A 111790-nucleotide genomic window follows, 5' to 3' on the forward strand; every position below is an offset into this window, starting at 1 on the left:
CCCAGACCAGTTTTCCGTCGGTACGCGTCAGTATGCTCGTCGATTTCGACACGCGCGGTGCGATCTGCGGGTCGAACTGCGCCTCGAACCGGACGGGATGGGGATTGGCGTTGCGCACCGTCAACGCAACACCCTCCCATGCCGCACCGCGATTGGCGCCGCTATCGGGTGTGGTCGTCTCGAGCGTCACCTGCGTCGCGGCGGCGAGCTTGACCTCGACCTGTTCGCCGACCGCCTTGTCGTCGACCGCGCCTTCGCCGATCAGCAGTGCGGCGGGGCCGCGCGGCTGGAACAGCGCGACCCGCCCGGCGGGAAGCGGCACGCCGAGCCCTGCCTCGCGGCGATTGCGCGCGCGCAGCGTGAGCTGGGGCGGGCCGGCCGCGCCGCTCTCATCGATCGCCGCGACATAGATGATATCGACCGGGACGGCGTGCCGGTCGAGCAAGGCGACCTGCTTCTGCGCCAGTGCCGCGACCGTCGTGCGATCGGGCACGCGATAGAGCTTGAGGTCACCGAGATCCTCCTGCGTCACCAGGCGCGGCGCGCTCATCCGCATTGCGGTGACGACGATATCCATCGCTTCGGGCGCGGGCGGCGGCGGCGGCGGTGGCGGCGGCGGTGCGAAACCGTCGGACGATTCGATCGCACGCGGAAAGCATTGGAAGCTGAGCGGCGCGCCCCCCCGCCCGCCCAGATATGGCGCGCGATCGTCGCGCTTGACCCGTCCGGCGACGACCATCGTCTCGGCATCGGCGAAGCTGGTCGAATCGCCGCTGGCCAGCGTGACCCAGGCGAGCAGATCGGCACTGCGCCCGTCGCCGCGCAGCGTCGCGACGTAATTCGCCTGCCAGTCGAACCCCCAGGCGAGGTACGACAGCGTGATCGTGACGCTCGTCGCGCGCGGCGATTCGAGCGCGACCGACAAGGTCGGCTTGGCAGCGACGCCGGGGGGAACGCGGTCATAGACCAACGCCCCCGCGCCCGCCGCACAATCGACCGCTAGGAAGCCGTCGCGCGTCTCGAGGATCGCCGCGCCATCGGGGCCCGATCGGATGACCGCGCTTTCCTCGACGATCCGCTTGGCGATGGTGCGGCGGATCGTGACAGGGCGGCCGAAGCTGCCGGCGTACAGGCTGCGCGGCGAGAGCAACGCGGCGTCGAGATTCTTCTCGCGAACGCCGTTCGGCAGGCCGGTGACGATCGCGCTTTCGGGGAGGATCCCGGCGGCGACGCCTTCGAAGCGCAGCGTGCTCGGCCCGGCCGGGATCGTCACCCGCCGCTGTTCGGTGATCAGCGCATAGCCGCGCAGCCAGCCGCGCTCGATCGGCGCCACGGCGGCGCGATCGGGCGCGCGGTAGATCGTCACCGCGACCTTGTCGGGCGCGGGCAAGACGGTCTGTGCCGCCACGCCGCTCGCGACAAGTCCAGCCAGCAGCGCCGTCAGCCATCGCACCGCGTGGCGCATGCCGCTCAGAACCGCGTGTCGAAAGTCGCGGTCACGCTCGCCGTGCCATTGGCCGGGACGCGAACCTGCCACACCGCCTCGTCGGCATCGATACGCTCGCTCGGCTGGCTTTCGGTGAGGATGCGGGTGTCGTGCCACCAGCTGTCGAGCCCGTCCTGCGCGACTTCGACGACCGCCTCATTCGCGCGCGCATTGGTCAGCGTGTAGCGCATCGTCGTGCGCCAGCGATCCGCCGAAATCCGCTCGCGCTTCTCGACCACCGGCAGAATCTTCACATCGAACGCCTCACCGGTCTTGAGCGCAAGCCGCGAGCCCATCGGGGTGTGCGGGATCGCGCTTTCGCCAATGAATTGCGGCGCGCCCCGCGCATCGCGCATATAGACGCGGACGGTGCCGGCGGGGAGCGCATCGCCCAGGCCACCCTCGCGCGACGAACTGAATTTGAGCACGGTGTCGACGCTCTTCGCTTCGCTCTGCGTCGCGAGCCAGGCATTGCGGTAGAAATAGGTCTTGGCGGCGGGCGTGCCGGCGACGTCGAGGAAGCTGACCTGCTTGGTCTGCGCATCGGCGATCGTGGTCCGCTCGGCGAGCGGATAGAGGTAGAAATCGCCGAGCTGCTCGCGATTGGCGGTTTCGGTGCCCGGCTGGTTGCCGCGCGGGCTGGTCGGGCGCCCATAAAAGCGCGGGCGATTGGGCTCCTCGGTCCCGACCGAGCCCGCGACGAGCAGCGTCTTGGCGGCGGTGAACGTGGTTCCGCTGGTGTTGGAGAGCGTGATCCAGCCCTGCACGTCGAGCTTGCCGACCTTCTCATCGAACAAGGCGACATAATCGGCCTTCCAGCCGAGCCCGCGCGAGAGGTAATTGAGCGTCGCCGGGCGGCTGCCCGCGGCTTCGCTGTCGAGCGTGACCGACAGGGTCGGCCGCGCGCGCAGATTGGGCGGGAGCGTCGGGAAGATCACCCGGCCGCCCATCCGGTCGAGCACCTCGATCCGGCTGCCGATCTGGACGATCGTGCCGCCATTGTTGGCGAGCACGCGCGCTTCCTCACGCGTTTCGGCGCCGGTCGCGGGGTTGGTGCGGACGAGCGTGACGGTCTGGCCGACCGCCTTGTCCATGAGCTTTTGTGGGGAGAGCAGGTCGTAATCGAAATTCTGCTCGACGATGCCGGCGCCCGACGTGGTCAGCGTCACCGTTTCGGGGCGGATCGCGGCGGAGACGTCGGCAAATTCCTGGCGGCTGCGGCCGCGCGGGAGCGCGAGCTGGCGCGTGTCCTGGATCAGCGCGAGGTCGTTATTGTAGATCGTCACCGCGACGTCGCCTTGCGCCGAGCGGGGGACGGAGGGAGATGGAGCGTCCTGTGAGCCGGCAAGCGCGGGGAGCCACAGCATCGTCGTCGCCAGCCAGATCCGCATATCGCCGCCCCCGTTTGTCGTTTCGGGATAGGCTAGGGATATAACAGCGCGGTTACAATCCGTTCGCCCCGGTCACGGAAGCGGCGAACGGGGCCAGACGGGTCTTTCGTCCGTCACCGCTGGCCTGTGCCGGGGTGACGGACGAAGGATCGATCGGATCACTCGACCGTGGTCGTCGCATTTGCGGGCGGGCGGCCGCGACGGCGGCGCGGCTTTTCGACGACTTCGCCTTCATGGCCGAGCTCGGGCTCGACCACCGCCGAGACGTTGAGCGACGGCGGCAGGCGGTCGGCAGCGAAGCCGTTATCCTCGAAGGCGGGCTCGTCCGACTCGGTCAGGACGGCAGCCTCGACCACCGGTGCGACTTCGCGGCGCGGACGGCCGCGGCCGCGGCGGGGTGCCTCGGCGACGGGTTCGACTGGTGCGGCGGTGTCGAGCGGGAGTTCCTCCGCGACGGGCTGCGCTTCGGCGACGGGCTCGGGCGCGCGCGCCACACGCTCGGGACGCTCGTAGCGCTCGCCACGCGGCTGGCGCTCGGCGCGCTCTTCGCGGGGCTGCTCGGCCTGAAGGTCATAGCCGCCCTCGCCGTTGCCGTTGCCGTTCACGCGACCGCGCGGACGGTCCTCATAGCCTTGCGCGCCTTCGCGCTGCTCGGTGCCGTGCTGCCCATTGGACTGTCCGTTTGCCGCGGCGTGATGTGACTGGCCGTTCTGCGCATAGCCGCGATTGCCGTCCTGACGATTGCCGTCCTGACGATTGCCGTCCTGGCGGTTGCCATCCTGGCGCCCATCCTGACGATACCCGTTCTGGCCGCCGCGCTGCTGATCGCCGCGCGGCTGATCCTGGCGATTGTCCTGGCGGGGCTGCTGCTCGATGACGCGCTCGCCCTCGTCCTCGTAATCGGGCTCGTCCTCGTCGAGCGTCGCGCCCTGGATCCGCTTGGTCGAGACCGCGCCGCCATTTTCCTCGAAACGCGCGCGCGTTTCGGCGAGCACGCGGAAATAGTGATCGGCGAACTGGAGGTAATATTCGACGTTGACGCGGTCACCCTGCATCTGCGCGTCACGCGCGAGCGTCTTGTATTTCTCGAGCAACTGCGCGGCATTGCCGCGGGCGCGATTGTCGATGCGGTTGCCGGTGTCCTGACGACCCGGATTGCCACCACCACCCGACGAGCGCTGCTGCTGCCCGCCACGGCCGCGACGGCGGCCGGCCTGACGATTATTGATCAACGTCTTGTTGTCCTGTCCTTGGGAACCAACCTGGTCACGCTCCAGAAATATGGATGCAAAGCCCCCATGCGCTGCCGCCGACCATCGGCGATACGCGCTTGCCAGCGTCGCCGGACGGGGCGACTGCATGACGAAGGAGACGGGCAACAGCCCATTTTCAACCGGTTATGATGAAAATGCGTGCCCCTGTGCTGTGCAATAGCGTCTCGAAGGGCAATCTCCAAGCAGAATATTGCGGTGATCGACCGCATGGTCACCCGACGGAACGCCATAGCCCTGACCCCACCGAAAGGGTCGAGCACTGTAGACCGTCGAGCGGCAATTTCAGTTTTGCTTGTTTCCAAGTCTATTTCGGTGGAAAAGCGATTCGGGTAGGTAGACCGCGCGAGCGTCCCTTGTGGAAGGGGCACGCCTTCTTGGTGGAAAACAGTCTACCTACCCGCCATCGCTCGCCTTGGACCGCTGGCAATAGCGACCCAATAGGCCGCTGCCGATCTTTGTATTCTACCTTAAACAAATAGCCAACCATGAAGGCGGGCCACTTTCAGGCATTGGTCTCGCGGCCCGTCACCGCGATGGTCGCGCTGTGAGTTGCGACCAGTGCGCGCGGATTGCCGCCGAGATCGTGGTGTAGCGCGACCGCGAACCCCTCGACCACGAGCAGCGCGGTGACCGCGGGCGCCTGCGTCGATCCGATCTCGAGGATCGCTGCCCCGCCCGGCGCAAGCAACGCGGGGAGTTGCGGCACGATGCGGCGATAGTCGTCGAGGCCGTCGGCGCCGGCGAACAGCGCCATGCCGGGTTCGTGCACGCGGACTTCGGCGGGGAGTGGCTCGTCGGTGCCGATATAGGGCGGGTTGGCGAGGATCAGGTCGAAGCTGGCGTCTATCCCCGCCGCCCAGTCGCCGGTTTGAAATTCCACGCGATCAGCGAGGCCGAGCGTGGCGGCGTTGCGCTTGGCATAAGCCAGCGCCTCGGGCGAGGCGTCGACACCGAGCCCGGTCGCGCCGGCCCATTGGTCGAGCGCGGCGAGCAGCAGCGTGCCGGGGCCAGTGCCGAGGTCGAGGATACGGCGCGGCGCGCCCTTGCCGAAATGCGCGAGCGCGGCGTCGAGCAGCGTCTCGCTGTCGGCGCGGGGCACGAGCACGCCGGGCCCGACCGCAAGCTCGATCGTCCAGAAGGCGCGGGTGCCCGTGATATAAGCGATCGGCTCGTGCGCGAGGCGGCGCGCGAGCAGCGGGCCGAAGCTATGCGGGGTGGCGGAGTCGAGCCGGTTGAGCAGCAGCTGTTCGCGCGCGATACCGAGCGCGTGCGCCATCAGGAGTTCGGCGTCGAGCCGCGGCGTTTCGCTGATGTCGGCGAGAAAATTCGTGGCGGCGGCGAGCGCCCGCCGGATCCTCCCCTCCCCTTCAGGGGAGAGATTGGGGGTGGGGCTGAGGCTCACCGGGTCCGGCGCCTGGTCCTTCCCCACCCCAACCCCTCCCCTGAAGGGGAGGGGCTTTTCGGCCTCCTCAGCCATCGAGGGCGGCCAGCCGCTCAGCCTCATCCTGCGCGATCAATGCGCCGACGAGTTCATCCATCTCGCCCTGCAAGATCTCCGGCAGCCGGTGCAGCGTCAGGTTGATCCGATGATCGGTCACCCGCCCCTGCGGAAAGTTATACGTGCGGATCCGCTCCGAACGATCCCCCGACCCGACCATCGATTTCCGCGCGCCCGCCCGCTCCTGGTGGAGGCGGTCGCGCTCGGCTTCATACAGCCGCGTGCGCAGGACGCGCATCGCCTTGGCCCGATTCTTGTGCTGCGACTTCTCGTCCTGCTGGATGACGGTGAGGCCGGTCGGGATGTGGACGATCCGCACCGCCGAATCGGTGGTGTTGACCGACTGCCCGCCCGGCCCCGACGAGCGGTAGACGTCGATCCGCAGATCCTTGTCGTCGATCTTGACGTCGACCTCCTCGGCCTCGGGCAGCACCGCGACGGTCGCCGCCGAGGTGTGGATCCGCCCCTGCGCCTCGGTCGCCGGGACGCGCTGGACGCGGTGGACGCCGCTTTCGAACTTCAGCTTGGCGAACACGCCCTTGCCCTCGACCGAGGCGATCGCTTCCTTGAAGCCGCCGCTTTCGGACGACGAGGCGGAGATGAGCTCGACGCGCCACCCCTGCGCTTCGGCATAGCGCTGGTACATGCGGAACAGGTCGGCGGCGAACAGCGCGGCTTCGTCGCCACCGGTCCCGGCGCGGATTTCGAGCATCGCGGCGCGCTCGTCGGCGGCGTCGCGCGGCAGCAGCGAGAGCGCGAGCGCGCGCTCGGCGTCGGGAAGCGTATCGCGGATCGTCGCGATCTCCTCGCGCGCCATCAGCTTGATCTCGGGATCGCTCTCCTCCTCCATCGCGGCGAGCACGTCGAGTTCGGCACGCAACCGCCGCACCTCGCCCGCCGCACGCGCGATCGGTTCGAGCTCGGCATAGTCCTTCGAGACCTGGACGAAGCGGTCGGACGGCAGGTCGCCCGACGCCATCAGCGCCGACAATTCGTCGCGCCGCGCCTCGATCTGCAGGATGCGTTCGGGGGAGATCGAGGTCATGCTATGGCGTTGTAAATGGGATCAAGGATAGTTCTGAAGCTCTCAGAATTGAATACCCCTTTATGGCCGCGTTCAACGAGGCTGGCTTCGCCGTCTTTTCGCGAGAGTACGACGGTCCACGCCGGATTCATCTTGAGAGCCTTATCGTATCGCTTCTTTGGACTACCAGCCACCACTACGGCCGACGAATATCCAGCTCGGCGCAATTCCGCCGTCATTTTGAAAGCGGCAAGTTCAAACTCGTCAGCTTCAGCGACGACGACAACGTCCGGCGTCTCGGCCGCAGGCTCTTCCAGCAGCATCGCGAGCCGCTCGATCCCGGCCGCCCAGCCAACGCCCGGCGTTTCGGGGCCACCGAGGCTCCCGATCAAGCCATCATAGCGCCCGCCCGCCAGGACAGTACCCTGCGAACCGAGTCGATCAGTGACGAACTCGAACGCGGTATGGCGATAATAATCCAGCCCGCGCACCAGCCGCGCGTTGCGCGTCCACGCCACGCCCGCCGCATCGAGCCCTGCCGTCACTGCGTCGAAGAAGGCGCGCGCCTCCTCCGTCAGATACGCGTCGATATCGGGCGCGCTGTCCGCCACCGGCCGATCGCGCGGGTCCTTCGAATCGAGGATGCGCAGCGGATTTTTGTCGAGCCGCGCGAGGCTGTCCTCGCTCAGCACGTCGCGATGCGCCTCGAAATGCGCGACCAGCGCCGCGCGCCACGCATCGCGCGTCTCGGCGTCGCCGAGCGTATTGAGCTGGAGCGTCACGCCGTCGGCAATGCCGAGTTCATGGAGCAACTGGTCCGCCAGCACGAGCAGTTCGACATCGGCGGCGGGCTCGGCCGCGCCGATCACCTCGGCGTCGATCTGGTGAAACTGACGGAAGCGCCCCTTTTGCGGGCGCTCGTAGCGGAACACGGCCCCGTGCGTCGCGATCTTGAGCGGCGCAAATTGCTGCCAGCCCTCGGTCAGATAGGCGCGCGCGATACCCGCGGTGAATTCGGGGCGCAGCGTCAGCGAATCGCCGCCGCGATCCTCGAAGGTGTACATTTCTTTCGACACGACGTCGGTCGTCTCGCCGAGCGAGCGTGCGAACACGGCCGTGCTCTCGAACACGGGAATGTCGACGCGCTGGAAGCAATAGAGCCGGCGGACGCGTTCGAACGTCGCGACGACATGCGCGAAGCGGCGCTGCTCCTCGCCGAAGATGTCCTGCGTGCCGCGGATGCGCTTGGGGGTTTCTGTACGGGCCATAAGGCTGCGTTCTCTATGCGAGCGTCGGGGCAAGCGCCAGATGGTTGTGCGAGGGGCACCTCCCCGCTCTGAACGGAGCGGCCGGGATCGGTCGGCCGAGCGCGTGGGCCGACGCCGCCACGGGCCCGCCCACTTCTCGATTTCCCTCCTTGCAGGCAGCAGACAAAGTGGGCGCTTGACACCCCGTCCGCTGCATCGCAGCATCAAGGCAATGGGGGCGACAACAGCCCCTTTTCAGCAGCCGCAGGATCTCACCGCCTCGTTTCGGAAAGGCCGTCATGCGTCCATTGATCCTGCTCGAATCCCCTATCAACGGCTCTCCGGCATGAGCCTCGTCCTCGCCTGGGCGCCCGCCATCCTCGCCATGCTCGCCGCCGGATTGTTCGCGGGCTTCGCCGCCGGTCTGTTCGGCATCGGTGGCGGTTTCGTCGTCGTTCCCGCGATGATCGCGCTGCTGCCGCTGCTCAGCGGCGCGAAGGGGGAATATACCCATGTCGCGATCGGAACGTCGTTCGCGACGATCGTCGTCACCGCGCTCCGCTCGACGCTCAGCCATCACAAGCGCGGCGCGGTCGATTTCGAAATCCTCAAGACCTGGGCGCCATGGATCATCCTCGGCGTCGGGATCGGCGTGCTGCTGGCACAGCGCATGACCGGGCAGACGCTCACCTTCATCTTCGCGGGCGGAATCGTGCTGATGTCGATCAACTTCCTCGTGCCAAAGCTCGCGCGGCGCCAGGTCAGCGATACGATGCCGACCGGCCTGCCGCGCGCGGCGATCGCTGGCGGGCTCGGGCTGTTCTCGTCGTTGCTCGGCATCGGTGGCGGCACGGTCGCGGTGATCGTGATGACGCTGTGCGGGCGCACGATCCACAAGGCGATCGCCACCGCCTCGGGCTTCGGCTTCATCATCGCCGTGCCCGGCACGATCGGCTGGATCCTGATCGGGCTCGGCAAGCCCGGCCTGCCGGTCGGCTCGCTCGGTTATGTCAACGTGCTCGGCGCGGTGGTGATCACCTCCATGTCGATCCTCACCGCACCGCTTGGCGTGGCTGCCGCGCATGCACTACCGGCCGAGCCGTTGAAGCGCGTGTTCGGCGTGTATCTCCTTTTCATTGCCGGCGTGATGGCCAATCGCGCGCTGCATATGTGACAGAAACGTTATGTTTGCGCGAGCATTTCGCGGACCGCAAAAGCGCGGTAGCACGCTCGCATGAGCCTGAACCTCGGCAAGAAAGTCGCCCCGCCCCGCTTCATCCTGTTCACGGTCCTGTTCGTGGTCGGGCTGTTCGTCGCGATCCCCCCGCTCGGCTGGGGGCGCGGCGCGATGGCGGCGTTCGACGCCGCCGCCGCGGTGTTCCTGATCGCGGTCTCGACGCTGCTCGGCCACGGCGAGGCCGACAGGATGCGCAAGACGGCGCAAGACAACGATGCCAATCGCGCCGGGCTGCTCGTGCTCACGGGCGTGACGATGCTCGTCATCCTCACCTCGGTCGCCAAGGAACTGCAGGGCAAGACCAGCATTGCCGCGACCGTGCTGGTGATCGCGACGCTGGTGCTCGCCTGGCTGTTCTCGAACACCGTCTACGCGCTCCACTACGCGCATCTCTTCTATTCGGACTGCGACGATGACGGGCAGGATTCGGGCGGGCTCGATTTCCCCAAATGCGCCGAACCCGATTATTGGGACTTTCTCTATTTCAGCTTCACGCTCGGCATGACCTTCCAGACCTCCGACGTCGAAATCTCGTCGCGGCGGATGCGGCGCGTATCGCTCGGCCAGTGTCTCGCGGCGTTCGTGTTCAACATCGGCGTGCTCGCCTTTACGATCAACGTGCTCGGCAGCAGCAGCGGATCGTAGCGGAATCGCGCGGCGAAGGGGTGGACGCGGGGCGAATCAGCGGCGTAAACCAGCCCCAGCCGCTCTTCCCAAGAAAGCTCCCCTGCATGATCCGTCGCGTCGCGTTCACCGCCCTGTTGCTCGCCACCACCGCATCGCCGGCGCTGGCCGAAAATTCGAAGCCGCAGCCGGTGCCCATCGTCGACACGATTCCTGCGGCGCGCGACACGCCCTTCCCCGGCACGATCAGCCTCGACATCGACGCCACCGACACGACGCGCGGCATCTTCACCACGCGCGAGACGATCACCGGCGTCAACGCGGGTCACATGGTACTGCTCTTCCCGAAATGGCTGCCAGGCAACCATTCGCCGACCGGCCAGCTCGACAAGCTTGCGGGCCTCCACATCCGCGCCGGCGGCAAGGAGGTCGCGTGGACGCGCGATCCGGTCGACGTCTACGCCTTCCACATCGACGTGCCGGCGGGCGCGAACAGCCTCGACATCGACCTGCAATTCCTCTCGGCGACCGCGGGCGACCAGGGTTCGGTGGTGATGTCGCCGAACATGCTGCGGCTGCAGTGGAATTCGATGAGCCTGTATCCGGCGGGCTATTTCACCCGGCAGATTCCGGTCAAGGCGGTGGTGAAGTATCCCACCGGCTTCACCGCCTCGTCGGGTCTGCCGTCGAAGGCGAACGGCTCGACCTATGCGTATCAGCTCACCAATTACGAGGTGCTGGTCGATTCGCCCGTCCTCGCCGGGCGCTATTACAAGCAGTGGCCGCTCTCCCCGCGGGTCAATCTCGACGTCTATGCCGACACCGCCGCCGAGCTCGTCGCGACCCCCGAACAGATCGACGCGCACAAGCGGCTCGTCGACCAGGCGGTCAAGCTCTACGGCGCGCAGCATTACGACACCTACGAGTTCCTGCTGTCGATTTCCGACGTGATGGGCGGGATCGGGCTCGAGCATCACCGCTCGTCGGAAGACGGCGTCAAGCTCGGCTATTTCACCAAATGGAAGGACGGCCCGGGCTCGCGCAACCTGTTGCCGCACGAATACAATCACAGCTGGGACGGCAAGTTCCGCCGCGGCGCCGACCTGTGGACTCCCGATTTCCGCATGCCGATGCGCGGCAGCCTGCTGTGGGTCTATGAAGGCCAGACGCAGTTCTGGGGCTATGTGCTGCAGGCACGCTCGGGGATCGTGTCGAAGCAGGACACGCTCGACGGCTATGCGGCGATCATGGCCGAGCTCGACAATCGTCCGGCGCGCAACTGGCGCGACATGGTCGACACGACCAACGATCCGACGATCTCGCAGCGTCGCCCCAAGGGCTGGACGAGCTATCAGCGCTCGGAGGATTATTACAACGAAGGTCTGCTGGTGTGGATGGAGGTCGATTCGATCCTCCGCCAGCAATCGGGCGGCAAGAAATCGATCGACGATTTCGGCCGCGCCTTCTTCGGCCTGAACGACGGCGATTATGGCGAGGTCACCTATACGTTCGACGATGTCGTCGCGACGTTCAACCAGATCCAGCCCTATGACTGGGCGGCGCTGCTGACCAAGCGGCTGACCGAAACCGGCGCCCGCGCCCCGCTGAAGGGCTTCGAGGCGAACGGCTACACGCTGATCTACACCGAGGAGCCCACGCTCGCCTTCAAGAATGCCGAAGCCGCGCGCAAGAACACCAACCTCACCTTCTCGCTCGGCCTGACGGTCGACAAGGAAGGCAAGCTCACCGGCGTCGGCTGGGACTCGCCCGCGTACAAGGCCGGGCTGACGATCGGCGACAGCATCGTTGCAATCGACGGTACCGCTTTTTCCGACAGCGCGCTGAAGGGCGCGGTCACCGCCGCCAAGACGCGCAAAACGCCAATCGTCCTGTTGGTCAAAAGCAACGACCAGATCAGCCCGGTCAGCATCGACTATCACCAGGGGCTGCGCTATCCGCACCTGCAGAAGATCGGCACCGGCGAAGGCGGGCTGGACCGGTTGCTGGCGCCGCGATAAGGCCGATCCGATCCGATTCCCTACTGCACTTAAGGACATAGCATGCGTATCGACATGATCCCGGTCGGCAAGGGCCCGCCGGACGACCTCAACGTGATCATCGAGGTCCCGACCGGCGGCGAGCCGGTCAAGTATGAGTTCGACAAGGCATCGGGCGCGCTGTTCGTCGACCGCATCCTGCACACGCCGATGCGCTATCCGGCGAATTACGGCTTCGTGCCGCACACGCTGTCGCCCGACGGCGATCCGCTCGACGCGCTCGTCGTCGCGCGTTCGCCCTTCATCCCGGGCTGCGTCGTGCGCGCACGGCCGATCGCAGTGCTCAACCTCGAGGACGAAGCCGGCGGCGACGAGAAGCTCGTCTGCGTGCCGGTCGATTCGACCTTCCCGTATTACTCGAACGTCAACGAGCGCGGCGACATGCCCGAGATCGTGTTCGAGCAGATCGAGCACTTCTTTACGCACTATAAGGACCTCGAGAAGAAGAAGTGGGTCCGCGTCGGCAAGTGGGGCGACCGCGACGAAGCGCGCAAGGTCGTGATCGAAGCGATCGAACGCTATGACGCCGCCAAGGCCGCAGGCGATCCCGCACCGGGCCTGGTCGCACAGGAAGACTGAGCCGCTTGAGCCCCTCCCCTTCAGGGGAGGGGTTGGGGTGGGGCCGTCACAGGCGCCGGTCTCGGTGAGACACCCCCCACCCCCTGCCCCTCCCCTGAAGGGGAGGGGTGGAAGCATGTTAAGTCCGCTTCTTCTTAACCGGCGCGCGCATCCCTGCCGCCACACCGAGCGCCGCCCACTCCCGCAGCGCATCGGCGTCATCGTAAACATCGTCGGGCGCGCGACGATAGTTCATCGAGCCTTCGCGCCCCTCGCCCATCGTGTAGGTGAAGCGCGGACACCCCGCGGCGTCCCACACCGCATCGCTCGTCGCATCGGCCTTGATCCACAGCACGTCCTCGAAGGCGATGGCGAAGATCGTGCCGTCGAGATAGAGCGTCGCTCCGCCCATCATCGCACGCTTGGTCACCGTGCCCATCGGTGCGAGCGCTTCCTCGATCCAGGCGATCAGGCCCGAATCGACCGCCATCAGCCCTGCCCCGCCAGCTTGGCGAGCGCATCGCCGGTGACGCGGTAGACGGTCCATTCCTCCATCGGCGCGGCGCCCATCGAGCGGTAAAAGGCGATCGCCTTCTCGTTCCAGTCGAGCACCGACCATTCGAAGCGCGTGCAGCCGCGCGCAACCGCGAGCGCCGCGAGATGCTGGAGCAGTGCCTTGCCGACGCCGGCGCCACGCGCCTCGGGCGTGACGTAGAGATCCTCGAGATACAGCCCGCGCCAGCCGGTCCAGGTCGAGAAATTATGGAAGAACAGCGCCATCCCGACGGGCTTGCCGTCGAGTTCGGCGATCACCGCTTCGGCCGCGGGGTGGGGGCCGAACAGCGCGTCGTGGAGCAGCGGCTCGGTCGCGACGACCTTGTCGGCAGCGCGCTCGAACTCGGCAAGTTCGCGCACGAGATGCAGGATCAGCGGCACGTCGGCTGCGGTGGAGGGACGAATCTGGATCATGCGGCGGCCTCGGTTTGTGGAGCGGGTGCGGCATGGCCGCGCACGGCGAGGACGCATCCCAGGATGATCAGCGCCGCGCCGAGCGCGGTGTAGAGCGAGACGGTCTCGTGGAAAACCCACCAGCCGAACAGCGACGCCCAGACGAACGCGGTATATTCGACCGGCGCGAGCACCTGCGCTTCGGCATGGCTGTACGCCCAGGCGAGCGCCATCGCCGAAATCGATCCAAGCACAGCCGCGGCGCCGATCGCGGGAAGCTGCGCGGGGGTCGGCAGCCCGGCGAACCACGGCGCGCCGAGCAGCAGCAAACCGCTGAGCACGATGCTGGTGAACAGCGCGACCTCGAGCGGATCGGCGATCTGTGCCTGCTGGCGCAGCAGGATCAGGCTGTAGGCGTAGAAGATCGACGCGGCGAAGATCGCGAGCGAGCCGAGCACATGCGCGGTCGAGGCGTGCCCCTGCACCTCGCCCGCAGCAATGATCAGCACACCAAGGCTCGCCACGATCGACCCGAGGATCGCCGCGCGCCGGATCGTCTCGCCGAGCAGCGCGGCGGCGAAATAGAGCGCGATCAGCGGCGCGAGGAAGGTCAACGCCACCCCCTGCGCCATCGGCACGCGCACCAGTCCCCAGAAGAACAGCAGCACCGAGAAGCCTGCGGTGCCCCCGCGCAAGGCGTGCAGCCGGAGCGCCGCCCGCCCCGGAAACGGCCGCCGCCGCAGCACGAAGATCGTGCCGAGCAGGATCACGCCGACGACCGAGCGCCACAGCACCGCCGAATAGGCGCCGCTGGTAATGCTCAGGCCTTTCATCAGCACGTCCATCGCCGAATAGGTCGCGATGCCGGCGGCGGCGACCGCGAAAGCGGCAGCCGCACCCACCTTCTTTGCAGTTGGCACGAGCATATTCAGCGGATCAGACGAAGATCGAGACCGATATCGACGCCGGCGAGTCTACGGTCTCCGGTGTAAACGATCGCGCGCCGCTCGGCGGCAAGCGCCAGACAGGCACGATCGCCGAGCGAAATACCCGCCGCCTTGGTAGCGGGCCGCAAATCGGCCGCAGCAATCGCGTGATCCATCGTAAAAGGAACGACGTCGATCTCGAGGCCCTTCAGCAATGTAAGAACGCGCTGCGTCTTATGGCCCTTGTCTGCCGCGCGCTGGAACGTCTCGGACGCGTTCACCGCAGAGAGGGCGCTTCCGCGCATGACCGGGATCACGATCTCCGCACCCGCCTCATCCAACAGTACCGCGAGTATGGCGGACGCGTCGAGAACGACGCTCACTCCTCGCGCCAGTCGCTCGCACGCTCGCGCAAGAACTGATCCACCGAATAGTCGCCACCGGTCATCGCGCGGAACGCCTGCTGCGCCTCCCGGACGACTTGCCCGTAGGTTTTCAGCGATATTCCCCCATCGCCGCTTTTGGAGAGCACCAGCGAGTCACCGTCGGCGATCCCGAATTCGCGGCGCAATTCCGCGGGGATGACGATCTTGCCGCCAGCAATCACTTTGGCATGATAGGTCATGTCAGGCCTCCCGAGACCTGACATATACCATAAGACCTATTCCGCCGCCACAGCCACCGGGGCCGCTGCCGCCACCGCCGCATCATGCGCCTCGATCGAGGCCGCCTTTTCCTCGACCAGCTTGACGATATGTTCGAGCATATCCTCGGAATTGACCGTGTGATCGGTCACGCCCGACAGATACACCATGTGCTTGCCGTTACCGCCGCCGGTGAGCCCGATATCGGTCTCGCGGGCTTCGCCCGGGCCGTTGACGACGCAGCCGAGCACCGACAGCGACATCGGCGTGCGAATATGCTGGAGCCGCTCCTCGAGCGCCTGCACGGTGCGGATAACGTCGAAGCCCTGGCGCGCGCACGACGGGCACGACACGACGCGCACACCGCGGTTGCGGATGCCGAGCGCCTTCAGGATCTCGAAGCCGACGCGAACCTCATCCTCGGGCTCGGCCGAAAGCGAGACGCGGATCGTGTCGCCGATGCCGTACCACAGCAGCGAGCCGATCCCGATCGACGACTTGACCGTGCCGCCGACGAAACCGCCGGCCTCGGTGATGCCGAGATGCAGCGGGCAATCGACCTGTTCGGCGAGCTGCTGATACGCCGCGACCGCGAGGAAGAAGTCGGATGCCTTCACCGCAACCTTGAACTCGTGAAAGTCGTGGTCCTGCAGGATCTTGATGTGATCCATCGCCGATTCGACCAGCGCATCGGGGCACGGCTCGCCGTACTTTTCGAGCAGGTGCTTCTCCAGCGACCCGCCGTTGACGCCGATGCGGATCGCGCAGCCGTTCGACTTGGCGGCGTCGATCACTTCCTTCACGCGGCTCGCTGAGCCGATATTGCCGGGGTTGATGCGCAGGCACGCAGCGCCGGCATCGGCGGCTTCCAGCGCGCGCTTGTAGTGGAAATGGATGTCGGCGACGATCGGAACGCGGCTCGCGCGGACGATCTGCTTCAATGCGGCAGTGCTCTCCACGTCGGGGCACGACACGCGGATGATGTCGACGCCGGCATCCTCGCAGCGGCGAATCTGGTCGATCGTCGCCTTGACGTCGTCGGTCGGCGTGTTGGTCATCGTCTGGACGGTGACGGGCGCGTCGCCGCCGACCGGCACGTTGCCGACCATGATCTGGCGGCTCTGACGACGGTTGATGTCGCGCCACGGGCGGAGGGACATGGAGAAACTTCCTCTGGTTGGTCGCGCCCATATAGCGACGATCCGCAGCTTCCGAAACCGCTAGAGTTTGCTCAGCCGGGCACATCGCATTAGGGCCGCGCGATGGAACGCCATTATGGTCTGGACTGGTTGCGCATCGGCGCGTTCGCGCTGCTGATCCTCTATCATATCGGCATGGTGTTCGTGCCGTGGGGCTATCACGCCAAGACCGCGCAGCCGCTGCCGTGGGTCGCGATCCCGATGCTCGCGGTCAACAGCTGGCGGTTGCTGCTGCTGTTCGTCGTGTCGGGCTATGCCAGCCGCGCGCTGCTGGTGCGCGGGCCCGCGACCGGGCATTTCGCGGTCAACCGCACGTGGCGGCTGATCATCCCGTTGCTGTTCGGCGTGATCGTCGTCGTCCCGCTGCAGCCGTGGGTCGAGCTCATTACGCAGCGCGGCTACCACCATGATTTCGGCTATTTCCTGCTCCACGACTATTTCAGCTTCCGCGTGGTCAACGGTCTCGCGCTACCGACCTGGCAGCATCTGTGGTTCGTCGGCTATCTGTGGATCTACACGATGGTGCTTGCGGTGCTCGTTGCCGCGATGGGGCAGCGCAGCCTGCAGCGTGGCTTCGATCGCGTGTTCGGCGGGGCGCTGGTATGGCTGGTCCCCGCGGCGTGGCTGGTGCTGGTCAGCGCGTGGCTGTTCCCCGGGATCGGGCCGAGCAACGATCTGGTCGGCGATTCGGTGAGCCATGTGCAATACCTGCCCGCCTTCCTATTCGGCTTCGCGCTCGCCGGATCCTCGCCGGCGCTGGCGACGATGCGACGGCTGTGGCCGTGGGCGCTGGCGGTCGGGATCGCCTGCTACACGATCGTCGCGGCGACCGAGTTGCGCTGGCCCAACAGCTCGATGCCGACCTGGCCGTGGGGAATCCTGTTCGCCAGCGCGCGCGCGGTGCAGGGCTGGAGCATGATCGTCGCACTGATCGGGTTTGCCGACAGCCATCTCAACCGCGACCTGCCGTGGCGCCGCGTGCTGACCGAGGCGGTGTTCCCCTTCTACATTATCCACCAGACGATCATCGTCGGGGTCGAGGGCGCGTTGCTGCCGTTCGGCCTGCCGCGCTTCGTCGAGTTCGGCGTGCTGGTCGTGACGACCCTCGTCGGATGCTGGCTGTTTTACGCGATCGGCCGCGAGATCGGCTGGCTGCGTCCGCTGATCGGGCTGCGGCCCTTCCCCCAGACGAAAGAGACGTGATGAGCTGGACCTTGGTACTCCATGGCGGCGCGGGGCAGATGACACGCGATACCGTCACGCCGGCGCAGGCCGAGGGCGCGCGCGCCGCACTCGGGCGCGCGCTCGATGCGGGCGCAGCGGTCCTCGTAGCGGACGGCGCGGCGCTAGACGCGGTCGAGGCGGCGGTGCGCGTCCTCGAGGACGATCCGCATTTCAACTCGGGGCGCGGCGCGGCGCTGACGCACGCGGGTGTCGCCGAGCTCGATGCCGCGATCATGGACGGGCGCGACCGGAATGCTGGCGCGGTGGCGGGGGTGACCGCGACGCGCAATCCGGTCAGCCTGGCGCGAGCGGTGATGACGGACAGCCCGCATGTGCTGCTGAGCGGCGCCGGGGCCGACGCGTTTTCGGTCGAGCAAGGTTGCGAGCCCGCGACGCAGGACTGGCTCGTACTGCCCGAGCGGCGCGCGCAGCTCGACGAGATGATGAAGGATGGCGGCGCGTTCGACGTCGACATGAAATACGGCACGGTCGGCGCGGTGGCGTGCGACGTGCACGGCCATGTCGCCGCCGCCACTTCGACCGGCGGCGTGACGGGCAAGCGCTGGGGGCGGATCGGCGATTCGCCGCTGATCGGGGCGGGCACCTATGCCGATGATCGCGCCGGCGCGGTGTCGTGCACCGGCTCGGGCGAGTTCTTCATTCGAGCCAACGTCGCGCACGAAATCTGCGCGCGGGTGCGGCTGGCTGGCGAATCGCTGGAAGCGGCGGTCGAGACGGTGTTGGCCGAAGTGACGGCGCTCGGCGGAACCGGCGGCATCATCGTCGCGGGGCCGCAGGGGGAAGCGCTGTGGCGCTTCTCGACGCCGGGCATGTACCGCGCGCGCGTCGACTCTACCGGAACCCGCGAAGTCGCGGTGTTCGGCGACGACTGACCCCAATCGCTCTCCCTTTGGGAGAGGGAGGGAGCCGCGTAAGCGCCGGAAGGGTCAGGGTGACCGGGTGCGATACGACGGCAGCGTGCGAAAGCCGCCGCGCCCTCACCCTTCCCACGCCTGCGGCGCGGGCCCCTTCCCTCTCCCGCTGGGAGAGGGAGAAGATCTTCGCTTTCGCCGCGCAATCGAGCCGACTAAAGCACTCCCATGACCAGTCTTCGTCGCGTTCGCCCCGGCCTTGCCGTTGCCGCCACCCTGCTCGCCGCGGCGACCGCTGCGCCCGCGTCAGCCTATTGGGAATATGGCCATCAGACGATCGCGCAGATCGCCGACGCCAACGTCCGCCCCAAGACACGCGCCGCGATCCGCGCGCTGCTCGCGCATTCGGAATTGCTCGGCACGCCCGAATGCAAGGCCTCGAACATCTCCGATGCCGCGGTGTGGGCCGATTGCATCAAGCCGCTCAAGGGCCCCGACGGCAAGGCGCGCTTCGGCTATGCCTATAGCTGGCATTATCAGGACGTGAACATCTGCCACCCGTTCGACCTGGTAGCGGCGTGCAAGGACGGCAATTGCGTCTCGGCGCAGATCACCAAGGACGTCGCTCTGCTCAAGAACAAGCGCGCCCCGCTGCACGATCGCGTCCAGGCGCTCGCCTTCTTGGTCCACTTCGTCGGCGATCTGCACCAGCCGCTGCATGCCGGAGAGAAGGACGATCAGGGCGGCAACAAGGTGCTCGCGAGCTATGGCGGCTACGGCACCGCGCGGCTCAACCTCCACAGCATCTGGGACGGCTATCTCGCCGAGCGCGCGATCACCAGCGGACCGCCGATCGTGCGGCGCTATCCGGCGGCGGTGCGCGCGAAAATCGCCGCGGGCGACGTCACCGACTGGAGCCGCGAGAGCTGGCAGGTCGCGCACGACGTGACCTATGCAAGCGTGCTGGCGGATCCCTGCGCGCCGACCCCGGCGCACGTCACGATGGACGAGGCGACGATCGAGAAGGACGTGCCGATCGCGCGGCTCGAGGTCGAACGCGGCGGGCTGCGCCTGGCGAAACTGCTCGACCAAGCGCTCGGCTGACGGTTCCGCTCAGCCGCGTACGCCCCAGCGCCAGTGCCATCCGCCCTTGGTCTTGCGCACCGCGATCACGGTGAAGACAGCGAACAGCGCTACGCCAATCGCGACCTGCGCGATCCGCTCGTGCACCAAGCGAATGTCGGCAACGAGCAAGGCAGCAAAGGCAAGCGTCAGCGCCCAGCCCTGCCACGTCACCGGCGTCGCGCCGATGCCGAACAGCTTGGGCACGAACCAATAGCCCGGCTCGGCCCGGTAATGGTCGATCACATCACGCGTCTGCATCGTCGTCCTCCTTGGGTGGGCGCCCGCGTCGGGGCGGATTGGGCGCTTCGAGTTTTACCCCCCGCTTCGCGAGCGCCTCGCGCAGCAGGCATTCGAACTGGGCGTTGACGCTCCGCAGATCGGCCGCCGCAATCCGCTCGATCGCCGCGTAGAGCGCGGGATCGAGTCGGAGCGCGAACGCTTTCTTGGGGGGAGCCGCCACCGTCCGACCCGTTACTGGTAGAGCGAACCGGCGTTGACGACCGGCTGCGTGTCACGCTCGCCGCACAGCACGACCATCAGGTTCGAGACCATCGCGGCGCGGCGTTCGTCGTCAAGTTCGACGACGTTCTTCTCGCTCAGCAAAGCGAGCGCCATCTCGACCATCCCGACAGCGCCCTCGACCAAGGTCTTGCGCGCCGCGACCACCGCCTGCGCCTGCTGGCGGCGCAGCATCGCGCCGGCGATTTCGGAGGCATATGCGAGATGCGTGAAGCCGCATTCGTCGACGGTGATCCCCGCCGTCGCGAGCCGCGCGATCAACTCGGCGCGCAGTTCGGCACCGACCTGATCGTGATTGCCGCGCAGCGTCACTTCCTGATGCTCGAAATCGTCATAGGGATAACGCGCGCCGATCGTGCGCACCGCCGCCTCGATCTGGACGATCACGAACGCCTTGTAATCGTCGATGTCGAACAGCGCCTGCGCGGTGTCGGTGACGCGCCACACGACTTGCGCGGCGATCTCGATCGGGTTGCCGCGCAGGTCGTTCACCTTCAGCCGCTCGGAAATCATGTTGTTGGCGCGCAGCGAAACCTTCGTCCGCGCGAGCCAGGGTAGCAGCCAGCGCAACCCGGTCTTGCGGTCGGTGCCCTTGTACGCGCCGAACAGCGTGATGGCGGTCGCCTGGTTGGGCTGCTGCATGTAGAAACCGCAGGCGACAAAGGCGATGACGAGCGCCGCGATCGCAACGAGCACCCCGCCGAGCGTCGAATCGTCCTGCAGCAAGCTTGCCCCGAACAACCCGAACCCGAGCGCCACGACCGCCACGATCAGCATCGCATAGCCGCTCGACGTGGCTGCGGTGTGTTCGTGCGACAGCGTCAGTGCGGTGTTGCGTGTTGGCGACTCGACCATCAATGCCTCCCGTTAATATGATATCATATTTATATCGGGATTTGCGGAGAGGCAAGTCTATTCCCTCCCCCGTTCAGAGAGGGAGTGAGGAGCAAAGCGAAGGGAGGGGTAAGGGTGACGGACATGGCAAGGGCGACGCCAGCAAAGCCGGCGTCGCCCCTCATCCCCATCTTCGTCACCCCGGCCCCGTGCCGGGGTCCACCGTGCCGCGCATTCTACAAGGGCAGTACGCGCATCCAAGTGGAACCCGGGACAGGCCCGGGGTGACGGATCAGGAGTGGCTGTTCAGTTGAGCACGATCGTGACCGCGCGACGGTTCTGCGCCCAGCTGGCTTCGTCCGAGCCAAGCGCGATCGGGCGCTCCTTGCCGTAGCTGATCGTAGAAATCCGCCCCGGCGCGACGCCGCGCGCGGCGAGATAGTTCTTCGCCGACAGCGCGCGGCGGTCGCCGAGCGCGAGATTGTATTCGCGCGTGCCGCGTTCGTCGGCATGGCCCTCAAGGCTCACCGGAACATTGGCATAGCGCGCCAGCCACGTCGCCTGGCTGTCGAGGATCGCGCGCGCGCGGTCATCGAGGCTGTAGCTGTCGAGCGCGAAATTGACGGTGTTGCTCGTCACCGAACGCTCGAAATCGGCACGTGAGCCCGGAACGATGGCGCCCTGTCCGCCCGAGCCGTTCTGGTCGGTCACGGGGCCTGGTGCCGGCGGCAGCTCGGCGGGGCGCTTCTTGCTGCACGCGGTGGTCGCGAGCAATGCGGTGGCAATCAGCAACGTCGTGGTCAGTTTCGCCATGGCGGCTTCTCCCCAGGGGTAAAAGGTCGTTTCGGACACGAACCGAATGAAGCCAAGGGCTTCGCCCGGTCACAACCGTGAGTCAAACACTTCGCACGGTATCAGGGGCGTAACGGTCCCCAGGCGGGATCGGATCCATCGAGCACCGTCGGCACACGCCGTACATTGACGCCGGTGAGGTCGACCGACCACAGATCGGCGCGTCCGCCGCCGCCCATCCCCAAGCGGAAGAACATGATGACGCGGCCGTTGGGCGACCAGCTCGGCCCTTCGTCCTGCGCGCCATCGGTGAGCAACTGCTCGTTGCCGCCGGCCGGACTCATCACCCCGATGCGGAACGATCCGCCGATCTTGGTGTAGGCGATGAGGTTGCCGCGCGGGCTCCACACCGGGGTCGCATAGCGCCCGCTGCCGAAGCTGATGCGCTGCTGCGACGATCCGTCGGCATTCATCACATAGAGCTGCTGCGTGCCCGAGCGATCGCTCTCGAACACGATCCGTCCGCCATCGGGCGAGTAGGTCGCGCCGGTGTCGATGCCGGGGGAGTCGGTCAGCCGCTGCGGGCTGCCGCCCGAAAAGGCGACACGGTAGATGTCGGTATTGCCGCCGACCGCCATCGAGAACAGCACGAAGCGGCCATCGGGCGAGATGCGCGGCGCGAAGGTCAGGTTCGCGCTCGCGACGAGCAGCCGCGACGATCCGCTCGCCAGATCATAGACGTAGATCGCCGGGCGATCCTTAAGATAGCTCATATAGACGATCGAGCGCTGGTCAGGCGAGAAGCGCGGGGTGAGCGAGATCGCCTGGCCGTTGGTGAGGAAGCGGTGGTTGCCGCCGTCCTGGTCCATGATCGCGAGCCGCTTGATGCGCTTGCCCTTGGAGCCCGTCTCCGAGATGTAGACGACCCGGCTGTCGAAATAGGGGCCTTCGCCGGTCAGCTTCGAATAGACCATGTCGGCGCATTTGTGCCCCGCGCGACGCCATTCGCTTGGCGGGACGACGAACCCCTGCCGCGCGATCTCGGCGCGCGACGAGACGTCGTAGAGGTAGCAGCCGACCGTCAGCGTCCCGTCGCCATTGGCACGGACGAACCCCTGGACGAGCGCAGACGCGCCGGCCGGCCCCCAATAGTCGAAGGTCGGCGCGGTGACTTCGGGATAGGCGATCGGATGCAGCGCGTCGCCGCCGAGCGGCTTGAACAGGCCTGAATTGCGCAGATCGGTGGTGACGATTTCGGACAATTGCCGGCCGAGTTCGTCGGTACGGCCGGCGGGCGTGCTGACCGCCTCCGACGTCGGCATCACGGGGATCGCGATGCCGAGCGGCGCCGAGACGCCGCCGACGACATCGACGACGAGTTCGCCCTGCTGCTGCGGATTGACCGCACCCGGCGCCGCTGGCGCGCCCTGTGGTGCTGGCGCGGGTGGCGCGGTCTGGGCCTGTACGGCGCTGGCACTGGCCGAGGCCAATAGCAGCGCAAGAAGCGTCTTGGGGAGCATCGTCTAGTCCTCAGCCGGGGAGTTTGTAGCGCAGGATAAAGGTCTTCCACCCACGTGGCACGTCGTAAAGCTCTGCCGGCAATCCGCGCAGCGGTGCGCAGCCGGCAAAGGTCGCGATCGCGTTGCGATCGACCGTGTCGACATAGCGGCGATTCTCGTCGTCAACCCCGCCATGATCGTCCGACACGGTCGGCCGACCGGCGAGCGACCCGTCGCGGTTGAGCGACAGCCGGATCGTCACGACGATGCGCGACGCGCCGGGGCCGGGATTGACCTGGCGGTCGGCGCACGGCTGGACCTGACGGCGGATCGCCGACCCGATATCGGCCGCCGCCTTGGCGTCCATCGTCGCGCCGGGCGCGGCTTCGGACGCCTTCGCCTTGGACGGCGACTGCGTCAGGCCCTTGCGGAAATCGTCGTCGAGCAGCGAGCCGGTCGGCCTGGCCTTGGTCGCCTTGGGATTGGTGCCGTTTGCCTTCGCGGCTGCCGCCGGCCTGGCCGACGCCGCGCTCTTCGCTGGCGTGGCTTTGGCTGGCGCAGCCTTGGCCGGCGCTGGCTTGGCAGCGGGCTTGTCGGCCTCCTCCGATTTCTCGGCGGCGGGCTTCTTGGGCGCAGGCTTGGGCTTGGGTGCAGGCTTGGGCGGCGGCACCGCGTCGGGCTTGGGTGCGGGTTTGGGCGCCGGCTTGGGCGCGGGTTTCGGGGGCGCGGGTTTCGGGGGCACGACCGGTGCGGGCTTGGGCGGTGCAGGCTCGGGCGCGAGCTCTTCCGCTTCGGGCGGCGGCGCATCGGCGGGCGGGCCGGGGTCGGGCGCGGCCGACTGTGCGGGCGGCTCGGGCGCGGCCGGGGCGTGCTGATCGAGCGCGACATCGTCGACCAGCGAGACTTCGATCGGCTTGTTGGTCGGCGGCGGGGTGGGCGCGCTGCTCCAGGCAAGCGACAGGAGCGCGAACAACGCGACATGGCCGAGCACGGCCGCCCCGAGTCCGTATTGCTCCGTCCGCGTCATTGCCCGTCCTGGCCCACCGTCACCAGCGCCACGCGGTTATACCCGGCGCGGTTGAGCTCACCCATCACGCGCATCACATGCCCGTAATCGAGCTTGCGGTCGGCGCGCAGGAAGACTTGCGGCGGCTTGGCCGGATCGCCCTTGGCGGCGAGCTGCGCGAGCACGTCGGGGAGCGTGGCTTCGCTCAAGGGGTCCTTGTCGAGGAACAGCTTGCCCGCGCCGTCGAGCGAGAGAACGAGCGGCTTCTGGTCCTGATCGAGCGCCTTGGCACGGCTGTCGGGCAGCGTCACGGGCACGCCCGCGGTGAGCAGCGGCGCGGTGACCATGAAGATGATCAGCAGCACGAGCATCACGTCGACCAACGGGGTGACGTTGATCTCCGCCATCGGCGCGCGCCGCCCGCGGCCGCGCTGCGACGGGAGGTTGATCGACATTTACGCCGCTCCCACTTGCGGGAGCGGCGGATGAAGCGGATCGCTCACCGGCGCACCTCGCTCTCGAGCTGGCGGCTGAGCGTCGCGTGGAAGCCGTCGGCGAAGCGGTTGAGGCGGGCTTCGATGCGGTTGATGCCGTGGCTGAAGCGGTTGTACGCAATCACCGCAGGGATCGCCGCGAACAGGCCGATCGCGGTCGCGAACAGCGCCTCGGCGATCCCCGGTGCGACAACGGCAAGCGACGTGTTCTGCGCCTGCGCGATCCCGGTGAAGCTGCGCATGATCCCCCACACCGTACCGAACAGCCCGACGAACGGCGCGACCGAGCCGACCGTCGCAAGGATGTTGAGCCGATCGGACAGCTGGTCGATCTCGTTGGCGACCGCAGCGCCCATCGCCGTCGCAAGCCGCTCGCGCGTGCCGCCGCGATCGACCTGCCCGCCGACGGTCGAGCGGCGCCATTCGGCGACACCCGCGGTGAACACCCGCGCGATCGGCAAGTCGCTCTCGCTGTGCAGACGGTGGAACGCATCGATGTCCTCGGCTTTCCAGAAATCGCGCTCGAACGTCGCGATTTTCCGCCGCGTGCTGCCCAGCCGGAAGAAGAAGCCGAGAATGACAGCCCAGGTCCAGACGCTCGCCGCCAACAGGCCGAGCATCACCGTCTTCACCACCCAGTCGGCCTGGAGGAACAAGGCGATCGGCGATAGTGTCGCCGCATCGGTGTTGAGCATGATTTCGTTCACGTGGCGCTTTCCCCTGATCCCATCGCGCGTTTGCCCATCACTTGGCGGAACGCCGCGATCCATTCCTTCGGCTGGCGCTGCGGCCGGCCCGTTGCCGCGACCAAGGCCGCGGTGACGTCTGCCTCGGTCAATATCGTATCGCCGCGCATGACTCGTTGCTGAATATCGACCGATGCCGCGCGGACCGTCTGCAGCGTGGTCAGAACGATCAGCGCGTCGTCGAGTTTCGCCGATGCGCGGTAACGGATGGCGAGCGCGGTCACGGCGTACGCCCCGCCGCCGGCTTCCTGATGGGCGCGCTGATCGATCCCGACGAGCCGCAGCATGTCCGAACGCGCGCGCTCCATGTAGCGCAAATAGTTGGCATGATAGACGATTCCCGAAAGATCGGTGTCCTCGAAATAGACACGCAGCGGAAACCGGTGGACGGTTCCGACGATGCGGCCTTGCGCGGGCTGATCGAGGTCGCTGGCCGTCGTCATGCCCGCGCTGTTAATCTAACCTGGCAAGCGAGGGAACCCTTAACGGCGCTTGCACCGATGTAACTCTCAGGTTACATGTAACCCGTAGGTTGCGAATCGAAGGGGATTGAAGATGAGCTTGGTCGAACTCGCCGAACGCAAGGCGCACGCCCGCGTGATCTGCCTCTACCTCTTTGCTGGGCTCACCGTGGTGATGCTCGGGCTGACTTTCTCGACGTGGCGACCGTCCTTCTTCCAGGGGACGTGGCTGGGCTTCACCCTCGTCTCCACACTCTATCTCTCGCCATTGGCGACGCGCCTGAAGAGCGGCCCGCTTGCACAATTGCTCGAGGACGAGGTGACGCGCGAACACCGCCGCGCGAGCAGCGCGATTGGCTTCTGGGCGGGTCTGCTCACCGCTGCGGCGCTGCTCGCGGTCGGCGACGTGCCTGGGCTGCTGTCGGCGAGCGACAGCGCGCGGATCATCTTCACCGCCGCAATCGTCGTGGCGCAGGTCCGTCTCGCCACGCTCGAGCTGCAGGCCGCGCGCTGAATGGCCGAAACGCTCCGCAATACGCTCAAGGCCGAACGCGAGCGGCTCGATCTGACGCAGGCGGCGCTCGCCGAACGCGTCGGAGTCAGCCGCAAGACGATCAACACCGTCGAGAATGGCGTGTTCGTCCCCTCGACGATCCTCGCGCTCAAGCTCGCCGCAGCGCTTGATCGGCCGGTCGAGGCCCTGTTTGCGCTAGACGATTCGGGTGTATCGCCTAAACAGGACACATGACCCATTCCGCGCTGCGCATCCGGGGCCTTGCCAAGGCGTTCGACAAGCCCGTCATCGCCGGGCTCGACCTCGATATCGCGGCGGGCCAGCTCTATGCGCTGCTCGGCCCCAACGGCGCAGGCAAGACCACCACGCTGCGGATGGTCGCCGGGCTCGCCAAGCCCGATGCCGGGTCGATCGAGATCTTCGGCGTCGATGCGCGGCGCGATCCGCTCGGCGCCAAGGCGATCACCGCGTGGCTGCCCGACGAGCCGATGCTCTATGACAAGCTCAGCCCGCTCGAATATCTTGCCTTCGTCGCCGGGCTGTGGCGGATGGATCCGGGCCAGGCAGCACAGGAGGCCGATCGGCTGCTCCACTGGCTCGATCTCTGGGAGCAACGCGACACGCGCTGCGAGGGCTTTTCGCGCGGGATGCAGCAGAAGGTCGCGCTCGCAGGGGCTTTGATCCACGATCCCAAGCTGCTCATCCTCGACGAACCGCTGACCGGGCTCGACGCGAGCATGGCGCGCTCGGTCAAGGACGCACTCCGCGCGCAGGTTGATGCCGGCAAGACCGTGATCGTCACGACGCACATCCTCGAAGTCGCCGAGCGGATGGCCGACCGGATCGGGATCATCGGTGGCGGGAAACTGCTGGCCGAGGGGACGCTCGACGACCTGCGCGACCGTGCCGGCACCGAGGGCATGACGCTCGAGGATACCTTCATCCGCTTGACCACTCCGGGGACGCCGGCCGCGTGAACTGGGCGATGCGTCAGCTGCCGCCCGGCTCGTTCGGCTGGCTCGCGCTGAACGAGGTGCGGCTGGCGGTGCGCGCGCGCAAGGGTGCCGGGCGGACCAGCGCGACACGGCTGATCGGCTATCTGCTGGTCGCGGCCTGGGTGGTGATCGGCTGTGCGATCGGCTGGGGCCTGCGCGACACCGCGATCCCGATCCTGCCCGAAGTGCGGATCGCGGTGCTCGCGGTGAGCATCGTCATGCTGAGCTTCATGACCGCACAGGCGATGCTCGGCAGCCAGCGCAGCCTGTACGACGTCGGCGACCTCGCGCTGCTCTTTTCGGCGCCGATCCGCGAGGCCAATGTGCTGCTCGCCAAGATGCTCGGCATCGCCGCGACGATCGCGCTGACCTACGCCGTGCTGCTGTTGCCGATCGTCATGCCCGTCGCCGCGCTCGGCCATCCGCGGCTGTTCGGGCTGGTGGCGCTGCTCGTCGCGCTGGCCTTGAGCGCGACCGCGCTTGGCCTGGCGCTGACGCTCGCCGTCGCGACGCTGGTCGGCCCGCGCGCCGCGCGCACCTTCGGGCAGATCCTGGCGGCGCTGCTAGGCGGCGCGGTGTTCCTCGGCTCGCAGCTCCTTCCCCGCGCCGATCACAAGGGCAGCGCGATGCTGGCTTTGTTCGAGCGGTTGCAGACCGACGGTGTCGGGACGCGTGGGCTGAGCAGCCTGCCGGGCCGCGCCGCGTTCGGCGACCCGCTGGCGATCGCGATCGTGCTCGGCGTCGCGCTGGTGCTCTTCGCCGGCGCGGGGCTGACGCTCCAGCGGCTGTTCCTGTCGGGCTATCAGGACGGCGGCAACCGCCTGTCGCGCAGCAAGCCGACCGGGCGCGCGAGCGCTCGACTGTTCCATGCCGGGCTGACGCGCACGATCTTCGCGAAGGAATGGCGGCTGCTCGCGCGCGACCCGGCGCTCGCCTTCCAGATCGTGATGCGGCTGATCTACATGGCGCCGCTCGTGCTGGCGATGGCGGGCAGCCGCCACGCCGTACCGATTCCCGCCGCGATCGCCTTTGCGAGCGTGCTGATCGCGAGCCAGCTCGTCGGCAGCTTCGCCTGGCTGACGGTGTCGGCCGAGGACGCGCCCGACCTGCTCGCGGTCGCCCCCGTCGCCAAGGCGCAGATCGATCGCGCCAAGGTGCTTGCGGCGCTGGCGATGGCGGCGCCGTTCGCGCTCGTCCTGCCGATCGGGCTGGCGACGCGTACCCCGATCGGCGCGCTGATCACGCTGGTCATGACCGGGCTTGGCGGCTTCGGCGCGGGCTATGTCGAACTCAAGCTTGGCAAGCCAAACCCGCGCAGCAGCTTTGCGCGGCGGCGCCAAGGCGGCTTCGTCGCCGGCCTGGCATCGCTGGCGATCGCCGTGGTGTTCGGCGGCGGGGCCGCCATCGCGGTCTATTGCCTCGATGGCGGCCCCGCGTTGAGCGGGTTCATCGGCGAGCGCTAATCGGCGAAGGCGATCGTCATCGGCCGCGGTGCCGTGCTGCCCCCTACACCGCTATTGCCACTGCCACTGCCACTGCCACTGCCACTGCCGAGCGACGCGACCTCGAGTGGCACCGGCGGATGAACTTCGACTGTCGCGAAAACCGGCGCCGGGGCCGCCACCCGGAACGGCGCCTCTAGTCGCGCGAGCGCGGCCTCGGCGAAATTGGCGAAGTCCGACGGTTCGACGCTCGTAATACCGCGCAGCACCCCATGCGCCGTCGCGCAAAACGCCTCATGCCCGTTTTGCGCGGCAAAGCCGTTATACAGCCGGGTCATCGCGCCATCCTCGGCCGCTTGCCACTGCGATGCGAAATGCGTGCGATAGGCGCGCTCGGTTCCGGCGGCCGCCTCTGCCAACGGCGCGGCAGCGTCGTGCAGCATCGCATTGTAGAGCCGGACGGTCTCCTCGCCATCGGCACCGCGACACGCCAACGCGGCAACATTGAGCGCCGCCCGCATATGCCAGACCGTCTCCGCCGCCGACAGCGGCTCGGTCCTGGCGGGATTTCCCACCCCGGCGACCTGGGCCGAAACCGGCACGGAGATCAGACACGCGCCGACAATCGGCGCGACATACCGCAACTTTCCCAACATGTTTGAAGCCCCCACTTTTCCCAAGTGGAGTTTTAGGCAAACGCCCTCACCAAGAGTTTGCGCAACACGCCGAATTCGGCGCTAACGATAGGTATCGTGCTGATCTCGATCAGGTGGTCGCGCCGACCGCCCTAGTGGCTGGACGGTGCCGCGAACGGACGCGGTGGGCCGGCATGGACCTCGCGTCCCGTCGGATCGGGCAACAATGCGACTTGTTCCAGCTGGATCCGCGGCGTGGGTCGCGCCAGCGCCACCTTGGCGCGCGGCGACGCGCTTCGCAGCGCGACGATCGGCGCCGGCGTGGCGACCGCGGTCGGCGCCGCATTTGCGCGCCAACGATCATAACGCGCGTAGAAATCGGTAAAGGCTGCGTCGAGCATCGGCAGCCGCGCGGCGGCGAAGGCCGGGAAACCGGCCGGGGTCACCGTCTCGCTTTCCGCCAAAATCTGCGACGCGGCAGAACAGAAGGCGGGATGGGCAAAGCCTTGCGAGAAGAAATTGTAAAGCACGGTCATCGCGTGATCATAGCCGCCACGGCTGCGATATTCGCTGGCAAGGCGTGCTTCGGCATCGCGCAACACGCTGCGCTGCCGCGCGAGGATCGCATTATAGCGCGCCGCGACAACCGCATCGCCGGGACCGCGACACGCCAGTGCGGCGACGTTGAGCCCGGCGCGAAAGTGCCAAACGACCGCGGCGGGCGTCAGCGTGCGGTTGGGCGTGTCGTACGATCCATCGGCCAGCCGCTGCGGAATCGGCATACCGGGATAGCTGCCCGCTGGCGGCGCCGTCGCCACGATCGCCACGATCGCCACGGGCGGTGGCGCAACGGTGGCGACCGACGGCAAGCGGTGCGACGCACATCCGTCGAGCAGTGCGACGCCAGCCAGCAACAGTGCGGACGCCGAAAGTCGAATCGATCTCATCACGCAACTCCAATCCGGGAAACGGGTTTCGCACGACAGGGTTAACGCCGCGTTACCGGCGTTCCGGCAGCCGATGTTGATCCGGGATGAAGTTCGACCTCAAACGAACGGCGAGCAGCATGGCGCTGCCCCGCTTCTCGGCGCGGCGGGATCTGCGCCCGCCATCAGCTTGGAGCGCCTGGCGCCCGACGATCCCGTCGGCGCGGAGACCTGGAGTGGCCTGGAACGCAAGGATCGCCGCGATCGTTTTAACCCGCGCACGCGGTCGATCGGCCCCGGATCGAACCGCTTTGCCTGCGGGGCGGACCGGTCGATTTTACGGCCAGAAGAATCCGTCGGCCGAAGCCGTATGCGGAAAATTCCATGGCAATATCGGCAGACCGCCCAGATACCGAAGGCATAAGTCTGCCCTCGACACGTAATCTAAGCGAGACCAGGCCGGCCGGCCGGCACGACCCGCCGCTACGCCGCGCGCTGCTCGAGCGCCGCCGCGGCCTCGGTCATCAGCAAGGCGATGATCTTGGCGACCGGCTCTTCCTTGGTCACCATCCCGACCGACTGGCCCGCCATCAGGCTGCCATGCTCGACATCACCGTCGATCACCGCACGACGCAACGCGCCCGCCCAATAATGTTCGATCTGCAACTGTGCCTCGGCCATCTCGACCTGACCTGAATCGAGCAGCTGCGCGACTTCGCGCTGCTTGGCGGTGAACAGGTCGCCGCCGGCATTCTTCAGCGCGCGCACCGGGATGACCGGCAGGCGCGGATCGATCTGTACGCTCGCTACCGCATCGCGCGCCGACGCGCGCAGGAATGCCTTCTTGAAATTGGCATGGGCGATGCTCTCGGTCGCGCAGACGAAGCGCGTGCCGAGCTGGACGCCCGCCGCGCCCATGTCGAGATAGGCGGCAATCCCCTCGCCGCGGCCGATGCCGCCGGCGACGAACACCGGCACCTTGTCGGCGACCTCGGGCAGGATTTCCTGCGCAAGCACGCTGGTCGACACCGGGCCGATATGGCCGCCGGCTTCCATTCCCTCGACGACGAGCGCATCGACGCCCGAGCGGATCAGCTTCTTGGCGAGCGAAAGCGCAGGCGCGAAACAGATCAGCTTGGCGCCATTCGCCTTGATCGCATCGATCGACCCCGTCGGCGGGAGGCCACCGGCCAGCACGACATGGCCGACGCCGTGGCGGTTGCACACTTCGATCAGGTCGAACAGCGCCGGATGCATCGTGATCAAATTCACGCCGAACGGCTTGGTCGTAAGCGCCTTGGTCGCGGCGATCTCGCGGTCGAGCAGCTCGGGCGTCATCGCGCCGCACGCGATCAGCCCGAAGCCGCCGGCGTTCGACACCGCGGCGACGAGATTGCGTTCGGACACCCACGACATCGCGCCGCACAGGATCGCGACCTCCGAGCCGAGAAAGGCGGAACCGCGCGTCATGCGCCGGGCGAGGCGCGTGGCGCCGATCGAGGAGATTTCGTTCATGCAGCGGGCCTAGCCTTGCGCAGGGCTTTGGGGCAAGCCCGCGTCATGCGACAGGCCGTGACCGAACTGGCGATTCCCACCCCCGGGCAGGGCCTTCACGAGATCACTGATCTGGTCGAGCGTTGGGTCGCCGACAGTGCAATCGAGACGGGGCTGCTGACGCTGTTCGTTCGCCACACCTCGGCGTCGTTGCTCATCCAGGAAAATGCCGCGCCCGCCGCGCGGCGCGATGTCGAGCGCTATTTCGCGAAGATCGCGCCCGAAAGTGCGGGGTATGAGCATGACGATGAGGGGCCCGACGACATGCCCGCCCATCTGCGCGCCGCGCTGACCGCGACAGGTTTGTCGATTCCGGTTGCGAGCGGGCGGGCGGTGCTGGGGACGTGGCAGGGGATCTATCTGTTCGAACATCGCCGGACGAGGCATCGGCGGCGCGTGGCGCTGCATTTGATCGGGGAATAAAGAGCGAAGGCGCGCTCCAGCACCCGCGAGCCACCCGCCTGGAACCTCCCTCTGCGCCAAACGCTTGCGCTTCGACTTTTCCACACAGGACATTCCATATGCAGATCGGTTTCATCGGGCTCGGCAAGATGGGCAGCGCCATGGCCGTCAACCTCGCCAAGGCGGGCCACCAGGTCCACGCGTGGAACCGCTCGCCGGTCGATTCCGCCGAGATTCCCGGCGTCACGATCGTCGACAGCGTCGCCGCCGCGCTCGATACCGAAGTCGTCTTCACCATGCTCGCCGACGACGCCGCGATCCGCAGCGTGCTGCTCGACTCGGGCGCGCTCGACTCCGCGCGCGCCGGGTTGATCCATATCGTCACCGCGACGATCTCGGTCGCCTTTTCCAAGGACCTCGCCACCGACCATGCCGGGCGTGGCCTCGCTTACGTCGCCGCCCCCGTCTTCGGCCGCCCCGACGCCGCCGCCGCGGCGCAGCTCAACGTCGTCGTCGCCGGGCCCGACGATGCGGTCGCCACCGTCACCCCGCTGCTCGAGGCGCTCTCGACTAAGGTCTGGCCGCTCGGCGCCGAACCCAGCCAGGCCAATGCCGCCAAGATCGCGGGCAACATGATGATCACCATGGCGATCGAGGCGATGTCCGAGGGCGTCGCGCTGGCGGGCGACAATGGCGTCGCGGCCGACACTTTCCTCGATCTGATGACCGGCACGCTGTTCGGCGCGCGCGCCTATCAGAGCTACGCGCCCAAGATCGTCTCGGGCGATTTCACGCCGGGCTTCAAGATGAAGCTCGGGCTCAAGGATCTCCGCCTCGCGACCGAACTGGCCGATGCGGCGCAGGTCACGCTACCGGTGCTCGACGCGGTGCGGACGCGGATGAGCGCCGCGGTTGATGCCGGGATGGGCGAGCAGGACTGGTCCGGCATCTCGAGCCGGCCCTACGCGCCCACGGGTTGATCGGTCGGGAAGGACGGCGCGGGCCTGACGCTCGCACCGTCTCGACCGAAATACCCGCTCTTCGGCAAAGGCTTGCCATCGTTACGCCGCGATCTGCAGCCACTCCGTCGGGATTGCGGAGGGTGGCCCATGTCGGTGGTGTTGATGCTGATCCTCCAGAGCGCCGGCGCCGCACTGCCGGTCGATTTCGATCTCGCGCATCTGCCCGCGCGCGACCGCCTTGCGGTCCTGCAACGCTGTGCCACGGCGACAACGTCCTCGGATATCATCGTCTGCGCCGCGCGCCACGATCGCCCTCTGGTCGCAGCCGCCGAGGGCTGGGCCAATCCCGACGACGAACCCGACGACGCTCGCGTCACACGCGGCACCGGGATGGCGGCGCTCACCCCGATCGGCGCGTGCGGCATGTTCGCCGGGCAGCGCGATTGCAACAAGGCCGAGATGCGTCACTTCGGCTACGGCCGCAGGCGCGATCCGGTGACGTTCGTGGGCAAGCTCGCGACGAAACTGCTCGGCCGCGACTGAGCGCGCCGCGGCGCGGTTCAGGTCGCGACGTCCTCCGCATCGAGCCCGTAGGCGGTGTGCAGCACGCGCACCGCGAGTTCGGTATAATCCTCCTCGATCAGCACCGAGACCTTGATCTCGCTGGTCGAGATCGCCTGGATGTTGATCCCGCGCTCGCCAAGCGTGGTGAACATCGTCGAGGCGACACCGGCATGGCTGCGCATGCCCACGCCCACCACCGAGATCTTTGCAACGCGCGTATCGTGGACCAGTTCGGCGAACCCGATCGCCTCGCGCCCCTGGTTGAGCACTTCGATCGAGCGCGCCAGATCGGCGGCAGGCACGGTGAAGGTCACGTCGGTCGACCCCGCGGCATGCGCGATGTTCTGGATGATCATGTCGACGTTGATGTTCGCCTGCGCGAGCGGCGCGAAGATCGCCGCGACTGCGCCGGGCTTGTCGGGCACCGCCACCAGCGTGATCTTGGCTTCGTTCTTGTCGTGCGCGATGCCGGTGATGAGCTGGCTTTCCATATCGTCAATCTCCTCCCAAAACTCATCCTCGCCCACGATCATCGTGCCGGGCAATGTATCCGCCATCGGTGCATCCTCGCCGGTGAAGGACGACAGCACCTGGACGCGGACGCCTTCCTTCATCGCGAGGCCGACCGAGCGGGTCTGCAACACTTTCGCGCCGACCGAGGCCAGCTCGAGCATTTCCTCGTACGTCACCTTCTTAAGTTTGCGCGCCCGCGGCACGATCCGGGGATCGGTGGTGTAGACGCCATCGACATCGGTGTAGATGTCGCAGCGGTCCGCCTTCATCGCAGCCGCCATCGCGACCGCCGACGTGTCCGATCCGCCACGGCCGAGCGTGGTGACGCGGCCGTGTTCGTCGACGCCCTGGAAACCCGGGATCACCGCGACTTCGCCCGCGGCGAGACTCGCCTCGAGTGCCGCCATGTCGATGTCCTGGATCCGCGCCGAGGCGTGCGCGTCCGAGGTCGAGATCGCGAGCTGCCAGCCGAGCCAGCTGCGCGCAGGCACACCCGCCGCCTGCAGCGCGATCGCCAGCAAGCCGCTGGTGATCTGCTCGCCCGCCGAGACGACAACGTCATATTCCTTCGGGTCGTAGAGCGACGACGCCTCGCGGCAGAAGCCGACCAGCCGGTCGGTCTCGCCCGCCATCGCCGACACGACGACCGCGACCTGATTGCCCGCCGCCACCTCGCGTTTCACCCGCGCGGCAACGCTGCGGATACGTTCGATCCCGGCCATCGAGGTGCCGCCGAATTTCATCACGATACGGGCCATGGGTGGCAGAAGTCCTTGAGGTGGGGCTTGGGCTATGCGGGCGGTCCTGATAGAAAGCGGGCATGAACAGCGCAACCGTAACGTCTGCAACCACTATCGACCCGGCCGAGGCCGCGCATTTCGGCGCGATGGCGGCGGAGTGGTGGGATCCCACGGGCTCGTCGGCGATGCTTCACCGGCTCAATCCGGTGCGGCTGCGCTATCTGCGCGAGCGGATCGACGCGCATTGGCTCGGCGATGACACGGGCTTCACGCCGCTCGCCGGAAAGCGCGCGCTCGATGTCGGGTGCGGCGCGGGGTTGCTGTGCGAGCCGCTTGCGCGACTGGGCGCTACGGTGACGGGGCTCGATGCGGCGGCGGAGAATGTCGCGGTGGCGGCGACGCATGCCGCGGGGTCGGGGCTGGCGATCGACTATCGTACGGGGAGCGTCGAGGATCTGGCGGGCGAGACGTTCGATCTGGTGACCAGCCTCGAGGTGATCGAGCACGTCACCGATCCGTCGGGGTTCGTCGCCGGGCTGGCGCGAGCGCTCGCGCCGGGCGGGCTGCTGGTGCTGTCGACGCCGAACCGTACGGCGCTGTCGCGGCTGGCGCTGATCACCTTTGCGGAAGGGACCGGCACGATCCCGCGCGGGACGCATGATTGGGACAAGTTCCTGACGCCGGATGCGCTGACCGAGCTGGTGGTGGCGTCCGGGCTCAAGGTGGTCGATGTCCGGGGCCTGGGCTTCTCGGTGGCGAAGGGCTTCGTGCTGAGCGACGACACCAAGCTCGACTATTTCGTGACCGCCACCCGCTAACGCCTCCCCTCCCTGGAAGGGAGGGGTCGGGGGTGGGTCGGCCTGTGGCGCGGCTGACACCCGCCTTCCGCGCGGCAAATCCCGATTTTGTAGAGCGTTCCGCGCCCGGGAGGCCGACCCACCCCCAGCCCCTCCCTTCCAGGGAGGGGAGCAACGCCGCGCTACAACCCGACCTTGCGCTCCAGCCAGCGCGCCGCGGCATCGGGGGTTGCCTTGTTAGCATCGCGGTCGACCTGATAATTCGCCGCGCGCATCGCCTCGACCGGGATCCGCCCGACCATCGGCTGCAACGCCGCGACGAATTTCGCATCCTTCGCCCGCCCCGGCGCGACCATCATGATCGCGTCATACCCCGGAATCGCATGGCGCGGGTCGCTCAGCACCGTGAGATGCTGCGCCGCGATCCGCCCGTCGGACGAGAAGGCCGAGATCACATCGGCCTGCCCGCTCGCCAGCGCCTGGTACATGAAGGTCGGGCTATAGGCGTGCGACGCGCCGAACTTGAGCGGATAGGCGCGCTGCACCGCCGCCCATTCGGGCCGCTCGAGAAATTCGAGATCGGCGCCGAGCGTCAGTTGCGGCGCGACCCGCACGAGATCATCGAGCGACGCGACGCCCTTCGCCTTGGCCGCCGCGTCCTTCATCGCAAAGGCATAGGCATTCTCGAACCCCAGCGCGCCGAGCAGCCGCACCTGCGCCGTCTTCTCCGCCCAGTCGCCGATCGCCGCGACCATGGCGGGTCTCGCGGGGATGTCGCGGCGCTTCATCTCGTTGGTCCAGATCGTGCCTGCATAGTCGACATAGACGTCGATCGCATCGGTCTTGAGCGCGCCGAACACCACCGCCGAGCCGAGCCCGTCGCGATATTGCACATGATAGCCGGCACGCTCGAGCCGATGCCCGATGACGCGCGCGAGAATATATTGCTCGCCGAAATTCTTCGCGCCGATCGTGATCGTATCGCCCGAGCGCGGCCACAGCGGCGTCAGCGCGAGCAGCACGCCGACGAGCAGCACGCTACTCGCCGCCCACACGCGTCCGCGCTTGCGCTGCGCGATGCCGCGCTCGATCACGCCGAGTAATGCATCGACCGCAAGCGCGAGCGCGGCGGCACTGAGGCAGCCGGCAAGTACGAGCGCCCAGTTCTGCGTCTGGAGGCCGGCAAAGATCATGTCGCCAAGGCTCGGCTGACCGACGGTGGTCGACAGCGTCGCCGCGCCGATGGTCCAGACCGCGGCAGTCCGGATTCCCGCCATCAGCACCGGCGCGACGAGCGGCGCCTCGACCAGCCGGAGCTTCTGCCACGACGTCATCCCAACGCCGTCGGCCGCCTCGATCACCGCCGGGTCGAGCCCGAGCAGCCCGGTCACGCCATTGCGCAGGATCGGCAGCAGCGCATAGAGCGTCAGCGCGAGCAACGACGGCAGGAAGCCGAGCGCGGGGATCCCGCCGCCGACCAGCCCCGACACGAACAGCAGCAGCGGATAGAAAAGCGCGAGCAAGGCGAGACTCGGCACGGTCTGGACGAGGCTCGCAAAGCCGAGCGCCACGCGCGCGACACTGGGCTTTCGCGCCGACCAGATCGCCAGCGGGAGGCTGATCGCAAGCCCGAGCAACAACGCCGACGCCGCCAGCAGCAAATGTGCCGCGAGCAGTGGCGGGACGCGCGTGAGCGCCTCGACGAACGGGCTCATACTGCCTGCTCCAGCGCCTGCAACTTGCGCGCTTGTTCGCGCGGCACCGCGACCAGCGCCGCAGCGACGGGCCCGCCCTCACCCGCGAGCAGCGCCTTGGGGGTGGCGTCGGCGACGATCCGTCCGGCATCCATCACCAGCACGCGGTCGGCGAGGATCAGCGCCTCGGCCATGTCGTGCGTCACCATGATCGTCGTCAGGCCGAGTTGGTCGTGCAGGTGCCGGATCGCACCGCCCAACTGGTCGCGCGTCACCGGATCGAGCGCGCCGAACGGCTCGTCGAGCAGCAGCAGCCCCGGCGCCGTCGCAAGCGCGCGCGCCACGCCGACGCGCTGGCGCTGCCCGCCCGACAGCGCATCGGGGCGGCGCGTCGCGAACTCGCGCGGCAGCTCGACCAGATCGAGCAGTTCGGCGACGCGCTCGGCATTCGTCCGTTCGCCCGCCAGCCGCAACCCGATCGCGATATTCTCGGCGACGCTCATGTGCGGGAACAGACCGATATTCTGGAAGACATAGCCAATCCGCCGCCGCAGCACGTGTGGCGGCGCGTCGCCGACGCCCACGCCGCCGATACGGACCTCGCCCGCGCTCGGTGCGATTAGGCGGTTGATCATCTTGAGCAAGGTCGATTTGCCCGAGCCCGAACTGCCGACCAGCGCAACGAAGCTGCCCCCCGCAATCTCGACCGACACGCCGTCGACCGCGATCGTCCCGCCGGCATAGGCTTTGGTGACGCCGGCAAAGGCGACGGCGGGGCCGGGAGATCGAACGGACATCCCGAGCTTTGTGCGGGAGCTTTGCCAGAGCGTCAAACCTTGGTTCGCCCGGGCTTGTCCCAAGCGCGCGCGTATCGCACACTCGCCGCCAACGCTCGAGCGGCCCGGTGCAAACCGGGGCGACCCCGGCATGACGGAAAGGATGCAGCATGACCGACACCCCAAAGGCAATTTTCATCACCGGTGGGGGATCGGGGATCGGCCAGGCGACCGCCAAGCTGTTCGCGGCGCGCGGCTGGCGCGTCGGCCTCGCCGACGTCAACACCGCAGGATTAGCCGCGACCGCCGCGATGCTGCCCGCCGGCATGGTCGAGACCTATCAGATGGACGTGCGCGACCGTGAGGCGTGGGTCGCGCACCTCGACGCCTTCACCGCGACCACGGGCGGCCGGCTCGACGTTTTGTTCAACAATGCCGGGATCGGCACGGGCGGCCCGATCGCCGAGATGAGTTTCGACGATCTTGACCGCGTCGTCGCGATCAACCTCGTCGGCGTGCTCAACGGCGCCAAGATCGGCTATCCCTATCTCGCGCGCACGCCGGGATCGTGCCTGCTCAACACCGCGTCGGCGTCGGCGATCTACGGCTCGTCGGGTCTGCCGGTCTATTCGGCGACCAAGTTCGGCGTACGCGCGCTGACCGAGGCGCTCGACGGCGAATGGTATGGCGCCGGGATCAAGGTGCGCGATCTCGTCCCGAGCTTCATCGACACGCCGCTGCTTGCGACGCCGGCGGGCAACAGCAATTACTCGATCAAGCAGGTCGTCACCAACGCCGGGCTCGAGCTGACCAATGTCGACAAGGTCGCGCAGGCGGCGTGGGACGCTGTCCACGGCGACAAGGTCCACACCTATGTCGGCAAGACGGCCGACCGCATGGCGTTTGCCGCGCGCTGGATGCCGGGCAGCTTGCGCAAGCGGATGCGGCGCGGGACGATCGGCTCAGCCGAGTAAAGCGTCGATCGCCTCCGCCAGCGCGACGTCCTTGTGCGACAAGCCCCCGGCATCGTGCGTGGTGAGCAGCACGTCGACGCGGTTCCACACGTTCGACCATTCGGGATGGTGATCGGCCTTCTCGGCGAGCAACGCGACGCGCGTCATGAAGGCGAACGCCTCGCTGAAATCGGCGAAGGTGAAGGTCCGCGTGATCGCGTCGCGCGCCTCGTCATAATCCCAGTCGTCGAGCGTATCGAGCGCTTCGGCACGGCCTTCGTCGTTCAGCGGTTCGACCTTCATTCCTGCTCTCCTGCTGGCGCGCGCGCCGCCTTCGCCGTAAGGCATAGCCAATGCCGCCCGTCGATCAACTGCGCACCGCGCCCGACGCCGATACGATCGAAGCGATCGCGCGCGCGACGATCGCGGGGCTGCCAGCAGAATTCCGCGCGCACCTCGGCGATGTCGTGCTGATCGTCGAGGATCTGGCCGATGACGAGACGCTCGACGCGCTCGGCATCGAGCATCCGCTCGATCTGACCGGGCTGTATCACCGGCGTCCGGTTGGCGAGAAATCGTCGATGGACAGCGGCGACCTGCCCGACCGTATCCATCTCTATCGCCGCGCGATCCTCGACGAATGGATCGAGACCGGGGTCGATCTCCACGCGCTCGTCGCGCACGTCACGATCCACGAGATCGGGCATCATTTCGGACTGTCCGACGACGATATGCATGCGCTGGAACATGCGGCGGGCCCCGCGTGACGCCGGTCTTCGCCTTTCGCGACGTGTGCTGCGTCCGGGGTGGGCGGATGCTGTTCGAGCATATCTCGTTCGCGGTCCCGCCGGGCGGGGCGGTGTCGGTCTCGGGGCCGAACGGCGTCGGCAAATCGAGCCTGATCCGCATTGCCGCGGGCCTGCTCCGGCCCGCCGCGGGCGAGGTCGCCGCCGCGCCGCACCGCGCGCTGATGGCCGAAGCCGCGGCGCTCGATGCTGCGCGGCCGCTTGGCGCGGCGTTGCACTTCTGGGCGACGCTCGATCCTGCCCCCGCCCCCTCCTCCGTCAGCGCGACCGAGCGCGTGGCGAAGGCGCTCGAAGCCGTCGGGCTCGCGCAGATCGCCGCGGTGCCGGTGCGCCTGCTCTCGACCGGGCAGCGGCGTCGCGCGGCGCTCGCGCGCGTCGTCGCGAGCGACGCGCCGCTGTGGCTGCTCGACGAGCCCGCCAACGGCCTCGACGTGGCGAGCGTGGCGATGCTCGAACGGCTGATCGCTGCGCATCGCGCGGGCGGCGGCGCGGTCGTGGTGGCGACGCATCTGCCGATCGCGCTGCCCGATGCGATCTCGGTCGTGCTCGGATGAGCGGCCTTTTTGCCATCATCGCACGCGATGTGCGGATCGCCTGGGCAAGCGGCGGGATCGTCAACGCGCTCGCTTTCTTCCTGCTCGTCACGATCCTCTTTCCCTTCGCGGTCGGCCCCGACAGCGCGTTGCTCGCGCGGATCGGCGGCGGGGTGATCTGGGCGGCGGCCTTGCTCGCCGCGCTGATGCCGGTCGAACGGCTTATCGGCCCCGATGCCGAGAGCGGCGTGCTCGACCAGCTCGCGGTGCGCGGTGTCAGCCTCGCGGCGGCGGCGGCGGCCAAGATCGTTGCGCATTGGCTCGGCTTCGGTCCGCCGTTGATGATCGCAGCGGTGCTCGCCGCCGGCTTGCTCGGCCTGCCGCCGCAGACGCTCGGCGCGGTCGAACTCGGGCTGCTGATCGGAACACCCGGCCTCGCCGCGCTCGCGGTGGCGACCTCGGCGCTGGTCACCGGGTTGCGCGGTGCAGGCGCGGTCGCCGGGCTGGTGATGCTGCCGCTCGCGGTGCCGCTGCTGATCTTCGGTGCCGGGTCGATCGACGGGGGCGCGCAGGCGGTCAAGCTGCTCGGCGCGGTCAGTCTGGTGCTGCTCGCCGGGGCGCCGTTCGTCGCGGGCGCTGCGATGCGCGCCGCGATGGAGTGAGACCGCCCGCTGGCGGCTGTGCGCGGCGAAGAAACGCGCTATAACGTCAAAGGCTTACGACATCGGTCGAGCCTGCCGCGAACGAATCGGAGTACGGCGTATTAAACGGTCAGCGAACATGTCCGAGCCATCCGGCGGCTCAGCGGCGAAGCGCCCCCGGCTGACCCCACGCGAGATGGACTGTCTGCGCGGCGTGCGCGCCCTGAAAAGCTCGGACGAGATCGCGCGCGACCTGAACATCGCGAGCGGCACCGTCGATTCCTATATCCGCGACGCCATCACCAAACTCGGTGCGCGCGACCGCCGCGACGCCGCAAAGCTGTTCGCCGTGATCGACCGCGATGCCCCCAATCGGCTTTGTTGCATAATTACGCGAGAGCATGACCGACGTTTTACTTGAAGATGTTATTGGATGCGGACGGTCACCGGCGTTCCTATTTCGGAGAACCGATTGAGAATTGCAGCACGGACTTTGAGCTCGGTAATCTGACGATCGAAGGTGCGGGCGACAACGCGCTGGCCCAGGAGTTTGAAGCAGTGCATTTTGGTCTCGACCAGACTGCGGCGATGATAGCCGCTCCACTTTTTCCAGATTGCGCGACCAAGCCGCTTTGTCGCGCGTAGCGCTCCATTGCGTGCATCGACGCCGGGACCGCCTTCTGCCCATGGTTGCCCGTTGCGGCGGACCGGGATGACCGCATCGGCACCGCGCCCGGCAATAGCGGCATGGCAGTCCCTGGTATCATAAGCGCCATCTCCGCCGACGCTGAGTATCCGCTCGTCTCCGGGAATTTGCGCCAGGAGAACGGGCAGCGTCGGTGCGTCACCAATGGCATTCGTCGTGACCTCAATGGCCCGGATATCCAGCGTCCCAGCATCAATCCCGAGATGCACCTTGCGCCACTGGCGACGGTAGGACGGTCCGTGTTTGCGCGTCTTCCACTCGCCTTCTCCCGTCATTTTGATCCCGGTGCTGTCGACCAGCAGGTGCAGTCCGCCCGAGCTGATCCGCCCGCCGAGGTTGACCTTCAACGTCTTCTGCCGTCGGCACAGCGTCGTATAATCCGGCACCGACCAATCCAGCCCCGCCATTTTGATCAGGCTCGAAACCAACCCCGTCACTTGCCGCAAAGGCAGGTTGAACAGCGTCTTCAGCGTCAGGCACAGCTCTATCGCGCTGTCTGAAAACCGCATCGGGCGACCAGGGCGACCACACGGCTTCGAAAGCCAGTGCATCTCCGGATCAAACCATATTTCCAGCGACCCACGCCGCTTCAGCGCCGCATTATACTCAGGCCAGTTCGTCGTACGATACACAGGTGCGGCAGGTTTGGGCATTACGCCTATCTATACCGCTCGATTCCCTGCGTGAATCCCCGCCATCAGTTTTGCAACAAAGCCGTTCCTGAGCGTGCTCGGGCATCTGATCAAGCTGCTCGACCCGAACGTCGTGACCGTCCTGTACTGGATCGCCAACGCATTCTGGGCGGTGCCGCAGATCGTGATCCTGGCGATCGCTACGGTCCGCCACACCCACCGGGCGCGCCGTCCCGGCGGGGACCCGGCCTGGGCCAACCCTTCGCGCTCGACCAAGCGCTAAGCGATCATCTGATCGCGACGATCGGCGCGTGCACGGTCGAACGGGTGCGCGTGTTCTTCGTCGATCGGCATGGGCGTTTGCTGCGGGACGTCGTGGTCAGCGAAGGCGATGGGCAATCGGTCACCTTGCCGATCGCTGCGATCGTTGGACAGGCGCTTGCGGTGCACGCAGCCGGCATCCTCGTCGCGCACAACCATCCCTCGGGCAAACTCGCGCCCAGTTCGGGCGACCGGATCGCGACGCGTGCGTTGCGCCGCCACGCCGACGCGGCGGGGATCGCGCTGATCGAACATCTGATCGTCGCGCGGACGGGATGTTCGGGTATCCTCGCGGCGTCGCTCGCGGCGTCATGACAGAGCCCACGTCCGGGAGCGCGCTGCTCAACGTGCTGGTGGTCGAAGACGATCGCCATATCGCCGCCATCATCGAGGTGTCGCTGCGGCTCGACCCGGGGATCGCGGTGCAGGTGGTCGATACCGGGACCGACGCGATCGAGACGCTGATCCACGGGGTCATGACGTTCGATCTCATCCTGCTGGATGGCACGCTGCCCGATATGTCGGGGCAGCAGCTGGCGCAGATCATCGCGCGCCACCCACGGCTTGCGACCGTGCCGATCATCATCCTGACGGCGGCTCTATCGACCGAGAAGCTCGACGCCTATCGCGCAACCGGGGTCTTGGCGGTGATGACCAAGCCGTTCGATCCCCTCACGCTCGCGCGCGATCTTCGTTCCCGGATCGAGCATGGAATGGGCCGTCCCGGCCCGATCGTCTGAGCGCCGCGCGGATTTCCGATGGACTGCACCGCAATCGTGCGTATCCTGCGCCGTCACCATGCCAGGCAGCGTGCTGACGTTCGAGTGGCGTGGGGCGAGCCTCCCCCTTTTGGACAGGTCGCAAGTGTCGGATCCCATCGACGATTTCGTGCGGCATCTCACCGCGCGCTTCGGAGCGCAGGCGCGTTCGATCGCGCTGTCGCAAGCGACGCTTGCCGCGGGTTTGAGCGGAACCGTCGCGGAAACATGGACGCGGATCGCCGACCGGATCGGGACCGGCGCCGACGCCGCCGGGCATGGACACGAAACCGACTGCTGTCCGCTCGACTGACCTGACGTAATCCGATTCCTGCGGCTTAGCGCGTAGGGCGGTCGCGAGACGCGCGGCCGTCTCCTAAGTTTTCGCTATGTATTGCTGATGTACTACACTATATCACATGCGCCGATGAACCGTACGGAATAGCGATTATGCCTCACCTTGCGCTGCCGAGCCTCGCATGAGCTTCCGCAACATCTCGGCCTGGTCGATCCGCAATCCAATCCCCGCGCTGGTGCTGTTCGCGATGCTGACCGTCGCGGGCATGGTCAGCTTCGCGCGGATGCAGGTCAACGACAATCCCGACATCGATTTCCCGGTGGTGATCGTCTCGGTCAGCCAGCCCGGCGCGGCGCCGAGCGAGCTCGAAAACCAGGTCACGCTCAAGATCGAGGCGGCGGTGCGCAGCCTCGCCGGGATCGACCAGATCAACTCGACCGTGTCGGAAGGCCAGTCGACCACCGTCATCCAGCTCGCCATTGGCACCCCGATCGACCGCGCCGTCGAGGACGTCCGCGGCGCGGTGCAACAAGTGCGCAGCGCCTTGCCCGACGGGATCCTCGAGCCGCAGATCTCGCGCGCCGACACGACCGGCAACGATCTGGCGAGCTATGCCGCGATCGGCACCGACATGACGATCGAGCAGCTCAGCTGGTATATCGACAATACCGTGGCGAAGGAGCTGCTGTCGGTCCCCGGCATGGCGAATGTCGACCGCAACGGCGGGGTCAATCGCGAGATCCGCGTGATCCTCGACCCGCTCAAGCTGCAGGCGCAGGGGCTCACCGCGGGCGACGTCAATCTGCAGTTGCGGCAGATCAACCTCAACGCCGCGGGCGGGCGCGCGCAGCTCGCCGGATCGGAACAGGCGGTGCGCGTGCTCGGCAACGCCCACACCGCGGCGGAACTCGGACGCACGCTGATCAGCGCGGGCAACGGACGGACGGTCAAGGTCGACGATCTCGGCGTGGTGCGCGATCTCTATGCCGAGCAACGCTCGGCCTCGGCGCTCGACGGGCGGCCGGTGCTGAGTTTCGACTTCCAGCGCGCCAAGGGCGGGTCGGACGTGTCGGTGTTCCACGGCGCCGAGGCCAAGCTCGCCGCGCTCGAGAAGCGCTTTCCCAAGGTGCATTTCAAGTTGATCTTCAACCAGGTCAAATACACCGAAATGCAATATCACTCGGCGATCGACACGATGATCGAGGGTGCGGTGCTCGCGGTGATCGTCGTCTTCGTCTTCCTGCGCGACTGGCGCTCGACCGTCATTTCGGCGCTCGCCATCCCACTCTCGGCGATCCCGACCTTCTGGGTGATGGACCTGATGGGCTTCACGCTTAACGGCATCAGCCTGCTCGCGCTGAGCCTCGTCGCAGGCGTGCTGGTCGACGATGCGATCGTCGAGATCGAGAATATCGTGCGCCACATGCGGATGGGCAAATCGGCGTATCAGGCGGCGATCGACGCGGCTGACGAGATCGGCCTAGCGGTGCTTGCCACCACGATGGCGATCGTCGCGGTGTTCCTCCCGGTCGGACTGATGCCGGGGATTTCGGGCCAGTTCTTCAAGAATTTCGGCCTGACGATCGTCGTCGCGGTGCTGATGAGCCTCGCCGTCGCGCGCCTCATCACGCCGATGATCGCGGCCTATTTCCTCAAGGCGCAAGTGTCCCATGCGCATGGCGAGGGGCGGATCATGGACGTCTATATGGCGGTGCTGCGCTGGACGCTGATGCACCGCTGGTCGGCGGTGGTCGGCGGGATGGCCGCGCTCGCGCTCACGGTGGTGTGCGCCGGCGCGCTGCCGATGACCTTCCAGCCCGACCAGGACAGCGATGCCTCGACCGCATCGATCGAACTCGTCCCCGGCTCGACGCTCGCGCAGACGCAGGCCGTGGTCGATCAGGTCGCGCAGCTGCTGAAGAGCCAGCCCGATGTCGCGACGACCTATCAGCGCGCGAGCGTCGGCAGCGGGCGCGTCACCGCCATCTTCAAGCCCGACAAGACGCAGTCGAGCAATGCGTTCGAACGCGCGCTCGCCCCGCGACTCGCGCAGATCGCCGATGCGCGGGTCGCGTTCCGCTCGAGCAACGGCGGCAGCAGCGGGCGCGACCTGTCGATCACGCTGGCGGGGTCGGACCCCGATTTGCTCCGCAAGACGGCGGTAACGCTGGTCAATCAGATGGGCCGCCTCCCGACGATCACCGCACCGCGGATCATCGGCGACCTGCAGCGCCCCGAAATCGTCATCACGCCGCATATGGATCTCGCGGCGAGCATGGGCGTCACCACCGCGGCGCTGTCGAGCGCGATCCGCGTCGCGACGCTCGGCGACATCGACCAGAACAGCGCCAAATTCTCGCTCAGCGACCGGCAGGTCCCGATCCGCGTCGCGCTCGACCAGAATGCACGCACGCGGCTCTCGACGATCCAGAACCTGCCGGTGCAGACCGCGAGCGGCGGGTCGGTCCCGCTCGGTCTGCTCGCCGCGATCAGCTTTGGCGCGGGGCCGACCAAGATTGAGCGCGTCGCGCAGCAGCGCCAGATCACGATCGGCGCCGATCGCGCGCCGGGCGTCGTCAGCGGCACCGCGATGGAACAGATCAACGCGCTGCCGATCCTGCGCAACCTGCCGGTCGGCGTCGGCAAGCTGACGCTCGGCCAGCAGAAGTTCGAGACCGAGATGATCAACAATTTCATCGCGGCGGTCGTGTCGGGCATCCTGCTGGTGTTCGCGGTGCTGGTGCTGCTCTACCGCCGCATCCTCGCGCCGTTCGTCAATCTGGGCTCGTTGATGCTCGCGCCGCTCGGCGGGTTGCTCGCGCTGCTGGTGACCGGAAACCCGATCTCGATGCCGGTCCTGATCGGCTTGCTGATGCTGCTCGGCATCGTCGCCAAGAACTCGATCCTGCTGATCGATTTCGCGCTCGAGGAGATGGCGAAGGGCGTCGATCCGTTCGTCGCGATCCTCGATGCCGGGCACAAGCGCGCGCAGCCGATCGTGATGACCACGGTGGCGATGGTCGCGGGCATGGTGCCGACCGCACTGTCGCTTGGCGGCGACGGATCGTGGCGCGCGCCGATGGGGATCACCGTGATCGGCGGGCTGTTGCTCTCGACCGTGCTGACGCTGGTGATCGTGCCGGCAAGCTTCAGCCTGGCGATGGGGATCGAGCGCTGGATCGGCCCGCGGCTCGGCCGGCGGCTGCTGACCTATCGGCCAGAGGAGACGGCGCTGGCGGTGCGATCGACCACCGTCCAGCACGCGCACCTGCAATAGCCGCGGATGCGGCGGCGGGGCTCAGCCCCCCGCCGCCGCGAGCGCGCGATAGGTCGCGCGGAGCGTGACCTTGTCGATCTTCTCGGTGCCGAGCCGCGGCAGCGCCTGGTCGACGAACCAGATGCGCGCCGGCACCTTGAACGCCGCGATATGCTCGAACAGGAACGCGCACAGATCCTCGGTGCTCAGCGCCTCGCCGTCGCGCAGCAGGACAACGGCGCCCGGCACCTCACCGAAACGCTCGTCGGCCAGCCCGAACACCGCCGCCTCGGCGACCGCGGGATGCTGGTAGATCGCCGCCTCGACTTCCTGGCACGAGATATTCTCGCCGCCGCGGATGATGATGTCCTTCTTGCGGTCGACGATGAAGAGATAGCGGTCCTCGTCGAGATAGCCGATGTCGCCGGTCAGAAAATAGCGATCGGCGGTGAACGCCGCCGCGGTCGCATCGGGGCGGCCGTAATATTTGGTGAAGTTGCACACCGACCGAATCGCGACCTCGCCGCGCTCTCCTTGCGCGACGGGCTTGCCGTTGCCGTCGACGATCGCGAGATCGATCAGCGGAAGCGAGGCGCGGCCGGTCGAATTGGGCTTGGCGAGGTAATTGTCGCGGAAATTGCCGCAACCCGCGCCATTGGTCTCGGTCAGGCCGTAGCCGAGCAGCGGCTTTGGCCCGCCCATCTCGTCGGCGATGCGGCGGACATGCTCGATCGGGCGCGGGGCGCCGCCTGCCGCGAAATCGGACACGCTCGACAGATCGTACTCGGCGCGTTTCGGATGCGTCAGGATCTCGAAGCTCATCAGCGGCACGCCGACGAAATAGGTGACGGTCTCCGCTGCGATCAGCCGCATCGCTTCCTCGGCATCCCATTTCGGCATCAGCACGAGCTTGCGCCCCATCGCGAAGCTCTGGAGGAACACCGGCACTTCGGCGGTGACGTGGAACAACGGCACGTTGAGCAGGGTCGCATGCTGCACCGGCGGTGCGACGCCGTCGGCGGTCGAGATCGACAGCATCACCAGGGCCTGCGCCAGATAGTTGTACAGCGCCTGCGTCACCGCGCGGTGGTTGCTGATCGCGCCCTTCGACTGGCCGGTCGAGCCCGAGGTGAACAGGATCGTCGCCGAATCGGTTGGCGCGACGCTCGGCAGCGCGGCGTCGCTCGAGCCGAGCAAGGCGGCCAGCGCGACGGCGAGCGGCTGGCTGTCCTCGACCGTCACCACCTTGACCTCGAGATCGGCGATCGCTGCAAGGCGCTTGGTGCGCGGCGGATCGGCGAAGACGAGGCTGCATTCGACATCGGCCATCGCCGCGGCGAGTTCCTCGGACTGCCACCAGCCGTTGAGCAGCGTGGCCACGCCGCCCGCCATCGTGATGCCCATGTAGAGCACGATCCACGACGGCGAATTGCGCATCGCGATCCCGATCCGGTCGCCCGGTACGACACCGTGGCCACCGACCAGCGTCGCCGCAACGCGCGCCGCCGCGGCATAGACCTCGGCAAAGGTCAGCCGCTCGTCGCCCGCGACGAGGAAGGTCTTGGCGGCATGCTCGTTGCAATAATGTGCGAAATAGGGGGGCAGCGTCTGCGGCACGCCGGTGATCAGCGGGAGATCGTTCCCGTCGACGCTGACGCTGCCGAGCGCGAGCGGACCGCCGGCGCCGGTCAATTGCGCGAGCGCGGAATCCATCCGTTGATCGAGTTTGCTCGGCATTCGCGCTCTCCACTTGGTCTTATCGCCTGGCGCCATTATGGAGGCGCAAACTCCAGGGGAAAAGCCTTGTTCCTACCCTCCGCCCTTCCCTTGCTCGCTGCCGCTACGGCAGGCGTGGATCCGCATCTGCATTTTACCGATCTGCACCTCAATCCGGTCGCGATCGACCTGCATTTCTTCCAGATCAAATGGTATTCGCTCGCTTATATCAGCGGGATTCTGCTTGGCTGGTGGTATTTGCTCAAGCTGATCGCGCAGCCCGGCAGCCCGATGGCGCGGCGCCATGCCGACGATCTGGTGTTCTATGCGACGCTCGGCATCATCCTCGGCGGGCGGCTCGGCTATGCGATCTTCTATGCGCCGCACCTGCTGACTTCGCTCGGGCTGTTCAAGCTGTGGGATGGCGGCATGTCGTTCCATGGCGGGATGATCGGCACGTCGATCGGCATCATCCTGTTCGCGCGTAGCCAAAAGCTCGATTGGCTGCGGATCCACGATTATCTCGCCTGCGCGGTGCCGTTCGGGCTGTTCTTCGGGCGGATCGCCAATTTCGTGAATGGCGAATTGTGGGGCAAGCCCGCGAACGTGCCGTGGGCGATCGTGTTCCGCGACACGGTGCAGACCGGCATGATCGAGCCCGCGCGGCATCCGAGCCAGCTCTACGAGGCGGGGCTCGAGGGGATCGCCTTGTTCCTCGTCCTGTGGTTCGCCTTCTGGAAGACCAAGGCGCGCTACGAGCCGGGCAAGCTCGTCGGGCTGTTCCTGCTCGGCTATGGTCTCGCGCGCTTCATCGTCGAATTCTTCCGCGAGCCCGATTCGCAGTTCAGCGGCACCTTCTTCGCGACGACGATCCACATGGGCCAGGTGCTGACGCTGCCGATGATCGTCGGCGGGCTGTATCTGGTGCTCACCGCCAAGGGCCGCCGCCACCGCGTCGAGCCGATCGCGGGCGGGCAGAGCGTGGCGTAACGCGGAATTCCCTCCCGCATCTTCTTGCTCCCCTCCCGCTTGCGGGAGGGGCTGGGGGAGGGCAGTGAGCACCTTGAGATGACCATGCCAGTTTCAGACTCCCCTCCCCCAGCCCCTCCCGCAAGCGGGCGGGGGGAAGAAGCCTCCCTCGCCGATCGCCTCGCGCGCGCGATCACGCTTGCCGGCTTGATCTCGCTCGCGCAGTTCATGGCGACCGCCAATGCGCACTATTACGCCACGCGCGATCCGCTCGGCGCCGCGGGCGATTTCACCACCAGCCCCGAGATCAGCCAGATGTTCGGCGAGCTGATCGGCCTGTGGTGTGCCGATCTGTGGGACCGCGCCGGTCGGCCCGACGTCGCCTGGGTCGAGCTCGGCCCCGGCCGCGGGACGCTCGCCGCCGATGCATGCCGTGCGATGGCCAAGGCCGGTTTCACCCCGCCGGTGCATTTCGTCGAGACCAGCCCGGTGCTGCGCGCCGCGCAAGCCGAGCGCGCGTCCACCGCGACCTGGCATGATTCGGTCGACACGTTGCCAACGGATGTGCCGTTGCTGATCGTCGCCAACGAATTTTTCGACGCGCTGCCGATCCGGCAGTTGGTCAAGGGCGCGCAGGGCTGGTTCGAGCGCCTCGTCGCATGCCAGGACACGCTGTTCCTCCCGATCGCAGGCAAGCAGATTCCCGATGCGGTCGTGCCCGAGACGTTACGCGACGCGGGCCCCGGATCGGTGATCGAGACGTCCCCCGCCAGCGTCGCGATCCTGCGCGGGCTCGCGCAGCGCATCGTTGCGCAGGGCGGCGCGCTGCTGGCGATCGACTATGGCTATGACGGCCCCGCGCTTGGCGACACGCTGCAGGCGGTGCGTGGGCACCAATACGCCAACCCGTACGAGAATCCCGGCGAGCAGGACCTCACCGCGCATGTCGATTTCGGCACGCTCGCCGCCGCCGCCTTGGTCGAGCGCGCGGCAGTCGCCGGGCCGATCGGCCAGGGCGCGTTTCTCACGGCACTCGGGATCGACGCACGCGCCGCCGCTTTGTCCAAGGCAGCACCCGACCGCACGGCACAAATCGCGCTCGACAAGACGCGCCTGACACAGGAAATGGGCGACCTTTTCCAGGTCCTCGCCGTATCTGCGCCGGGTTGGCCCAACCCGGCAGGTTTCGCATGATCACCTATCGCGACGCGCGCACGATCGACGGCCCGGCGCTCGCCGCGATGGCGCGCCAATCGTTCGTCGAGACCTTCGGCACGCTCTATAGCGCGTCCGACCTGTCGGCGTTCCTCGACGAGGCGTTCGGCCCCAACGGGCTGCCATCGCAGCTGTCCGATCCCGATTTCACGATCCGCCTCGCGCTCGCGGGCGAGGAGATCATCGGCTATGTGAAGATGGGACCGGTCACCTTCCCCGGCGAATGGCGCCCCGACGCGATCGAGCTCTATCAATTCTACGTGCTCGCCGATTGGCACGGCCAGGGCGTCGCGCAGACGCTGATGGCGTGGGCGCTCGATTTCTCGCGCGAACATGGCGCGCGTGAGGTTATCCTCAGCGTCTATGTCGACAATCACCGTGCGCACCGGTTCTACGAGAAATACGGGTTCGAGGATATCGGCCGGATCGCGTTCCGCGTCGGCGCGACGGTCGACGACGATAATCTGATGCGGCTGGTGCTGTGAGCGTGCCCGTCGAGGTCATCACCGCCGCAACGCTCACCGGCGTGTCGCATGGCTTTCTCGGGCGGATCGGCGGGGTGTCGCGCGGGGTCCATGCCGGGCTGAACGTCGGGATCGGCTCGGACGATGATGCCGCCGCGGTCGCCGAAAACCGCGCGCGGGCGAGCGCGGCGGTAGTGCCCGGCGCAACGCTGCTGACGCCCTACCAGATCCATTCGGCCGAGTGCATCACGGTACGCGCGCCGTTCGACGCGCGGCCGCGCGGCGATGCGCTGGTGACCGACCGGCCAGGCCTAGCGCTCGGCATCCTCACCGCCGATTGCGCGCCGGTGCTGCTCGCCGACCGTGCGGCGGGCGTGATCGGCGCGGCGCATGCCGGGTGGAAGGGCGCGCTGGGCGGGGTGACCGATTCGACGCTGCTCGCAATGGAAGCGCTCGGCGCGAAACGCGAGCGGATCGCCGCGGCGATCGGCCCGTGCATCGCGCGCGCGAGCTACGAGGTCGATGCCGCCTTTGCGCAGCGCTTCGCGGCCGACGATCCCGCCAACGAGCGCTTCTTCGCCGAGGGCCGCGCGGGACATTTTCAGTTCGATCTCGAAGCCTATGTCGCGCACCGGCTTGCTGCTGCGGGAGTAATGCGCGTCGCGATGCTGGGGCTCGACACTTACGCCGACGAAGCGCGCTTCTTCAGCTTCCGCCGCGCAACGCATCGCGGCGAGCCCGACTATGGGCGGCAGATCTCGATCATCGGGCTGTAGCTTCCTCCCCCCTCTCTCCTCCCCTCCCTGAAAGGGAGGGGTCGGGGGTGGGTCGGCCCGCGGCGGCGGCGGCCCTCTCCATAGGCCGACCCACCCCCAGCCCCTCCCTTCCAGGGAGGGGAGGCGCGCGGTCATCGCGTTTGGAATTCCTCCGGCGTCGTCAGCTGCGTGAGAATCAGCCCGTTGCCGTCAGGGTCTTTCAACATCGAGAAGCGCCCCCACGGCTGCGAATCGACCGGCGAGAGCGGCACGCCCAGCGCAGCGATCCGGGCATATTCGGCATCGACATCGTCGACCCCCAGCATCAGCCCCTGTACGCTACCTGGCGGCATCGCGTCGAACCACGTCACCAGCGAGATCGTTGCGCCACCATCGTCGGGCTGGAGCTGGATCCAGCGCATCTCGGGCCCCATCGGCTCGTCGCGCAGCACCGCGAGCCCGATCACTCGCGTATAAAAGTCCAATGCCGCCGCCGGATCGCGCACCGGCACAGAAACCACCGCAACCGCCATGTCGTGTCCCCCCGTCGCTCCACCGCGCAGATGGTTTCAATTGACACTATCGCGCGTTACACGATCCTACCCTATTTTTAGCGAGGACGCAGCATGGCCGACAAATTCGAAACCGAAGCCGATCTGACCGGCGTCGCCCCGCGCACCAAGCCCAAGCCGTCGATCGAGAAGATCGGCGATCGAAAGCTGAAGCCGTCGACCTTGATGATGGGCCATGGCTACGATCCGGCGCTGTCGGAAGGCTCGCTCAAGCCCCCGATCTTCGCCACTTCGACCTACGTCTTCCCCAACGCCGCGGCGGGCAAGCGCCACTTCGAAGGCGTCACCGGCAAGCGTCCGGGCGGCTCCGAGGGCCTCGTTTATTCACGCTTCAACGGCCCGAACCAGGAGATCCTCGAGGATCGCCTCGGCGTGTGGGAAGAAGCCGAGGACGCGCTGGTCTTCTCGAGCGGCATGTCGGCGATCGCCACCTTGTTCCTGTCGATGGTCAAGCCCGGCGACACGATCGTCCATTCGGGCCCGCTCTATGCCGCGACCGAGACGCTGATCGCGCGGATCCTCGGTCGCTTCGGCGTGAAGTGGCTCGATTTCCCGGCGGGCGCAACGCGCGAGGAAATCGACGCGGTGATGACTCAAGCCGCGACTGGCAACGTCGCGCTGATCTATCTTGAAAGCCCCGCCAACCCGACCAATGCGCTGGTCGACATCCAGGCAGTGGCGGCGAGCCGCGATGCGATCTTCACCGGCGACACCAAGCCGCCGATCGCGATCGACAACACCTTCCTCGGGCCGCTGTGGCTGAAACCACTCCAGCACGGCGCCGACATCGTCGTCTATTCGCTGACCAAATATGCCGGCGGGCATAGCGATCTCGTCGCGGGCGGCGTGCTCGGCTCGAAGGCGCACATCAACACGATCCGGCTGATGCGCAACACGATCGGCACGATCTGCGACCCCAACACCGCCTGGATGCTGATGCGCAGCCTCGAGACGCTCGAACTGCGGATGAGCCGCGCCGGCGAGAATGCGGTCAAGGTCTGCGGCTTCCTGCGCACCCACCCCAAGGTCGAGCGCGTCGGCTATCTCGGCTTCCTCGCCGACAGCCCCGGCATGGAGCGCCAGGCCGACATCTATGTACGCCATTGCACCGGCGCGGGCTCGACCTTCTCGCTGATCGTCAAGGGCGGCGAGAAGGAGGCCTTCGCCTTCCTCGACGCGCTCAAGATCGCCAAGCTCGCGGTCAGCCTCGGCGGCACCGAGACGCTCGCTTCGCATCCCGCGGCGATGACGCATCTGTCGGTCGCCGACGAGCGCAAGCAGGCGCTCGGCATCACCGACAATCTGGTGCGGATCTCGATCGGGGTCGAGGATGCCGACGATCTGATCGCCGATTTCGCCCAGGCACTCGACGCGATCTGACACGTTCAACGGAGGGACAGGTCTGCGGCGGTAAAACGCCGCAGACCCCATCTTGCGAAAAGGTCCGCGATGCGACCGATGATGATGACGCTGGCCGCAGCGATGCTGGCCCTGCTCCCCGAGGCGGTGCTCGCCGCGCCGCCGACGGGCACATGGACCAACCCGCAAAAGTCGGTCCGCGTCGTGTTCCAGAAATGCGGCCGCGCGATGTGCGGCAAGATCGTCTGGGCGAGTCCCAAGGCACGAGCCGACGCCGCGCGCGGCGGTGGCGGCCAACTTGTGGGCGCGATGCTGTTTAGCGATTTCGTCGAGCAGCGGCGCGGGCTGTGGAACGGCAGCGTGCTGATCCCCGATATCGGCCAGACGGTGTCGGGAACGATCGAACAGACCGGCCCCGACACGCTGGTCGGCGAGGGCTGCCTGGTCGCCGGGTTCGGCTGCAAGCGCCAAACCTGGACGCGAACGCGCTGACCGCTTGCCGCAGCGCGGCGATCGGGCGATGATAGCGGCATGACCACATCCGACTTCATCGCCGGCCTGCCCAAGGCCGAACTGCATCTCCATATCGAGGGCAGCCTCGAGCCCGAGCTGATGTTCGCGCTCGCCCAGCGCAACACCGTCGCAATTCCCTTCGCGAGTGTCGAGGACGTGCGCGCCGCCTATAATTTCTCACGGCTGCAGGACTTTCTCGACATCTATTATGCCGGGGCCGACGTTTTGCGCGAAGCCCGGGATTTCCACGATCTCGCCGCCGCGTATTTCGATCGCGCGGCCGCCGACGGCGTCGTCCATGCCGAGATCATGTTCGACCCGCAGACGCACACCGCGCGCGGTGTCGCATTCGAGACGGTGATTACCGGGCTGCTCTCGGCGATCGCCGAGGCCGAGGCAAAGCACGGCATGAGCGTGCTGCTGATCATGAGCTTCCTGCGCCATCTCGATGAGGCCGATGCGTTCGCGACGCTCGAGCAAGCCGCGCCGTGGCTCGACCGGATCGCCGCGGTCGGGCTCGATTCGTCCGAACTGGGGCATCCGCCCGAGAAGTTCGCGCGAGTCTTTGCCAAGGCACGCACGCTCGGGCTCAAGCTCGTCGCGCATGCCGGCGAGGAAGGGCCGCCCGACTATGTGCTGCAGGCGCTCGACCTGATCGGCGTCGACCGGCTCGACCATGGCAATCGCAGCCTCGAGGATCCGCTGCTCGTCACGCGACTCGCGCGCAGCGGGATGACGCTGACGGTCTGCCCGCTCTCCAACCTCAAGCTGTGCGTGGTCGATGACATGGCGGCGCATCCGATCGATCGGATGCTGCGCGAAGGGCTGCGCGCGACGATCAATTCGGACGATCCTGCCTATTTTGGCGGGTATGTCGCCGACAATTACCGTGCGGTCGAAGCGGCGCGCGGGCTCGGGCGGTCGGACCTGGTCACGCTCGCGCGGAACAGCTTCCTTGGATCCTTCCTTCCCGACGCCGCCGTCGTCGAACATCTCGCCCGGCTCGACGCCTATGTCGAACAGGCCCCCGCCGCCTAGGCGCCCGCTCAGCCGTCGCCGACGCGTTCGATGTCGGCGCCGACTGCGCTCAGTTTCTCCTCGAGCCGCTCATAGCCGCGGTCGAGGTGATACACGCGGCTGACCTGAGTCTCGCCTTCGGCGACGAGACCGGCGATGATCAGACTCATCGATGCGCGCAGATCAGTCGCCATCACTTGCGCGCCGGTCAGCTTGGGCACGCCGCGCACGACCGCGGTGCGCCCCTGCACCAGAATGTCCGCGCCCATCCGCGCCAGTTCGGGGACATGCATGTAGCGGTTCTCGAAGATCGTCTCGGTCAGCACGCTCGCGCCATCGGCCATGCACAGCATCGCCATGAACTGCGCCTGCATGTCGGTCGCGAAGCCCGGGAACGGCGCGGTCGACAAGGTCAGCGGTTGAATCCCGTTCGGCGCCGAGACGAGCAGATTGTCTCCGCGCTCCTCGAGCGTCACGCCCGCCGCGATCAGCGCCTGCGTCGTCGCGCGCATGTCGTCCATCTTGATGCCGACCAATTCGACCGATCCGCCGGTGATCGCCGCGGCGCAGGCATAGCTGCCCGCCTCGATCCGGTCGGGCATCACGCGATAGGTCGCGCCATGGAGCCGGTCGACGCCTTCGATCTCGAGCGTTTCGGTGCCGATCCCGCTGATCTTCGCGCCCATCGCGACGAGCAGATTGCACAGATCGACGATCTCGGGCTCACGCGCGGCATTCTCGATCCGGCTGCCGCCCTTGGCGAGCGCTGCCGCCATCACGACATTCTCGGTCGCGCCGACCGAGACGATCGGGAAGGTGTAGATGCCGCCCGACAGCCGCCCGCCCGGCGCGATCGCCTTGACGTAGCCCGCGGCCATTTCGAGCTGCGCGCCGATCGCCTCGAGCGCCTTGAGGTGCAGATCGATCGGGCGATTGCCGATCGCGCAACCGCCCGGCAGCGACACCGTCGCCTCGCCAGCGCGGCCGATCAGCGGGCCGAGCACGAGAATCGACGCGCGCATCTTGCGCACGATGTCGTACGGCGCCTCGGTCGCGGTCAATTTCCCCGCGCGGATCGTCATCACGCGGCCGAAATCCTCCGGTCGCGCGCCTTCGATGCGGGTCGAGCAGCCGAGTTGGTTGAGCAGATGCCCGAAACTGTCGACATCGGCGAGCCGCGGCAGGTTGCGCAGCGTGACGGGTTCTTCGGTGAGCAACGCGCACGGCATCAGCGTGAGCGCGGCGTTCTTCGCCCCCGAAATCGGAATGCGGCCAGACAGGCGGTTGCCGCCACGAATGAGAATACGATCCATGCCCTCGTTTATCGCCTCGCCTGAAACGCGCAAGCACGTTACATCTTGTGAACGAGGTCCGACCCGCTTCTCGCCCGGTTGATCGACTTTAATGCATTGTTTCTTGCGCGCTGCTTTGTGCATCCAATCAAAGGGGACTTTTCGCGCGTGCCAGGAAGTTGTTTCGCCGACCGTTTGGCCGGGATGCTAGTGTTGAGCGAAAACGAACGGCTCGCGCTGGAACGGCTGGAGGATCGTGAGCGGCCGGTCCGACGCGGGATGACGCTGCACCGCGAACGCGATCGCACGAGCGACGTCTATATCCTGCGCAAGGGAATGATGATGAGTTCGGTGCTGCTCGACGATGGCAGTCGGCAGATCCTGCGCTTCCACTTTCCCGGCGACATGCTGGCCGCAGCGAGCATGATCTATCGCGAGGCGCCCGAGACGATTACCGCAGTGTCCGATTGCATCGTCGCGCCGTTCGATCGATCGGCCTTCGCCGCGCTGTTCACCGAACATCCCAGGCTCAGCGCGCTGATCATGGTCTACAACCAGATCGAACGCGCCGCGCTCACCGACCGCCTGGCGGCGCTCGGCCGCACCTCGGCCAAGGCGCGCGTCGCGGCGATCCTGATCGAGATGCGCAACCGGATGCGGAGCGAGGTCGATGGCGCAGCGAGCTTCGTGCTCGGCCTGACCCAGGAAGAAATCGGCGATGCGACCGGGCTGACCGCGGTCCATGTCAACCGCATGTTGCGTCAGCTCGAGGAAGAGGCGCTGATCGCGCGCGAGAGCGGACGGATCACCTTTCTCGACGAGCGCGCCATGCTGCGCACCGCCAACTACGTCGATCGCTACGCCAAGCTCAATCTCGACTGGCTGCCGCAGGCGAACTGATCGCCGCGTCGACCGATGTCAGATGCGGACGCTCACGCCTTCTCGAGCGTGCATTGCAACGGGTGCTGGTTCTGCCGCGCGAAATCCATCACCTGCGTGACCTTGGTCTCGGCCACTTCATAGCTGAAAGTGCCGCACACCCCGACGCCCTTCTGGTGAACGTGGAGCATCACGCGCGTCGCCGCCTCCATGTCCATGCGAAAATAGCGCTGGAGCACCAGCACGACGAATTCCATCGGGGTATAATCGTCGTTGAGCAGCAGCACGCGATACGGCGTGGGCTCCTTGGTCTTCGAACGGGTGCGCGTCGCGACACCCGCGCCGGTACCATCCCCGTCATCGGTGCCATCGTCACGGCGTTCCGCCATCGAGATTCGGGTGCTGTCGATCATGTGTCCACAAAATATGGCATTGCCGGGGGGAAGGGCAAGAGGCGCGGATACGAAAAGGGCGGCCCGTCGCCGGACCGCCCCCGCGCGTCGAAGGATCGCAGCGTTTATGCGGCGACCTTGATCTTTTCGGCCGCAATCGCGACGCGGTTCGAGATCGGCTGGGTGATCTCACCGGCAAGCTTGAGCATTGATTCGGTGTTCTTCGATGCCTCGGCGACCATCGCGTCGAACGCGCTGCGCATGTAATCGCTGTGAAGCTTGAGGAAATCGGTCGGCGACTTGACGCTCGACAGCGTCTTCATCGCAGCGGTCGCGCTCTCGAGCTGCTTGCGGCCGTACTCGGCGGCTTCCTGACCCATCGTCTCGATGCCCTTGGCGGCGATCTTCGACGATTCGACGAGCGCTTCGATGTTGCCCTTCGAGAATTCGTTCATCTCTTCGATCATCTTCGAACCCTTTTCCATCGCGGTCTTGGTGCGATCGTTGACGTCGGCGAACATCGCCTGCGCATGGGCTTGGGTAGTGTCAGCGGCGGACTGTACGGTTTCCATGATCTTGGCTTCCTTCTGGACGACGGCCGCCGCGGCTGCGACGACGGATTTTGGGGCTGGTGGGGTAAGGACACTGGCAGGCGCCGGAGCGACAGGCTCGGGCGCAACCGCGATGGGCGCGGGAGCGGCGACGGGCGGGGCTGGCGCAGCCGGCTCGGGGGTGGCGGCTTCCGCGGAGGCTGGCTGAGGCGTAGCGATCACGGGCGCTGCGGTGAGCGGAACCGGCTTTGCCACGACAGTATTGCGTTTCTTGCTACCAGCAGGCTTGGCAGGGACCGGGCCGGGGGTGGCAGCAAGCGCGGCAGGAACCGAGTCGGATGGCGCAGCGGCCGCGGCAGCGATCGCGGTGATCGACGGCTGGGTCGCGGGGGACGTGGTATCTTTGATCGCCATGACGGGATTGCTCCTGCTCTATTGCTGCGGCGCAATATACACAGGAGCGACCCTGCCGGCAAGATAAATGTTGCACTGCAACATAACCGTAACGACTTGGCGTCGCACGGCCTTCCGCCGCGATCAGCGCGTCCGGACGTAGCGGCCCGGCGCATCTTCGAGCACCGGCAAGCGGCCCTCGCCCGGTTGCCGCGCGCCCGTTGCGGCGACCGTCTGGCCACCATGATCGCGCAGCCAGACGATCCAGTCAGGCCACCAGCTTCCTTTGGTTTCGACCGCGCCCGCGAGGAACTCCGCCAGCGAGGATACCGGGTCGGCATTGCGCCAATATTGGTATTTCCCCGCACTCGGCGGATTGACCACGCCGGCGATATGCCCCGACCCCGCCAGCACGAACCTGGTCTCGCCCTTGAAATGCCGCGTCATCGCCCAGACGCTTTCGGGCGGCGCGATATGGTCCTCGCGCCCCGCCTGGATATAGGCCGGCGTCTCGACCCGCCCGAGATCGATCGGCACGCCGAGCGCGCGCATTGCGCCGGGCTGGACGAGCAGATTGTCGCGGTACAGATCGAGCAGATAGCGTAGATGCCACGTCGCGGGCAGATTGGTTGTGTCGCCGTTCCAGTGGAGCAGGTCGAACGGCGCATAATCCTTGCCGAGCAGATAATTGTTGGTGACGTAATTCCAGATCAGATCGCGCCCGCGCAGCTGGTTGAACACCGATGCCATGTAGCGCCCGTCGAGAAAGCCGTCGGGGGTCAGCGTCTTGAGCAAAGCGAGCTGATCATCGGCGACGAAATGCAGCAGCTCGCCCGCATTCTCGAAATCGACCTGCGCGGTGAAGAAGGTCGCGCTCTTGACCGTATCGGCCTCGCCGCGTGCCGCCAGAATCGCGAGCGTCGCGGCAAGCGTCGTCCCCGCGACGCAATAGCCGATCGTGTGGACCGCCGGCACGTCGAGCCCGGCGCGGATCAGCTCGATCGCCTCGATCTGCGCGGCGATGTAATCGTCCCACACCACGTCCTTCATGCTCGCATCGGCCGACCGCCACGAAACGAGGAACACGGTGATGCCCTGCTCGACCGCCCAGCGGATGAAGCTCTTTTCGGGGGTCAGGTCGAGGATGTAGAAGCGGTTGATCCACGGCGGGAAGATCACCAGCGGGACCGACAGAACGCTCTCGGTCGCGGGCGCATATTGGATCAGCTCGTAGAGATCGGTGCGATGGACGACCTTGCCCGGCGTCATCGCCAGATTGCGACCGACTTCGAAGGCGCTTGCATCGGTATGCGTCAATTGCCCCTTGGCGAGATCGGCGAGCATGTTCTGCAGGCCCTTGAGCAGATTCTGCCCGCCGGTCTCGAGCGACTTCTCGAGCACCTCGGGATTGGTTGTGGGGAAGTTCGACGGGCTCATCGCATCGAGGAAACCGCGCGCGGCAAAGCGCATCTGCTCGCGCTGCTTGTCGTCGACGCCCTGCATCGCCTCGACCTGTGCGAGCATCTGGTCGGAGAACAGGAAATAGCTCTGGCGGATCCAGTCGAACAGCGGGTTCTCGCGCCAGCGCGGATCCTTGAAGCGCTTGTCGCGCGCCTGGGCCGGGGTTTCGGCGACGGGCTCGGCCTGGGGGACCAGCATTCGCTGCCACAGCGTCAGGCTGTCGGTCCAGAAATCGCGGGTGCGCGCGAGCGTGTCGGGATCGGTCAGCCCCGGAATCGCGGGCAGGACGGAGTCGCTCGCGCGCATCGCGTCGAACCCCTGCTCGATCAGCATCTGCTGCGCACGACCCAGGAGCCAGGTCCAGTGCTGCAGATCAGCAAGGCTCGGCATGGCAGGGGAAGGTGTATCGGCCATTGCATCCTCTACGCTTTACGGTTGCGACCTTAGCCCGATCGGGCTTGCCAGCAACCCCAAGCGCAAAGCCGGGTGACGAAGCGCCGCCAAGACCGTAAGGTGGCGGCGTAAGGAAATGTCTCCTCGAACCGGAATTCCGCAATGTCCGACGATTTCTATCGCATCAAGCGCCTGCCCCCGTACATCATCGCCGAAGTCAACGCGATGCGAGCGGAAGCACGTGCCACCGGCGAGGACATCATCGATCTCGGCATGGGCAATCCCGATCTGCCGCCACCGCCGCACGTCATCGAAAAACTGATCGAAGTCGCGCGCAAGCCAGACGCCCACGGCTATTCGCAGTCGAAGGGCATCCCGGGCCTGCGCAAGGCACAGGCCAATTATTATGGCCGCCGCTTCGGCGTCGATGTCGATCCCGATACCGAAGTCGTCGTGACGATGGGCTCGAAGGAAGGGCTCGCCAGCCTTGCCACCGCGATCACCGCGCCGGGCGACGTCGTGCTCGCGCCCAACCCGTCCTACCCGATCCACACCTTCGGCTTCATCATCGCGGGCGCGACGATCCGCGCGGTGCCGACCACCCCCGATGACGCCTATTTCGAGAGCCTCGAGCGCGCGATGGCGTTCACCGTGCCGCGCCCGTCGATCCTCGTCGTCAACTATCCGTCGAACCCGACCGCCGAGGCGGTGGACCTCGCTTTCTACGAGCGGCTCGTCGCCTGGGCGAAGGACAACAAGGTCTGGATCATCTCCGACCTCGCCTATTCGGAGCTCTATTACGACGGCAATCCGACACCCTCGATCCTGCAGGTGCCCGGCGCCAAGGATATCGCGATCGAATTCACCTCGCTCAGCAAGACCTATTCGATGGCGGGCTGGCGGATCGGCTTCGCGGTCGGCAACAAGACGCTGATCGCGGCGATGAGCCGCGTGAAATCGTATCTCGACTATGGTGCCTTCACGCCGATCCAGGCCGCGGCGTGCGCCGCACTCAACGGCCCGCAGGACATCGTCGCCAAGAATCGCGAGCTCTATCACAAGCGCCGCGATGTGCTGGTCGACAGCTTCGGCCGCGCGGGATGGGACATTCCCTCGCCACGCGCGTCGATGTTCGCCTGGGCGCCGCTGCCCCCGGCGCTCGCGCACTTAGGCAGCCTTGAGTTCTCCAAACAATTGCTGACTCACGCACGCGTCGCGGTTGCCCCAGGGGTGGGCTATGGTGAGAATGGAGAAGGCTTTGTGCGCATCGCGATGGTCGAGAACGAGCAGCGACTGCGCCAGGCCGCGCGCAACGTGAAGAAATATCTGCTGTCGATGGGCGTCAATACCCCCGCGAAGGCCGGCTGACCGCAGCGCGATGCATATCAATCTGCTGTATTCGGTGGCCGGCGTGCTCGTCGGCCTGCTCGTCGGGCTGACCGGCGTCGGCGGCGGTTCGCTGATGACGCCGCTGCTGGTGATCGCCTTCGGTTTTCACCCGGCGACCGCGGTCGGCACCGACTTGCTGTATGCCTCGGCCACCAAGACCGTCGGCACGACGGTGCATGGCTGGCGCGGTACGGTTGACTGGACCGTGGTGCGCCGGCTCGCGACGGGCAGCGTCCCCGCCGCGCTGCTGACGCTCGTCATCCTGCATTATGCCGGCGAGCAGTCGGCCAAGACCGGGCATGTCATCTCGGTCGCGCTCGGCATCACGCTGCTCGTGTCGGGAATCGCGACGATCTTTCGCGGGCGGATCGTCGCCGCTCTCAGCCAGCGGCTCGGCGCGGTGCGGCCAGCGCGGCTTGCGCGGCTGACGGTGCTGCTCGGCGCGGTGCTCGGCGTGCTCGTCTCGCTGACCTCGGTCGGCGCGGGCGCGCTCGGCATGACCGCTCTCCTGATTCTCTACCCGCTGATGCCGGTCAATCGGCTCGTCGGCTCGGACATCGCGCATGCCGTGCCGTTGACGCTGCTCGGCGGGATCGGGCATTGGATCCTCGGATCGGTCGACGGCGCGCTGCTCGTCTCGCTGCTGATCGGCTCGATCCCCGGGATCATCGTCGGCAGCCTCGTCGCAAGCCGCGTGTCGGATCGCTTTCTCACCCCCATCCTCGCCGCGGTGCTCGCCGCGGTCGGCCTGAAGTTGCTGTTCTGATGACTCGTCCCGACTTTGCCTTCTCGACCCGCTTCAATGTCCGCTATGCCGAGATCGACGGCCAGAAGGTCGTCTTCAACTCGCGCTACCTCGAATATGCCGATGTCGCGGCGACCGATTTCTGGGACTGGACCGGGATCGGCGCGGCGCTCGGGGCGGCGTGGACGCACACCGAATTCCACGTCCGCCATACCGCGATCGACTATCTGAAGCCGTTCGTGTGGGGCGACACGATCGAGGCGTTCGTGCGGATCACGCGGATCGGCTCGTCGAGCCTGACGCAGCGCTTCGAGCTTTGCCATGCCGAGACGGGCGCGCTCCACACGGTGATCGACATGACGATCGTTAACGTCGATCTGCCAACCGGCACGCCACGCGCGATCGCCGACGATGTGCGCGCCTATCTCGAGGCGCTGCCCGCTACTTCTTGAAGCCCGAGATCAAGTCGAAGCGGATTCGCACCCAGGCGCCGATGACCGGCTTGCCGTTGACGCGCGGCGGCCGCACGCGGAACTGCCACGCGGCCAGCCGCAGCGCGCGCGACAGGCCGCCGCCGGGCGGCGATTCGTCGAGCGAGCGGCAATTTTCGACATGATAATCGGGCGCGGTCTTGCACGCGATCATCGCCCAGCCGCCGTCGCCCTTCATATATTGCTGCATATAGGGCTTGAGCTCGGCATCGCTCGGCTCGCGATACCATTCGGCATTGTAGAGCGAGCCGCCGCCGGGGCCCTCGCCCGGACCATAGGCCGCGACGCTGTCCTTGCCGGTACCTTCGCCGCTGCCCTCGCCCTTGGCCGAGGGGATCTTGCCGATGTCCGATGCCGCGAAATCCTGCGGGCTGAGCTGGATCATCTTCGACGGAAGCGGCGCCTTGGGCAGCGGCGGTACGGTCGGCGGCGGTGGCGCGGCCGAGGCGGTCGTCACCACCCTCTTCTGCTGCTGCTTGACCTTGGTCTTCGACGCGGTCTTGGCGAGCGGCGGGCCGATCGGCCGAACGTCGAAGGTGGTGAGCTTGGGCTGCTTCTCGACCTTGGTGAACACGCCGGTGCCAAGCTGGAGCAGCAGCAACCCGACCAGCGCCTCGACGACGAGCGCGAGCACGATCCCGCGAACGCGGCGGCGATCCGACGTGGACTGATAGGAGGCGGATGCCATCGATCGCCCCTAGGCTGCGCCGTGCCGCACTGCAACAGGTTGCGCGCCATCTGAACGCTTTGTCATGCGGCGTCGGCCGCCGCGGTCGTCCAGCCCAATGCGGGGATCGTCAGCGAGCGCTTGCCCGAGAGATCGACCCGCGTCACCAACAGGTTACGCCCCTCGATATAGCCGATCACGCGCCGCGCGCGGCCGAGCGAACTCGTGCCATAGGTATGCGCGATCTCCTCGTCGGTCGGCGCGGGCAGCCCTTCGCGCGCGGCCCGTGCGATCAGCAGGAAACAGCCGAGCATCTCGTCGGGCAGATCGTGCGCGATCGCGATCGCCTCTGCCCAGTCGCCGTCGAGCCCGTCGAAGATCCCCGCGCGCGCCGCTGCGAGTCGCCGCGAAAAGCCCGAGGACGACAGTGGCGCTGGATGCACGCCGACCATGCGGCAGCGCACCTGGAAATCCTGGTAGAGCACGGCCGCGGGCCGCGTGCTCGAATCGCGATCCTCGACGATCGCACGCAGCACGTCGGTGACGACGCGCGCAAGTTCCTCGGGATCGCGTTTGGGTACATCGCGCGCCGGCTCGGACGTCGGTACGGTCTCGATCTGGTCGAGCACATATTCGGCCGGTGCCGCGCGCGGCGGTGGTGGCGGCGGACGCACCGGCTCTTCCATCTCGGCAAAGAGGAATTGCCGCATGTCGCTCGCCTGTGGCTGCGGCAGCGGAGTCAGCACCGGGCCGCCGCCACGCGAGCCGGTCTCGACCGAGCCGACCTTGATCGCAATCGGCCGCCGGCACACCGCCGGCCCGAGCGCGAGGAAGGTGCCGCGCGGGAGATCGCGGATCTGCTCGGCCTGGCGGCGTTCCATCCCGAGCAGATCGGCCGCGCGCGCCATGTCGATGTCGAGGAAGGTGCGCCCCATCAGGAAGTTCGAGGCTTCGGCCGCGACGTTCTTGGCGAGCTTGGCGAGGCGTTGCGTAGCGATGATCCCGGCCAGGCCGCGCTTGCGCCCGCGGCACATCAAGTTTGTCATCGCGCCGAGCGACGCGCGGCGGACCTCTTCGGTCACCTCGGCGCCCATCGACGGCGCGAACACCTGCGCCTCGTCGACCACGACCAGCGCGGGATACCAATGCTCGCGCGGCGCATCGAACAGCGCGCCCAGAAACGCCGCGGCACAGCGCATCTGGCCTTCCATTTCGAGCCCTTCGAGATCGAGCACGACCGAGGTGCGATGCTCGCGGATGCGCTGGCCGAAGCGCGCGACCTCGGCGACCGAGTAATCCGCCGCGGCGATCGCGATGTGACCGTATTTCTCGCCCAGGGTAACGAAGTCGCCTTCGGGGTCGATGATGATCTGCTGCACCTGCCCCGCGCTGCGTTCGAGCAGCCGGCGCAGCAGATGCGACTTTCCCGAGCCCGAATTGCCCTGCACGAGCAACCGCGTCGCCAGCAATTCTTCGAGATCGATCGGAACGGAAGCGCCGCCCGCGTCGAGGCCCATATCGACCTGGAACGTCATCGGGAGCGCATGCCCGATTGCACGGGGGTGGGGCAAGCGCCATCGACATCGCTGTCCCGCTTTGCACCGCGCCCGACATGTGCAGCCTTGCCGCGCGCCACCGCTCCGCCATAGGGTCGGAGTCGAAAGGACCCGAATGAAGGAACCCCGCAGCTCGCGTCGCCAGCACAATGTCCCCACCGTCAGCGACGTCGCGGCACGCGCCGGCGTCTCCCCGATGACGGTCTCGCGCGTGATCAATGACAAGGGCAGCGTCCGCGCGGCGACGCGCGAGCGCGTCGAGGAAGCGATCGCCGCGCTCAATTATGCGCCGAACACCGCGGCACGGATGCTGGCCGGGGGCGAGGACATGCGGATCGGCGTGCTCCACACCAATCCGAGCTTCTTCTATTTCAGCGAATTCCTCGTCGGTTGCCTCGATCAGGCGAGCCGCCAGGCGGTCCAGATCGTGATCGAGAAATGCGAGCCCGGCACCGAGACCGCCGCGATCGAGCATCTCACGCGTGGGCGGATCGACGGCATCATCCTGCCGCCGCCCTTGTGCGATTCGGCGCTGGTGCTCGAGGCGCTGCACGAACGCGGCATCCCGGTGGTGGCGATCTCGACCGGCCGCGCGCCGGGCTGGGCACTGTCGGTCAGCATCGATGATCGCCAGGCCGCCTATGACATGACGCGGCATCTCGGCGACCTCGGGCATCGCCGGATCGGCTTCATCACCGGCGCGCCCGATCAGACCGCGAGTGCCGAGCGGCTCGAAGGCTATCGCGCGGCGCTGGTCGATCTGGGTTTGCCCGCGACCGACGCGCTGGTCGCCGACGGGCTGTTCACCTATCGCTCGGGGCTCGACGCGACCGAGCGGTTGCTCGATCTGGTCGAGCCGCCGAGCGCGATCTTCGCGGCGAACGACGATATGGCGGCGGCCGCGATTGCGGTCGCGCATCGCCGCGGGCTCGAGGTGCCGCGCGATCTGGCGGTGGTCGGCTTCGACGATTCGGCGCTCGCGACGACGATCTGGCCCGAGCTCACCACGATCCGCCAGCCCGTCACCGACATGGCGCGGATGGCGGTCGAGCTGCTTGTCGAGGCGCTCCGCCTCGACAAGAGTGCCGCCCCCGGCGAGGTTGCCGAGCCGCACGTCCAGATCGGCCATGCGCTGATCCGCCGCCAATCCGACGCGCCACCGCGCGCCGGCTGAGCCGTGCTTACGGCCGGCACGCCAGCACATCGTCGGCAACCATGCCGAGCGACACGCGCGCGAGGCTGAGCTCGAGCGGCTGGCTGGTGCTGAGCACGAACGGTGCGTCGATCGCCTTGACGTCGGCGCCCTTGCCGCCGTTGGCAGCAGCGAAGCATTTGAGCGGAATGCCGACGATGCGCCATTTCCCGACCGGCAACGCGCCCGTGGGAAGCGGGCGCGACGCGCTGCAGCCCGTCCCGCACGTCACCCCCAGCGTCAGATCGCTGCCCTGCGGCGCATCGAGCCGCATGGTCGCGAGCAGCATCACGTCGCCATTGCTCTCGCGCGACAGATCGGCGGGCTCGGACGTCCGCAACGCGATCACCTGCGGACCGCCGCCGGCGAGCGAGAAATGCCGCGCGCCTTCCTGCACACCATAATCGATCGCGGTCACCTTGATCCGCCCTGCCAGCGCCTGCGCCGGGACCGACGTGACGGTCGTCGCAGCGCTCGCATCGCCGACCTGCAGCGACCAGCCCGGCGTCGCCACCCCGGCCTTGAGGAACACGCCGTCGGTGCCGGCATCGACCACGCCCGGTTCCTCGGACAGCGGCTTCCAGGCGCCCCGCGACTCGCGCCCGCTCAGGCCGTAGCCGAAGCGGTAGAGCGTCGGGCCGCCCGGCTTGGCGGTCAGCGGCCAGTCGGCGGGCAGCTTGCCGGTGAAAGGCGCGGCCATGGCCGTCGGCGCGAACAGCCGGTCGGCGACCCCTGCCCCTTCGCTCCCCGGCAGCCACGCGACGACGAAGCCGTCGGCGGCGTTGAGCATCGGATTGACGAACAGCGGCCGTCCGGTGAGCATCACCGCGACGACCGGAATCCCCGCCGCCTTGAGTCGCTGCATCGTCGCGAGCGGCGCGCGCAGTTCGGGGCGCAGCTGGAGCGACTTTATGTCGCCCTGGAATTCGGCATAGGGCGTCTCCCCGAACACGACGATCGCCGCATCAGGCTTGCGCGTATAGTGACCGTCGGGGGCGAGTTCGGCCTGCCCGCCGCCCCCCTTCACCGCGGCGGCTATGCCACCCCACAGCGTGGTCGCGCCGGGGAAATTGGCGTTGGTGAGGCCGGTCCCCTGCCAGCTGAGCGTCCAGCCGCCCGATTGCCGCGCGACATCGTCGGCGCCGTCGCCCGCGACCAGGATGTTCGCCGAAGGCTTGAGCGGCAGCACGCCTTGATTCTTGAGCAGGACGAGCGACTTGGCGACCGCCTCGCGCGCGACGGCACGGTGCGCGGGCGCGCCGAGCTGGCTCCAGTCGCCGGCGAGCGGCCGCGACGAGGGCTTGCCCGCCTCGAACAGCCCGAGCCGCAGCTTGACCCGCAGGATCCGTGCGACGGCATCGTTCAGTCGCGCCATCGGCACCGTGCCGTCCTTCACCTGCGCGAGCAGCGACGCGTAGAGCCCACGCCAACTGTCGGGCGCCATGTACATGTCGACCCCGGCATTGATCGCCTGCGGGCAATTGTCGAGGCTGCACCCGGCGATCTGCGCATGCGCGTTCCAGTCGGTGACGACGAAGCCGCCGAAATTCATCCGGCCCTTGAGCAATTCGGTGACCAGCCCCTTGCTGCCGCCGATCTTCTGCCCCTGCCAGCTCGAGAAGCTCGTCATCACGGTGCCGACCCCGGCTTCGAGCGCGGGAACGTAGGGCTTGCCATGGATATCGCGCAGTTCGGTCTCGCTGATCCGCGCGTCGCCCTGGTCATGACCTTCGAAGGTCCCGCCATCGGCGATGAAATGCTTGGTGCTCGCCAGCACGTGCGGGCCGGCAAGGATGCGGCTGCCATCGGGCTTGCCCTGCAGCCCGACGATCATCCGCCCGGCATAGCTCGCGACGAGATCGGGGTTCGACGAATAGCCCTCATAGGCGCGGCCCCAGCGGTAATCCTGCGGCACCGTGATTGTCGGGGCGAAGGTCCATTCCTGCCCGGTCGTGCGGATTTCGGCGGCGGTCGCCGCGCCGATCCGCTCGATCAGCGCCGGGTCGCGCGTCGCGCCGAGCCCGATATTCTGTGGGAACAGCGTCGCGCCGACGATGTTGCTGTGACCATGCACCGCATCGATGCCCCACAGGATCGGCACGCCCTGCCCGCCCTGCGACCGGTCGACCGAGGCGGCGTAGAATTGATCGGCCAGCGCGAGCCATTTCGGCGCGGGCGCGAGATCGTCCTTATACGGCCCGGAATTGCCGCCGTTGAGCACCGAGCCGATATGGTAGCGGCGGACCTCGTCGGGGGTGATGCTGTCGATATCGGGCTGGAGGATCTGCCCGACCTTCTCCTCGACGCTCATCTTGGCGAGCAGCGTGGTGATCCGCGCTTCGTCGGCCGCGATCGGCGCGACCGGCCAGGTGACGCGCGGCCATAGTTCGGGATGGACGACCGGACCGCCGGGGGTCGCCGCGACGGGCGGGGCCGCCATGCCGACGCTCGCGACGAGGCCAGCAGCGATCGCCGCGCCCCAGGCAAATTCGCGTTTCATAACCCCTCCAGCTCCATTCCATCGGCAAGCGCACTCGAGCTACGGTTGCCCGTCATTCCGTCGCGTCGCATTGACAACGTTGACATCATCGTGTCAACCCGCCGCGCGTTCGGATTCGGGGCCGAGTGGCGGGTAGAAGACCGCCGCCAGCATGGTCAGCCCCGCCACCAGGGCGATCGCCACCAGCAGCGCGCCATCGGGCAGATACAGCGCGATCGCAATCGCCTGCGGGGCAATCGCCTGCGCGAGCTTGCGCGCGATCGTCGCCATCGCATAGACCCGCACGGCATAGCCGCCCTCACGATCCTCGCGCTCGCACGCGGCGACCGTTGCCGGAACGAGCGACCAGAACATCACCGACATGCCCTGTCCGGCGACGATCGCCAGTGTGATGCACAGCAGCGCCGGGACGACGCCGCGCCCGGCCAGCGCCAATACCACCATCGCCAGCAAGGCGACCGCGGCGATCCGCAGCGTATCGACCTGCCCCGCACGCAGCGCGAGCCGCGCCCATAGCGGTGCGGTCAGCAACAGCGACAAAGCGGGCACCAGCGCGACATAATAGCCCAGCCTGCGCGCGCCGATCTGGTCGAACAGGAACAGCAGCGACTTGTTGATCAGCGTCATCGTCAGGCCGACCAGCAGGATCGTCACCATCAGGCGCCGCAGCGCCGTCGAGCGGACGAGCAGCGCCGCCATCGCGGTAATTGCACCGCCGAGCCGACGCGTCGGCGCCGCGCGCGGCACGACGCGCTCGGTTGTGCCGAAGCTCGTCGCAAGAAACGCCGGCATGGCGAGCCCCGCAAGGATCAGTGCGCCAAGTCGGAAATCGGCGCCACCGCTCCGATCCGCCGGAAGCAGCGCATAGGTCAGCGCGGCGATCAAACCGCCGAGCGCGGCGCCCTGCATCCGCGCGCCGGTCAGCCGCAGATGATCCGCCGGATCGGGCGAGAGCCGCGCGGTCAGCGCGCCATAGGGGATATTGCCCAGCCCATAGGCGAACCGCAGCGCGAGATAGGTGACGAGCGCATAGCCCGGCACCCACGCGGCGGGCACCGGCGGCGGCGCGAAGGCGAGGCACAGCAGCAGCACCGACATCGGCCCGCCGATCGACACCCAGGCGCGCAGCGGAATGCGCGGCGCGAGCCGATCCGCCACCGCCCCGATCAGCGGATCGGTGAGCCAGTCGACCGCCGCCCCCGCCAGGAAAATCCCCGACGCCACCGCCGGTGCGATGCCGAGCCCGCGAATATAATAGAACAGCAGGTACAGCTCGATCGACTGCCATACGAAATTGAAGCCGAGATCGCCGAGGCCGTAATACCAGGCTTCGAACCGCCGCAGCATCAGGCGCGCGGGGGTGCGGTGGATTCGCGAACGATCAGCGTATGCGGGTGGACGATCCGCGCGACCGGCGCACGATCCTCGAGCTGGGCGATCACCATCTCGGTCGCCGCCACCGCCATTTCGAACACCGGCTGGCGCACCGTCGTTAGCCGCGGCCAGGTGATCCGCGACACTTCCGAATCGTCGAACCCGACGACCGACAGGTCGCCCGGGATCGACAGCCCGAATTCGCGCGCCGCCATCATCGCGCCGACCGCCATATCGTCATTCTGCGCGAGGATCGCGGTCGGCCGGTCGGGCCGCGCGAAGATGTGGCGCGCCGCCGCGAGGCCGCTGTCGAAGGTGAACAGACCCGGCTCGATCCGGTCGAACTTGAGCTCGAGTCCGGCCTGGTGGAACGCCTGGGTATAACCGAGCATCCGCGCCTCGCTCGACGGGTGCGTCGCATCGCCGCGGATGATCGCGATGTCGCGGTGACCAAGGCCGATGACATGCGCTGCGATCTCGCGTGCGGCGGCGACATCGTCGACGAGATTGCTCGGTGCAGCGTCGATCATCCGCGTCGGCGCGATCCGCGCGCAATAGATTCGCGCTTCGTGCAACTGCTTGAGGATCAGGGGATGGTCGGACGCCGGCGGGGCGAGCACCACGCCGTCGAGCGCGGCCGAGCGCAGCAGCCCGACGACTTCGCTGGCATTTTCCTGCACCGAACGGATCGGGATCACCACCAGCCGGTAGCGCTCGTTGGTCAGCCGCTCGAGCACGCCGCGCTGGAGTTCGACGACATAGCTCGGGCTGGGATTTTCATAGACCAGCCCGATCATGTTCGATTTGCGCCGCACCAGCGCCTGCGCGAAGACGTTGGGATGGTAATCGAGCGTGTCGGCGGCGGCGCGGACGCGCTGCTGCACATCGGCGCTGACATGCGGCTCGCCATTGAGGACGCGCGACACCGTCTTGGCGGACACGCCGGCGAGCCGCCCGACATCGACAATCGTTGTTCGCTTCATGCCGCCCCAACCCAGAATGTGATGAATAGACCAGATCAGCCGCTTGGGCGCTAGAGGGTCTGACCACGTTGACAGGATAGCAGACAAGCTAAATCCCAGTTTTCGCCGTGTTTTGCCCCGTATCGGTGTGCCCACAGGGGCGTGCTCCATACCGCATTGCGTCATAATCTACTTTAAGATTTAGCTTTTTTCATTAGCCTTTCGCGAGATTTTCGTGATCCATGAAAATTCACCACCATAGGTGAGAATGCGAATCATCTTGACAACGTAGGACAAAAGAATAGCGCTATCACGGTCGGTCTAACAGGGGGTCGGCTTCGTATCCGAGCGGCCAGATAAGGCCGCAGACAACAGGGAGGGGTCCATGAAGGCCAATCAACACGCGTCGGCCTATGTCTGGTCGGCTTCGCTCATCGCGCTTGCCGCAGGGCTCGCACTGCCGCACGCCGCACAGGCGCAGACGGCGCCGGTGCCCGCACAGCAAGGTACGCCGCAAGCCGATACCGCGCCGGGCGCCCCCGGTCTCGAAAAGGGTGCCACCGCGACCAATGCAGTTCCCGACACGACAAGTGCCGATGACATCGTCGTCACCGGCGTGCGCGCTTCGCTGGAGCGGTCGATCGCGATCAAGCGCAATTCGACCGGCATCGTCGATGCGATCTCGGCCGAGGATATCGGCAAGTTCCCCGACACCAATCTGGCGGAATCGCTCCAGCGCATCACCGGCGTGTCGATCGACCGCGTCAACGGTCAGGGCGCGCAGGTCACCGTCCGCGGCTTCGGCCCGAGCTTCAACCTCGTCACGGCTTTGTTGCAAAACTGATGGCGGGGATTCACGCAGGGAATCGAGCGGTATAGATAGGCGTAATGCCCAAACCTGCCGCACCTGTGTATCGTACGACGAACTGGCCTGAGTATAATGCGGCGCTGAAGCGGCGTGGGTCGCTGGAAATATGGTTTGATCCGGAGATGCACTGGCTTTCGAAGCCGTGTGGTCGCCCTGGTCGCCCGATGCGGTTTTCAGACAGCGCGATAGAGCTGTGCCTGACGCTGAAGACGCTGTTCAACCTGCCTTTGCGGCAAGTGACGGGGTTGGTTTCGAGCCTGATCAAAATGGCGGGGCTGGATTGGTCGGTGCCGGATTATACGACGCTGTGCCGACGGCAGAAGACGTTGAAGGTCAACCTCGGCGGGCGGATCAGCTCGGGCGGACTGCACCTGCTGGTCGACAGCACCGGGATCAAAATGACGGGAGAAGGCGAGTGGAAGACGCGCAAACACGGACCGTCCTACCGTCGCCAGTGGCGCAAGGTGCATCTCGGGATTGATGCTGGGACGCTGGATATCCGGGCCATTGAGGTCACGACGAATGCCATTGGTGACGCACCGACGCTGCCCGTTCTCCTGGCGCAAATTCCCGGAGACGAGCGGATACTCAGCGTCGGCGGAGATGGCGCTTATGATACCAGGGACTGCCATGCCGCTATTGCCGGGCGCGGTGCCGATGCGGTCATCCCGGTCCGCCGCAACGGGCAACCATGGGCAGAAGGCGGTCCCGGCGTCGATGCACGCAATGGAGCGCTACGCGCGACAAAGCGGCTTGGTCGCGCAATCTGGAAAAAGTGGAGCGGCTATCATCGCCGCAGTCTGGTCGAGACCAAAATGCACTGCTTCAAACTCCTGGGCCAGCGCGTTGTCGCCCGCACCTTCGATCGTCAGATTACCGAGCTCAAAGTCCGTGCTGCAATTCTCAATCGGTTCTCCGAAATAGGAACGCCGGTGACCGTCCGCATCCAATAACATCTTCAAGTAAAACGTCGGTCATGCTCTCGCGTAATTATGCAACAAAGCCCCTCGTCACGCTCAACGGGCGGACGCTCGCCTCGTCCTACGCCCAGACCGTCGGCGGCGACGAAAGCGCCGACGGCACCGTCGGCGTGACGCGCTCGTTCGACTTTTCGAACCTCGCCTCGGAAGGCGTCAAGACGCTCGAAGTCTACAAGACCGGGCGCGCGGCCGTCCCCTCGGGCGGGATCGGCGCGACGATCAACGTCGTGACGCGCCGTCCGCTCGATTCGAAGACGTCAGGCTTCAACGGCAGCCTGGGCGGCAAGCTCAATTACGACACCAGCGCGAGCGACTGCGTCGATTGCGGATCGGTGGTGACGCCCGAATTCACCGGGCTCGCAAGCTGGTCGAACCCCGACCAGACCTTCGGCGTGTCCTTGTTCGGCAGCTATCAGCAGCGGCATTTCTCGACCGTGTCGGCCACCTCGAACGCCTGGAATATCAGAACGCTGTCGGACTTCCTCGATCCGAGCAACGGCTTCGTCAACGCCGCGACCAAGATCAACAACAAGCCGACCGATCCCAACCAGTTGGTGTCGGTCCCCAACGACAGCCGCTATCACTTCTCCGACGACAAATATGAGCGACTGAACGGCCAGGCGATCGTCCAGTTCAAGCCAACCGACGCACTGACGATCACCGCCGACGCACTCTTTGCGCGGACACTGCAGAGCGAACAGCGCTCGGATGAATCGAACTGGTTCAACCGCCCGTTCGACGTCGTCACCTTCGACAGCAACAAGGCGGTCGCCACGACCACCTATCTCCACGAGACGATCGCCGGGGTGAAGGACACCGGCTTCGAGCAGCAGGCGCGCGCGCAGAAGAACCAGCTCGAGGATTACGGCCTCAACGCGAAATGGGACATCGCCCCCAATCTGACGCTGTCGATCGACGGGCATTACGGCAAGTCGTCGGTGTTGCCCAACAACCCTAACGGAACCAGCTCGACGCTGGTCGGGCTCGGCGCCAACGTCATCGCCGCGCATTCGGTCGATTATTCGGGCGACATTCCGGTCCAGGATATCGTCGTCAACGATTCCACGCTCCCCGGCGGCAACCATAACGGCATTCTCGATGTCAACGATGTCGGCTCGTCGATCGCACGCACCTACACCACCAGCCAGAAGCAGAAGGTCAAGGAAATCCGCGCCGATCTCGGCTGGGATCTCGGCGGCGGCAGCCGGTTCGATTTCGGCGGACTGTACCGCTACACCGACACCAACCAGCAGCTGACCTCGACGCAGCAGACGTTGGGCAATTGGAGCGTCGATTTTCCCGGCGACGTCCAGAAACTGGCGCCGGGCGTGCTCCAGCAATTCTGCCTGCTGTGCAAGTTCAGCAGCTATGACCCCAAGGGAAGCGGCGCGAACCTGATCGCGTTCCGTGGCGATACGCTGGCGCTCTACAACGCGCTGTCACCGGCCTATGCCAAATTGGGCAACGCGATTTCGGTAACGGCGAGCCAGAACAACACCGTCAAGGAAACGGTCTATGCCGGCTATGCGCAGGTAACCTGGAAGGGCGCGATCGCCGGGCATGAGGCGAGCCTCGTCGCCGGCGGCCGCTACGAGCACACCAAGGACGAGGCGATCTCGCTCCAGGCGGTGCCCAACGCGATCACCTGGGTCGCCGACAATGATTTCACGATCAGCGTAAGCTCGTCGCCACAGACGCTCGTCGGGCACGGATCGTATGACAACATCCTTCCGTCGTTCGATTTCCAGGTCGAACTCAAGCGCAATCTGATCGGCCGCTTCTCGGCGAGCCGGACGATCGCGCGGCCGAATTACGACAACCTCTTTGCCTCGACGAGCGTCTTCGCCCCCGGCCGGCCGATCGCGATCGGCGGCGTCGCCACCGCCAATACCGGCAACACCAATCTGGCGCCGCTGATCTCGGACAATATCGATCTGTCGTTCGAATATTATTTCAGGCCCGACAGCTATGTCTCGGCCGGATTCTTCGACAAGCGCGTGCACAATTTCATTGGCACCGGCCTGTCGAACGGGACGCTGTTCGGCCTGCGCGACCCGACTTCGGGCACGCCCGGCACGCTGTCGGGAACGGCCAAGGCCGCGCTCAGCGCGCTCGGGGCCGATATCAGCGACGTCAATCTGTTCACCTATTCGGCGCTCCTGCAACGCGACGGCGCCGCCGCCGCCGCGGCGCAATTCAACGCGCATTACAGCGCGGTCACGAAGACCGTCGATCAGGCGTTCGTCAACCAGATCCTGTCGGCGGTCGATATCAACGGCACGGCGAGCGATCCGCTCTACAATTTCTCGATCTCGCGGCCGATCAACAACAAGGATGCCGAAATCTACGGCTTCGAGATCGCCGGACAATATTTCTTCGGCCACACCGGCATCGGCGTGTCGGCGAGCTTTACCTATGTGAAGGGCGATGTCGGGTTCAACAATGGCGGCGATCCGAACACCGACCAGTTCGCACTGACGGGCCTTTCCAACACCGCCAACGCCACGCTGATCTACGACAAGCACGGCATCTCGGCCCGGCTGAGCTACAATTGGCGCGACAAGTTCCTGTCGTCGCTCAATCGCGACAGCTACAAGAACCCGGTCTATACCAAGCCGTTCGGCCAGCTCGACATGAACATCAGCTATGATCTCAACAAGCAGATCGCGCTGTCGATCGAGGGGATCAACCTGACCAATTCGAGCCTGCGGACCTACGGCCGGTCCGAAAGCAACGTCTGGTTCGCGCAGGAGCTGCAGCGCCGCTTCCTGTTCGGCGCGCGCTACCGCTTCTAGCGCGTGAAGCCTGGCCGGGCGATGCTTGGGGGGAGGCATCGCCCGGTCAGTGCGGACTCAGAACACCATCGCGCCCTGCTTGGCGCTCACCCGATCGGCGATTACGACGTTTGCATGACCAACACCGTTCTTCTCGACACGATCGCGCATGCCGATCTGCGTGTTGCCGTCGGCCACGCCGCCGAATTCGGCGACGCGGTCAACCAAACCGTCGTCTTCCCGACCGAATTCGACGCCGTGCAACGCGACTATCCGATCCTGTTCCGCCGCGACGCCGAGGGGGCCCTCTACGCCGTCGCGCTGCTCGGGCTCGACCGCGACGAAAACCTCTTCCTTGATGCGACCGGCTGGCACGCGCGCCATATCCCCGCGCTGCACCAGCGCGGGCCGTTCCTGATCGGCATGGTCGATCGCGATGTCGATGGCACCGTCCAGCGCGAACCGATGCTCCATGTCGATCTCGACCATCCGCGCGTCGCCGCGCCGGACGGCCAGCCGATCTTCCTGCCGCATGGCGGCCACTCGCCCTATCTCGACCATGTCGTGACGCTGCTGCGCCTCATCCATGACGGGCTTGCGCAGCGCGACCCGATGTTCGCCGCATTCGAGCAGGCCGATCTGATCGAGCCGATCACGCTCGACGTCGCGCTCGATGCCGAGACGCACTATACCATTCCCGATTGCTTCGCGATCAGCCCCGCGCGGCTGGCGATGCTCGATGCGGCGGCGCTGGATGCGCTGCACCGCGCAGGATTCCTCGCACACGCCTTCCGCATCGTCTCCTCGCTCGGCAATGTGGCGCACCTCATCGAGCGCAAGAACCGCAAGCGGCGCGCGGCGGCGGGCACGGCATGACGACGACGCTCGATCCCGCCCTGCTCATCGCGCAGCAACGCCCGGTGGTGGTGCGCGGTCTGGTGCGCGACTGGCCGATCGTCCGTGCCGGGCGCGACGGGCCCGCCGCCGCCGCCGCCTATCTCAAGCGTTTCTACCGCGGTGCGCCCGTCGTCGGCTATACCGGCGACCCCACGATCGGCGGGCGCTTCTTCTACGACGCCAGCGGCACGGCGATGAATTTCACCGCGACGCGCGTCGCGCTCGACGCCTATCTCGATCATATCCTCGCGACACACGATGCCCTCGACGCACCGGCCTGCTATGTCGGCTCGACCGATCTCGACACCTATCTCCCGGGCTTCCGCGGCGAGAACGACCTCGTCGCCGATTTCGACGGCGCGACGCCGCTGGCGAGCATCTGGATCGGCAACCGCACCACCGCGGCGACGCATTTCGACATGTCGAACAACATCGCCTGCTGCGTCGTCGGTCGCCGGCGCTTCACGCTGTTCCCACCCGATCAGATCGCCAATCTCTATCCGGGGCCGCTCGAACCGACGCCGGGCGGCCAGGTCGTCAGCATGGTCGATCCACGCGCCCCCGATTTCGCGCGCTATCCGCGCTTCGCCGATGCGCTTGCCAGTGCCGAGGTGATCGAACTCGAGCCGGGCGACGTGCTCGTCTATCCCGCCCTGTGGTGGCACAATGTCGAGGCACTCGACGGCTTCAACGTGCTCGTCAATTATTGGTGGAACATGGCGCCGCGGTTCATGGACAGCCCGATGAACACCGTGTTGCACGGCCTGCTCAGCCTGCGCGACCGACCCGATAGCGAGAAGCAGGCATGGCGGTCGCTGTTCGACTATTACCTGTTCGGCCCCGCCGAGCGGCCGGCAGAGCATTTGCCCGAGCCGATGCGCGGCGCGCTCGCGCCGCTGACCGATCTTTCCGCGCGGCGGCTGCGCGCGCAGCTCCTGCAGAGGCTCAATCGATGACCGCCGTCCCCTCGCCCGACCAGGTCATCAAGCGCGTGGTTGTCGCCGGCGGCGGGACGGCGGGGTGGATCGCGGCGGCGGCGCTCGCCAAGCATCTCGGGCCGTTGCTCGACATCGTGCTCGTCGAATCCGACGAGATCGGCACGGTCGGGGTCGGCGAGGCGACGATCCCGACGATCCGCACGTTCCATCGGCTGCTCGAGCTCGACGAGCGCGAGTTCCTGCGTGCAACGCAGGCGACCTTCAAGCTCGGCATCGCGTTCGAGAATTGGGCGCAGCGGGGTGACCGCTACATCCATTCGTTCGGGCGGGTCGGCCAATCGATCTGGATGGGCGATTTCCAGCATATGTGGCTGCGCGGCCGCGCGGCGGGGATCGCCGACGAGCTCGGCGCCTATTGCTTCGAACTCGCCGCTGCCGAAGCGGGCAAGTTCGCCACCGCCGACGATGCCACGATCAACTATGCCTATCATTTCGATGCGGGGCTCTACGCCCGCTACCTGCGCAGCTTCAGCGAGGCGCGCGGCGTCACGCGGATCGAGGGCAAGATCGGCGGCGTGGTGCAGAATGCCGCGACCGGATCCATCGCGGCGATCGACCTCGAAGACGGACGCCGCGTCGAAGGCGATTTGTTCGTCGATTGCACGGGCTTTCGCGGGCTCCTGATCGAGCAGACGCTCAAGGCCGGCTACGAGGATTGGAGTCCCTGGCTGCCAACGAACCGCGCGCTTGCGGTGCAGACCAAGGCGGTTGCGCCCGCCCGCCCCTATACGCGGGCCATCGCGCATGAAGCGGGCTGGCAATGGCAGATCCCGCTCCAGCACCGCGTCGGCAATGGGCTTGTCTATTGCAGCGACTATCTGTCGGACGACGCCGCGCGCGAAAAGCTGCTCGCGCAGGTCGATGGCGAGACGATCACCGAGCCGCGGCTGATCCGCTATGTCACCGGCCGCCGCAAGCGCGTGTGGGACAAGAATTGCGTCGCGCTCGGGCTCGCCAGCGGATTCGTCGAGCCGCTCGAATCGACCAGCATCCACCTGATCATGATCGGCATCACGCGGCTGATTCAGTCCTTCCCGTTCGCCGGGATCAAGGACTCGGTCGTGCGGCGCTATAACGATCTGGCGGAGACCGAACTCGAGCGTGTGCGGGATTTCATCATCCTGCATTATCATCTCAACGCGCGGCCCGAACCGTTCTGGCACCGCTGCGCGGCGATGGACATCCCCGACACACTTGCGCAGCGGATCGCGTTGTTCCGCGAATCCGCCCTTACCCCACAGACCGCCGACGACCTGTTCCAGGCCGATTCCTGGCTTCAGGTGATGCTCGGTCAGCGGCTCGAGCCGAGCGGCTATCACCATATGGGGCATGTGCTGAGCGACACGCATCTCGCGCGCGCCTTTGCCGATCTCAAGGGTAACATTGCGGGCGCCGTCGGCCGGATGCCGACACACCAGACGTTCCTCGACGGTTATTGCGCGCGCTGAGCGCAATAACCGTCGAAGCCAGCGGCCTTATTGGTCGGCCGTACCGGGCTCGGCCATCTTGCGATGCTGTTCGGCGAGGATCGACGGCGGGACGACGCCGGTCATCGCGACCTGAACCTTGTTCTTCCAGCCCGAGACGATCGTGGTCTTCCCCGCCATGACCGCATCCCAGCCATCCTTGGCGACATCGGCGGGATCGCTCTTGTTCGGGTTCACCCCGACCGAAGTGTCCATCATGTCGGCGCGGTCGAAGAATTCGGTCTCGACCGGCCCCGGCATCAGCGTGGTCAGCGTGACGCCCTTCGACTCCTTGATCTCGTTGCGCAGCGCCTCGGTGAAGCTGTCGATGAACGCCTTCGAACCGTTATACACCGCCTGGAACGCGCCGGGGATGTAGCCCGCGATCGAGCCGGTCACGAGCACCTTGCCCGCATCGCGCGAGACCATCGCCGGCAGCGTCTTCTGCAGCAGGTACAGCGTGCCGGTGATGTTCGTGTCGATCACGTGGCGCCAATCGGCGACGCCCTGGTCGAGGAAGCCGTGCCCGAGACCATGGCCGGCATTGGCGCAGAGCAGATCGATCTGGCGGCTGCCCGCCGCGGACAGCAGATTATCGACGCCATCGGTGGTCGACAGGTCGGCTTCGAGTGCCTGGACGTCGGTACCGAACTGCTTGATGTCGGCCGCGGCGTCATTGATCAGCGCTTCGTCGGCGACGAGCAGCAGGTCGTAGCCGTCCTTCGCCGCGAGCGTGGCGAGTTCGAAGCCGATACCGGTCGAAGCGCCGGTGATGATCGCGAATTTATTGGCCATGGGGAAAGTCCTCTCATTCTCCCCTCCCTGGACGGGAGGGGTTGGGGGTGGGTTGGTCTAGGGAGAGGATCGGCGCCGCCACGGGCCGACCCACCCCCGGCCCCTCCCTTTCAGGGAGGGGCGGAAGAAGGTCAGATCGTCTGGCCGGGCTTCAAGACGACCTTGGTGACCTCGTTCTGATTGTCATGGAACATCTTGTAGCCCTTGGGCGCGTCCTCGAGGCCGAGGCGGTGCGAGATCAGGAAGGTGGTATCGACCTTTTCCTCCATGATCGCGGCAAGCAGGCCCGGCAGGTAATGCTGGACGTGCGTCTGCCCGGTCTTGAGCGTCAGCCCCTTCTCCATGAAGGCGCCCAAGGGGAACTTGTCGACGAAGCCGCCGTACACCGCCGGGATCGAGACGCGCCCGCCCTTGCGGCAGGCGTAGATCGCCTGGCGGATCGCATGGATCCGGTCGGTGCCGAGGAAGGTCGATTTCTTGATCTGGTCGATGACATTGTCGACGAAGAAACCGTGCGCCTCGAGCCCGACCGAGTCGATCATCGCGTCGGGACCGATTCCGCCGGTCATCTCCATCAGCGCATCATAGACCGAGCTGTCCTCGAAATTGATCGTCTCCGCGCCAAACTTCTTGGCGAGTTCGAGCCTGCGTGGAAAATGGTCGATCGCGATGACGCGTTCGGCGCCCATCAGGAACGCCGACTGCACCGCGAACAGCCCGACCGGGCCGCAGCCCCACACCGCGACGGTGTCGCCGGGTTCGATCTCGGCATATTCCGCCGCCTGCCAGCCGGTCGGCAGGATGTCGGACAGGAACAACACCTTGTCGTCCTCGATCCCGTCCGGGATGACGATCGGACCGAAATCGCTGAACGGCACGCGGACATATTCCGCCTGACCGCCGGCATAGCCGCCGGTCATGTGGCTGTAGCCGAACAGCCCCGACATCGGCTGGCCGTACAGCGTCTGCGCAATGTCCTGATTGTCGGCGGGCAGACCGTTGTCGCACGCCGAATATTGATGCTTGCCGCAATGATAGCAGCTGCCGCACGCGATGGTGAACGGCACGACGACGCGCTGGCCCTTCTTGAGCGTCGACTTGGGCCCGATCTCGACCACCTCGCCCATGAATTCGTGGCCGAGAATGTCACCCAACTGCATCGTCGGGATGAAGCCGTCGTAGAGATGCAGGTCCGACCCGCAGATCGCGGTCGAGGTGACCTTGATGATGCAGTCGCGCGGGTTGAGGATCTCGGGGTCGGGAACGGTGTCCATGCGGACGTCGTGGCGGCCATGCCAGGCAAGTGCGCGCATTATTTATGATCCTCTTCGAACTCGGCGCGGGTCGAGGCCGCAGTGGCGACTTCGCCGGTTTCCATCAGTTGCTTGAAGCGGCGCAGGTCGCGCCGCGCCTGAATCGCGGGTTCGCGCTGGAACAGCTTGGCGATCAGCTTGCCGACCACGCCGCCCGGCGGATCGTAGATCAGCGATGCGGTCACCACCGTGCCGCGCGCGCCGGCGTCGCGGAATTCGATCCGGCCGCTATTGGCGATGTCGGCGCCGGGATCGGAGGCCCAGACGAAATATTCGCCGTCGACTTCATCGGTGATCGTCGAGTCCCATTCGACGGTGCGGCCGGCGGGCGCCTTGACGACCCAGTGCGAATGCGTCGCGTCGCGGACATCGACGCGCTCGATATTGTCCATGAAGCTCGGCAAATTGGCGAAGTCGCGGAAATAGGCATAAAGCTCGGCGCGCGGGCGATTGATCGTCACCGCACGGCCGACGAGCGAGTCACCGCGGTCTTCGACCAGGCCATCGGTCGCGGCGTCGATCGCGGCGGAATGGTGCTTGGAGGCGGTCAGCGGAGCGTCGTCGCCGCCAGTCTGGGGTTGGGTATCGGCCATGCCGTTTTCTCCGATGCTGCGAACCACCGCTCAATCATCGGACTGGCTTTCCGTTCCCCTATTGTTTCCCTGGTGAAACAACCTTTATGCGAAATTGATCGAAGTTAAGTCTCTGGAAATCAACTTCAAAATAGGCGGCAGTACAGGAACGGGGGGCGCTCAGCGCCGTTCGGTCACCGCATACGGCGTGATCGAATAGGGCCGCGCCGCCGCCGCATTTCCCCATGCCGTATTGGGTCGCGCCGCCATCATGAAGCGCAACACGCCACCCGCGACAATCTCGATATGCCGCACGAAAGAGCGTTCGAGCCGAGCGCCATTGAGCGTCACGCTGCCGACATAGCGGTTCACCGCGGACAGCCCCGGCGCCTCGATCGTGAAGCGCTTGCCGTTCGGCAGATGGAGCACGGTTCGGTCGGCGAACGGCCGCCCGAGCACGTATTCGCCGCTCCCTGGCGCGACCGGATAGAAGCCCATCGCGGTGAACAGCAGCCACGCCGACATCTGGCCGAGATCGTCATTGCCCGCCAAGCCGTCGGGGGTCGGCTTGTACTGGCTCGCGACGATCTGCGCGAGCCGCGCCTGCGTGCGCCACGGCGCGCCGGCATAGGCGTAGAGATAGGCGACGTGGTGGCTCGGCTCGTTGCCGTGAATGTACTGGCCGATCAGGCCAGCGATATCCTCGGCGTGGCTGTAATCGATTTTCGAATTGTCATAGTCGAACATCGCGTCGAGCTTCTTGACGGTCGCCGCATCGCCGCCGAGCGCGCGGATCAGGCCGCCTTCGTCCTGCGGCATGAACCAGGAATATTGCCAGGCATTCCCCTCGGTATAGTCGCTCCCGTAATTGATCGCGGTCGGATCGAACGGCACGCGAAAGCTGCCGTCGGCCTTGCGCGCACGGACAAAGCCGGTCTGCGGATCAAAGCTGTTGCGCCAGTTGCGCGCGCGTTTGTCGAAGCGATCGGCGATCGCAGTGCGCCCCATCGCGCGCGCCATCCGCGCGATGCTCCAATCGTCATAGGCATATTCGACCGTCTTCGACGCCGCCTCGGGCTCGCGGTCGATCGGGACATAGCCGAGCGCCTTGTAATCGCCGATCCCGCCATAGGGCGCATGATCGGCGCTCGCGACCATCGCATCGAGCGCGGCGTTCGCGTCGAACCCCTTGATCCCCTTCAGATAGGCATCGGCGATCACCGGGGCGGCGTGATAGCCGATCATCGTCCAGGTCTCGCGACCGTGGAACTGCCATACCGGCAGGATGCCGAACGGGCTCGCCTGCCGGCTGGCGACGAGCGAATTGACGAAATCGGCGTTGCGCTGCGCGGGCTGGATCAGCGTCAGCAGCGGATGCTCGGCGCGGAACGTGTCCCACAGCGAAAAGGTCGAATGGAAGGTGAAGCCCTTCGCCAGATGGACCTGGTCGTCGGGACCGCGATACCGGCCGTCGACATCGCCGAACACGCTCGGCGCCATCAGGCTGTGATAGAGCGCGGTGTAGAGCGTCTTGCGCATCGCCGGCGCAGCGTCGATCTCGACCGCACCGAGCGCCTTGTCCCAGGCCGTTCTGGTCGCCGCGCGGACCTGGTCGAAGCTGCCGCTCTCGCTGGCGAGATTGGCGAGCGCGCCGGCTTCGTCGGTGCCCGAGATTGCGACACGCACTTCGAGCGGTTTCGCGAGCGTGCCGAAATCGAGCCGCGCGACGAGCGCCTGCCCGGCAAGCTGCGCTACGCCCGGATCGCCGCGCCCCGGCCCCTGGAAGCCCTTATACGCGATCGCCGCCTCGGTATTGCGGAAGGCATGACCGGTGAGCGGCGCCGAAAAGCGCATCGCGAAGAACAGTTTGCGCGCCGGGGCCCAGCCGCGCGTCTCGCGCGCGCCGATGATCGTCCCGTCGGGCAGCATGCGCAGCGACGACCACAGGATCTTGCCGGGGTAATTGTAGATGCTCGAGCGCAGATCGACGATCACATGCGCCGGCTTGCCGGCCGGGAAGGTATAGCGATGGACGCCGACGCGCGTCCCCGCGGTGAGCTCGGCACGGACGCCGGGATCGCTCAGCGTGACGGCGTAATAGCCGGGCGTCGCGCGCTCGGTCGCATGATCGAAGCGCGAGCGGTATCCGGAGCCGGGCGTGGCCACGTCGCCGGGTTCGAGCTTGACCGCATCGTCTGCGCCAACCGCGGGCATGACAAGCACGTCGCCCAGATCCGAATGCCCCGCACCCGAGAAATGTGTGTGGCTGAACCCGGTGATGCTGGTGTCGGTGTAGCGATAGCCCGCCGCCCATTTGTAGCAATCGCGGATCTTGCAGTCGGTATTGGTGTCGGGGCTCAGCTGCACCATCCCGAACGGCGCGACCGCGCCGGGAAAGGTATGCCCCTCGCCGCCGGTGCCGATCATCGGATCGACCGACTCATAGCCCCCGACGCCGCGGGCGGTTTGCGCGCTGACGGCACCCGCCGGGCCCGCCAGCAGCGCAACCATGAGCAGGCGGGTAAGACCGGAACGCTGCATGCCACCTCCTGCGACGACACCGTGCGCCGATTCCCGACGACTCTAGCCGATCCCCTTGGAAACGCGATAGGTTCGCTGCGCGCGGAGTGGCGAATGGTCGCCTGCCGCCCCAGCGGCGCGGAATCACCAGCGGATGGGCACGTCGCCCGGCACCCAGGGTTCGAGCCGCTGCATCGCGCGGTCGAACAGCGGGGATGCGACCAGCGCCGCGAGCCACGCCCGGACGTGCGCGATCGGCTGAGTCTCGAACCAGCCGCGATCGACCGCAGCGAATTGCCGGACGAACGGCAGGATCGCCATATCGCTGAGCGTGCGGTCCGCCCCGCTCAAACAGCGCGTCGCAATCAGCCGGTTCTCGAGCATCTCCAGCAACGCGAGCCCGGCGTCGCGATGCGCGATCGCGTCGACGCCGTAGCGCTCGGCATATTTGTAGCGGTCGAGATGATGCTTGAAGTCCGTATCGAAGCGCGCGACCAGCGCCGCGTCATACCCATCCCGCCACCGCTCGGGATCGTTCCGCGCGAGCGCCCACAGCATGATGTCGAGGCTCTCGTCGATCACAGAGCCGTCGGCGAGCACGAGCACCGGCACCGTCGCCTTGGGCGATGCCGCAAGCATTGCCGCCGGCTTTCGCGCAGCACGACCTCGCGAAGCTCGAAGCGGGTGTCGCTGACGAGCAACGCCAGCCGCGCCCGCATCGCATACGGGCAGCGGCGGAAGCTGTAGAGCAGCGTCACCGCGCCCGCGCGCGCTCCAGCGCGATGCCGGCGAGGTTCTGCGTCCGCTTGATGTAGCGCAGATTGGGCATGGCGCCGTCGGCGAAGAGCGCGCGGAACGCCGCCAGATGCGGCACGCTGTCGCCCCGGCATTTGGTGCGACCATTGGCCATGTCGATCACCGCGACCGAATCGCCGAGCAGTACGAAGTCGGTGAGGCCGAGCGCCTGCGCGCCCTTCAGCGCGGCGATCAGCGCGAGCCATTCCGAATCCATGCTCGATCCCGTGCCGGCGTCGAGCTCGGCATGCGCCACGCCGACAATGACATAGGCATATTCCATCTTGCCCGGATTGGGCCGGCAGCCGCCGTCGAAATAGACTTTTACCCGGTCGGTCATCGTATCGTCCTTTTCATGCCGCCCACGCTGCAAGATCATCTTGCTGGCCGATCAAGGCGAGACCGTGCGCGATCGATGTCAGTTCCCCGCCGGTCGCGATCCGCTCCGCACCGAAGCGCTCATCGAACAGGCGACGAATGCGCGGGGTGAGCGAGGTGCCGCCGGTCAGGAAGACGCGGTCGATCGCGCTCGCCGGGGTTGCCGCAACGGCGAGCGCGCGGTCGACCGCGTCGCCGATCCGCGCGATGTCGGGTGCGATCCACGCTTCGAACTCGGCGCGCGTGACATCGGCCTCGACCGTGAGCCCCGCCCCGGCGAAATGGAAATGCGCATCCTCGCTGCTCGACAGCGCGCGCTTCACCTGGCCGACCGCGTCGTACAGCTGATAACCAAGCTCCTGCTCGATCACCGCGATCATCCGCGTGATCGCATCGGGGTCGACCGCGTTGCGGTGGAGCTTGTCGAGCTCGGCAAGCGTGCGGCGGTTGCGCATCAGCGCAAGCCGCGACCAGTCGCTGAAATCGTGGAAATAGCCGCCCGGAATATCGAGCACCTTGCCCATCGAGCGATACGACCCGCCCTTGCCGAGCAACGGCATGACGAGATGATCGACGATCCGATAGTCGAAGCGGTCGCCCGCAATCCCGACACCCGCCGCGCCGAGCGGGGTGCAGCGCCGCGCCGCGCCGGGTGCTGCGATGTGGACCACCGAGAAATCGCTCGTCCCGCCGCCGAAATCGGCGACCAGGATCGTCGCCGGGTCGCTGATCCGCGAGGCATAGCTGAACGCCGCGCCGATCGGCTCATAGACATAGTGAATCTCGGCACCGAGCCCCGCGAACATCGCGTCATAGCGCGTTCGTGCGAGCGTCTCGTCGGGGCGACTGCCCGCGAATTCGACCGGGCGCCCGACGACAACGCGCGTCGCCTGCCCGTCGAGCGCCCCGCCGGCCCGCGCAGCAAGCTTGGCGAGGAACAGCTGGCCGAGCTCCTCGAACTTGAGGCGGCGTTCGAACACATTGGCGAATTCGAAGCTCGCGCTCGCCACCACCGACTTGAACGATTGCAGGAAGCGGCTGTCCTGCGGGAATTCGAGATATTCGCGGATCGCCCATGGACCGGCATCGGCGGCGAGGCCGCTCGGCACGCCGACATGGCGGCCATCGTCTTCCCAGAAGCACAAGGCCGAACGGAAGACCGGATCGCGCGCGTCGGGGGTATCGAGCCCGACGAGCTCGGCGACGCCACCCTGCGACAGCGCGACCACCGAATTGGTGGTGCCGAAGTCGAGACCGATTGCGGTGAGGGAAGATATAGACATGACGCGACGCGCTCTAGTCGCAAAGGCCGCGTGGCGCAAAACAGGTATCGGCGCGGCGACTCGCCCCATACCGGACGGGCGATCCAGAGCACATCGCACGACCAGCGAGACCCATACCGTGTGACAAGTTAGCCGCACTCCCGCGGATAAGCGAAATGCCGCGTGGCTAAGATGCTTCCAGGAAAGTGCTGTGCGGTCCGCATTGTGACGAAACCGCAATGAAACGCGACGGACTTTGCGCCCTGGCCGCCCCTAGCGCGAGGAAATATGACACGAAAATGATAGGCTCATTATCCTGCAGTGACCGCAGACGTAACATTCCTGACCCAATTCGGCGCTAGCCGAGCCGGACCGGGGCCAGAGGGCCCGCCTGGTTCAGGGGATATCACAATGATTGTTCGTTCGGGCTTCCGCCTGCAGCTGCTCATGGGCGGCGCGCTGATCGCTCTCACCGCTTCGCCAGCCCTGGCGCAGACCGCTCCGGCCACCGACGCTGCGGCCACCGCACCCGTTGCTGATACCCAGGCAACCACGCCGACCGCCGAGGCGCCCGCCGATCAGGGCGCCGGCATCGGTGACATCGTCGTGACCGCGACCCGCCGCGAAACCAACCTGCAGAAGACACCGATCTCGATCAGCGTGCTCAGCGCGCAGGGCATCGCCGATCGTCACGTGCTCAGCCTGTTCAACCTCGCCGACGGCTCGATCCCGTCGCTCCGCGTCGCGACCTTCGAGGCGCGCCAGTCGGCGCTGACGATCGGTATCCGCGGCATCGTCCCCTACGATCAGAACCAGACCGCGCGTGACGGCGGCGTCGGCGTCTATATCGACGGCGTCGCGCTTGGTAAGACGCAGGGCCTCAACGCTGCCTTGTTCGACATCGAGCGCATCGAAGTGCTGAAGGGTCCGCAGGGCACGCTGTTCGGCCGCAACACCGAAGGCGGCGCGCTGTCGCTTGTCTCGAAGGCGCCGACCGGCGTGTTCGACGCGCGCGTCACCGCCGGTGTCGGCAATTACGGCAGCCGCAACACCGACCTGCACCTCGACCTGCCGACCTTCTACAACATCTCGCTCAAGTTCGACGGCGTGTACCAGCATCAGGATCCGACCGTGAAGGATCCGCTCGCGGGTTCGACCGGCTGGAACTATTACGACCGCAAGGGCGGCCGCGCGGCCGCGCGCTGGCAGCCGATCGACGGCTTCACTGCCGACCTCGCGTATGATTATGCGCGCGACGACAATACGCCGAACTACAGCCAGCTGCTCAACTACAACCCGAACGGCTATCAGGTCGGGTCGTACACCAACGCCGCCGGCGTCCTTGGCACCTCGCTGTTCCTCCCAGGCACCAACACTGCCTGCGGCGGCACCATCACCCCGGCACAGGCCGCGGCTGGCCGCGTAGCCTGCATCGCGCCCAAGGCGCCGCTCGTCGGCGTCCATCCCGAGCGCCAGAACGTTGCCGATGTGGGCGTGCCGCAGCAGCCAAGCCTCGACATCACGCACGGCTTCTCGGCCAATCTGAAGTACAAGCTCGCACCATGGATCGAGCTGCGCTCGATCACCGCATGGCGCGGCGTGCGCACCGACCAGTGGGACAATTCGGGCGGCCCAGAGCGTAGCTCGTTCTCGCCGTTCGTGGTCAACACCGCCAACCCGACCGCGATCAACACCACCGGCACGTTCAGCCGCTACAGCCTGTCGTACCTGAAGCAGCACCAGTTCAGCCAGGAATTCCAGGCGGTCGGCAGCGTGCCGCAGTTCGACTATGTCGTCGGCGCCTATTACTACACCGAACAGGCGAGCGAGTATGCCGCGACCCCGCTGACCAACCAGTGGAACGCGAACGGCACCGCCTACACGGTCCGGAGCCCGATCCCGGGCAATTCGACCGCGATCTCGGGGGCGAACTCGGGCTATCAGCAGTATGACGCATCGTGCAACAACACGCTGGCTGCAACGGCGCCGCAATTCGCCAACAGCTGCCAGTTCATCACGCGCGCCAGCGCCGCGACCGACCACAACTATTCGGTATTCGGCAACCTGACCTTCTCGCCCGAGGCGCTCGGCAACGTGCTGCACATCACGGCAGGCGGTCGCTGGACCAAGGACGACCGTCACGGCAGCCTCTACGTCATCAACAACCGCACCGATCTTGCCGGTGCGGCGGGCGTGGTCGCACCGTTCACCTTCAAGAACAGCATCAGCCGCTTCGATCCGATGTTCAACATCGCATTCGACGTAACGCGTGATGTTCATCTGTACGCAAAATATGCGACCGGCTTCCGCGCCGGTGGTGCGAACGATCGCTCGCTCCAGTTCAACGCCTTCGGTCCGGAATCGGTCAAGTCGTACGAAATCGGCGCCAAGGCCGACTTCTGGGATCACCGTGCGCGCTTCAACATCGCTGGCTACATCATGGACCGCAGCAACACGCAGTTCGACTTCGACTATTTCGACACGAACGGGTCGAGCGTGACCAACGGCAGCCATATCGAGCAGACCACCAATGCCGGCAATTCGAAGATCCGCGGCATCGAGGCTGATCTGACCGTCAAGCCGATCCCGCAGCTCACGCTGACCGGGTCGTATGCCTACACCTATTGGAAGGCACCGTCGGCAATCAACCCGCTCGGCGGCGGCTTGCAGCAGCTGTACATCGTCTACACGCCTAAGAATGCGGCTTCGGGGGCGATCGATTATGTCATGCCGATCAACGTCGGTGACGCGAGCATCCGTCTCCACCTCGACGGCAACTATGCGAGCAGCCAGTACAGCTTCCAGCTCGAGAACACCAAGACCGACGCCAGCTTCGTGATGAACGGTCGCCTCGCGCTTGCCGACATCGCGGTGAACGACCATAACAAGGTCACCGTCTCGGTCTGGGCACGCAACCTGCTCGACACGACCTACGTCTATCGCCGCTCGTCGGCGAACTCGACGCCGGTGCAGAACTACGGCGCCAACGGCCAGCTGATCTCGACGGCATACGGCGGCGTCCTCGGCGACTATGGCAACTTCAACACGCCGCGGACCTACGGCTTCGAGCTTTCCGCCAAGTTCTGATCCCTCGGGACCAGCCAGAACAACCCGGTCCGAGCATCGCTCGGGCCGGGTTTTTCTTTGCCTGCGTCCGTCGAACGAGGGGCCGCGCGCTCAGCCGTGTTCGACCAGCATGTAGCCGACGCCGCGGATCGTCTCGATCGGGTCCGGCGCGCCGCCCGCATTCAGATGCGCGCGCAACCGGCGGATATAAGATTCGACGACGTTGGTCGCGGGCTCGCCCTCGTAACCCCAGACGTTGCGGTAGAACATGGCGCGCGTGACGATCGCATTCTTGTTGCGGATCAGCTCGCACAGCATCTGGAATTCAAGCTTGGGCAACGCCAGCGTACGCCCCGCGCGCACCGCGCGATATTTGATCTCGTTGACCTCGATATCGCCCGACCGCATCACGCCGTGCCCGCCGGTCCGTGCCGCGCGCCGCTGGATCGCGCGCAGCCGCGCATCGATCTCGATCGCGGCGACGGGCTTGACGAGATAATCGTCGGCGCCCGCATCGAGCCCGGCGACCCGGTCGGGAAGATCGCCATGCACGCTCAGCAGGACGACCGGCATGTCGAGCCCGCGCTCACGCAGCGCCTGCGTGATCTCGACCCCGCCGACATAGGGCAGGATCAGTTCGAGCAGCACCGCGCCGAACGTCTCCTGCGTCGCCAAAACGAGCGCCATGCGCCCATCACCCGCCAGGACCACCTCGTGCCCGAAGGCACGCAGCGCCTCGGCGAGCTGATGCGCGGCGCGCGCATCGGGATCGGCAATCAGGAGACGCACGCCAGACTCCCGCTCAAAGGGTCATTGCCTGCGCCAGGACTAGCACCAAACGGCAAGGAAATGCACCAACCGCATCGCGCCGCCGCGAACCGCGCGCGAGCAGAAGAGCGCGCGCGGGACCGCGCCTGTCGCTAACCCATGTGATTGACCGCTATCGGCCTCAGCGCTAGGCGGCGTGTTGCGACAGGTTCCCCGGCGACGGGGATGAAAAGGGAACGGGAAAACCCCGGCTGCCCCTGCAACTGTAAGCGGCGAGTTGCCCGACCATTTGCCATTGGGACCTTCTGGTCCTGAGAAGGCGGCCGGAACAGCGTTGACCCGTGAGCCAGGAGACCTGCCCGTCGCAGTCGTCTTTCGACCGGCCAGGGTGCGCCGAGCGAACGGGGAAGACCCCCGCGTGACGACATCGCCGACCTGCATCGCGCAGGCGGGATGGTTCGCGCCCTCCCTCCTTCGCGATTCAGGCCTTCGATCGTCTGAAAGCGGGGACTGCCATGAAACGATTCTACCCACCGACCGCCGGACTCCTGCTCGGCCTGCTCTTCGCAGCGCCCGCCTATGCGGACGCGCCGGCCAAACCGGACGACGCCCAACAGGCGCCCCGCCCCGATGCCGCGAGCGACGTGCCGACCAATTCCGCCACCGACATCGTCGTCACCGCGACGCGCGTGCCGACCGCGATCGAGCGCGTCGCCGCCTCGGTCACGGTGCTCGACAAGGCCGCGATCAATCGCAGCCAGGACATCGGCGTCACCGAGCTCCTGGTGCGCACGCCCGGCGTCAGCATGTCGCGCAATGGCGGCTATGGCACCAACACATCGCTCCGGATCCGCGGCGCCGAGACCGACCAGACCGTCGTCGTGATCGACGGGGTCAAGCTCAACGATCCGTCCTCGCCCGGCGGCGGCTACAATTTCGCCAACCTCCTGACCGGCGACGCCAGCCGGATCGAAGTGCTGCGCGGGCCGCAATCGATCCTGTGGGGCAGCCAGGCGATCGGCGGCGTGGTCAACATCGTCACCGCGCTGCCGCAAAAGGCTATCGAGGGGAGCTTCGATGTCGAAGCCGGCTCGCGCGAGACGGTCAGCGCGCGCGCCGCGATCGGCGGCAAGGCCGGGCCGCTGACCTTCCGGGTCGGCGCGCAAAGCTTCACCACCGCCGGAATCTCGGCCATTGCGCCGGCGTTCGGCGGCACGGAGACCGACGGCTATACCAATCAGAGCGTGACCGGGCGCGCCGAACTCAAGCTGGCCGACGGGATCAGCGCCGACGTCCGCGGCTATTATGCGCATGGCCGCGTCGAGCTCGATGGCTTTGACGGCGATTCCTCGGACTTTTCGGTCGACACGCAATTTGTCGGCTATGCCGGGCTCAACGTCGATCTGTTCGGCGGCCGGCTTCGCAATCGCGTCGCCTATGGCTATACCGACATCCAGCGCGACAATTACAGCCCCGAGCTGCCGCAACCGCTGACCTTCGACGCCAACGGCCGCAACGCCCGGCTCGAGTATCAGGGGAGCCTCGGCATCGCGGCGGGCTGGGATGCTGTGTTCGGCGTCGAACGCGAGATTTCGCGCTTCCGCACCGTCTCGCCCGACGGCGCGCTCGGCACGCCGATCCCCGCGCCCGATACGGCCCGCGCCGCGCTGACCGGTGTCTATGGCAAGCTCACCGCCACGGTGTTCGACGGGCTGACGCTGAGCGGTGGGGTGCGCAACGACAATCATAGCCGGTTCGGCAGCAAGACGCTGTTCGAGGCAGGCGGGGTATGGGCGTTGCGCAGCGGCACGACGCTGCGCGCCAGCTATGGCGAGGGGTTCAAGGCGCCGACACTCTATCAGCTCTTCTCCGAATATGGGAACCAGACACTCCAGCCCGAACGGGCCAGGGGCTGGGAAGCCGGCGTCGAACAGCATCTGTTCGCTGGCGCGCTGACGCTGGGCGGCACCTATTTCGAGCGCCGCTCGACCAATCTGATCACCTTCGACAGCTGTCCCGACGTGCCGACGACCGCGTTCTGCTTCCAGCCCGGCACGGCGATTGCGCGCTACGGTTATTATGCCAACGTGTCGCGCGCGCTCGCGCAGGGCGTCGAGGCGCAAGGCGCGCTGCGCTTCGGACAGCGCCTGCTGATCGATGGCAATTACACCTATTCGCTCTCGGAAGACCGGTCGCCTGGCGCGACCTACGGCCTGCAACTCGCGCGACGCCCACGCAATGCGGCGAACGGATCGGCGACCTATACGCTGCCGAGCGGCATCTCGGGCGGCGTCGCGGTCCGCTGGTCGGGCGAGACGTTCAACGACGCGGCGCACGCCACGCGCCTTGCGCCGTACACGCTGATCGACCTGCGCGCCGAACTGCCTGTCACCAGGCGCGTCGCGCTGTTCGGGCGGATCGAAAACCTGTTCGACGCGCAATATCAGACGACCTATCGCTACGGCACGCTGAGCCGCAGCGTCTATGCCGGTTTCCGTGGCCGGTTTTGAGGAGACGATGATGACGAACGCCACCCGGACGCGCCAAGCCGACCTTCTGTGGATTCTGCTCTTCACGATCGCGAGCACGCTCACCACCCTGATCTTCGCCTGCGCGACGCCCTTTTCCGCGCTCGCCGCGCTCGCCGCGGTGCATCTCGATCGCCGCGATGGGGTGCTGCTGATGCTCGCCGCCTGGGTGGTGAGCCAGGCGATCGGCTTTTGCGCGATGGGCTATCCCTGGGATGCGGCGACCGCGCTGACCGGCGTTGCGATCGGCACCGCTGCGGTAGCGGGGACGATCGTCGCAAGCGTTGTCGACACCTATGGCCCGGCACGCTCGACGCTCGCGCGGCTCGCGATCGCCTATCTCGCCGCGTTCGCGATGTTCAAACTCGGCATCCTGCTCTGGGCGCCAGTGATCGGCCATGCCGATGTGGCGCTGTCGCTGCCGATCCTGGAGCGCCAATTCGTGCGCAATGCCGTGATCCTCGCCGTCTTCTATGCGCTGTACCGCATACTGATCGCGACCGGGGTCCCCGCGCCCGACGCCGCGCCGCGCACGGTGCTCGCATGACCCTGCGCGAAGTGCGTGACGGACCTGCCGTCGTCGCCTGCAACACCTGCCGCTTCTCAACCGATGAACGGGATGATGGAGCCGGCGTGCGCGGCGGCGCGCGTCTTGTCGAGGCGTTGCGCGCGATCCAGGCCGAGCCCGGCTATCAGGACGTCGCAGTGCAGGAAATGCCGTGCCTGTTCGCGTGCCAGGAGTTCTGCACGGTGCATCTGCGCGCGCCGGGCAAGGTCGGCTATGTGCTCGGCCGCTTCGAGCCGAGCGCCGACGCCGCACGCGCGATCCTCGATTATGCGCGGCTCTATGCCGAGAGCGACGCGGGCCAGGTGGCCTATCGGAGCTGGCCAGCCGGGGTGAAGGGCCATTTCATCACGCGCACCCCGCCCGCCGGGTTCGTTGTCGAATGAGCGCCTTCGCTTCGATCGCCGCGTTCGAGTCCACGCTCACTGCGCTGCGCGCGCCCAGTCGTGTCGCGCAGGCGCAAGCCGCCGCGCGGCAGGGTGAGCTGACCAAGCCACCAGGGTCGCTCGGGCGGCTCGAAGATCTCGCGGTATTCGTCGCCGGGTGGCAGGGCGTGGAATCGCCGCGCATCGACCATGGTCGCGTCGCGGTATTCGCGGGCAATCACGGCGTCGTCGCGCACGGCGTCAGTGCATTCCCGGCGGCGGTCACTGCCCAGATGGTCGGCAATTTCCAACGCGGTGGCGCGGCGATCAACGCGCTGGCGGCGGCGGCCGGACTCGAATTGGTCGTCGTGCCGCTCGAACTCGACCGCCCGACGGTCGACTTCACCGGCGCGCCGGCGATGTCCGTCGAGGACTGTCTCGCTGCGCTCAATGCCGGCGCGGCGGTGGTGCGCGACGGCGTTGATCTGCTCGTGCTCGGCGAGATGGGGATCGGCAATTCGACCGCAGCGGCGGCGCTGTGTGCGCGCAGCTTCGGCGGCAGTGCGGCGGACTGGGTCGGGCCCGGCACGGGCGTCGACGCCGCCGGCATTGCGCGCAAGGTGGCGGCGGTCGCGGCTGCGCTCGCCTGCCACGCCGATGCGCCGCAAACGCCGTTCGAAACGCTGCGCCGCGTCGGCGGGCGCGAGATCGCGGCGATTGCCGGCGCGGTCGTCGCCGCGCGGCAGGCGGGCGTCGTCGTGGTGCTCGATGGCTTCATCTGCAGCGCAGCCCTCGCGCCGATTGCAGCGGCATACCCCGCGATCACCGATCACTGCATCGCCGGGCATTGCTCCGCCGAGCCGGGCCATGCGCGCCTGCTCGCAAAGCTCGGGCTCGCGCCGTTGCTGAGCCTTGGCATGCGGCTCGGCGAAGCAAGCGGTGCGGCGGTTGCCGCCGGGGTGATTCGCGCTGCACTCGCCGCGCATGCCGAGATGGCGACCTTTGCAGAAGCCGGCGTCTCGGGCGCGTGAGCGCGCCGGTCCTGCTCCATCTGCTGCGTCACGGCGCGCCCGAACGTGCGGGCACGCTGCTCGGCCGGACCGATAGCGCGGTGACCTCGCAGGGTCTCGCAGATTGCGTCGGCCGCGCCGCGGGGCTCGATGTCGAAGCGATCGTCAGCTCGGATCTGATCCGCGCGAGCGCCTGTGCGCAGACGATCGCGCAGGATCGCGGGCGCGGCGTGACGATCGACCCGCGCTGGCGCGAACTCGATTTCGGGGCGTGGGACGGGCACGCGCCCGCGACGATCGATCCCGCAGCGCTCTCGGCCTTCTGGGATGACCCCGACGCCAACCCGCCGCCAGAGGGCGAGCGCTGGTCGAGCCTGACTGCGCGTGTCGCGGCGGCGTGCCGCGACATTACCGTGCCGACCCTGGTGGTGACGCATGCCGGCGCGATGCGCGCCGCCTTCGCCGATCTGTGCGGCGTTTCGCAGGCGCAGACCTGGTCGATCGACCTGCCCTACGCTGCTTTGTTGTCGCTGCGGGTATGGCGCGAACCGAGCGTTGTCGCGCAGATCGTCGGACTGTCGGCGTGAAGCGGCTGATCGTCGCGTTCGGTTTCCTGACCCGCCTGCCGATGCCGCGCGTCGCCGCCGATGCGGGCGATTTTGCGGCCGCGATCCGCGCCTACCCGATCGTCGGGCTGGCAATCGGCGCGCTCATTGCGGCGTGCGGCTGGACGGGGAGCCAGATCGACCCCTGGGTCGGCGCGCTCGCCGCGCTGATCGCCTGGGTCGCCGTGACCGGCGCGCTGCATCTCGATGGGCTCGGCGATCTCGCCGATGGTCTCGGCGCGGCGCATGGCGACCGGACGCGGCTGCTCGCCGTGATGGCCGATCCGCATATCGGGAGCTTCGGCGTCGTCACGATCGTGCTGCAGGTGGTTGCGAAACTCGTCCTGCTTCACGCGCTCGCCGGTCTTGCCTGGTGGCCCGTCATCCTCGTGCCGTTCGCAGCACGAATCGGGCCGCTCGCCTGGGCGCGCTGGCTGCCGCCGCTCCGCGACGGGCTGGGCGCGCGCGTCGCTACCGCGGTGCGACTGCGCGACCTGATCGGCTGGGCGCTGGTGCTCGCCGCCGCGACGACCATATTCCCCGCTTTGCTCGTCGCCCCGCTGCTGGTGCTCGGCCTCGCCCTGTGGCTGCGCTGGCGCGTCGGCGGGGTGAGCGGCGATTGCCATGGCGCCGGAATCGAACTGGTCGAGACCGGCCTATTGCTCGCGATCGTCGCGTGCCGTCCCTGACAGGGCGATAAGCGCATCCACATCGACATGCCGCTCGAGCGTCGCGGCGATCGCATCGAGCGCGGCATCGATCGAGACCCGGTGATCGGGTCCGCCGCCTTCGACACCGATCCGCGCGAGCCAGGCCGCACGCTGGCGCGTATCGCCCAGCAAGCCGTGGACATAGCTGCCGCACACCAGCCCGTCGGCGCTCATCGCCCCCTCGGCGCGGCCATCGCCGAACTGCCCGACCGGACGCGCGGTATCGGGGCCGGTGGTGCGCCCCATATGGATCTCATAGCCCTCGAACGCCGCACCCAGCGCAGTCCCGCTGACGGCGCCGACGGTCTTCGCACGCCCGATCTCGGTCTCGACGTCGAGCAGGCCGAGCCCCGCCACCGCGCCGACCGGCCCCTCGATCCCGTGCGGATCGGATACGACGCGCCCGAGCATCTGATACCCGCCGCACAGCCCGAGCACCGGCCGGCCGCGGCGATGGTGTGCGAGAATGTCGATATCCCACCCCTGCGCGCGCACGAACGCGAGGTCGGCGATCGTCGCCTTCGATCCCGCGAGCACGATCAGCGCCGCATCGGGAATCGGCTGACCGGGCGGCACCATCACCAGCTCGACATCGGGCTCGAGCCGCAACGGATCGAGGTCGTCGAAATTGGCGATCCGCGCGGTGATCGGGCACGCGATGACGATCCGCGCGTCGCGGCCGACGCTGCGGCGTTCGAGCACCACCGCATCCTCGCTCGGCAAGCGGACAGCTTCGGGCAGCCACGGCACCACGCCGAACCCGCGCCAGCCGCTGCGCGCCTCGATCGCGCGATAGCCATCGTCGAACAGCGCGGGATCGCCGCGAAACTTGTTGACCAGGAAGCCGTGGATCATCGCCGCGTCGGCCGGATCGATCACCGCGCGCGTGCCCACCAGCGAGGCGATCACCCCGCCGCGATCGATATCGCCGACCAGCACCACCGGCACCCCGGCGGCGCGCGCAAACCCCATATTGGCGATGTCGCCGCTGCGCAGGTTGATCTCGGCGGGGCTGCCCGCGCCCTCGATCACGACGATATCGGCCTGCGCGCGCAAGCGGCGGTAGCTGGCGAGCACGTCGTCAAGCAGACCGGCGCGCCCCTCGCGCCAGTTCGCCGCAGCCAGCGTCCCGCGCACCTGGCCATGGACGATCAGTTGCGAGGTACGGTCGCCCTGCGGCTTGAGCAGCACCGGGTTCATGTCAACATGCGGCGCGACGCGCGCGGCGAACGCCTGCGTCGCCTGCGCGCGGCCGATCTCCCCGCCATCGGCGGTGACCGCGGCGTTGTTCGACATGTTCTGCGGTTTGAACGGGCGGACGACGAGCCCGCGATTGGCGAGCGCGCGACACAGGCCGGCGACCAGCACCGACTTGCCGACGTCCGACCCCGTCCCCTGCAGCATTACAGCGCCCATGCGACGCTCCCTGCCACGATCCACAGCAGCGCGCACCCCCGGCGATAGACGCTGAGCGCGCGGCGGATCTCGGGCACACCGATCGCCACCGCGCCGGTGCCGATCCAAAGTTTGTCGGCGAGCACGCCATCATAGGCGATTGGCCCGGCGAGCCGAACGCCGAGCACGCCCGCCATCGCCGCCTCGGGCCAGCCGGCATTGGGCGAGGCGTGCTTCCCCGCATCGCGCCACAACGTCGCCCAGCCGCCGCTACCGACCACGCACAGGATCACCCCGGCAAGCCGTGCGGGCACGAGGTTCGCGACGTCATCGCTGCGCGCCGCCGCCCAGCCGAACATCCGCCAGCGCGGCTCACGGTGGCCGATCATGCTGTCGGCGGTGTTGAGCGCCTTGTAGATCCACAGCCCCGGCAAGCCGCCCAGCAGCAGCCAGAAGAACGGCGCGACCACGCCGTCGCAAAAGCTCTCGGCCAGACTCTCGATCGCGGCGCGCGCGACGCCGGCTTCGTCGAGCGTTGCAGTATCGCGCCCGACGATCATCGCCACTGCGTGCCGCGCTGCGGGAAGATCGCCGGCTTCGAGCGCGCGCGCAACAGGGCGGACATGATCGTCGAGGCTGCGCTGCGCCAGCCCCGGCCAGGCAAGCAGCGCGATCCCGATCCACGCCCAACCCCCAAGGGCGATGCGGAGTGCGAGCGTCAGCCCCCAAGCGACCGCACCGGCCAGGCACACCAGCAGCAGTACGGTCGAAATCCCGGCGATCCACCGTGCTCGGGGCGAACGTGTTGCGCCGTTCCAACGCACCTCGCACGCCCCGATCAACCGCGCGAACCAGCCGACCGGATGCCCGATTCGCGCATACACCCCGCCCGGCCAGCCAAGCAGCGCATCGAGCGCCAGCGCGCCGAGCGCAACCGGCTCAACCACCGCCAAGCGCCCGATCGAGCCGCGCCAGTGCGGCAGCGCTTCCCGGCAGGCCGATCCGCAGCCAGTCGGGCGCATAGTCGAACGGGCGCGTGAGGATTCCCGCCGCTGCCAGCCGTTCGAACAGGTCCGCCGCAGCGGGCGTTTCGACAAGGCGGAACAGCGGGCAATCACCCCGTGGCGCAAGTCCATGCCGCCGCAAGACTTGGTCGAGCGCAACCGCGGCGGCGGTGAGCTCGTTCCGCGTCGCCGCTTGCCACACGACGTCGCGATACGCCGCGATGCCGAGTTCGATCGCGGCGGACGATACCGGCCAGCTCCCGAGCCGCTCGCGATAGCGCGCGACGATCGCTTCGGGACCACAGACGAAACCAAGTCGCACCCCGGCCAGACCGTAAAACTTACCGAACGAGCGGAACACCAGCACCGGGTCGTCCTCGCGCAGCAGCGGCAATACGCTCGCACCCATCACGCAATCGGCGAACGCCTCGTCGATCACCAGCCAACCGCCCTCCGCAGCGCGCGACCGGGCGAGCGCGAGCAGCATTTCGGGCGCGATCAGCCGCCCATCGGGATTGTTGGGATTGGCAAGCAAGGCGCTGCGCCATTCCGCGCCCGCCAGCGCGTCGCGCGCGACCGGCGTCGCGGCGGGAAAAGCCGCAGCGTGCGAGTCATAGCTCGGCACGACGACACAGGTCGGTCCCGGCAGTCCCATGGTCGACAGCAAGCGCAGCCCGATCTCGCTCCCCGGCACCGCCGCGATCGAACCATAGGTCATGCCGAACGCCGCCGCCGCCGCACGCTCGAGCGTCGCCAGCCGGCTCGGCGACGGCAAGGCATACAGGTCGGCCAGGGTCAGCGCCGCGGGATCATAGCCGTTCGGGTTGATCCCGGTCGACAGATCGAGCCACGGCACGGGCGCCGCCGGATAGCGCGCCGCCGCGGCATCGATGCGGCCGCCATGGATCGTCAGTGCGGACACGGCTCTAGCTCTCGACTTGCGGCATGCCTATGCCCATCGCCAATCCGCTTGCCACGCGCAAGCCCGCGACAAGGACGCCGCCAATGCCCGTCTCCACGAAAAGCCTGTTGGTGCTCGGCGGTGCGCGCTCGGGCAAGAGCCGCCACGCCCAGGCGATCGCCGAGGCGCGCGGCGGCGCGCTCGTTTTCATCGCCACCGCGCAGGCCTTTGACGGCGAAATGACCGACCGCATCGCGCGCCACCGCGCCGATCGCGACGCACGCTGGCGGACGGTCGAGGCACCGCTCGAGCTGCCCGCGGCGATCACCGCTGCCGACCGCCCGGGCGCGACGTTGCTCGTCGATTGCCTGACGCTGTGGGCGTCGAACCTGCTGCTCGCCGAGGCCGATACCGATGCCGCCGCGGACGCGCTCGTCGCCACGCTCGCGCGGATCGGCGCGCCGATCGTGCTGGTCTCGAACGAGGTGGGCTTCGGCATCGTTCCGGACAATGCGCTCGCCCGCCGCTTCCGCGACATCGCCGGCCTGCTCAACCAGCGCGTCGCGGCGGCGGTATCCCAGGTCGATTTCGTGATCGCCGGGTTGCCGCAGCGGCTGAAAGGCTAACGCCGGCAGGTCCGCCGCGTCACGCGCCGTCCGCGCGCTTGGCCCCGGTCCCGAGCAGATCGCGAATCCGCGTGCTCATCACGTCCATCGGAAACGGCTTGGTCAGGATGTGCATCCCGGGGTCGAGATGCCCGTTGCCGATCACCGCATTCTCGGCATAGCCGGTGATGAACAGGATCTTGAGATCGGGCCGCTTCTGCCGCGCGGCATCGGCGAGCTGGCGCCCGTTCATCCCCTTGGGCAGACCGACATCGGTGATCAGCAGATCGATCCGCGCCGGCGATTCGAGGATCGCGAGCCCCGCCGGCCCATCGGCCGCCTCGAGATAGTTGCAGCCGATGTCCGACAGCAGATCGGTCACCAGCATCCGCACGGCATCCTCGTCATCGACCACCAGCACCGTCTCGCCGCTCGCCAGCGGGAGCGCGACCTCGCTCGGCGTCGCGACCTCGTCGAGCGCATCCTGGCCGATCACGCGCGGGAAATAGAGGCACATCGTGGTGCCCTGCCCAAGCTCGGAGTAGATGCGGACCTGCCCCCCCGACTGGCGCACGAAGCCATAGATCATCGACAGGCCCAGCCCGGTACCCTCCCCCAACGGCTTGGTGGTGAAGAACGGGTCGAACGCCCGCTCGATCGTCTCGGGCGTCATGCCCGAGCCCGTATCGGTGACGCACAGCGAAATGTACTGCCCCGGCGGCAATTGCCGTTCGGCCGCGCCCTTATCGTCGAGCCATTTGTTCGCGGTTTCGATCGTGATGCGCCCGCCGTCCGGCATCGCGTCACGCGCATTGATGCACAGGTTGAGCACCGCGTTTTCGAGCTGGTTGGGATCGATCAGCGCGGTCCACAGCCCGCCCGCGCCGACCACCTCGAGTTCGATCGTCGGCCCGACCGAGCGCCGCAGCAGATCGTCGAGGCTGACGATCAGCCGGTTGATGTCGGTCGGCCGCGGATCGAGCGTCTGGCGGCGCGAAAAAGCGAGCAAACGGTGCGTCAACGCCGCGGCGCGCCGCGCCGCCTGTTGGGCTGCCTCGACATAGCGCTCGATATCGCCCGTGCGCCCCTGACGGACGCGGATCTGCATCAGCTCGAGGCTGCCCGAAATCGCGGTGAGCAGATTGTTGAAATCGTGCGCGATGCCGCCGGTCAGTTGCCCGACCGCCTCCATCTTCTGCGCTTGGCGCAGTTGCGCCTGCGCCGCCTCGAGCTCGAGCCGCGCCTCCTTTTCCGCGGTAATGTGGCGCCCGCTGGCGTAGACCAGCCCGTCGCCCGAAGATGCCACCCACGATACCCAGCGATATCCCCCATCGCGGTGTCGGACGCGATTTTCGAACTGGTGCAGGCGCCCGGTGAGTGCCTTGTGATAGGCCGCTTCGGATGCCGTCACGTCGTCGGAATGGATGAATTCGAGATACCGGCGCCCCGTCATGTCGCGCGGATACCAGCCGAGGATTTCGGCCCAGGCGGGATTGACCGCGATGAAGCGTCCCTCGGGGTCGATCACGCCGAGCAGATCCTGCGAATTCTGCCACGTTCGATCGCGCTCGCGCGTTCGCACCTCGACCTCGCGCTCGAGCGAATCCGCCAGATTGGCGAGCGCCGTCTCAGCGTTGCGGCGGTCGATCGCCGATTGCGTACGGTTGGCGACGTCGCGGATAAAGGCAATGTCCTCCGCCGACCAGGGCCGCACGCCCGCATGGTTGAGATAAAGCAAGGCGACGAACTGGCCGTTGTCGAGGATCGGCATGTTGACGAACGCGCGCGCCGAAATTGCCTCGAGTGCGCCCGCCCCGTCCGCGGTGCGCGGGTCGAGCCGGACATCGCCGATCGCGGCCGTGTCGCCGCGCTTGAGATCCTCGATATACGATCCGTAATCGCGGAAATGCAGCGTGCCGGCGATGCTCTCGATCCCAGGCATGTTCCAGTCGCGCTTGACGGTGATCGTCTCGCGCACCGGGTCGATCGTCCCATAGCCCGCGCGGCTCACCCCCATCGTCTCGCCGAGAATGCGCGCGGCGAGGAACGACATCTTGTCGGCATTGGTCATGTGCCGCAGCGCGTCGCCGAGTTCGAGCAGCGCGCGCTGGCGCAGCGCATCCTGCCGCCGCTCGGTGATCTCGTGCGACACCCCGACCAGCTGGACAACCGCACCCGACAGGTCGCGCTCGACGCGCCCGTTGATCTGCACCCAGTGCAGCGACGCGTCGGGCCACACGCAGCGCGCCTCGAGATCGAGATCGGCGCCGGTCTCGATCGATTCGGAAAGCGCCGCATCGAGCAAGGCGCGGTCCTGCGGATGGATCGCCGCGATCAGATCCTCGAAATCGAAGCGATCGCCCTGACCGCGGCCGAAATGGGCCTTGCTGTCGTGCGCGGCGCGCAGCGTGCGCGAGGGCATCGCCAGCGTCCAGGTGCCAAGTCCACCGGGCCGACAGAGCAAGCTTGAGGCTCGCTTGCCCGTCATTGATCTCTTCGAGCCGCTTGCGCGCCTGATATTGCCGCACGCGTGCCCGCGACGCCGCCTTGGCAAGGCTGATCAGCGTGGTCGGGTGGAACGGCCGTTCGAGAAAGGTGACGTTGCCGAGCGTTTCGAGCAGACGCACCGCAGCGGGATTGCGCTCGAGCCCACCACCACGCTCCGTCAGCAGGATGAAGGGGAAGTCCGACCATTCCTGCTGGTCGGTCAGGAACGCGGCGAGCTCGCGCAGATCGGCATTGCGCAGTGCTTCCTCGGTAACGATCGCGAACCCCGCGCCGCTCCGCAGCGTCGCGACGAACCCGGCAAGATCGGGCACGGTCTCCGCCGCCAGCCCGGCCTCGGCCAGCATCGCCTGCGCGATGGCGCCGTCGCGACCCCGCGGCGCAAGCACCACCGCACCTTCTGCAAACGTACGGTTCAACGGTCGTTCAAGCCTTCGTGCCTAGGAGCCCTTCACCGTCCCCCACCAAGGTCGGCACGCCCCGCAACACCCCCTGAAAGCCGGTCAACGGCTCACCAAGCCTGATCCCGTCGTCGCCGATCATGAACTCGCGGATCGTATCCTCGTGGGGACCGGTCCGCTTCTTAACGACCGAAATCGCTCTTCGGACCCGTCCGCGCGCCTCGAAATATCGCAGCAGAATAACGGTATCGGCGAGATAGGTGACGTCGACCGGCGACTTCATGTCGCCGACCAGCCCACGCTGCGCGACCGTCAGGAAGGTCATCACGCCCTGCCGGTTCAGATATTGCAGCAGCTCGTGCATGTGCAGGATCAGCGCCTGCTCTTCGGGCATCGCCGCCTGATAGCCGTTGAGGCTGTCGACCACGACGGTGCGCGCCGCGTGCTTCTCGACCGAGGCGCGGACGATCTCGGAGAATTCGCCCGGCGACAGTTCGGCGGCATCGACCTGTTCGATCGCGAGATTGCCAGCATCGACCATCGCCTGCAGGTCGATCCCGAGCCCCTTCGCGCGTTCGAACAGCAGCCCCAGTTCCTCATCGAACACGAACATCGCCGCGCGCTCGCCGCGATCGACCGCCGCCTTGACGAAGCCGAGCGTCAGCAGCGATTTGCCCGTCCCCGCCGGCCCCAGGATCAGCGTGCTCGCGCCACGGGCAAAGCCGCCGCCGAGCAGCGCGTTGAGCGGGGCATTGTCGACGGCCACGATCTCGCGCGAGAAATCGGTCTTGTAGGCCGCGGCGACCAGGCGCGGGAAGACGCGGATGCCGCCGGTCGCGATGATGAAGTCATGATAGCCGCCAAGATATTTGCGACCGCGATATTTCAGGACGCGCAGCCGGCGACGCTCGGGACCGTAATTGGGCGACAGCTCTTCGAGCCGGATCACTGCGTGCGCGACGCTGTGAACGGTCTTGTCGCCGACATCGGCGGTGAGATCGTCGAGCATCAGCACGGTCGCATCGGCCTTGGCGAAATAGTGTTTGAGCGCGAGGATCTGGCGGCGATAGCGCAGCGAACTCTGCGCCAGCAGACGGATCTCGGACAGGCTGTCGAGCACCACGCGGGTCGGCTTGATCCGCTCGAACGCTTCGAAGATGCGCTTGGTCGTCTCGCCAAGCTCGAGATCCGACGAATAGAGCAGGCTCTGCTGCTGCTCGGCATCGAGCAGGCTTTCGGGCGGCACGAGCTCATAGACGGTAAGCTCGGGCGCAAGCGTCCAGCCGTGCGAGGCGGCACCGTCGCGCAGTTCCTCGGCGGTCTCGGACAAGGTGATGTACAGCGTGCGCTCGCCCGCCGCTGTGCCCGCCATCAGGAACTGCGTGGCGATCGTCGTCTTGCCGGTGCCGGGGCTGCCCTCGAGCAGGAACAGACGGCCGCGGGTCAGCCCACCGGCCAGGATATCGTCGAGGCCTGTCACCCCGGTCGCGCAATTGGTCATCGAGCCTCGCTACACAGGCGTCGTCTTGCTCCATGCCACGCGCCGCCTGCTGGCATCCGTATCAAAGGATCGCAGTGGTGAGAACCATGTTCGCACTCGCGCGCACGTCGCCGAATGGCTAGGGTTGCCGCCAAATACGGAGAGGAAATTACTATGACAGATCATGTTCCGAGCACAGGATTGCAGCTGCTGTCGCGCGTCACCAAGGATGCGCAGCTCGAAGTTTCGCTGGTCGATCAACCCGTTGCCGAGCCGCGCGACGATCAGGTCGTCGTCAAGGTGCTGGCGACTCCGATCAACCCGTCGGATCTCGCCTTGCTGTTCGGCGCAGCCGACATGAGCAGCGCCGCGGCGACGACCCGCGACGGCCACCCGCTCGTCACCGCCCCGGTATCGCCTGGCGGGATGCGCGCGATGGCGACCCGGCTCGATGAAGCGATGCCGGTCGGCACCGAGGGCGCCGGGATCGTCGTCAAGGCAGGCGCCTCGCCCGCCGCGCAGGCCTTGCTCGGCAAGACCGTGGCAATGCTCGGCGGCGCGATGTACGCGCAATATCGCGTGCTGCGCGTCGCCGAGTGCATGCTCCTCCCCGACGGCACCGCGCCCGCCGACGGCGCCTCGTGCTTCGTCAACCCGCTGACCTCGCTCGCGATGACAGAAGTGATGCGCCGCGAGGGCCACACCGCGCTGATCCATACCGCCGCGGCGTCGAACCTCGGCCAGATGCTCGTCAAGATCTGCCTCAAGGATGGCATTCCGCTCATCAACGTCGTGCGCAGCCCGGAACAGGCCGAATTGCTCCGCGGGATCGGCGCGCAGCACGTCGCCGATTCGAGCCAGCCCGATTTCCTCGACACGCTGACCGCGATGATCACCGAGACCGGCGCGACGCTCGCCTTCGACGCGATCGGCGGGGGCAAGCTTGCCGGGCAATTGCTCAGCTGCATGGAGGCCGCCGCGGTCAAGCGGATGACCACCTATAGCCGCTACGGGTCGGACACGTTCAAGCAGGTCTATATCTATGGCGGGCTCGACGTCGGGCCGACCACGCTCAACCGCAACAGCTATGGATTCAGCTGGTCGCTCGGCGGCTTCCTGCTGACGCCGTTCCTTATCAAGATCGGGGGCGAGGCCGTGCAGGCGCTCAAGGATCGCGTCGTCGCCGAGCTGACGACGACCTTCGCGAGCCACTACACCCATGAGATCTCGCTGATCGAGGCGCTCCAGCCCGACATGATCGCAGCCTATAATCGCCGCGCGACCGGCACGAAATATCTGATCTGCCCACAGAAAGCGGGTTAATCGACGCTCCGTGTCGCGCGCGCAGTTGCAAAAAGGAACCAGCGTGCGCGATACTGCGTTCGAACCAAGCGAATCTGTTCGAGATCTTGTCCATGACCAGACACCGAAGGACTGCCGAGCGTGCTGGCCATGCGGAAAATTCCGTGCTGCGGGCCGAGGTTGCGGCGTTGCGCGCGCAACTCGAGGCCGCAGACGCACGCTCGGCAACGCTGTTGAGCACGATCAGGTCGCTCTTCGCACGGACCGTTGATTCAGGCGGAACGATCGACTCGATTGCGGGTCATTTCGATGCGCGGCTGATGGTGCTCGCCCGCTTCAAGCAAGATCCGAGCGGATCGCATGATCTCGAAATGCTGATCCGCGATGCGTTGCGCGAATTTCACTTCGGCGAGGATCCGCGAATCGTGATCACAGGCCGGATCGCGTGGCTGCAGCAGGCGCAAGCGCAGCCGCTGGCGCTCGCGTTGCACGAGTTGGTCACCAACGCGCTGAAGTTCGGCGCCTTGTCGCGGCGCGGGGGGCGGCTGCACATCAGCTGGGCCGTGGTCGCGGACGAGCTGTGGTTCGAGTGGAACGAGACGGGCGTTTCGGTTGAGCCGAGCATGACCGCGCATCATGGCGTCGGACGCGCCGTGATCGAGCAGACATTGCCTGACACGCTTGATGCGCACACCCGTTTCGTGCTGCGTCCGGGCGGCCTGCAGTGCCATATCGCGTTCCCGCTCGTGGCCCATTACGACGTGCCCCGGCCACGTGGCGCAGGCTGCGCGCCCGATCTTAGTTCATTGCAATAACAAGAGAATGCGCCGCGACCTCACGACGAATTTTCGACGAAACGACCCGACTATTTCGCTCGATTGATCTACATTATTGCCGGTACAGCAATCTTTCTGCAGGATCGGACGTCAGCGAGTACGCCATGCTCATGGCGCTGGAGTGTTCACCCCATTGCATTCGGGTTATCATGGACCAGCAAACCGCTCGTTACGATTTCGACCACGCAAGACGGGGGGCCGGCGTTCTCGAGGACCCCTTTGCCCCCCTCATCGCGAAGCTGCAGCGCATCGCGCGACTCGACGACGACGATGTCCGGGCGATCCGCGCTTGGCCGATCCGCATCCAGAACGTTCGCGGCAATGGCTATCTCCTTCGCGACGGGCAGATGGTGCGCGATTGCAGCCTGGTGCTCGATGGGCATGCCTTTCGCAGCAAACTGACAGGCGTCGGGCAACGTCAGATCCTGTCCTTCCATCGGCGCGGCGATATCGTCGATCTCCATCATCTCGAGTTGCGCGCCGCCGATCATAATGTGCAGGCGCTCAACGAGGCACGGATCGCGTGGATTCCCATCGATGCCATCCGCGCGACGATCGATACGCGCCCGGGCATCGCGCGCGCGCTGTGGCGCGACACGCTGATCGACGGATCGATCCAGCGCGAATGGATCCTCAACGTCGGTCGGCGCGACGCGCGGACGCGGATCGCACATCTGCTGTGCGAGCTGATCTACCGCCGCGAAGGGCCGCCCCCACGCGAAGAACGACGCCGCTTCGAGCTGCCGATGAGCCAGGAGCAGATTGCCGATGCGACCGCACTGACCCCGGTGCACGTAAACCGGATGCTGCAACATCTCGAAGCCGAGCAGTTGATCGCGCGCGAACGCCGCATGTTTGTGGTGCAGGACTGGGACGCTTTATGCCGCGTCGCCGATTTCGACCCGGCCTACCTTCACCTTGATTAAGCAACCTCGGCGGCGGGCAAGCACACACTCCGCTAGTCCGCCGTCACGCCACCGCCCACTGCCTGGAACAACGCGACGGTATCGCTGAGCCGCGCCGCGCGCGCCTGGATAACGAGCGAGCGCGCCTGCGCGTCGGTCGCGGTCGCGTTGAGCAGGGCAAGCGTGCCGACATCGCCCAAAGCGAGCTGGCGGCGGATGAAACCGAGCGCGCGCGCCGACGAATCCCCCGCCCGCGACGCCGCGTCATAGGCGTCGGCATCGGTGCGCAGCCCCGTCAGCGCGTCGGACACATCGCCAAACGCTTGCAGCACCGTCGCGCGATATTGCGCCTTGGCCCCATCGAGTGCGGCTTCGGCAGCGCGTTGCTGATGCCGCAACGCGCCTGCGTGGAAGATCGGCTGCGTCACGCCGCCGAGCACCGACCAGAACGGATTGCCGCTCTTGAACATGTCGAACAGATGCTGCGCGGTGCCGCCACCGCTGGCCTCAAGCTGAATGCTGGGCAGCCGCGCCGCAATCGCGGTTCCGACATCGGCGGCAGCGCCCTCGAGCTGCGCGCGCGCTGCTCCCACATCGGGCCGCCGCGCGACCAGATCCGACGGCAGCAGCACCGGCAGGTCCTGCGGCAGCGCGAGCGCCGTCAGCGACGGCAGCGCCGGGAGCGCGCTGCCAGGGGTGCGCCCGATCAGCGTGGCGATGACGACGCGCTGATGCGCCTCGGCGCGGATCAGCGCCGGCAGCGCGCTTTGCGCGGTCGCGAGCGCCGCCTGTTGCGCCGCCACATCCGCCGCACCGACCGCGCCAAGCTGCTGCCGCTTGAGCAATTGCGTCAGGATGTCGCGATTGACCGAGACGCTCGTCTGCACCGCGCCGATCTGGTCGGCGAGCGACGCGCGCTGGATCACCGCCTGGACGAGATTGGCGAGCACCGTCGTGCGCGCGGCATCGAGCCGGTGGCGCTGCACCTCGGCCAGCGCGCGCGCCGAGCGAATCCGCGTCTTGATGCCGCCGAACAGATCGGGGTTGTACGTGACACTCAGCTGCGCGGTGTGCAGCGTATAGAGCTGCTGGTTCGAATCGATCACCGCGGGCGAGAGCGCATTCGACACACGCGTACGCTGCGCCTGGTAACTGGCATCGACTTGCGGCAGTGCGCTGCCTGCGGTGGCCGATGCCTGCTCGCGCGCCTGGCGCAAGGTCGCATCGGCGACGGCGATGTCGGTGGCGTGCGCCATCGCTTCGCCGACCAACGCGTCGAGTTCGCTGCTGCCAAAGCTGCGCCACCACTCGCGCGGGACTTCGGCAATCCGGGTGGCTTGCGCCGGCCCTTGCGGCGGCGCGAAGCTTTCCTGTGCTGGCGCCGGGGGCAGTGTTACGGACGGTAGCACCGCGCGCGGCCCCATCGCGCACGCACTGACGCCGCAGGCGAGCAGGCTGATTGCGATCCGCTTCATGCCAGCGCCTCCCCATCGGTTTCGGGATGCGGATGATGCCCGACGTCCTGGCCATGCGCGCCGCGATCCTCAGGCGCGACGCGGTGCGAGAACAGGTCGATCAGCACCGGCAGGACGAGCAGGATGAGGATCGGCGCGAGCGTCATCCCGCCGACCACGACGAGCGCGAGCGGCTTCTGCACCTGGCTGCCGATCCCGTTCGACAGCGCCGCGGGCAGCAACCCGATCGCCGCGACGAGGCAGGTCATCACCACCGGGCGCAGGCTATGCCGCACCGTCGTCGCGATCGCGCCGTCCCGCGCGACGCCCTCGTCGATCGCGTGATTGAAGGTGGTGACGACCAAGATGCCGTCCATTACCGCGATCCCGAACAAGGCGACGAAGCCGATCGCCGAGGAGATGCTGAACGCCGTCCCCGACACGGCAAGCGCAAGCACACCGCCGATGATCGCCATCGGGATCGCCGAGAAGGCGAGCAGGCTGTCGCGGATCGAGCCGAAATTGGCGTAGAGCAGCAGCAGGATCAGCAACAGGCTGATCGGCACCACGACCTCGAGCCGCGCGACGGCGTTGTTGAGATTGTCGAGCTCGCCCGCCCATTCGAGATGATAGCCCGGCGGAAGATGGACGCTCCGCGTGATCTCCGCGCGCGCCTGATCGACCGCACCTCCAAGGTCGCGCCCGCGGACCGAGAATTTGATCGGGATGTAGCGCTCCTGATGCTCGCGATAGATGAACGACGCGCCCGAGGTCAGCCGCACGTCGGCGACTTCAGACAGTGGCACCTGGATCGTCCCCGTTCCATTGGGCGAAGGCGCACCGACCGTGATCCGGCGGATCGAATCGATGCTGTCGCGCTGTTCGGCGCGCAGGCGGACGATGATCGGGAAGTGGCGGTCGGTGCCCTTCTCGTACAGGTCGGCGCTCGATTGGCCGCCGATCGCCGCGGCGACGGTCGCGTTGATGTCGTCGGGCGTCAGGCCGTAGCGCGACGCGCGCGCGCGATCGACGTCGATCCGCACCGTCGGCTGGCCGAGCGACTGGAACACGCCGAGATCGACGATACCGGGCACGTGCGCCATCTTGTCCTTGATCTGGTCGGCATAGTGTTCGAGCGTCGCGAGATCGGGGCCGAACAGCTTGATCGAATTGGCGCCTTTCACGCCCGAGGCGGCCTCCTCGACATTGTCCTCGATATATTGCGAGAAGGAGAAGTCGACGCCCGGGTATTTGGCCTGGAGCTTCTTCGACAGCTCGGCGGTCAGCGTTTCCTTGGTCACGCCTGAAGGCCACGTCCCGAACGGTTTCAACGGCACGAAGAACTCGGCGTTGAAGAAGCCGGTCGAATCGGTCCCGTCATCGGGCCGACCATGCGCAGAGAGCACCGATTCGACTTCGGGATAGGATGCGATCATCCGCCGCACGCCGTCGACCACCGGCTGCCCCGCCTCGAGGCTGATCGATGCGGGGAGGCTCGCGCGGATGTACATATTGCCTTCCTCGAGATGCGGCAGGAATTCGATCCCGAGCGAGCGCACGCCGACCATCGCCGCGGCGAGCAGCAGCAACGCGCCCCCGACCGCGAGCACGCGGTTGCCGAGCGCGAAGGCGGCGGCGGGTTCGTAGGCGCGGCGCAGCTTGCCGACGATCCATGTCTCGACCTCGGACAGCCGGTCGGGGAGCAGCAGCGTCGCGAGCACCGGGGCGACCGTGAAGGTCGCGATCAGCCCGCCGGTGATGGCATAGGCATAGGTCTTCGCCATCGGCCCGAAGATATGCCCCTCAACCCCGGTCAGCGTAAACAGCGGCAGGAAGCTCGCGATGAT

The 111790-nt window shown here is 66.9% G+C and carries 108 protein-coding genes, 2 pseudogenes and 1 riboswitch (2 of these 111 only partly in view); of the genes and pseudogenes, 55 read left to right on the top strand and 55 right to left on the bottom strand.

The window, feature by feature from the left end:
• The 6 genes from ACVWYO_RS08075 to hisS all read right to left on the bottom strand — a co-directional run.
• A protein-coding gene (locus ACVWYO_RS08075; protein WP_457349705.1) for a DUF4139 domain-containing protein crosses the window boundary here: on the bottom strand, positions 1–1453 show its 5' portion. Its footprint begins 62 nt before the window's first position; 1453 of the gene's 1515 nt are visible here — the first part of the coding sequence; the start codon lies at positions 1451–1453; its stop codon lies off the left edge, out of view.
• Between the two features lie 17 nt (positions 1454–1470).
• Complete coding sequence (locus ACVWYO_RS08080) at positions 1471–2877, bottom strand: DUF4139 domain-containing protein (RefSeq protein ID WP_457349707.1); 1407 nt, start codon at positions 2875–2877, stop codon at positions 1471–1473.
• A gap of 158 nt (positions 2878–3035) precedes the next feature.
• Complete coding sequence (locus ACVWYO_RS08085; protein ID WP_457349709.1) at positions 3036–4109, bottom strand: DUF4167 domain-containing protein; 1074 nt, start codon at positions 4107–4109, stop codon at positions 3036–3038.
• Positions 4110–4653: 544 nt separating this feature from the next.
• On the bottom strand, positions 4654–5553 hold the full coding sequence (prmC, locus tag ACVWYO_RS08090; protein ID WP_457349711.1) for a peptide chain release factor N(5)-glutamine methyltransferase: 900 nt from the start codon (positions 5551–5553) through the stop codon (positions 4654–4656).
• 67 nt (positions 5554–5620) lie between these two features.
• On the bottom strand, positions 5621–6694 hold the full coding sequence (gene prfA, locus ACVWYO_RS08095) for a peptide chain release factor 1 (RefSeq protein ID WP_140850964.1): 1074 nt from the start codon (positions 6692–6694) through the stop codon (positions 5621–5623).
• Positions 6691–7941 carry a histidine--tRNA ligase gene (hisS, locus tag ACVWYO_RS08100; protein ID WP_457349714.1) on the bottom strand — a complete coding sequence of 417 codons (1251 nt, stop codon included), beginning with the start codon at positions 7939–7941 and terminating at the stop codon, positions 6691–6693. Before hisS ends, prfA begins: the two co-directional genes overlap by 4 nt.
• 325 nt (positions 7942–8266) lie before the next feature.
• Between hisS and ACVWYO_RS08105 the strand changes: the two genes are divergently transcribed.
• The 4 genes from ACVWYO_RS08105 (at position 8267) to ppa (ending at position 12417) form a co-directional block, all read left to right on the top strand.
• Entirely contained in the window at positions 8267–9094 is an 828-nt protein-coding gene (locus ACVWYO_RS08105) for a sulfite exporter TauE/SafE family protein (RefSeq protein ID WP_457349716.1), read from the top strand.
• Between the two features lie 60 nt (positions 9095–9154).
• Positions 9155–9802, top strand: coding sequence for a DUF1345 domain-containing protein (locus ACVWYO_RS08110; protein ID WP_457349718.1), 648 nt, complete (start codon positions 9155–9157; stop codon positions 9800–9802).
• Positions 9803–9888: 86 nt separating this feature from the next.
• Positions 9889–11799: a M61 family metallopeptidase gene (locus ACVWYO_RS08115; RefSeq protein WP_457349720.1), complete on the top strand. Its 1911-nt coding sequence runs from the start codon at positions 9889–9891 to the stop codon at positions 11797–11799.
• Between the two features lie 42 nt (positions 11800–11841).
• On the top strand, positions 11842–12417 hold the full coding sequence (gene ppa, locus ACVWYO_RS08120; RefSeq protein ID WP_457349722.1) for an inorganic diphosphatase: 576 nt from the start codon (positions 11842–11844) through the stop codon (positions 12415–12417).
• 118 nt (positions 12418–12535) lie between these two features.
• Here the strand turns inward: ppa and ACVWYO_RS08125 are convergent, their stop codons facing one another.
• Genes ACVWYO_RS08125 through ispG form a run of 6 tightly spaced genes read right to left on the bottom strand, consistent with a single transcriptional unit; the run spans position 12536 to position 16074 of the window.
• Positions 12536–12886, bottom strand: coding sequence for a TfoX/Sxy family protein (locus tag ACVWYO_RS08125; protein WP_457349724.1), 351 nt, complete (start codon positions 12884–12886; stop codon positions 12536–12538).
• A complete protein-coding gene (locus ACVWYO_RS08130) occupies positions 12886–13365 on the bottom strand; it encodes an N-acetyltransferase family protein (RefSeq protein ID WP_457349726.1) in 480 nt (159 codons plus the stop codon). Before ACVWYO_RS08130 ends, ACVWYO_RS08125 begins: the two co-directional genes overlap by 1 nt.
• Complete coding sequence (locus tag ACVWYO_RS08135) at positions 13362–14270, bottom strand: DMT family transporter (protein WP_457349728.1); 909 nt, start codon at positions 14268–14270, stop codon at positions 13362–13364. The genes ACVWYO_RS08130 and ACVWYO_RS08135 overlap by 4 nt, the downstream gene beginning before the upstream one ends.
• 2 nt (positions 14271–14272) lie before the next feature.
• Positions 14273–14653, bottom strand: a complete 381-nt coding sequence (locus ACVWYO_RS08140) for a type II toxin-antitoxin system VapC family toxin (RefSeq protein WP_457349730.1) — start codon at positions 14651–14653, stop codon at positions 14273–14275.
• Entirely contained in the window at positions 14650–14895 is a 246-nt protein-coding gene (locus tag ACVWYO_RS08145) for an AbrB/MazE/SpoVT family DNA-binding domain-containing protein (protein ID WP_457349732.1), read from the bottom strand. The genes ACVWYO_RS08140 and ACVWYO_RS08145 overlap by 4 nt, the downstream gene beginning before the upstream one ends.
• A gap of 36 nt (positions 14896–14931) precedes the next feature.
• The gene (gene ispG, locus ACVWYO_RS08150) at positions 14932–16074 is read right to left on the bottom strand and encodes a flavodoxin-dependent (E)-4-hydroxy-3-methylbut-2-enyl-diphosphate synthase (protein WP_457349734.1); all 1143 of its coding nucleotides are present in this window, start codon (positions 16072–16074) and stop codon (positions 14932–14934) included.
• 102 nt (positions 16075–16176) lie between these two features.
• Here ispG and ACVWYO_RS08155 point away from each other — a divergent pair, with 102 nt between their 5' ends.
• The 3 genes from ACVWYO_RS08155 to ACVWYO_RS08165 all read left to right on the top strand — a co-directional run bounded on the left by ACVWYO_RS08155 (position 16177) and on the right by ACVWYO_RS08165 (position 19313).
• Positions 16177–17316 (top strand): acyltransferase family protein, encoded by a 1140-nt coding sequence (locus tag ACVWYO_RS08155; RefSeq protein ID WP_457349735.1) that lies wholly within the window; start codon positions 16177–16179, stop codon positions 17314–17316.
• Positions 17316–18230, top strand: a complete 915-nt coding sequence (locus ACVWYO_RS08160; RefSeq protein ID WP_457349736.1) for an isoaspartyl peptidase/L-asparaginase family protein — start codon at positions 17316–17318, stop codon at positions 18228–18230. Before ACVWYO_RS08155 ends, ACVWYO_RS08160 begins: the two co-directional genes overlap by 1 nt.
• A gap of 207 nt (positions 18231–18437) precedes the next feature.
• Positions 18438–19313: a S1/P1 nuclease gene (locus ACVWYO_RS08165; RefSeq protein WP_457349738.1), complete on the top strand. Its 876-nt coding sequence runs from the start codon at positions 18438–18440 to the stop codon at positions 19311–19313.
• Positions 19314–19322: 9 nt separating this feature from the next.
• On the opposite strand, the gene ACVWYO_RS08170 is transcribed toward ACVWYO_RS08165, so the two are convergent.
• The 9 genes from ACVWYO_RS08170 to ybgC form a co-directional block, all read right to left on the bottom strand.
• Positions 19323–19592 (bottom strand): hypothetical protein, encoded by a 270-nt coding sequence (locus ACVWYO_RS08170; protein ID WP_457349740.1) that lies wholly within the window; start codon positions 19590–19592, stop codon positions 19323–19325.
• The gene (locus tag ACVWYO_RS08175; RefSeq protein WP_457349742.1) at positions 19579–19794 is read right to left on the bottom strand and encodes a toxin-antitoxin system HicB family antitoxin; all 216 of its coding nucleotides are present in this window, start codon (positions 19792–19794) and stop codon (positions 19579–19581) included. Before ACVWYO_RS08175 ends, ACVWYO_RS08170 begins: the two co-directional genes overlap by 14 nt.
• An 11-nt stretch (positions 19795–19805) precedes the next feature.
• On the bottom strand, positions 19806–20708 hold the full coding sequence (locus tag ACVWYO_RS08180; RefSeq protein ID WP_457349743.1) for an SPFH domain-containing protein: 903 nt from the start codon (positions 20706–20708) through the stop codon (positions 19806–19808).
• Positions 20709–20993: 285 nt separating this feature from the next.
• On the bottom strand, positions 20994–21500 hold the full coding sequence (gene pal, locus ACVWYO_RS08185; RefSeq protein WP_457349745.1) for a peptidoglycan-associated lipoprotein Pal: 507 nt from the start codon (positions 21498–21500) through the stop codon (positions 20994–20996).
• A 101-nt stretch (positions 21501–21601) separates the two neighbouring features.
• Positions 21602–22999, bottom strand: a complete 1398-nt coding sequence (gene tolB, locus ACVWYO_RS08190; RefSeq protein ID WP_457349747.1) for a Tol-Pal system beta propeller repeat protein TolB — start codon at positions 22997–22999, stop codon at positions 21602–21604.
• 10 nt (positions 23000–23009) lie between these two features.
• Positions 23010–24005 (bottom strand): cell envelope biogenesis protein TolA, encoded by a 996-nt coding sequence (locus tag ACVWYO_RS08195; protein ID WP_457349749.1) that lies wholly within the window; start codon positions 24003–24005, stop codon positions 23010–23012.
• Entirely contained in the window at positions 24002–24439 is a 438-nt protein-coding gene (gene tolR / locus ACVWYO_RS08200; protein ID WP_457349751.1) for a protein TolR, read from the bottom strand. The genes ACVWYO_RS08195 and tolR overlap by 4 nt, the downstream gene beginning before the upstream one ends.
• Before the next feature lie 44 nt (positions 24440–24483).
• Complete coding sequence (tolQ, locus tag ACVWYO_RS08205) at positions 24484–25173, bottom strand: protein TolQ (protein ID WP_457354915.1); 690 nt, start codon at positions 25171–25173, stop codon at positions 24484–24486.
• A gap of 8 nt (positions 25174–25181) precedes the next feature.
• Positions 25182–25667, bottom strand: a complete 486-nt coding sequence (gene ybgC / locus ACVWYO_RS08210; RefSeq protein ID WP_457349753.1) for a tol-pal system-associated acyl-CoA thioesterase — start codon at positions 25665–25667, stop codon at positions 25182–25184.
• A gap of 112 nt (positions 25668–25779) precedes the next feature.
• On the opposite strand from ybgC, the gene ACVWYO_RS08215 reads away from it, so the two are divergent.
• The 4 genes from ACVWYO_RS08215 to ACVWYO_RS08230 are packed head-to-tail and all read left to right on the top strand — an operon-like array spanning position 25780 to position 28657.
• The gene (locus tag ACVWYO_RS08215; protein WP_457349755.1) at positions 25780–26199 is read left to right on the top strand and encodes a hypothetical protein; all 420 of its coding nucleotides are present in this window, start codon (positions 25780–25782) and stop codon (positions 26197–26199) included.
• Positions 26200–26433 carry a helix-turn-helix transcriptional regulator gene (locus ACVWYO_RS08220; RefSeq protein ID WP_457349757.1) on the top strand — a complete coding sequence of 78 codons (234 nt, stop codon included), beginning with the start codon at positions 26200–26202 and terminating at the stop codon, positions 26431–26433.
• Positions 26430–27176 carry an ABC transporter ATP-binding protein gene (locus ACVWYO_RS08225; RefSeq protein WP_457349759.1) on the top strand — a complete coding sequence of 249 codons (747 nt, stop codon included), beginning with the start codon at positions 26430–26432 and terminating at the stop codon, positions 27174–27176. The genes ACVWYO_RS08220 and ACVWYO_RS08225 overlap by 4 nt, the downstream gene beginning before the upstream one ends.
• A gap of 8 nt (positions 27177–27184) precedes the next feature.
• A complete protein-coding gene (locus tag ACVWYO_RS08230; RefSeq protein WP_457349761.1) occupies positions 27185–28657 on the top strand; it encodes a hypothetical protein in 1473 nt (490 codons plus the stop codon).
• Here ACVWYO_RS08230 and ACVWYO_RS08235 read toward each other — a convergent pair.
• The gene (locus ACVWYO_RS08235) at positions 28654–29292 is read right to left on the bottom strand and encodes a hypothetical protein (RefSeq protein WP_457349763.1); all 639 of its coding nucleotides are present in this window, start codon (positions 29290–29292) and stop codon (positions 28654–28656) included. The two genes, ACVWYO_RS08230 and ACVWYO_RS08235, sit on opposite strands and share 4 nt — an antisense overlap.
• Before the next feature lie 131 nt (positions 29293–29423).
• Positions 29424–30218: a hypothetical protein gene (locus tag ACVWYO_RS08240; protein ID WP_457349765.1), complete on the bottom strand. Its 795-nt coding sequence runs from the start codon at positions 30216–30218 to the stop codon at positions 29424–29426.
• A gap of 73 nt (positions 30219–30291) precedes the next feature.
• Here ACVWYO_RS08240 and ACVWYO_RS08245 point away from each other — a divergent pair, with 73 nt between their 5' ends.
• Positions 30292–30621, top strand: coding sequence for a hypothetical protein (locus tag ACVWYO_RS08245; RefSeq protein ID WP_457349767.1), 330 nt, complete (start codon positions 30292–30294; stop codon positions 30619–30621).
• Between the two features lie 59 nt (positions 30622–30680).
• Here ACVWYO_RS08245 and ACVWYO_RS08250 read toward each other — a convergent pair whose 3' ends face one another.
• Positions 30681–31712, bottom strand: a complete 1032-nt coding sequence (locus tag ACVWYO_RS08250) for an NAD(P)H-dependent flavin oxidoreductase (RefSeq protein ID WP_457349769.1) — start codon at positions 31710–31712, stop codon at positions 30681–30683.
• Between the two features lie 45 nt (positions 31713–31757).
• On the opposite strand from ACVWYO_RS08250, the gene ACVWYO_RS08255 reads away from it, so the two are divergent.
• The 3 genes from ACVWYO_RS08255 (at position 31758) to ACVWYO_RS08265 (ending at position 33658) form a co-directional block, all read left to right on the top strand.
• Complete coding sequence (locus tag ACVWYO_RS08255) at positions 31758–32174, top strand: secondary thiamine-phosphate synthase enzyme YjbQ (protein ID WP_457349771.1); 417 nt, start codon at positions 31758–31760, stop codon at positions 32172–32174.
• A 98-nt stretch (positions 32175–32272) separates the two neighbouring features.
• Entirely contained in the window at positions 32273–33133 is an 861-nt protein-coding gene (locus ACVWYO_RS08260) for an NAD(P)-dependent oxidoreductase (RefSeq protein ID WP_457349774.1), read from the top strand.
• Positions 33134–33262: 129 nt separating this feature from the next.
• Positions 33263–33658, top strand: coding sequence for a hypothetical protein (locus tag ACVWYO_RS08265; RefSeq protein ID WP_457349776.1), 396 nt, complete (start codon positions 33263–33265; stop codon positions 33656–33658).
• 17 nt (positions 33659–33675) lie between these two features.
• Here ACVWYO_RS08265 and ACVWYO_RS08270 read toward each other — a convergent pair whose 3' ends face one another.
• Positions 33676–34950 (bottom strand): aspartate kinase, encoded by a 1275-nt coding sequence (locus ACVWYO_RS08270; RefSeq protein ID WP_457349778.1) that lies wholly within the window; start codon positions 34948–34950, stop codon positions 33676–33678.
• Between the two features lie 62 nt (positions 34951–35012).
• Here ACVWYO_RS08270 and ubiG point away from each other — a divergent pair, with 62 nt between their 5' ends.
• On the top strand, positions 35013–35750 hold the full coding sequence (ubiG, locus tag ACVWYO_RS08275; protein WP_457349780.1) for a bifunctional 2-polyprenyl-6-hydroxyphenol methylase/3-demethylubiquinol 3-O-methyltransferase UbiG: 738 nt from the start codon (positions 35013–35015) through the stop codon (positions 35748–35750).
• A 161-nt stretch (positions 35751–35911) separates the two neighbouring features.
• On the opposite strand, the gene ACVWYO_RS08280 is transcribed toward ubiG, so the two are convergent.
• Together ACVWYO_RS08280 and ACVWYO_RS08285 are read right to left on the bottom strand one after the other, a co-directional pair.
• Positions 35912–37444: an ABC transporter permease/substrate-binding protein gene (locus ACVWYO_RS08280; RefSeq protein ID WP_457349782.1), complete on the bottom strand. Its 1533-nt coding sequence runs from the start codon at positions 37442–37444 to the stop codon at positions 35912–35914.
• Positions 37441–38220 (bottom strand): ATP-binding cassette domain-containing protein, encoded by a 780-nt coding sequence (locus ACVWYO_RS08285; protein ID WP_457349784.1) that lies wholly within the window; start codon positions 38218–38220, stop codon positions 37441–37443. Before ACVWYO_RS08285 ends, ACVWYO_RS08280 begins: the two co-directional genes overlap by 4 nt.
• A 149-nt stretch (positions 38221–38369) precedes the next feature.
• Between ACVWYO_RS08285 and ACVWYO_RS08290 the strand changes: the two genes are divergently transcribed.
• Positions 38370–39173 carry an SDR family oxidoreductase gene (locus tag ACVWYO_RS08290; RefSeq protein ID WP_457349786.1) on the top strand — a complete coding sequence of 268 codons (804 nt, stop codon included), beginning with the start codon at positions 38370–38372 and terminating at the stop codon, positions 39171–39173.
• Here ACVWYO_RS08290 and ACVWYO_RS08295 read toward each other — a convergent pair.
• A complete protein-coding gene (locus tag ACVWYO_RS08295; RefSeq protein WP_457349788.1) occupies positions 39162–39455 on the bottom strand; it encodes a 4a-hydroxytetrahydrobiopterin dehydratase in 294 nt (97 codons plus the stop codon). The genes ACVWYO_RS08290 and ACVWYO_RS08295 overlap by 12 nt on opposite strands.
• 50 nt (positions 39456–39505) lie before the next feature.
• Here ACVWYO_RS08295 and ACVWYO_RS08300 point away from each other — a divergent pair, with 50 nt between their 5' ends.
• The 4 genes from ACVWYO_RS08300 (at position 39506) to ACVWYO_RS08315 (ending at position 41553) form a co-directional block, all read left to right on the top strand.
• Positions 39506–39919: a metallopeptidase family protein gene (locus tag ACVWYO_RS08300; RefSeq protein ID WP_457349790.1), complete on the top strand. Its 414-nt coding sequence runs from the start codon at positions 39506–39508 to the stop codon at positions 39917–39919.
• The gene (gene ccmA / locus ACVWYO_RS08305) at positions 39916–40512 is read left to right on the top strand and encodes a heme ABC exporter ATP-binding protein CcmA (RefSeq protein ID WP_457349792.1); all 597 of its coding nucleotides are present in this window, start codon (positions 39916–39918) and stop codon (positions 40510–40512) included. The genes ACVWYO_RS08300 and ccmA overlap by 4 nt, the downstream gene beginning before the upstream one ends.
• Complete coding sequence (locus ACVWYO_RS08310) at positions 40509–41153, top strand: heme exporter protein CcmB (protein WP_457349794.1); 645 nt, start codon at positions 40509–40511, stop codon at positions 41151–41153. The genes ccmA and ACVWYO_RS08310 overlap by 4 nt, the downstream gene beginning before the upstream one ends.
• A 118-nt stretch (positions 41154–41271) precedes the next feature.
• The gene (locus tag ACVWYO_RS08315) at positions 41272–41553 is read left to right on the top strand and encodes a helix-turn-helix domain-containing protein (protein WP_457349796.1); all 282 of its coding nucleotides are present in this window, start codon (positions 41272–41274) and stop codon (positions 41551–41553) included.
• A 5-nt stretch (positions 41554–41558) separates the two neighbouring features.
• Here ACVWYO_RS08315 and ACVWYO_RS08320 read toward each other — a convergent pair whose 3' ends face one another.
• Positions 41559–42491, bottom strand: coding sequence for an IS5 family transposase (locus tag ACVWYO_RS08320; RefSeq protein ID WP_457348219.1), 933 nt, complete (start codon positions 42489–42491; stop codon positions 41559–41561).
• Between the two features lie 73 nt (positions 42492–42564).
• Here ACVWYO_RS08320 and ACVWYO_RS08325 point away from each other — a divergent pair, with 73 nt between their 5' ends.
• The 5 genes from ACVWYO_RS08325 (at position 42565) to ACVWYO_RS08345 (ending at position 47124) form a co-directional block, all read left to right on the top strand.
• A complete protein-coding gene (locus ACVWYO_RS08325) occupies positions 42565–42753 on the top strand; it encodes a hypothetical protein (RefSeq protein WP_457349798.1) in 189 nt (62 codons plus the stop codon).
• Between the two features lie 44 nt (positions 42754–42797).
• Positions 42798–43106, top strand: coding sequence for a JAB domain-containing protein (locus tag ACVWYO_RS08330; RefSeq protein ID WP_457349800.1), 309 nt, complete (start codon positions 42798–42800; stop codon positions 43104–43106).
• The gene (locus ACVWYO_RS08335) at positions 43103–43531 is read left to right on the top strand and encodes a response regulator (RefSeq protein WP_457349802.1); all 429 of its coding nucleotides are present in this window, start codon (positions 43103–43105) and stop codon (positions 43529–43531) included. Before ACVWYO_RS08330 ends, ACVWYO_RS08335 begins: the two co-directional genes overlap by 4 nt.
• A gap of 124 nt (positions 43532–43655) precedes the next feature.
• A complete protein-coding gene (locus ACVWYO_RS08340; RefSeq protein WP_457349804.1) occupies positions 43656–43862 on the top strand; it encodes a hypothetical protein in 207 nt (68 codons plus the stop codon).
• Between the two features lie 166 nt (positions 43863–44028).
• On the top strand, positions 44029–47124 hold the full coding sequence (locus tag ACVWYO_RS08345; RefSeq protein WP_457349806.1) for an efflux RND transporter permease subunit: 3096 nt from the start codon (positions 44029–44031) through the stop codon (positions 47122–47124).
• Between the two features lie 21 nt (positions 47125–47145).
• Here ACVWYO_RS08345 and ACVWYO_RS08350 read toward each other — a convergent pair whose 3' ends face one another.
• Positions 47146–48840, bottom strand: coding sequence for an AMP-binding protein (locus ACVWYO_RS08350; protein WP_457349808.1), 1695 nt, complete (start codon positions 48838–48840; stop codon positions 47146–47148).
• Positions 48841–48906: 66 nt separating this feature from the next.
• Between ACVWYO_RS08350 and lgt the strand changes: the two genes are divergently transcribed.
• From lgt to pgeF, 4 genes are all read left to right on the top strand, one after another.
• Entirely contained in the window at positions 48907–49809 is a 903-nt protein-coding gene (lgt, locus tag ACVWYO_RS08355; protein WP_457349810.1) for a prolipoprotein diacylglyceryl transferase, read from the top strand.
• Between the two features lie 84 nt (positions 49810–49893).
• Complete coding sequence (locus tag ACVWYO_RS08360; RefSeq protein ID WP_457349812.1) at positions 49894–50982, top strand: class I SAM-dependent methyltransferase; 1089 nt, start codon at positions 49894–49896, stop codon at positions 50980–50982.
• Complete coding sequence (locus ACVWYO_RS08365; RefSeq protein WP_457349814.1) at positions 50979–51488, top strand: N-acetyltransferase family protein; 510 nt, start codon at positions 50979–50981, stop codon at positions 51486–51488. The genes ACVWYO_RS08360 and ACVWYO_RS08365 overlap by 4 nt, the downstream gene beginning before the upstream one ends.
• Entirely contained in the window at positions 51485–52243 is a 759-nt protein-coding gene (gene pgeF / locus ACVWYO_RS08370; RefSeq protein ID WP_457349816.1) for a peptidoglycan editing factor PgeF, read from the top strand. The genes ACVWYO_RS08365 and pgeF overlap by 4 nt, the downstream gene beginning before the upstream one ends.
• Before the next feature lie 131 nt (positions 52244–52374).
• Here pgeF and ACVWYO_RS08375 read toward each other — a convergent pair whose 3' ends face one another.
• Positions 52375–52755 (bottom strand): VOC family protein, encoded by a 381-nt coding sequence (locus ACVWYO_RS08375; RefSeq protein WP_457349818.1) that lies wholly within the window; start codon positions 52753–52755, stop codon positions 52375–52377.
• Positions 52756–52848: 93 nt separating this feature from the next.
• Here ACVWYO_RS08375 and ACVWYO_RS08380 point away from each other — a divergent pair, with 93 nt between their 5' ends.
• The 3 genes from ACVWYO_RS08380 (at position 52849) to ACVWYO_RS08390 (ending at position 55704) form a co-directional block, all read left to right on the top strand.
• Positions 52849–54174, top strand: a complete 1326-nt coding sequence (locus ACVWYO_RS08380) for a cystathionine gamma-synthase family protein (RefSeq protein ID WP_457349820.1) — start codon at positions 52849–52851, stop codon at positions 54172–54174.
• Between the two features lie 69 nt (positions 54175–54243).
• The gene (locus ACVWYO_RS08385; RefSeq protein WP_457349822.1) at positions 54244–54645 is read left to right on the top strand and encodes a DUF2147 domain-containing protein; all 402 of its coding nucleotides are present in this window, start codon (positions 54244–54246) and stop codon (positions 54643–54645) included.
• Between the two features lie 39 nt (positions 54646–54684).
• Complete coding sequence (locus ACVWYO_RS08390; protein WP_457349825.1) at positions 54685–55704, top strand: adenosine deaminase; 1020 nt, start codon at positions 54685–54687, stop codon at positions 55702–55704.
• A gap of 8 nt (positions 55705–55712) precedes the next feature.
• On the opposite strand, the gene murA is transcribed toward ACVWYO_RS08390, so the two are convergent.
• A complete protein-coding gene (murA, locus tag ACVWYO_RS08395; protein ID WP_457349827.1) occupies positions 55713–56996 on the bottom strand; it encodes a UDP-N-acetylglucosamine 1-carboxyvinyltransferase in 1284 nt (427 codons plus the stop codon).
• Positions 56997–57179: 183 nt separating this feature from the next.
• Here murA and ACVWYO_RS08400 point away from each other — a divergent pair, with 183 nt between their 5' ends.
• Positions 57180–57875: a Crp/Fnr family transcriptional regulator gene (locus ACVWYO_RS08400; RefSeq protein ID WP_457349828.1), complete on the top strand. Its 696-nt coding sequence runs from the start codon at positions 57180–57182 to the stop codon at positions 57873–57875.
• Positions 57876–57907: 32 nt separating this feature from the next.
• Here ACVWYO_RS08400 and clpS read toward each other — a convergent pair whose 3' ends face one another.
• The 3 genes from clpS to ACVWYO_RS08415 form a co-directional block, all read right to left on the bottom strand.
• On the bottom strand, positions 57908–58243 hold the full coding sequence (clpS, locus tag ACVWYO_RS08405; RefSeq protein ID WP_133192162.1) for an ATP-dependent Clp protease adapter ClpS: 336 nt from the start codon (positions 58241–58243) through the stop codon (positions 57908–57910).
• Between the two features lie 128 nt (positions 58244–58371).
• The gene (locus tag ACVWYO_RS08410) at positions 58372–59211 is read right to left on the bottom strand and encodes a phasin family protein (RefSeq protein WP_457349830.1); all 840 of its coding nucleotides are present in this window, start codon (positions 59209–59211) and stop codon (positions 58372–58374) included.
• A 123-nt stretch (positions 59212–59334) separates the two neighbouring features.
• On the bottom strand, positions 59335–61065 hold the full coding sequence (locus ACVWYO_RS08415; RefSeq protein ID WP_457349831.1) for a PHA/PHB synthase family protein: 1731 nt from the start codon (positions 61063–61065) through the stop codon (positions 59335–59337).
• Between the two features lie 141 nt (positions 61066–61206).
• Between ACVWYO_RS08415 and ACVWYO_RS08420 the strand changes: the two genes are divergently transcribed.
• Genes ACVWYO_RS08420 through ACVWYO_RS08430 form a run of 3 tightly spaced genes read left to right on the top strand, consistent with a single transcriptional unit; the run spans position 61207 to position 63630 of the window.
• Positions 61207–62412 (top strand): LL-diaminopimelate aminotransferase, encoded by a 1206-nt coding sequence (locus ACVWYO_RS08420; protein ID WP_457349833.1) that lies wholly within the window; start codon positions 61207–61209, stop codon positions 62410–62412.
• Between the two features lie 10 nt (positions 62413–62422).
• Entirely contained in the window at positions 62423–63199 is a 777-nt protein-coding gene (locus ACVWYO_RS08425; RefSeq protein ID WP_457349835.1) for a sulfite exporter TauE/SafE family protein, read from the top strand.
• The gene (locus ACVWYO_RS08430) at positions 63199–63630 is read left to right on the top strand and encodes an acyl-CoA thioesterase (RefSeq protein WP_457349837.1); all 432 of its coding nucleotides are present in this window, start codon (positions 63199–63201) and stop codon (positions 63628–63630) included. Before ACVWYO_RS08425 ends, ACVWYO_RS08430 begins: the two co-directional genes overlap by 1 nt.
• Here the strand turns inward: ACVWYO_RS08430 and ACVWYO_RS08435 are convergent.
• Complete coding sequence (locus ACVWYO_RS08435) at positions 63620–64357, bottom strand: hypothetical protein (protein WP_457349838.1); 738 nt, start codon at positions 64355–64357, stop codon at positions 63620–63622. The two genes, ACVWYO_RS08430 and ACVWYO_RS08435, sit on opposite strands and share 11 nt — an antisense overlap.
• Before the next feature lie 62 nt (positions 64358–64419).
• Positions 64420–65871 (bottom strand): ATP-binding protein, encoded by a 1452-nt coding sequence (locus ACVWYO_RS08440; protein WP_189676316.1) that lies wholly within the window; start codon positions 65869–65871, stop codon positions 64420–64422.
• 136 nt (positions 65872–66007) lie between these two features.
• On the opposite strand from ACVWYO_RS08440, the gene ACVWYO_RS08445 reads away from it, so the two are divergent.
• The gene (locus ACVWYO_RS08445; RefSeq protein ID WP_457349840.1) at positions 66008–67066 is read left to right on the top strand and encodes a LacI family DNA-binding transcriptional regulator; all 1059 of its coding nucleotides are present in this window, start codon (positions 66008–66010) and stop codon (positions 67064–67066) included.
• A gap of 7 nt (positions 67067–67073) precedes the next feature.
• Here the strand turns inward: ACVWYO_RS08445 and ACVWYO_RS08450 are convergent, their stop codons facing one another.
• The 3 genes from ACVWYO_RS08450 to ACVWYO_RS08460 form a co-directional block, all read right to left on the bottom strand.
• A complete protein-coding gene (locus tag ACVWYO_RS08450) occupies positions 67074–69584 on the bottom strand; it encodes a glycoside hydrolase family 3 protein (RefSeq protein WP_457349842.1) in 2511 nt (836 codons plus the stop codon).
• Positions 69585–69677: 93 nt separating this feature from the next.
• Positions 69678–70931, bottom strand: a complete 1254-nt coding sequence (locus ACVWYO_RS08455) for an MFS transporter (RefSeq protein WP_457349844.1) — start codon at positions 70929–70931, stop codon at positions 69678–69680.
• A complete protein-coding gene (locus ACVWYO_RS08460; protein ID WP_457349846.1) occupies positions 70931–71941 on the bottom strand; it encodes a LacI family DNA-binding transcriptional regulator in 1011 nt (336 codons plus the stop codon). The genes ACVWYO_RS08455 and ACVWYO_RS08460 overlap by 1 nt, the downstream gene beginning before the upstream one ends.
• Before the next feature lie 364 nt (positions 71942–72305).
• Between ACVWYO_RS08460 and ACVWYO_RS08465 the strand changes: the two are divergent.
• The 6 genes and pseudogenes from ACVWYO_RS08465 to ACVWYO_RS08490 form a co-directional block, all read left to right on the top strand.
• Positions 72306–72746: pseudogene (locus tag ACVWYO_RS08465) on the top strand (TonB-dependent receptor plug domain-containing protein); the annotation flags it as partial.
• Positions 72747–72808: 62 nt separating this feature from the next.
• Entirely contained in the window at positions 72809–73741 is a 933-nt protein-coding gene (locus ACVWYO_RS08470) for an IS5 family transposase (RefSeq protein WP_457348219.1), read from the top strand.
• A gap of 23 nt (positions 73742–73764) precedes the next feature.
• Entirely contained in the window at positions 73765–76563 is a 2799-nt protein-coding gene (locus ACVWYO_RS08475; protein WP_457349848.1) for a TonB-dependent receptor, read from the top strand.
• Between the two features lie 114 nt (positions 76564–76677).
• On the top strand, positions 76678–77418 hold the full coding sequence (locus ACVWYO_RS08480) for a SapC family protein (protein WP_457349850.1): 741 nt from the start codon (positions 76678–76680) through the stop codon (positions 77416–77418).
• Entirely contained in the window at positions 77415–78395 is a 981-nt protein-coding gene (locus ACVWYO_RS08485; protein ID WP_457349851.1) for a cupin-like domain-containing protein, read from the top strand. The genes ACVWYO_RS08480 and ACVWYO_RS08485 overlap by 4 nt, the downstream gene beginning before the upstream one ends.
• Complete coding sequence (locus ACVWYO_RS08490) at positions 78392–79885, top strand: tryptophan halogenase family protein (RefSeq protein WP_457349853.1); 1494 nt, start codon at positions 78392–78394, stop codon at positions 79883–79885. The genes ACVWYO_RS08485 and ACVWYO_RS08490 overlap by 4 nt, the downstream gene beginning before the upstream one ends.
• 27 nt (positions 79886–79912) lie before the next feature.
• Here the strand turns inward: ACVWYO_RS08490 and ACVWYO_RS08495 are convergent, their stop codons facing one another.
• From ACVWYO_RS08495 to ACVWYO_RS08525, 7 genes and pseudogenes are all read right to left on the bottom strand, one after another.
• Positions 79913–80698 carry an SDR family NAD(P)-dependent oxidoreductase gene (locus tag ACVWYO_RS08495; RefSeq protein ID WP_457349855.1) on the bottom strand — a complete coding sequence of 262 codons (786 nt, stop codon included), beginning with the start codon at positions 80696–80698 and terminating at the stop codon, positions 79913–79915.
• Between the two features lie 131 nt (positions 80699–80829).
• The gene (locus ACVWYO_RS08500; protein WP_457349857.1) at positions 80830–82011 is read right to left on the bottom strand and encodes a zinc-dependent alcohol dehydrogenase; all 1182 of its coding nucleotides are present in this window, start codon (positions 82009–82011) and stop codon (positions 80830–80832) included.
• A complete protein-coding gene (locus tag ACVWYO_RS08505; protein ID WP_457349859.1) occupies positions 82011–82604 on the bottom strand; it encodes an SRPBCC family protein in 594 nt (197 codons plus the stop codon). The genes ACVWYO_RS08500 and ACVWYO_RS08505 overlap by 1 nt, the downstream gene beginning before the upstream one ends.
• Before the next feature lie 159 nt (positions 82605–82763).
• The gene (locus tag ACVWYO_RS08510) at positions 82764–85124 is read right to left on the bottom strand and encodes a GH92 family glycosyl hydrolase (protein WP_457349861.1); all 2361 of its coding nucleotides are present in this window, start codon (positions 85122–85124) and stop codon (positions 82764–82766) included.
• Between the two features lie 573 nt (positions 85125–85697).
• Positions 85698–85822 (bottom strand): annotated as a pseudogene (locus ACVWYO_RS08515) (glutathione S-transferase N-terminal domain-containing protein); the annotation flags it as partial.
• 35 nt (positions 85823–85857) lie between these two features.
• Positions 85858–86238 (bottom strand): reverse transcriptase-like protein, encoded by a 381-nt coding sequence (locus tag ACVWYO_RS08520; protein WP_457349863.1) that lies wholly within the window; start codon positions 86236–86238, stop codon positions 85858–85860.
• 13 nt (positions 86239–86251) lie between these two features.
• Positions 86252–87559, bottom strand: coding sequence for an Hsp70 family protein (locus ACVWYO_RS08525; RefSeq protein ID WP_457349865.1), 1308 nt, complete (start codon positions 87557–87559; stop codon positions 86252–86254).
• 390 nt (positions 87560–87949) lie between these two features.
• Here ACVWYO_RS08525 and ACVWYO_RS08530 point away from each other — a divergent pair, with 390 nt between their 5' ends.
• Positions 87950–90625, top strand: coding sequence for a TonB-dependent receptor (locus ACVWYO_RS08530; RefSeq protein WP_457349867.1), 2676 nt, complete (start codon positions 87950–87952; stop codon positions 90623–90625).
• A 90-nt stretch (positions 90626–90715) separates the two neighbouring features.
• Here the strand turns inward: ACVWYO_RS08530 and ACVWYO_RS08535 are convergent, their stop codons facing one another.
• Positions 90716–91393: a response regulator transcription factor gene (locus tag ACVWYO_RS08535; protein WP_457349869.1), complete on the bottom strand. Its 678-nt coding sequence runs from the start codon at positions 91391–91393 to the stop codon at positions 90716–90718.
• Positions 91394–91561: 168 nt separating this feature from the next.
• Positions 91562–91749: riboswitch (cobalamin riboswitch) on the top strand.
• Positions 91750–91887: 138 nt separating this feature from the next.
• Between ACVWYO_RS08535 and ACVWYO_RS08540 the strand changes: the two genes are divergently transcribed.
• Genes ACVWYO_RS08540 through cobS form a run of 6 tightly spaced genes read left to right on the top strand, consistent with a single transcriptional unit; the run spans position 91888 to position 97134 of the window.
• Entirely contained in the window at positions 91888–93882 is a 1995-nt protein-coding gene (locus tag ACVWYO_RS08540; RefSeq protein ID WP_457349871.1) for a TonB-dependent receptor plug domain-containing protein, read from the top strand.
• A 10-nt stretch (positions 93883–93892) separates the two neighbouring features.
• Positions 93893–94447 (top strand): hypothetical protein, encoded by a 555-nt coding sequence (locus ACVWYO_RS08545; RefSeq protein WP_457349873.1) that lies wholly within the window; start codon positions 93893–93895, stop codon positions 94445–94447.
• Complete coding sequence (locus ACVWYO_RS08550; protein WP_457349875.1) at positions 94444–94851, top strand: DUF1636 domain-containing protein; 408 nt, start codon at positions 94444–94446, stop codon at positions 94849–94851. The genes ACVWYO_RS08545 and ACVWYO_RS08550 overlap by 4 nt, the downstream gene beginning before the upstream one ends.
• On the top strand, positions 94848–95861 hold the full coding sequence (gene cobT / locus ACVWYO_RS08555) for a nicotinate-nucleotide--dimethylbenzimidazole phosphoribosyltransferase (protein ID WP_457349877.1): 1014 nt from the start codon (positions 94848–94850) through the stop codon (positions 95859–95861). The genes ACVWYO_RS08550 and cobT overlap by 4 nt, the downstream gene beginning before the upstream one ends.
• On the top strand, positions 95858–96427 hold the full coding sequence (locus tag ACVWYO_RS08560) for a histidine phosphatase family protein (RefSeq protein WP_457349879.1): 570 nt from the start codon (positions 95858–95860) through the stop codon (positions 96425–96427). The genes cobT and ACVWYO_RS08560 overlap by 4 nt, the downstream gene beginning before the upstream one ends.
• Entirely contained in the window at positions 96424–97134 is a 711-nt protein-coding gene (gene cobS, locus ACVWYO_RS08565) for an adenosylcobinamide-GDP ribazoletransferase (RefSeq protein ID WP_457349881.1), read from the top strand. Before ACVWYO_RS08560 ends, cobS begins: the two co-directional genes overlap by 4 nt.
• Here the strand turns inward: cobS and ACVWYO_RS08570 are convergent.
• Genes ACVWYO_RS08570 through ACVWYO_RS08580 form a run of 3 tightly spaced genes read right to left on the bottom strand, consistent with a single transcriptional unit; the run spans position 97102 to position 100476 of the window.
• Positions 97102–98571, bottom strand: a complete 1470-nt coding sequence (locus ACVWYO_RS08570; RefSeq protein WP_457349883.1) for a cobyric acid synthase — start codon at positions 98569–98571, stop codon at positions 97102–97104. The two genes, cobS and ACVWYO_RS08570, sit on opposite strands and share 33 nt — an antisense overlap.
• Complete coding sequence (cbiB, locus tag ACVWYO_RS08575; protein WP_457354918.1) at positions 98559–99497, bottom strand: adenosylcobinamide-phosphate synthase CbiB; 939 nt, start codon at positions 99495–99497, stop codon at positions 98559–98561. The genes ACVWYO_RS08570 and cbiB overlap by 13 nt, the downstream gene beginning before the upstream one ends.
• Positions 99490–100476, bottom strand: coding sequence for an aminotransferase class I/II-fold pyridoxal phosphate-dependent enzyme (locus tag ACVWYO_RS08580; RefSeq protein WP_457349885.1), 987 nt, complete (start codon positions 100474–100476; stop codon positions 99490–99492). Before ACVWYO_RS08580 ends, cbiB begins: the two co-directional genes overlap by 8 nt.
• An 83-nt stretch (positions 100477–100559) precedes the next feature.
• On the opposite strand from ACVWYO_RS08580, the gene cobU reads away from it, so the two are divergent.
• Positions 100560–101081, top strand: coding sequence for a bifunctional adenosylcobinamide kinase/adenosylcobinamide-phosphate guanylyltransferase (cobU, locus tag ACVWYO_RS08585; protein WP_457349887.1), 522 nt, complete (start codon positions 100560–100562; stop codon positions 101079–101081).
• A 19-nt stretch (positions 101082–101100) separates the two neighbouring features.
• On the opposite strand, the gene ACVWYO_RS08590 is transcribed toward cobU, so the two are convergent.
• Together ACVWYO_RS08590 and ACVWYO_RS08595 are read right to left on the bottom strand one after the other, a co-directional pair.
• On the bottom strand, positions 101101–103548 hold the full coding sequence (locus tag ACVWYO_RS08590) for a PAS domain-containing protein (RefSeq protein ID WP_457349889.1): 2448 nt from the start codon (positions 103546–103548) through the stop codon (positions 101101–101103).
• 443 nt (positions 103549–103991) lie between these two features.
• Positions 103992–105467, bottom strand: coding sequence for an ATPase domain-containing protein (locus ACVWYO_RS08595; protein ID WP_457349891.1), 1476 nt, complete (start codon positions 105465–105467; stop codon positions 103992–103994).
• A 153-nt stretch (positions 105468–105620) separates the two neighbouring features.
• On the opposite strand from ACVWYO_RS08595, the gene ACVWYO_RS08600 reads away from it, so the two are divergent.
• From ACVWYO_RS08600 to ACVWYO_RS08610, 3 genes are all read left to right on the top strand, one after another.
• Positions 105621–106769 carry a zinc-binding dehydrogenase gene (locus ACVWYO_RS08600; RefSeq protein WP_457349893.1) on the top strand — a complete coding sequence of 383 codons (1149 nt, stop codon included), beginning with the start codon at positions 105621–105623 and terminating at the stop codon, positions 106767–106769.
• Between the two features lie 92 nt (positions 106770–106861).
• Positions 106862–107563: a hypothetical protein gene (locus tag ACVWYO_RS08605; RefSeq protein WP_457349895.1), complete on the top strand. Its 702-nt coding sequence runs from the start codon at positions 106862–106864 to the stop codon at positions 107561–107563.
• A gap of 170 nt (positions 107564–107733) precedes the next feature.
• Entirely contained in the window at positions 107734–108510 is a 777-nt protein-coding gene (locus ACVWYO_RS08610; RefSeq protein WP_457349897.1) for a Crp/Fnr family transcriptional regulator, read from the top strand.
• A 32-nt stretch (positions 108511–108542) separates the two neighbouring features.
• Here the strand turns inward: ACVWYO_RS08610 and ACVWYO_RS08615 are convergent, their stop codons facing one another.
• Both ACVWYO_RS08615 and ACVWYO_RS08620 read right to left on the bottom strand, forming a co-directional pair.
• Positions 108543–109964, bottom strand: coding sequence for an efflux transporter outer membrane subunit (locus ACVWYO_RS08615; protein WP_457349899.1), 1422 nt, complete (start codon positions 109962–109964; stop codon positions 108543–108545).
• A protein-coding gene (locus ACVWYO_RS08620; protein ID WP_457349901.1) for an efflux RND transporter permease subunit crosses the window boundary here: on the bottom strand, positions 109961–111790 show its 3' portion. The gene runs 1374 nt beyond the window's last position; only the last 1830 of its 3204 coding nucleotides appear in the window; its start codon lies off the right edge, out of view; it ends in the stop codon at positions 109961–109963. Before ACVWYO_RS08620 ends, ACVWYO_RS08615 begins: the two co-directional genes overlap by 4 nt.

It is taken from the genome of Sphingomonas sp. UYP23 (genome assembly GCF_054059235.1).

Excerpts from the sequence above, each read along its gene's own strand:
- ACVWYO_RS08135 (WP_457349728.1), bottom strand. The coding sequence starts at position 14,270 with ATGCTCGTGCCAACTGCAAAGAAGGTGGGTGCGGCTGCCGCTTTCGCG.
- ACVWYO_RS08195 (WP_457349749.1), bottom strand. The coding sequence starts at position 24,005 with ATGACGCGGACGGAGCAATACGGACTCGGGGCGGCCGTGCTCGGCCAT.
- ACVWYO_RS08360 (WP_457349812.1), top strand. The coding sequence starts at position 49,894 with ATGCCAGTTTCAGACTCCCCTCCCCCAGCCCCTCCCGCAAGCGGGCGG.
- ACVWYO_RS08450 (WP_457349842.1), bottom strand. The coding sequence starts at position 69,584 with ATGAAACGCGAATTTGCCTGGGGCGCGGCGATCGCTGCTGGCCTCGTC.
- ACVWYO_RS08485 (WP_457349851.1), top strand. The coding sequence starts at position 77,415 with ATGACGACGACGCTCGATCCCGCCCTGCTCATCGCGCAGCAACGCCCG.
- ACVWYO_RS08570 (WP_457349883.1), bottom strand. The coding sequence starts at position 98,571 with ATGGGCGCTGTAATGCTGCAGGGGACGGGGTCGGACGTCGGCAAGTCG.
- ACVWYO_RS08170 (WP_457349740.1), bottom strand. The coding sequence starts at position 19,592 with ATGCAGACGCGTGATGTGATCGACCATTACCGGGCCGAGCCGGGCTAT.
- ACVWYO_RS08310 (WP_457349794.1), top strand. The coding sequence starts at position 40,509 with ATGAGCGGCCTTTTTGCCATCATCGCACGCGATGTGCGGATCGCCTGG.
- ACVWYO_RS08480 (WP_457349850.1), top strand. The coding sequence starts at position 76,678 with ATGACCAACACCGTTCTTCTCGACACGATCGCGCATGCCGATCTGCGT.
- ACVWYO_RS08105 (WP_457349716.1), top strand. The coding sequence starts at position 8,267 with ATGAGCCTCGTCCTCGCCTGGGCGCCCGCCATCCTCGCCATGCTCGCC.
- clpS (WP_133192162.1), bottom strand. The coding sequence starts at position 58,243 with ATGGCGGAACGCCGTGACGATGGCACCGATGACGGGGATGGTACCGGC.
- ACVWYO_RS08165 (WP_457349738.1), top strand. The coding sequence starts at position 18,438 with ATGACCAGTCTTCGTCGCGTTCGCCCCGGCCTTGCCGTTGCCGCCACC.
- ACVWYO_RS08130 (WP_457349726.1), bottom strand. The coding sequence starts at position 13,365 with ATGATCCAGATTCGTCCCTCCACCGCAGCCGACGTGCCGCTGATCCTG.
- ACVWYO_RS08530 (WP_457349867.1), top strand. The coding sequence starts at position 87,950 with ATGATTGTTCGTTCGGGCTTCCGCCTGCAGCTGCTCATGGGCGGCGCG.
- ACVWYO_RS08425 (WP_457349835.1), top strand. The coding sequence starts at position 62,423 with ATGCATATCAATCTGCTGTATTCGGTGGCCGGCGTGCTCGTCGGCCTG.
- ACVWYO_RS08245 (WP_457349767.1), top strand. The coding sequence starts at position 30,292 with ATGTTGATCCGGGATGAAGTTCGACCTCAAACGAACGGCGAGCAGCAT.
- ACVWYO_RS08545 (WP_457349873.1), top strand. The coding sequence starts at position 93,893 with ATGACGAACGCCACCCGGACGCGCCAAGCCGACCTTCTGTGGATTCTG.
- ACVWYO_RS08415 (WP_457349831.1), bottom strand. The coding sequence starts at position 61,065 with ATGGCCGATACACCTTCCCCTGCCATGCCGAGCCTTGCTGATCTGCAG.
- tolQ (WP_457354915.1), bottom strand. The coding sequence starts at position 25,173 with ATGCTCAACACCGATGCGGCGACACTATCGCCGATCGCCTTGTTCCTC.
- ACVWYO_RS08230 (WP_457349761.1), top strand. The coding sequence starts at position 27,185 with ATGCGTCAGCTGCCGCCCGGCTCGTTCGGCTGGCTCGCGCTGAACGAG.
- ACVWYO_RS08265 (WP_457349776.1), top strand. The coding sequence starts at position 33,263 with ATGTCGGTGGTGTTGATGCTGATCCTCCAGAGCGCCGGCGCCGCACTG.
- ACVWYO_RS08295 (WP_457349788.1), bottom strand. The coding sequence starts at position 39,455 with ATGAAGGTCGAACCGCTGAACGACGAAGGCCGTGCCGAAGCGCTCGAT.
- ACVWYO_RS08365 (WP_457349814.1), top strand. The coding sequence starts at position 50,979 with ATGATCACCTATCGCGACGCGCGCACGATCGACGGCCCGGCGCTCGCC.
- pal (WP_457349745.1), bottom strand. The coding sequence starts at position 21,500 with ATGGCGAAACTGACCACGACGTTGCTGATTGCCACCGCATTGCTCGCG.
- ACVWYO_RS08320 (WP_457348219.1), bottom strand. The coding sequence starts at position 42,491 with ATGCCCAAACCTGCCGCACCTGTGTATCGTACGACGAACTGGCCTGAG.
- ACVWYO_RS08285 (WP_457349784.1), bottom strand. The coding sequence starts at position 38,220 with ATGTCCGTTCGATCTCCCGGCCCCGCCGTCGCCTTTGCCGGCGTCACC.
- ACVWYO_RS08595 (WP_457349891.1), bottom strand. The coding sequence starts at position 105,467 with ATGACCAATTGCGCGACCGGGGTGACAGGCCTCGACGATATCCTGGCC.
- ACVWYO_RS08255 (WP_457349771.1), top strand. The coding sequence starts at position 31,758 with ATGCGACAGGCCGTGACCGAACTGGCGATTCCCACCCCCGGGCAGGGC.
- ACVWYO_RS08350 (WP_457349808.1), bottom strand. The coding sequence starts at position 48,840 with ATGCCGAGCAAACTCGATCAACGGATGGATTCCGCGCTCGCGCAATTG.
- ACVWYO_RS08490 (WP_457349853.1), top strand. The coding sequence starts at position 78,392 with ATGACCGCCGTCCCCTCGCCCGACCAGGTCATCAAGCGCGTGGTTGTC.
- prfA (WP_140850964.1), bottom strand. The coding sequence starts at position 6,694 with ATGACCTCGATCTCCCCCGAACGCATCCTGCAGATCGAGGCGCGGCGC.
- ACVWYO_RS08385 (WP_457349822.1), top strand. The coding sequence starts at position 54,244 with ATGCGACCGATGATGATGACGCTGGCCGCAGCGATGCTGGCCCTGCTC.
- ACVWYO_RS08270 (WP_457349778.1), bottom strand. The coding sequence starts at position 34,950 with ATGGCCCGTATCGTGATGAAATTCGGCGGCACCTCGATGGCCGGGATC.
- ACVWYO_RS08375 (WP_457349818.1), bottom strand. The coding sequence starts at position 52,755 with ATGGCGGTTGCGGTGGTTTCTGTGCCGGTGCGCGATCCGGCGGCGGCA.
- ACVWYO_RS08215 (WP_457349755.1), top strand. The coding sequence starts at position 25,780 with ATGAGCTTGGTCGAACTCGCCGAACGCAAGGCGCACGCCCGCGTGATC.
- ACVWYO_RS08440 (WP_189676316.1), bottom strand. The coding sequence starts at position 65,871 with ATGACGTTCCAGGTCGATATGGGCCTCGACGCGGGCGGCGCTTCCGTT.
- tolB (WP_457349747.1), bottom strand. The coding sequence starts at position 22,999 with ATGCTCCCCAAGACGCTTCTTGCGCTGCTATTGGCCTCGGCCAGTGCC.
- ppa (WP_457349722.1), top strand. The coding sequence starts at position 11,842 with ATGCGTATCGACATGATCCCGGTCGGCAAGGGCCCGCCGGACGACCTC.
- ACVWYO_RS08605 (WP_457349895.1), top strand. The coding sequence starts at position 106,862 with ATGACCAGACACCGAAGGACTGCCGAGCGTGCTGGCCATGCGGAAAAT.
- ybgC (WP_457349753.1), bottom strand. The coding sequence starts at position 25,667 with ATGACGACGGCCAGCGACCTCGATCAGCCCGCGCAAGGCCGCATCGTC.
- ACVWYO_RS08250 (WP_457349769.1), bottom strand. The coding sequence starts at position 31,712 with ATGAACGAAATCTCCTCGATCGGCGCCACGCGCCTCGCCCGGCGCATG.
- ACVWYO_RS08240 (WP_457349765.1), bottom strand. The coding sequence starts at position 30,218 with ATGAGATCGATTCGACTTTCGGCGTCCGCACTGTTGCTGGCTGGCGTC.
- ACVWYO_RS08455 (WP_457349844.1), bottom strand. The coding sequence starts at position 70,931 with ATGCTGCGGCGGTTCGAAGCCTGGTATTACGGCCTCGGCGATCTCGGC.
- ACVWYO_RS08495 (WP_457349855.1), bottom strand. The coding sequence starts at position 80,698 with ATGGCCAATAAATTCGCGATCATCACCGGCGCTTCGACCGGTATCGGC.
- cobU (WP_457349887.1), top strand. The coding sequence starts at position 100,560 with ATGCCCGTCTCCACGAAAAGCCTGTTGGTGCTCGGCGGTGCGCGCTCG.
- ACVWYO_RS08475 (WP_457349848.1), top strand. The coding sequence starts at position 73,765 with ATGCTCTCGCGTAATTATGCAACAAAGCCCCTCGTCACGCTCAACGGG.
- ACVWYO_RS08510 (WP_457349861.1), bottom strand. The coding sequence starts at position 85,124 with ATGCAGCGTTCCGGTCTTACCCGCCTGCTCATGGTTGCGCTGCTGGCG.
- ACVWYO_RS08410 (WP_457349830.1), bottom strand. The coding sequence starts at position 59,211 with ATGGCGATCAAAGATACCACGTCCCCCGCGACCCAGCCGTCGATCACC.
- tolR (WP_457349751.1), bottom strand. The coding sequence starts at position 24,439 with ATGTCGATCAACCTCCCGTCGCAGCGCGGCCGCGGGCGGCGCGCGCCG.
- ACVWYO_RS08080 (WP_457349707.1), bottom strand. The coding sequence starts at position 2,877 with ATGCGGATCTGGCTGGCGACGACGATGCTGTGGCTCCCCGCGCTTGCC.
- ACVWYO_RS08290 (WP_457349786.1), top strand. The coding sequence starts at position 38,370 with ATGACCGACACCCCAAAGGCAATTTTCATCACCGGTGGGGGATCGGGG.
- ACVWYO_RS08400 (WP_457349828.1), top strand. The coding sequence starts at position 57,180 with ATGCTAGTGTTGAGCGAAAACGAACGGCTCGCGCTGGAACGGCTGGAG.
- ACVWYO_RS08235 (WP_457349763.1), bottom strand. The coding sequence starts at position 29,292 with ATGTTGGGAAAGTTGCGGTATGTCGCGCCGATTGTCGGCGCGTGTCTG.
- ACVWYO_RS08445 (WP_457349840.1), top strand. The coding sequence starts at position 66,008 with ATGAAGGAACCCCGCAGCTCGCGTCGCCAGCACAATGTCCCCACCGTC.
- ACVWYO_RS08335 (WP_457349802.1), top strand. The coding sequence starts at position 43,103 with ATGACAGAGCCCACGTCCGGGAGCGCGCTGCTCAACGTGCTGGTGGTC.
- ACVWYO_RS08610 (WP_457349897.1), top strand. The coding sequence starts at position 107,734 with ATGGACCAGCAAACCGCTCGTTACGATTTCGACCACGCAAGACGGGGG.
- ACVWYO_RS08590 (WP_457349889.1), bottom strand. The coding sequence starts at position 103,548 with ATGACGGGCAAGCGAGCCTCAAGCTTGCTCTGTCGGCCCGGTGGACTT.
- ACVWYO_RS08300 (WP_457349790.1), top strand. The coding sequence starts at position 39,506 with ATGCCGCCCGTCGATCAACTGCGCACCGCGCCCGACGCCGATACGATC.
- cobT (WP_457349877.1), top strand. The coding sequence starts at position 94,848 with ATGAGCGCCTTCGCTTCGATCGCCGCGTTCGAGTCCACGCTCACTGCG.
- ACVWYO_RS08430 (WP_457349837.1), top strand. The coding sequence starts at position 63,199 with ATGACTCGTCCCGACTTTGCCTTCTCGACCCGCTTCAATGTCCGCTAT.
- ACVWYO_RS08145 (WP_457349732.1), bottom strand. The coding sequence starts at position 14,895 with ATGACCTATCATGCCAAAGTGATTGCTGGCGGCAAGATCGTCATCCCC.
- ACVWYO_RS08470 (WP_457348219.1), top strand. The coding sequence starts at position 72,809 with ATGCCCAAACCTGCCGCACCTGTGTATCGTACGACGAACTGGCCTGAG.
- ACVWYO_RS08435 (WP_457349838.1), bottom strand. The coding sequence starts at position 64,357 with ATGGCATCCGCCTCCTATCAGTCCACGTCGGATCGCCGCCGCGTTCGC.
- ACVWYO_RS08380 (WP_457349820.1), top strand. The coding sequence starts at position 52,849 with ATGGCCGACAAATTCGAAACCGAAGCCGATCTGACCGGCGTCGCCCCG.
- ubiG (WP_457349780.1), top strand. The coding sequence starts at position 35,013 with ATGAACAGCGCAACCGTAACGTCTGCAACCACTATCGACCCGGCCGAG.
- ispG (WP_457349734.1), bottom strand. The coding sequence starts at position 16,074 with ATGTCCCTCCGCCCGTGGCGCGACATCAACCGTCGTCAGAGCCGCCAG.
- ACVWYO_RS08220 (WP_457349757.1), top strand. The coding sequence starts at position 26,200 with ATGGCCGAAACGCTCCGCAATACGCTCAAGGCCGAACGCGAGCGGCTC.
- ACVWYO_RS08345 (WP_457349806.1), top strand. The coding sequence starts at position 44,029 with ATGAGCTTCCGCAACATCTCGGCCTGGTCGATCCGCAATCCAATCCCC.
- ACVWYO_RS08540 (WP_457349871.1), top strand. The coding sequence starts at position 91,888 with ATGAAACGATTCTACCCACCGACCGCCGGACTCCTGCTCGGCCTGCTC.
- ACVWYO_RS08260 (WP_457349774.1), top strand. The coding sequence starts at position 32,273 with ATGCAGATCGGTTTCATCGGGCTCGGCAAGATGGGCAGCGCCATGGCC.
- ACVWYO_RS08390 (WP_457349825.1), top strand. The coding sequence starts at position 54,685 with ATGACCACATCCGACTTCATCGCCGGCCTGCCCAAGGCCGAACTGCAT.
- ACVWYO_RS08420 (WP_457349833.1), top strand. The coding sequence starts at position 61,207 with ATGTCCGACGATTTCTATCGCATCAAGCGCCTGCCCCCGTACATCATC.
- ACVWYO_RS08615 (WP_457349899.1), bottom strand. The coding sequence starts at position 109,964 with ATGAAGCGGATCGCAATCAGCCTGCTCGCCTGCGGCGTCAGTGCGTGC.
- ACVWYO_RS08505 (WP_457349859.1), bottom strand. The coding sequence starts at position 82,604 with ATGGCCGATACCCAACCCCAGACTGGCGGCGACGACGCTCCGCTGACC.
- ACVWYO_RS08600 (WP_457349893.1), top strand. The coding sequence starts at position 105,621 with ATGACAGATCATGTTCCGAGCACAGGATTGCAGCTGCTGTCGCGCGTC.
- ACVWYO_RS08525 (WP_457349865.1), bottom strand. The coding sequence starts at position 87,559 with ATGTCTATATCTTCCCTCACCGCAATCGGTCTCGACTTCGGCACCACC.
- ACVWYO_RS08115 (WP_457349720.1), top strand. The coding sequence starts at position 9,889 with ATGATCCGTCGCGTCGCGTTCACCGCCCTGTTGCTCGCCACCACCGCA.
- ACVWYO_RS08155 (WP_457349735.1), top strand. The coding sequence starts at position 16,177 with ATGGAACGCCATTATGGTCTGGACTGGTTGCGCATCGGCGCGTTCGCG.
- ACVWYO_RS08180 (WP_457349743.1), bottom strand. The coding sequence starts at position 20,708 with ATGGTCGAGTCGCCAACACGCAACACCGCACTGACGCTGTCGCACGAA.
- hisS (WP_457349714.1), bottom strand. The coding sequence starts at position 7,941 with ATGGCCCGTACAGAAACCCCCAAGCGCATCCGCGGCACGCAGGACATC.
- ACVWYO_RS08500 (WP_457349857.1), bottom strand. The coding sequence starts at position 82,011 with ATGCGCGCACTTGCCTGGCATGGCCGCCACGACGTCCGCATGGACACC.
- ACVWYO_RS08460 (WP_457349846.1), bottom strand. The coding sequence starts at position 71,941 with ATGAAGCGAACAACGATTGTCGATGTCGGGCGGCTCGCCGGCGTGTCC.
- ACVWYO_RS08280 (WP_457349782.1), bottom strand. The coding sequence starts at position 37,444 with ATGAGCCCGTTCGTCGAGGCGCTCACGCGCGTCCCGCCACTGCTCGCG.
- ACVWYO_RS08550 (WP_457349875.1), top strand. The coding sequence starts at position 94,444 with ATGACCCTGCGCGAAGTGCGTGACGGACCTGCCGTCGTCGCCTGCAAC.
- ACVWYO_RS08125 (WP_457349724.1), bottom strand. The coding sequence starts at position 12,886 with ATGGCGGTCGATTCGGGCCTGATCGCCTGGATCGAGGAAGCGCTCGCA.
- ACVWYO_RS08110 (WP_457349718.1), top strand. The coding sequence starts at position 9,155 with ATGAGCCTGAACCTCGGCAAGAAAGTCGCCCCGCCCCGCTTCATCCTG.
- ACVWYO_RS08225 (WP_457349759.1), top strand. The coding sequence starts at position 26,430 with ATGACCCATTCCGCGCTGCGCATCCGGGGCCTTGCCAAGGCGTTCGAC.
- murA (WP_457349827.1), bottom strand. The coding sequence starts at position 56,996 with ATGGATCGTATTCTCATTCGTGGCGGCAACCGCCTGTCTGGCCGCATT.
- ACVWYO_RS08160 (WP_457349736.1), top strand. The coding sequence starts at position 17,316 with ATGAGCTGGACCTTGGTACTCCATGGCGGCGCGGGGCAGATGACACGC.
- ACVWYO_RS08315 (WP_457349796.1), top strand. The coding sequence starts at position 41,272 with ATGTCCGAGCCATCCGGCGGCTCAGCGGCGAAGCGCCCCCGGCTGACC.
- ACVWYO_RS08520 (WP_457349863.1), bottom strand. The coding sequence starts at position 86,238 with ATGACCGACCGGGTAAAAGTCTATTTCGACGGCGGCTGCCGGCCCAAT.